The 113,611-nt window shown below is 54.7% G+C and carries 117 protein-coding genes and 3 pseudogenes (2 of these 120 running past the window's edge); 41 read left to right on the plus strand and 79 right to left on the minus strand.

Annotated features, from left to right (window positions below; all coding sequences use genetic code 11):
• Nucleotides 1-485, minus strand: the start of a protein-coding gene (fraE, locus tag GT756_RS02370) for a fructose-asparagine asparaginase (protein ID WP_087832762.1). Its footprint begins 559 nt before the window's first position; only the first 485 of its 1,044 coding nucleotides appear in the window; it begins with the start codon at nt 483-485; its stop codon lies off the left edge, out of view.
• 303 nt (nt 486-788) lie between these two features.
• Between fraE and GT756_RS02375 the strand changes: the two genes are divergently transcribed.
• Both GT756_RS02375 and GT756_RS02380 read left to right on the plus strand, forming a co-directional pair.
• A complete protein-coding gene (locus GT756_RS02375) occupies nt 789-1,997 on the plus strand; it encodes an HD domain-containing phosphohydrolase (protein WP_049092534.1) in 1,209 nt (402 codons plus the stop codon).
• A gap of 73 nt (nt 1,998-2,070) precedes the next feature.
• A complete protein-coding gene (locus GT756_RS02380) occupies nt 2,071-3,855 on the plus strand; it encodes a sensor domain-containing diguanylate cyclase (RefSeq protein WP_135699094.1) in 1,785 nt (594 codons plus the stop codon).
• On the opposite strand, the gene GT756_RS02385 is transcribed toward GT756_RS02380, so the two are convergent.
• Nucleotides 3,852-4,751: a LysR substrate-binding domain-containing protein gene (locus GT756_RS02385; protein WP_135699092.1), complete on the minus strand. Its 900-nt coding sequence runs from the start codon at nt 4,749-4,751 to the stop codon at nt 3,852-3,854. The two genes, GT756_RS02380 and GT756_RS02385, sit on opposite strands and share 4 nt — an antisense overlap.
• Nucleotides 4,752-4,872: 121 nt before the next feature.
• On the opposite strand from GT756_RS02385, the gene GT756_RS02390 reads away from it, so the two are divergent.
• Entirely contained in the window at nt 4,873-6,375 is a 1,503-nt protein-coding gene (locus GT756_RS02390; RefSeq protein ID WP_160124540.1) for a UbiD family decarboxylase, read from the plus strand.
• Nucleotides 6,376-6,460: 85 nt separating this feature from the next.
• Here the strand turns inward: GT756_RS02390 and GT756_RS02395 are convergent, their stop codons facing one another.
• The 4 genes from GT756_RS02395 to GT756_RS02410 form a co-directional block, all read right to left on the minus strand.
• The gene (locus GT756_RS02395; RefSeq protein WP_017898654.1) at nt 6,461-6,871 is read right to left on the minus strand and encodes a Spy/CpxP family protein refolding chaperone; all 411 of its coding nucleotides are present in this window, start codon (nt 6,869-6,871) and stop codon (nt 6,461-6,463) included.
• A gap of 135 nt (nt 6,872-7,006) precedes the next feature.
• Nucleotides 7,007-7,693 (minus strand): EAL domain-containing protein, encoded by a 687-nt coding sequence (locus tag GT756_RS02400; RefSeq protein WP_004203719.1) that lies wholly within the window; start codon nt 7,691-7,693, stop codon nt 7,007-7,009.
• Nucleotides 7,694-8,118: 425 nt separating this feature from the next.
• Entirely contained in the window at nt 8,119-8,274 is a 156-nt protein-coding gene (locus GT756_RS25730; RefSeq protein ID WP_167878475.1) for a hypothetical protein, read from the minus strand.
• Nucleotides 8,275-8,319: 45 nt separating this feature from the next.
• On the minus strand, nt 8,320-8,952 hold the full coding sequence (locus GT756_RS02410; RefSeq protein ID WP_135699086.1) for a helix-turn-helix domain-containing protein: 633 nt from the start codon (nt 8,950-8,952) through the stop codon (nt 8,320-8,322).
• Between the two features lie 567 nt (nt 8,953-9,519).
• Between GT756_RS02410 and GT756_RS02415 the strand changes: the two genes are divergently transcribed.
• Nucleotides 9,520-9,717 (plus strand): hypothetical protein, encoded by a 198-nt coding sequence (locus GT756_RS02415; RefSeq protein WP_004203716.1) that lies wholly within the window; start codon nt 9,520-9,522, stop codon nt 9,715-9,717.
• Nucleotides 9,718-9,757: 40 nt separating this feature from the next.
• Complete coding sequence (locus GT756_RS02420; RefSeq protein WP_227540495.1) at nt 9,758-10,156, plus strand: FUSC family protein; 399 nt, start codon at nt 9,758-9,760, stop codon at nt 10,154-10,156.
• Here the strand turns inward: GT756_RS02420 and cydB are convergent.
• The 6 genes from cydB to GT756_RS02450 all read right to left on the minus strand — a co-directional run bounded on the left by cydB (nt 10,074) and on the right by GT756_RS02450 (nt 14,749).
• Complete coding sequence (gene cydB, locus GT756_RS02425) at nt 10,074-11,084, minus strand: cytochrome d ubiquinol oxidase subunit II (RefSeq protein WP_023317966.1); 1,011 nt, start codon at nt 11,082-11,084, stop codon at nt 10,074-10,076. The two genes, GT756_RS02420 and cydB, sit on opposite strands and share 83 nt — an antisense overlap.
• A complete protein-coding gene (locus GT756_RS02430; RefSeq protein ID WP_004203714.1) occupies nt 11,081-12,487 on the minus strand; it encodes a cytochrome ubiquinol oxidase subunit I in 1,407 nt (468 codons plus the stop codon). Before GT756_RS02430 ends, cydB begins: the two co-directional genes overlap by 4 nt.
• Before the next feature lie 54 nt (nt 12,488-12,541).
• Nucleotides 12,542-13,429, minus strand: coding sequence for a manganese catalase family protein (locus GT756_RS02435; protein WP_004140512.1), 888 nt, complete (start codon nt 13,427-13,429; stop codon nt 12,542-12,544).
• A 16-nt stretch (nt 13,430-13,445) separates the two neighbouring features.
• Nucleotides 13,446-13,952, minus strand: coding sequence for a ferritin-like domain-containing protein (locus GT756_RS02440; protein ID WP_004203713.1), 507 nt, complete (start codon nt 13,950-13,952; stop codon nt 13,446-13,448).
• 26 nt (nt 13,953-13,978) lie between these two features.
• On the minus strand, nt 13,979-14,473 hold the full coding sequence (locus GT756_RS02445; RefSeq protein ID WP_008807707.1) for a ferritin-like domain-containing protein: 495 nt from the start codon (nt 14,471-14,473) through the stop codon (nt 13,979-13,981).
• 90 nt (nt 14,474-14,563) lie between these two features.
• A complete protein-coding gene (locus GT756_RS02450) occupies nt 14,564-14,749 on the minus strand; it encodes a general stress protein (protein ID WP_004150795.1) in 186 nt (61 codons plus the stop codon).
• Between the two features lie 631 nt (nt 14,750-15,380).
• On the opposite strand from GT756_RS02450, the gene GT756_RS02455 reads away from it, so the two are divergent.
• Together GT756_RS02455 and GT756_RS02460 are read left to right on the plus strand one after the other, a co-directional pair.
• Nucleotides 15,381-16,574 (plus strand): zinc-dependent alcohol dehydrogenase, encoded by a 1,194-nt coding sequence (locus GT756_RS02455; protein ID WP_004203711.1) that lies wholly within the window; start codon nt 15,381-15,383, stop codon nt 16,572-16,574.
• 111 nt (nt 16,575-16,685) lie between these two features.
• The gene (locus GT756_RS02460) at nt 16,686-16,913 is read left to right on the plus strand and encodes a DUF1272 domain-containing protein (protein WP_004203710.1); all 228 of its coding nucleotides are present in this window, start codon (nt 16,686-16,688) and stop codon (nt 16,911-16,913) included.
• A gap of 54 nt (nt 16,914-16,967) precedes the next feature.
• On the opposite strand, the gene GT756_RS02465 is transcribed toward GT756_RS02460, so the two are convergent.
• Nucleotides 16,968-17,513, minus strand: coding sequence for a cysteine hydrolase family protein (locus GT756_RS02465; protein WP_048294493.1), 546 nt, complete (start codon nt 17,511-17,513; stop codon nt 16,968-16,970).
• Between the two features lie 290 nt (nt 17,514-17,803).
• Nucleotides 17,804-18,445 carry a GntR family transcriptional regulator gene (locus tag GT756_RS02470; RefSeq protein WP_004203708.1) on the minus strand — a complete coding sequence of 214 codons (642 nt, stop codon included), beginning with the start codon at nt 18,443-18,445 and terminating at the stop codon, nt 17,804-17,806.
• A 157-nt stretch (nt 18,446-18,602) separates the two neighbouring features.
• Here GT756_RS02470 and GT756_RS02475 point away from each other — a divergent pair, with 157 nt between their 5' ends.
• The 4 genes from GT756_RS02475 (at nt 18,603) to GT756_RS02490 (ending at nt 20,631) form a co-directional block, all read left to right on the plus strand.
• Nucleotides 18,603-19,076, plus strand: coding sequence for an OsmC family protein (locus GT756_RS02475; RefSeq protein ID WP_004203707.1), 474 nt, complete (start codon nt 18,603-18,605; stop codon nt 19,074-19,076).
• 136 nt (nt 19,077-19,212) lie between these two features.
• A complete protein-coding gene (locus GT756_RS02480) occupies nt 19,213-19,536 on the plus strand; it encodes an antibiotic biosynthesis monooxygenase (RefSeq protein WP_160124541.1) in 324 nt (107 codons plus the stop codon).
• Entirely contained in the window at nt 19,529-19,921 is a 393-nt protein-coding gene (locus GT756_RS02485; protein ID WP_012542152.1) for an amino acid-binding protein, read from the plus strand. Before GT756_RS02480 ends, GT756_RS02485 begins: the two co-directional genes overlap by 8 nt.
• Nucleotides 19,918-20,631, plus strand: a complete 714-nt coding sequence (locus GT756_RS02490; RefSeq protein ID WP_160124542.1) for a helix-turn-helix transcriptional regulator — start codon at nt 19,918-19,920, stop codon at nt 20,629-20,631. The genes GT756_RS02485 and GT756_RS02490 overlap by 4 nt, the downstream gene beginning before the upstream one ends.
• Before the next feature lie 272 nt (nt 20,632-20,903).
• On the opposite strand, the pseudogene GT756_RS02495 reads toward GT756_RS02490, so the two are convergent.
• From GT756_RS02495 to GT756_RS25735, 29 genes and pseudogenes are all read right to left on the minus strand, one after another.
• Nucleotides 20,904-21,071, minus strand: a pseudogene (locus GT756_RS02495) (isocitrate/isopropylmalate family dehydrogenase); the annotation flags it as partial.
• Between the two features lie 317 nt (nt 21,072-21,388).
• Nucleotides 21,389-21,712 carry a hypothetical protein gene (locus tag GT756_RS02500; protein ID WP_123806412.1) on the minus strand — a complete coding sequence of 108 codons (324 nt, stop codon included), beginning with the start codon at nt 21,710-21,712 and terminating at the stop codon, nt 21,389-21,391.
• A 5-nt stretch (nt 21,713-21,717) separates the two neighbouring features.
• A complete protein-coding gene (locus GT756_RS02505) occupies nt 21,718-22,410 on the minus strand; it encodes an EAL domain-containing protein (protein WP_021462616.1) in 693 nt (230 codons plus the stop codon).
• Nucleotides 22,411-22,765: 355 nt separating this feature from the next.
• On the minus strand, nt 22,766-23,824 hold the full coding sequence (locus GT756_RS02510) for a diguanylate cyclase (protein ID WP_023322373.1): 1,059 nt from the start codon (nt 23,822-23,824) through the stop codon (nt 22,766-22,768).
• Between the two features lie 422 nt (nt 23,825-24,246).
• The gene (locus tag GT756_RS02515) at nt 24,247-25,656 is read right to left on the minus strand and encodes a tail fiber domain-containing protein (protein WP_160124543.1); all 1,410 of its coding nucleotides are present in this window, start codon (nt 25,654-25,656) and stop codon (nt 24,247-24,249) included.
• 61 nt (nt 25,657-25,717) lie between these two features.
• On the minus strand, nt 25,718-38,305 hold the full coding sequence (locus GT756_RS02520) for a DUF1983 domain-containing protein (protein ID WP_160124544.1): 12,588 nt from the start codon (nt 38,303-38,305) through the stop codon (nt 25,718-25,720).
• Between the two features lie 62 nt (nt 38,306-38,367).
• Entirely contained in the window at nt 38,368-38,961 is a 594-nt protein-coding gene (locus GT756_RS02525) for a tail assembly protein (protein ID WP_023159867.1), read from the minus strand.
• Between the two features lie 51 nt (nt 38,962-39,012).
• Nucleotides 39,013-39,360, minus strand: a complete 348-nt coding sequence (locus tag GT756_RS02530; protein WP_032429394.1) for a hypothetical protein — start codon at nt 39,358-39,360, stop codon at nt 39,013-39,015.
• A 32-nt stretch (nt 39,361-39,392) separates the two neighbouring features.
• Nucleotides 39,393-40,103: a C40 family peptidase gene (locus tag GT756_RS02535; RefSeq protein ID WP_117137678.1), complete on the minus strand. Its 711-nt coding sequence runs from the start codon at nt 40,101-40,103 to the stop codon at nt 39,393-39,395.
• Between the two features lies 1 nt (nt 40,104).
• Complete coding sequence (locus tag GT756_RS02540; RefSeq protein ID WP_117137679.1) at nt 40,105-40,860, minus strand: phage minor tail protein L; 756 nt, start codon at nt 40,858-40,860, stop codon at nt 40,105-40,107.
• On the minus strand, nt 40,857-41,195 hold the full coding sequence (locus GT756_RS02545) for a phage tail protein (RefSeq protein ID WP_014228916.1): 339 nt from the start codon (nt 41,193-41,195) through the stop codon (nt 40,857-40,859). Before GT756_RS02545 ends, GT756_RS02540 begins: the two co-directional genes overlap by 4 nt.
• The gene (locus GT756_RS02550; RefSeq protein WP_117137680.1) at nt 41,195-44,530 is read right to left on the minus strand and encodes a phage tail tape measure protein; all 3,336 of its coding nucleotides are present in this window, start codon (nt 44,528-44,530) and stop codon (nt 41,195-41,197) included. The genes GT756_RS02545 and GT756_RS02550 overlap by 1 nt, the downstream gene beginning before the upstream one ends.
• Before the next feature lie 232 nt (nt 44,531-44,762).
• Nucleotides 44,763-45,128 carry a phage tail protein gene (locus tag GT756_RS02555; RefSeq protein WP_014228914.1) on the minus strand — a complete coding sequence of 122 codons (366 nt, stop codon included), beginning with the start codon at nt 45,126-45,128 and terminating at the stop codon, nt 44,763-44,765.
• A 57-nt stretch (nt 45,129-45,185) separates the two neighbouring features.
• A complete protein-coding gene (locus GT756_RS02560) occupies nt 45,186-45,647 on the minus strand; it encodes a hypothetical protein (RefSeq protein WP_023328090.1) in 462 nt (153 codons plus the stop codon).
• Between the two features lie 31 nt (nt 45,648-45,678).
• Nucleotides 45,679-46,080, minus strand: coding sequence for an HK97-gp10 family putative phage morphogenesis protein (locus GT756_RS02565; RefSeq protein WP_049115079.1), 402 nt, complete (start codon nt 46,078-46,080; stop codon nt 45,679-45,681).
• A complete protein-coding gene (locus tag GT756_RS02570; RefSeq protein ID WP_017880258.1) occupies nt 46,077-46,466 on the minus strand; it encodes a hypothetical protein in 390 nt (129 codons plus the stop codon). Before GT756_RS02570 ends, GT756_RS02565 begins: the two co-directional genes overlap by 4 nt.
• Nucleotides 46,447-46,785 carry a head-tail adaptor protein gene (locus GT756_RS02575; RefSeq protein ID WP_117137681.1) on the minus strand — a complete coding sequence of 113 codons (339 nt, stop codon included), beginning with the start codon at nt 46,783-46,785 and terminating at the stop codon, nt 46,447-46,449. The genes GT756_RS02570 and GT756_RS02575 overlap by 20 nt, the downstream gene beginning before the upstream one ends.
• Nucleotides 46,782-47,099, minus strand: coding sequence for a head-tail connector protein (locus GT756_RS02580; RefSeq protein WP_020317538.1), 318 nt, complete (start codon nt 47,097-47,099; stop codon nt 46,782-46,784). The genes GT756_RS02575 and GT756_RS02580 overlap by 4 nt, the downstream gene beginning before the upstream one ends.
• The gene (locus tag GT756_RS02585; RefSeq protein ID WP_049115072.1) at nt 47,080-47,394 is read right to left on the minus strand and encodes a hypothetical protein; all 315 of its coding nucleotides are present in this window, start codon (nt 47,392-47,394) and stop codon (nt 47,080-47,082) included. The genes GT756_RS02580 and GT756_RS02585 overlap by 20 nt, the downstream gene beginning before the upstream one ends.
• A gap of 58 nt (nt 47,395-47,452) precedes the next feature.
• Nucleotides 47,453-48,739 (minus strand): phage major capsid protein, encoded by a 1,287-nt coding sequence (locus GT756_RS02590; RefSeq protein ID WP_049115070.1) that lies wholly within the window; start codon nt 48,737-48,739, stop codon nt 47,453-47,455.
• Between the two features lie 77 nt (nt 48,740-48,816).
• Nucleotides 48,817-49,737: a S49 family peptidase gene (locus GT756_RS02595; RefSeq protein WP_049115067.1), complete on the minus strand. Its 921-nt coding sequence runs from the start codon at nt 49,735-49,737 to the stop codon at nt 48,817-48,819.
• A 36-nt stretch (nt 49,738-49,773) separates the two neighbouring features.
• Nucleotides 49,774-51,033 (minus strand): phage portal protein, encoded by a 1,260-nt coding sequence (locus GT756_RS02600; RefSeq protein ID WP_049115065.1) that lies wholly within the window; start codon nt 51,031-51,033, stop codon nt 49,774-49,776.
• Nucleotides 51,033-51,212 (minus strand): hypothetical protein, encoded by a 180-nt coding sequence (locus GT756_RS02605; RefSeq protein ID WP_020318187.1) that lies wholly within the window; start codon nt 51,210-51,212, stop codon nt 51,033-51,035. Before GT756_RS02605 ends, GT756_RS02600 begins: the two co-directional genes overlap by 1 nt.
• Nucleotides 51,206-52,927: a terminase large subunit gene (locus GT756_RS02610; RefSeq protein WP_160124545.1), complete on the minus strand. Its 1,722-nt coding sequence runs from the start codon at nt 52,925-52,927 to the stop codon at nt 51,206-51,208. The genes GT756_RS02605 and GT756_RS02610 overlap by 7 nt, the downstream gene beginning before the upstream one ends.
• Entirely contained in the window at nt 52,927-53,361 is a 435-nt protein-coding gene (locus tag GT756_RS02615) for a phage terminase small subunit P27 family (RefSeq protein WP_012542168.1), read from the minus strand. Before GT756_RS02615 ends, GT756_RS02610 begins: the two co-directional genes overlap by 1 nt.
• 247 nt (nt 53,362-53,608) lie before the next feature.
• Complete coding sequence (locus GT756_RS02620) at nt 53,609-54,040, minus strand: hypothetical protein (protein WP_023289184.1); 432 nt, start codon at nt 54,038-54,040, stop codon at nt 53,609-53,611.
• The gene (locus tag GT756_RS02625; protein WP_023289183.1) at nt 54,037-54,360 is read right to left on the minus strand and encodes a hypothetical protein; all 324 of its coding nucleotides are present in this window, start codon (nt 54,358-54,360) and stop codon (nt 54,037-54,039) included. Before GT756_RS02625 ends, GT756_RS02620 begins: the two co-directional genes overlap by 4 nt.
• On the minus strand, nt 54,312-54,674 hold the full coding sequence (locus GT756_RS02630) for an HNH endonuclease (protein WP_032428746.1): 363 nt from the start codon (nt 54,672-54,674) through the stop codon (nt 54,312-54,314). The genes GT756_RS02625 and GT756_RS02630 overlap by 49 nt, the downstream gene beginning before the upstream one ends.
• Nucleotides 54,658-54,822: a hypothetical protein gene (locus GT756_RS25735; RefSeq protein WP_162924227.1), complete on the minus strand. Its 165-nt coding sequence runs from the start codon at nt 54,820-54,822 to the stop codon at nt 54,658-54,660. The genes GT756_RS02630 and GT756_RS25735 overlap by 17 nt, the downstream gene beginning before the upstream one ends.
• Before the next feature lie 178 nt (nt 54,823-55,000).
• Here GT756_RS25735 and GT756_RS02635 point away from each other — a divergent pair, with 178 nt between their 5' ends.
• Complete coding sequence (locus tag GT756_RS02635; RefSeq protein ID WP_117137683.1) at nt 55,001-55,225, plus strand: hypothetical protein; 225 nt, start codon at nt 55,001-55,003, stop codon at nt 55,223-55,225.
• Between the two features lie 38 nt (nt 55,226-55,263).
• On the opposite strand, the gene GT756_RS02640 is transcribed toward GT756_RS02635, so the two are convergent.
• The 4 genes from GT756_RS02640 to GT756_RS02655 form a co-directional block, all read right to left on the minus strand.
• Nucleotides 55,264-55,701 (minus strand): hypothetical protein, encoded by a 438-nt coding sequence (locus GT756_RS02640; RefSeq protein WP_049115059.1) that lies wholly within the window; start codon nt 55,699-55,701, stop codon nt 55,264-55,266.
• A 949-nt stretch (nt 55,702-56,650) separates the two neighbouring features.
• A complete protein-coding gene (locus GT756_RS02645) occupies nt 56,651-57,001 on the minus strand; it encodes a hypothetical protein (RefSeq protein WP_016160650.1) in 351 nt (116 codons plus the stop codon).
• Nucleotides 56,998-57,495: a lysozyme gene (locus tag GT756_RS02650; RefSeq protein WP_023317653.1), complete on the minus strand. Its 498-nt coding sequence runs from the start codon at nt 57,493-57,495 to the stop codon at nt 56,998-57,000. The genes GT756_RS02645 and GT756_RS02650 overlap by 4 nt, the downstream gene beginning before the upstream one ends.
• A complete protein-coding gene (locus GT756_RS02655; RefSeq protein WP_016160648.1) occupies nt 57,495-57,710 on the minus strand; it encodes a class II holin family protein in 216 nt (71 codons plus the stop codon). The genes GT756_RS02650 and GT756_RS02655 overlap by 1 nt, the downstream gene beginning before the upstream one ends.
• A 192-nt stretch (nt 57,711-57,902) precedes the next feature.
• Here GT756_RS02655 and GT756_RS26030 point away from each other — a divergent pair, with 192 nt between their 5' ends.
• The 3 genes from GT756_RS26030 to GT756_RS02665 all read left to right on the plus strand — a co-directional run bounded on the left by GT756_RS26030 (nt 57,903) and on the right by GT756_RS02665 (nt 59,719).
• Complete coding sequence (locus GT756_RS26030; protein WP_004148000.1) at nt 57,903-58,073, plus strand: YnfU family zinc-binding protein; 171 nt, start codon at nt 57,903-57,905, stop codon at nt 58,071-58,073.
• A 569-nt stretch (nt 58,074-58,642) separates the two neighbouring features.
• Nucleotides 58,643-58,747, plus strand: a complete 105-nt coding sequence (locus GT756_RS26355; RefSeq protein WP_223172886.1) for a small membrane protein — start codon at nt 58,643-58,645, stop codon at nt 58,745-58,747.
• A 768-nt stretch (nt 58,748-59,515) separates the two neighbouring features.
• On the plus strand, nt 59,516-59,719 hold the full coding sequence (locus tag GT756_RS02665) for a hypothetical protein (protein ID WP_004147997.1): 204 nt from the start codon (nt 59,516-59,518) through the stop codon (nt 59,717-59,719).
• Nucleotides 59,720-59,962: 243 nt separating this feature from the next.
• Here GT756_RS02665 and GT756_RS02670 read toward each other — a convergent pair whose 3' ends face one another.
• The 6 genes from GT756_RS02670 to GT756_RS02690 are packed head-to-tail and all read right to left on the minus strand — an operon-like array spanning nt 59,963 to nt 62,781.
• Nucleotides 59,963-60,565, minus strand: coding sequence for a hypothetical protein (locus GT756_RS02670; protein ID WP_117137684.1), 603 nt, complete (start codon nt 60,563-60,565; stop codon nt 59,963-59,965).
• Nucleotides 60,566-60,581: 16 nt separating this feature from the next.
• Nucleotides 60,582-61,613 (minus strand): DUF968 domain-containing protein, encoded by a 1,032-nt coding sequence (locus tag GT756_RS02675; protein ID WP_117137685.1) that lies wholly within the window; start codon nt 61,611-61,613, stop codon nt 60,582-60,584.
• Entirely contained in the window at nt 61,613-61,816 is a 204-nt protein-coding gene (locus GT756_RS26360; RefSeq protein ID WP_017898980.1) for a hypothetical protein, read from the minus strand. Before GT756_RS26360 ends, GT756_RS02675 begins: the two co-directional genes overlap by 1 nt.
• On the minus strand, nt 61,813-62,205 hold the full coding sequence (locus GT756_RS02680) for a DNA-binding protein (RefSeq protein ID WP_049114843.1): 393 nt from the start codon (nt 62,203-62,205) through the stop codon (nt 61,813-61,815). Before GT756_RS02680 ends, GT756_RS26360 begins: the two co-directional genes overlap by 4 nt.
• Nucleotides 62,206-62,245: 40 nt before the next feature.
• On the minus strand, nt 62,246-62,536 hold the full coding sequence (locus GT756_RS02685; RefSeq protein WP_077253592.1) for a hypothetical protein: 291 nt from the start codon (nt 62,534-62,536) through the stop codon (nt 62,246-62,248).
• Between the two features lie 11 nt (nt 62,537-62,547).
• Nucleotides 62,548-62,781 carry a DinI family protein gene (locus GT756_RS02690; protein ID WP_012542186.1) on the minus strand — a complete coding sequence of 78 codons (234 nt, stop codon included), beginning with the start codon at nt 62,779-62,781 and terminating at the stop codon, nt 62,548-62,550.
• 160 nt (nt 62,782-62,941) lie between these two features.
• Here GT756_RS02690 and GT756_RS02695 point away from each other — a divergent pair, with 160 nt between their 5' ends.
• Together GT756_RS02695 and GT756_RS02700 are read left to right on the plus strand one after the other, a co-directional pair.
• Nucleotides 62,942-63,538 carry a hypothetical protein gene (locus tag GT756_RS02695; RefSeq protein WP_198129499.1) on the plus strand — a complete coding sequence of 199 codons (597 nt, stop codon included), beginning with the start codon at nt 62,942-62,944 and terminating at the stop codon, nt 63,536-63,538.
• Between the two features lie 3 nt (nt 63,539-63,541).
• A pseudogene (locus GT756_RS02700) lies at nt 63,542-64,025 on the plus strand (DDE-type integrase/transposase/recombinase); the annotation flags it as partial.
• A 393-nt stretch (nt 64,026-64,418) separates the two neighbouring features.
• Here the strand turns inward: GT756_RS02700 and GT756_RS02705 are convergent.
• The 6 genes from GT756_RS02705 to GT756_RS02730 all read right to left on the minus strand — a co-directional run bounded on the left by GT756_RS02705 (nt 64,419) and on the right by GT756_RS02730 (nt 69,072).
• Complete coding sequence (locus GT756_RS02705) at nt 64,419-66,056, minus strand: anti-phage dCTP deaminase (RefSeq protein WP_112162509.1); 1,638 nt, start codon at nt 66,054-66,056, stop codon at nt 64,419-64,421.
• Nucleotides 66,057-66,318: 262 nt separating this feature from the next.
• Nucleotides 66,319-66,759 carry a hypothetical protein gene (locus tag GT756_RS02710; RefSeq protein ID WP_065804438.1) on the minus strand — a complete coding sequence of 147 codons (441 nt, stop codon included), beginning with the start codon at nt 66,757-66,759 and terminating at the stop codon, nt 66,319-66,321.
• Between the two features lie 13 nt (nt 66,760-66,772).
• A complete protein-coding gene (locus GT756_RS02715; RefSeq protein WP_227639789.1) occupies nt 66,773-67,318 on the minus strand; it encodes a replication protein P in 546 nt (181 codons plus the stop codon).
• Entirely contained in the window at nt 67,230-68,249 is a 1,020-nt protein-coding gene (locus GT756_RS26095) for a DnaT-like ssDNA-binding domain-containing protein (RefSeq protein ID WP_254067420.1), read from the minus strand. The genes GT756_RS02715 and GT756_RS26095 overlap by 89 nt, the downstream gene beginning before the upstream one ends.
• 44 nt (nt 68,250-68,293) lie before the next feature.
• On the minus strand, nt 68,294-68,848 hold the full coding sequence (locus tag GT756_RS02725) for a toxin YdaT family protein (RefSeq protein WP_017898969.1): 555 nt from the start codon (nt 68,846-68,848) through the stop codon (nt 68,294-68,296).
• 2 nt (nt 68,849-68,850) lie between these two features.
• On the minus strand, nt 68,851-69,072 hold the full coding sequence (locus tag GT756_RS02730; protein WP_004147982.1) for a YdaS family helix-turn-helix protein: 222 nt from the start codon (nt 69,070-69,072) through the stop codon (nt 68,851-68,853).
• A 180-nt stretch (nt 69,073-69,252) separates the two neighbouring features.
• Between GT756_RS02730 and GT756_RS02735 the strand changes: the two genes are divergently transcribed.
• The 7 genes from GT756_RS02735 to GT756_RS02760 all read left to right on the plus strand — a co-directional run bounded on the left by GT756_RS02735 (nt 69,253) and on the right by GT756_RS02760 (nt 74,681).
• The gene (locus GT756_RS02735) at nt 69,253-69,597 is read left to right on the plus strand and encodes a transcriptional regulator (protein WP_223168509.1); all 345 of its coding nucleotides are present in this window, start codon (nt 69,253-69,255) and stop codon (nt 69,595-69,597) included.
• Nucleotides 69,598-69,870: 273 nt separating this feature from the next.
• Nucleotides 69,871-69,993: a hypothetical protein gene (locus tag GT756_RS26305; protein WP_016529975.1), complete on the plus strand. Its 123-nt coding sequence runs from the start codon at nt 69,871-69,873 to the stop codon at nt 69,991-69,993.
• Between the two features lie 420 nt (nt 69,994-70,413).
• Nucleotides 70,414-70,608, plus strand: a complete 195-nt coding sequence (locus GT756_RS02740; protein WP_063002092.1) for a DUF1482 family protein — start codon at nt 70,414-70,416, stop codon at nt 70,606-70,608.
• Between the two features lie 42 nt (nt 70,609-70,650).
• Complete coding sequence (locus GT756_RS02745; RefSeq protein WP_014228879.1) at nt 70,651-70,995, plus strand: Rrf2 family transcriptional regulator; 345 nt, start codon at nt 70,651-70,653, stop codon at nt 70,993-70,995.
• A 141-nt stretch (nt 70,996-71,136) separates the two neighbouring features.
• Nucleotides 71,137-73,275: an exonuclease gene (locus GT756_RS02750; protein ID WP_160124546.1), complete on the plus strand. Its 2,139-nt coding sequence runs from the start codon at nt 71,137-71,139 to the stop codon at nt 73,273-73,275.
• A gap of 52 nt (nt 73,276-73,327) precedes the next feature.
• Nucleotides 73,328-73,573 carry an excisionase gene (locus GT756_RS02755; protein WP_012542206.1) on the plus strand — a complete coding sequence of 82 codons (246 nt, stop codon included), beginning with the start codon at nt 73,328-73,330 and terminating at the stop codon, nt 73,571-73,573.
• A complete protein-coding gene (locus GT756_RS02760; RefSeq protein ID WP_160124547.1) occupies nt 73,554-74,681 on the plus strand; it encodes a phage integrase Arm DNA-binding domain-containing protein in 1,128 nt (375 codons plus the stop codon). Before GT756_RS02755 ends, GT756_RS02760 begins: the two co-directional genes overlap by 20 nt.
• Before the next feature lie 116 nt (nt 74,682-74,797).
• On the opposite strand, the gene icd is transcribed toward GT756_RS02760, so the two are convergent.
• On the minus strand, nt 74,798-76,048 hold the full coding sequence (gene icd, locus GT756_RS02765) for an NADP-dependent isocitrate dehydrogenase (protein WP_004150800.1): 1,251 nt from the start codon (nt 76,046-76,048) through the stop codon (nt 74,798-74,800).
• Nucleotides 76,049-76,288: 240 nt separating this feature from the next.
• Between icd and rluE the strand changes: the two genes are divergently transcribed.
• The 5 genes from rluE to purB are packed head-to-tail and all read left to right on the plus strand — an operon-like array spanning nt 76,289 to nt 80,647.
• Entirely contained in the window at nt 76,289-76,939 is a 651-nt protein-coding gene (rluE, locus tag GT756_RS02770) for a 23S rRNA pseudouridine(2457) synthase RluE (RefSeq protein ID WP_004206640.1), read from the plus strand.
• Nucleotides 76,940-76,955: 16 nt separating this feature from the next.
• A complete protein-coding gene (locus GT756_RS02775; RefSeq protein ID WP_004206639.1) occupies nt 76,956-77,414 on the plus strand; it encodes an NUDIX hydrolase in 459 nt (152 codons plus the stop codon).
• 56 nt (nt 77,415-77,470) lie between these two features.
• The gene (mnmA, locus tag GT756_RS02780; protein ID WP_064177984.1) at nt 77,471-78,577 is read left to right on the plus strand and encodes a tRNA 2-thiouridine(34) synthase MnmA; all 1,107 of its coding nucleotides are present in this window, start codon (nt 77,471-77,473) and stop codon (nt 78,575-78,577) included.
• Nucleotides 78,578-78,631: 54 nt separating this feature from the next.
• Nucleotides 78,632-79,273, plus strand: coding sequence for a high frequency lysogenization protein HflD (hflD, locus tag GT756_RS02785; protein WP_004140557.1), 642 nt, complete (start codon nt 78,632-78,634; stop codon nt 79,271-79,273).
• Nucleotides 79,274-79,276: 3 nt separating this feature from the next.
• Nucleotides 79,277-80,647 (plus strand): adenylosuccinate lyase, encoded by a 1,371-nt coding sequence (gene purB / locus GT756_RS02790; protein WP_004150804.1) that lies wholly within the window; start codon nt 79,277-79,279, stop codon nt 80,645-80,647.
• A 54-nt stretch (nt 80,648-80,701) separates the two neighbouring features.
• On the opposite strand, the gene GT756_RS02795 is transcribed toward purB, so the two are convergent.
• Together GT756_RS02795 and GT756_RS02800 are read right to left on the minus strand one after the other, a co-directional pair.
• Nucleotides 80,702-81,064: a cupin domain-containing protein gene (locus GT756_RS02795; protein WP_004206638.1), complete on the minus strand. Its 363-nt coding sequence runs from the start codon at nt 81,062-81,064 to the stop codon at nt 80,702-80,704.
• An 83-nt stretch (nt 81,065-81,147) separates the two neighbouring features.
• Complete coding sequence (locus GT756_RS02800) at nt 81,148-81,954, minus strand: AraC family transcriptional regulator (protein WP_004206637.1); 807 nt, start codon at nt 81,952-81,954, stop codon at nt 81,148-81,150.
• 282 nt (nt 81,955-82,236) lie between these two features.
• Between GT756_RS02800 and phoP the strand changes: the two genes are divergently transcribed.
• The 3 genes from phoP (at nt 82,237) to GT756_RS02815 (ending at nt 85,581) form a co-directional block, all read left to right on the plus strand.
• Nucleotides 82,237-82,908, plus strand: a complete 672-nt coding sequence (gene phoP, locus GT756_RS02805) for a two-component system response regulator PhoP (RefSeq protein WP_004206636.1) — start codon at nt 82,237-82,239, stop codon at nt 82,906-82,908.
• Nucleotides 82,908-84,374: a two-component system sensor histidine kinase PhoQ gene (gene phoQ, locus GT756_RS02810; protein ID WP_004206635.1), complete on the plus strand. Its 1,467-nt coding sequence runs from the start codon at nt 82,908-82,910 to the stop codon at nt 84,372-84,374. Before phoP ends, phoQ begins: the two co-directional genes overlap by 1 nt.
• Before the next feature lie 85 nt (nt 84,375-84,459).
• Nucleotides 84,460-85,581, plus strand: coding sequence for a cupin domain-containing protein (locus tag GT756_RS02815; protein WP_004206634.1), 1,122 nt, complete (start codon nt 84,460-84,462; stop codon nt 85,579-85,581).
• A 255-nt stretch (nt 85,582-85,836) separates the two neighbouring features.
• On the opposite strand, the gene GT756_RS02820 is transcribed toward GT756_RS02815, so the two are convergent.
• Nucleotides 85,837-86,328: a transposase gene (locus GT756_RS02820; RefSeq protein WP_160124548.1), complete on the minus strand. Its 492-nt coding sequence runs from the start codon at nt 86,326-86,328 to the stop codon at nt 85,837-85,839.
• Between the two features lie 520 nt (nt 86,329-86,848).
• Nucleotides 86,849-88,081, minus strand: a complete 1,233-nt coding sequence (gene pepT, locus GT756_RS02825; protein WP_004206633.1) for a peptidase T — start codon at nt 88,079-88,081, stop codon at nt 86,849-86,851.
• Nucleotides 88,082-88,338: 257 nt separating this feature from the next.
• On the opposite strand from pepT, the gene potA reads away from it, so the two are divergent.
• From potA to potD, 4 genes are read left to right on the plus strand one after another with little or no spacing between them, the layout of a single operon-like run.
• Nucleotides 88,339-89,475: a spermidine/putrescine ABC transporter ATP-binding protein PotA gene (gene potA, locus GT756_RS02830; protein WP_004150811.1), complete on the plus strand. Its 1,137-nt coding sequence runs from the start codon at nt 88,339-88,341 to the stop codon at nt 89,473-89,475.
• Nucleotides 89,459-90,316 (plus strand): spermidine/putrescine ABC transporter permease PotB, encoded by an 858-nt coding sequence (potB, locus tag GT756_RS02835; RefSeq protein WP_048323692.1) that lies wholly within the window; start codon nt 89,459-89,461, stop codon nt 90,314-90,316. The genes potA and potB overlap by 17 nt, the downstream gene beginning before the upstream one ends.
• Nucleotides 90,313-91,092: a spermidine/putrescine ABC transporter permease PotC gene (gene potC, locus GT756_RS02840; protein ID WP_017898963.1), complete on the plus strand. Its 780-nt coding sequence runs from the start codon at nt 90,313-90,315 to the stop codon at nt 91,090-91,092. The genes potB and potC overlap by 4 nt, the downstream gene beginning before the upstream one ends.
• A 2-nt stretch (nt 91,093-91,094) precedes the next feature.
• Nucleotides 91,095-92,141: a spermidine/putrescine ABC transporter substrate-binding protein PotD gene (potD, locus tag GT756_RS02845; RefSeq protein ID WP_017898962.1), complete on the plus strand. Its 1,047-nt coding sequence runs from the start codon at nt 91,095-91,097 to the stop codon at nt 92,139-92,141.
• A gap of 44 nt (nt 92,142-92,185) precedes the next feature.
• Here the strand turns inward: potD and GT756_RS02850 are convergent, their stop codons facing one another.
• From GT756_RS02850 to GT756_RS25740, 9 genes are all read right to left on the minus strand, one after another.
• On the minus strand, nt 92,186-93,910 hold the full coding sequence (locus GT756_RS02850) for an aldehyde dehydrogenase family protein (protein ID WP_160124549.1): 1,725 nt from the start codon (nt 93,908-93,910) through the stop codon (nt 92,186-92,188).
• Nucleotides 93,907-95,535: a long-chain fatty acid--CoA ligase gene (locus GT756_RS02855; RefSeq protein ID WP_064794416.1), complete on the minus strand. Its 1,629-nt coding sequence runs from the start codon at nt 95,533-95,535 to the stop codon at nt 93,907-93,909. The genes GT756_RS02850 and GT756_RS02855 overlap by 4 nt, the downstream gene beginning before the upstream one ends.
• 282 nt (nt 95,536-95,817) lie before the next feature.
• Entirely contained in the window at nt 95,818-96,162 is a 345-nt protein-coding gene (locus tag GT756_RS02860; RefSeq protein ID WP_064150302.1) for a hypothetical protein, read from the minus strand.
• A 90-nt stretch (nt 96,163-96,252) separates the two neighbouring features.
• A complete protein-coding gene (gene cobB, locus GT756_RS02865) occupies nt 96,253-97,083 on the minus strand; it encodes a Sir2 family NAD+-dependent deacetylase (protein WP_017898959.1) in 831 nt (276 codons plus the stop codon).
• A gap of 14 nt (nt 97,084-97,097) precedes the next feature.
• The gene (nagK, locus tag GT756_RS02870) at nt 97,098-98,009 is read right to left on the minus strand and encodes an N-acetylglucosamine kinase (protein ID WP_004204591.1); all 912 of its coding nucleotides are present in this window, start codon (nt 98,007-98,009) and stop codon (nt 97,098-97,100) included.
• A 48-nt stretch (nt 98,010-98,057) separates the two neighbouring features.
• The gene (gene lolE, locus GT756_RS02875) at nt 98,058-99,302 is read right to left on the minus strand and encodes a lipoprotein-releasing ABC transporter permease subunit LolE (RefSeq protein WP_008806005.1); all 1,245 of its coding nucleotides are present in this window, start codon (nt 99,300-99,302) and stop codon (nt 98,058-98,060) included.
• Nucleotides 99,302-100,003, minus strand: coding sequence for a lipoprotein-releasing ABC transporter ATP-binding protein LolD (gene lolD / locus GT756_RS02880; protein ID WP_004204584.1), 702 nt, complete (start codon nt 100,001-100,003; stop codon nt 99,302-99,304). The genes lolE and lolD overlap by 1 nt, the downstream gene beginning before the upstream one ends.
• Nucleotides 99,996-101,195 (minus strand): lipoprotein-releasing ABC transporter permease subunit LolC, encoded by a 1,200-nt coding sequence (lolC, locus tag GT756_RS02885; RefSeq protein ID WP_004204582.1) that lies wholly within the window; start codon nt 101,193-101,195, stop codon nt 99,996-99,998. Before lolC ends, lolD begins: the two co-directional genes overlap by 8 nt.
• A gap of 133 nt (nt 101,196-101,328) precedes the next feature.
• A complete protein-coding gene (locus tag GT756_RS25740) occupies nt 101,329-101,460 on the minus strand; it encodes a hypothetical protein (RefSeq protein ID WP_004140630.1) in 132 nt (43 codons plus the stop codon).
• A 39-nt stretch (nt 101,461-101,499) separates the two neighbouring features.
• On the opposite strand from GT756_RS25740, the gene mfd reads away from it, so the two are divergent.
• Nucleotides 101,500-104,946, plus strand: coding sequence for a transcription-repair coupling factor (gene mfd / locus GT756_RS02890; protein WP_043519500.1), 3,447 nt, complete (start codon nt 101,500-101,502; stop codon nt 104,944-104,946).
• A 164-nt stretch (nt 104,947-105,110) separates the two neighbouring features.
• Complete coding sequence (locus GT756_RS02895; RefSeq protein WP_017898955.1) at nt 105,111-106,064, plus strand: L,D-transpeptidase family protein; 954 nt, start codon at nt 105,111-105,113, stop codon at nt 106,062-106,064.
• Between the two features lie 128 nt (nt 106,065-106,192).
• Here the strand turns inward: GT756_RS02895 and bhsA are convergent, their stop codons facing one another.
• Nucleotides 106,193-106,450 (minus strand): multiple stress resistance protein BhsA, encoded by a 258-nt coding sequence (gene bhsA / locus GT756_RS02900; RefSeq protein WP_002900788.1) that lies wholly within the window; start codon nt 106,448-106,450, stop codon nt 106,193-106,195.
• 124 nt (nt 106,451-106,574) lie between these two features.
• Between bhsA and GT756_RS26100 the strand changes: the two are divergent.
• Together GT756_RS26100 and GT756_RS02905 are read left to right on the plus strand one after the other, a co-directional pair.
• A pseudogene (locus tag GT756_RS26100) lies at nt 106,575-106,643 on the plus strand (hypothetical protein); the annotation flags it as partial.
• 56 nt (nt 106,644-106,699) lie between these two features.
• Nucleotides 106,700-107,335, plus strand: coding sequence for a TetR/AcrR family transcriptional regulator (locus tag GT756_RS02905; protein ID WP_004204579.1), 636 nt, complete (start codon nt 106,700-106,702; stop codon nt 107,333-107,335).
• Nucleotides 107,336-107,387: 52 nt separating this feature from the next.
• Here GT756_RS02905 and GT756_RS25745 read toward each other — a convergent pair whose 3' ends face one another.
• Nucleotides 107,388-107,510 (minus strand): hypothetical protein, encoded by a 123-nt coding sequence (locus GT756_RS25745; RefSeq protein WP_004140642.1) that lies wholly within the window; start codon nt 107,508-107,510, stop codon nt 107,388-107,390.
• A gap of 69 nt (nt 107,511-107,579) precedes the next feature.
• On the opposite strand from GT756_RS25745, the gene GT756_RS02910 reads away from it, so the two are divergent.
• Nucleotides 107,580-109,769: a TonB-dependent siderophore receptor gene (locus GT756_RS02910; protein WP_043519501.1), complete on the plus strand. Its 2,190-nt coding sequence runs from the start codon at nt 107,580-107,582 to the stop codon at nt 109,767-109,769.
• A gap of 57 nt (nt 109,770-109,826) precedes the next feature.
• Here the strand turns inward: GT756_RS02910 and GT756_RS02915 are convergent, their stop codons facing one another.
• The 4 genes from GT756_RS02915 to nagZ form a co-directional block, all read right to left on the minus strand.
• Nucleotides 109,827-110,366 (minus strand): glycine zipper 2TM domain-containing protein, encoded by a 540-nt coding sequence (locus GT756_RS02915; RefSeq protein ID WP_002900781.1) that lies wholly within the window; start codon nt 110,364-110,366, stop codon nt 109,827-109,829.
• A 193-nt stretch (nt 110,367-110,559) separates the two neighbouring features.
• Nucleotides 110,560-111,864, minus strand: coding sequence for an NAD(P)/FAD-dependent oxidoreductase (locus tag GT756_RS02920; protein ID WP_008805997.1), 1,305 nt, complete (start codon nt 111,862-111,864; stop codon nt 110,560-110,562).
• A 244-nt stretch (nt 111,865-112,108) separates the two neighbouring features.
• On the minus strand, nt 112,109-112,651 hold the full coding sequence (gene ycfP, locus GT756_RS02925; RefSeq protein ID WP_002900775.1) for an alpha/beta hydrolase YcfP: 543 nt from the start codon (nt 112,649-112,651) through the stop codon (nt 112,109-112,111).
• A 35-nt stretch (nt 112,652-112,686) separates the two neighbouring features.
• A protein-coding gene (gene nagZ / locus GT756_RS02930) for a beta-N-acetylhexosaminidase (protein WP_072140424.1) crosses the window boundary here: on the minus strand, nt 112,687-113,611 show its 3' portion. It continues 86 nt past the right edge of the window; 925 of the gene's 1,011 nt are visible here — the last part of the coding sequence; the start codon falls outside the window, past its right edge — the gene reads right to left on this strand; it ends in the stop codon at nt 112,687-112,689.

Here is a 113,611-nt window from a genome sequence, read left to right on the forward strand (position 1 = left end):
GCGACGGTGACGGCTTCCAGCAGATTCATCGGCCCGTCGGCGCTGATCGCCGTCGCCGGACGCATCGCGGCGGTAAAGACCACCGGTTTATTGCTTTTCACCGTCAGATTGAGGAAATAAGGGGTTTCATCGAGGGTGTCGGTGCCATGCGTGATCACCACGCCATCGACATCATCCCGGGCTAATAACGCATTCACCCGCTTCGAGAGCTGCAGAATAATATCGCTGGTCATATTCTCACTGCCGATATTCGCCACCTGCTCACCTTCGACGTGGGCAATTTTACTGATTTCCGGCACGGCGTTAATCAGCGTCTGCACGCCAATTGCCCCGGCTTTATAGCCCGTCGTCTGGGTATTGCTGGCCGCCGAGCCGGCAATCGTCCCGCCGGTGGCTAAAATGACAATATGCGGTAAACGCGTCTCGCTAAACGCCAGGCTGCTTATCGCTAGTAACGCAATGGCAAGTAATGCTCTAAAATTCATACAGGTCACTCCCTTCATAGACATTAATCAAACTTACGCTTGCTTAATGCAAAGGGCTTGCCAGAATTGATATCTTTTACGAGGGGTAAATGGTTAACTATCAGACAATAATAAGGTTCTCGCCTCAACATCGCCCAAATCTGGTGCATGACTGGATCTGAACCGGGCAGGCGCCATGACCCCATACATTATGAGATTTTACCCGTTCAGCAACACACAACACGCATTGCGATCAGATTATCGACACTTCCGTCACCCTCGAGGTCATTTATGCCCGCCAGGTGACGCGAACGGAGAACAGAAATGCGCATTGCCCTGAAGTCGGCCCTGATGCTGACCACCAACGTCATTCAGATCATTAACCCTGAACTGCACCGGCATATGCAACGAACGGCCTTAATCGCGCTGACGCTGGCGCAAAGGCTGGGTCTGCCTGCCGAGCGTCAGCAGACCATTTTTTGCGCCGCGCTGCTGCACGATATCGGCGTACTGGGTGATAGACGCACTATCCATTCGCTGGATGCCATCGATAATATCCACGATCCGCATCAGCGCCAGGGGGCGGCGATGCTTGAGGGGTTAGCAACCTTCCAGCCCATCGTCCCCTTTATTCGCGACCACCACTTTAGCCCGGAGCACCGCGGCAGCCGCGAACAGCATATTGTCTATTTCGCCGATGCCTTTGAACGGCTGCTGCCGGCGGATAGCCGCGTGGCCGCGTGGCCCACGCGGGCAGTGGTGGAGCAGTTCGTCACCCTGCACCGGGAAATCGATCCGCTGCTCTGCGATACCCTGTGCGAGGTCGCTGAAAATGCGAGCTTCTGGCAGCACCTGCATCCCGGGCATATTCAACGGCTGCTGGAAATTATAGCCCCCATCAACACGCTATATCTGGATATTGACGGTCTGAAAGATGTCTGCCTGCTGATTGCCAAAATTGTCGACACCTACAGCAGCTTTACCGCCAGCCACAGTATTATGGTGGGGGAAATCGCCCACCAGCTTGCCCATTGGATGCAGCTGCCAGAGCCCACCTGCCAGCAAATACAGGTTGCCGGCTATCTGCATGACATTGGTAAGGTTTATATCCCTCTTTCTATTCTGGAAAAAGAGGGGGAGCTGGATGACGACGAGCTGAGTCAGGTACGCGAGCACAGCTACATGACCGGAGATCTCCTGAGCGACTACAGCGAGCTTGGCGACATTATCAACTGGGCCTCGAATCATCATGAAAAACTGGACGGCAGCGGCTACCCTCTGCATCTCGAAAAGGATCACCTGACCCTCGCCGACCGGATTATCTCCATCGCCGATATTTTCACCGCCCTGACCGAAAATCGCCCTTATCGTAAAGGGATGGCCTGGCAGGAGGCCTTACAGATTATGGAAACGGATGTTATAAATGGCGCTCTGGATCGCGATGTCTTTCTCGTTTTACGCCACCATGCGGAAACGCTACACGCCATCATTCTTCAGACCCTTGAACACCCCCGCAGCGAGCACCGCCCCTGAAGCGGGCCGCCGTCATAACCGGGGGCGGGTTCTATAATTAAAACCGCTTCATCTGCATGCAAGGAAACACAGGGTGAGAATCGCCACCATCACCAACTGGGCCTACGGGATCACCGTCGGCCTGACGCTGGCATCCGGGAGCGCCATGCTCATGGCCTCCAGCGCTGACCGCGTCGAACGCCAGGCGGTACAGCAGCGCCAGGTCTTTGATACCCTCTCCGACGAGGTGGAAAACGACGCCTGGGCGTTGTCTGACCTCGCCCGGCTATACGTGGTTAAGCCCTCGCCGGAGACGCTGGAGCAGTATCAGCAGCTGCAGCGGAGCGACAAAAGCATTGAGCTGCGGCTGGCCAGATTGAAAGATAACGGCGCCAACCGCGAGGAGCTGGCGCTGCTGCACGATGGCCTGCAGATTGCCGCTGAACTTCAGGATGAACAGCAGGCCGCCCTGGCGCATGTCGCCAACGGCGATGCGCCAGCGGCCATCGCGATACTGTATGGCAAAGCGTACGAGACCGAGCTGGAACGTATGCAGACGCAGATCGATCGCTTCCGCCAGATGCTCGAAAATCGCGCCGCCGTTGCCATTGACCAGGCCACCGACCGCTCGCGGATCTGGCGAACCCTGTCGGAAATCATGGTCGGCCTGACCGCCCTGATGTTTTTGTTCGTCCTCGGCTTTATTCTCAAACGCCGGGTGCTCTACCCGGTGGTTCGCCTGAGCGACGTGGTGCAGCGTCTCGCCTCCCAGGACTATGCGGTGGAGACGCCGCAGTTCACTCAGGTGGATGAGATTGGCGATATGGCCCAGGCCATCCGCATTTTTCGCGAGAACGGCCTGGCCCGCCAGCAGCTGGAGCAGCAGCGCGACGCCGACTGGGCGATCCGCGAACTGCTGGCGCGCATGACCCAGCGGCTGCAGGGCTGTGAAACCATTGAGGATGTGATTAAGGTGGCGGAACTGTTTGCGCCGAATATCGCCCCGACGATCCCCGGGAAACTGTATATTCTGGATACCGATCCCTGGCAGATGCGCTGCGTGGCGCAGTGGCTGGCGCCCGCCGGGGAGACGACGCCCTTTTCACCCGACGACTGCTGGGCGATACGTCGGGGACTCAGCCATCCGCCGGTGCAGGGCGAACCCGATATCACCTGCTATCATCTGCCAGAGGCGCACGCCGGCCAGTCGCTCTGCGTACCGCTTATCGCCCAGGGCGAAGCCATTGGCCTGCTGACTTTCCAGAACGTCACCGCCAGTGACGCTCCTTCCCGGGCCTATCTCGAGCTGATGGCGGAAGCGTTGGGCCTGGCGCTGGCCAATCAGCGTTTGCGCAGCGCCCTGCTGGAAAAAGCGCTGTTCGATTCCCTGACCGGCCTGCGTAACCGCCATCATCTTGACGAAGCGCTGCATTCGCAGATGGCGCTGGCGGTCCATACCCATACTCCGCTGAGCTGTCTGATGATCGACATCGATCATTTTAAAACCATCAATGATCGCTATGGCCATGAGGCTGGGGATCTGGTGATTAAGAGCGTTGCGACCATTGTGCAGCGCGCGGTGCGCGATATCGGCATGGCTTTCCGCTACGGCGGCGAGGAGTTTCTGGTGCTGCTCCCCGGCATTGACGAAGCCGAGGCGCACCAGTGCGCCAGCGAGATCTATACCCAGGTGCATAATATGACGCTGCGCGATGGTCTGACCGAAATAGGTCAGGTGGATGTGTCGATTGGTATCGCCAGCTATCCGCAGCATACCCAAAGCGACAGCCTGCTGCGCGCGGCGGACGCCGCGCTGTACCGGGCGAAAGAGCTGGGCCGCTCAAGGATTGTCAGCTTTGGCCGCCTGAAGACCGGTTAACCGGGTGAGTGCTCAGTCGCATTGAGCAGCGAGATGACTTTCCGTACTACCGCCGAACGGATATGGCGGTGGTAAACCATGCTCAGCTCACTCTCCGCCAGCCGGTCCTGAAGATCGATGTACACCACGTTATCGAGGCGTAAGGCCCGCGCCGAGACCGGAACCAGGGCCACCCCGACCCCGGCGGAGACCAGGCTAATCATCGAGGTGACGTCGTTAATCCGCTGCGCCACCTGCGGCGTAAAGCCCGCGACGCGGCAGGCGTCAATAAATACCTGCTCCAGCCCGGTGCCCTGCGGATCGTTAAGAGAGATCCAGTTATCCGCGCGCAATGAGGCCAGATTGAGCGCCCCTACCCCTGCCAGCGGATGCTGCTGATAGAGCGCCAGACAGAGCTTTTCCCGCATAAACGGCCTGACCACCAGCGCGTCCGGCGGCGAGGCCAGCGGCGCGCGGATGATGGCGATATCCAGGCGCAGATCCAGCAGCGCTTCGTAGAGCATTTGCACATCGCCATGCACCAGCGACAGCTCAATCCCCGGCCAGTCGGCGCGCAGCTCGCGCAGGAGCCCCGGCAGTTTGCTGTCGTACATCGCGCTGGAGACATACCCCAGATGCAGTCTTCCCTGCTCGCCCCGCGCGGTGCGCTGGGCGTCCAGTGCCGCCTGGTCAACCATCTCCAGCGCCAGCCGCGTCTTCTGCCAAAAGGCCTCGCCCGCGGCGGTCAGGGTCAGACGGCGGTTAGCGCGGGAGAAGAGCACCACCCCCAGACGCTGCTCGAGCTGTTTGATCTGCTGGCTGAGGGCGGGCTGGGCGATATGCAACCGCTCCGCCGCCCGGTGCATATGTAACTCTTCGGCAACGACCACAAAATGGCGTAACGCTCGCAAGGACATGGCCGGACTCCGGTGGGTTTTATTGATAATAAAAATATTATCAATAAAGCATGAATGATGCAATTGATAACCATTAGCCTGCGAAGCATACTGTGCGCATCGACACGCTAAGGAGAACATCATGACCGCACCGATTCAGGATCTGCGCGACGCCATCGCGCTGCTGCAACAGCATGACAATCAATACTTCGAAACCAATCATCCGGTGGACCCTAACGCCGAGCTGGCCGGCGTCTATCGCCATATCGGCGCCGGCGGCACCGTGAAGCGCCCCACCCGCATTGGCCCGGCGATGATGTTTAACAATATTAAGGGCTATCCGCATTCGCGCATTCTGGTGGGCATGCACGCCAGCCGCCAGCGGGCAGCGCTGCTGCTGGGCTGCGAAGCTTCGCAGCTGGCGCTGGAGGTGGGTAAAGCGGTGAAAACACCGGTCGCGCCGGTAGTGGTCCCGGCCGACAGCGCCCCCTGTCAGGAGCAGATCTTTCTGGCCGACGATCCGGACTTTGATTTGCGCACCCTGCTCCCGGCGCCTACCAACACCCCGATCGACGCCGGCCCCTTCTTCTGCCTGGGCCTGGCGCTGGCCAGCGATCCTGACGACGCCTCGCTCACCGACGTCACCATCCACCGCTTGTGCGTGCAGGGCCGGGATGAGCTGTCGATGTTTCTTGCCGCCGGCCGCCATATCGAAGTGTTTCGCCAGAAAGCCGAGGCAGCCGGAAAACCGCTGCCGATAACCATCAATATGGGTCTCGATCCGGCCATCTATATTGGCGCCTGCTTCGAAGCCCCCACCACGCCGTTTGGCTATAACGAACTGGGCGTGGCCGGCGCGCTGCGTCAGCGCCCGGTGGAGCTGGTGCAGGGCGTCAGCGTCCCGGAGAAAGCCATCGCCCGCGCCGAGATCGTTATTGAAGGCGACCTGCTGCCCGGCGTGCGCGTCAGAGAGGATCAGCACACCAACAGCGGCCACGCGATGCCGGAATTTCCCGGCTACTGCGGCGGCGCCAACCCGTCGCTGCCGGTGATCAAAGTCAAAGCGGTCACCATGCGGCACAATGCGATCCTGCAGACGCTGGTGGGACCGGGGGAAGAGCATACCACCCTCGCTGGGCTGCCGACGGAAGCCAGTATCTGGAATGCCGTCGAGGCCGCCATCCCGGGCTTCTTACAAAATGTCTACGCCCACACCGCGGGCGGCGGTAAATTTCTGGGGATCCTGCAGGTGAAAAAACGTCAGCCCGCCGACGAAGGTCGTCAGGGACAGGCTGCGCTGCTGGCACTGGCGACCTATTCCGAACTGAAAAACATCATTCTGGTTGATGAGGATGTCGATATCTTTGACAGCGACGATATCCTGTGGGCGATGACCACCCGCATGCAGGGGGATGTCAGCATCACCACCCTCCCCGGTATCCGCGGTCACCAGCTCGATCCTTCCCAGACGCCGGAATACAGTCCGTCGATCCGCGGGGAAGGTATCAGCTGCAAGACGATTTTTGACTGCACGGTCCCCTGGGCGCTGAAGCCACACTTTGAGCGTGCGCCGTTTGCCGATGTCGACCCGCGTCCGTTTGCTCCGGAGTATTTCGCCCGTCTGGAAAACGGCCACGGTCAGTAAGTCAGTCAAGCTGGGCGACTGGCGCCGGACACGCGGCGTCTGTCGCCCGATTCAGCGCCATCCGGAGCGGATGGCGAAGGCCGGGTTAATTAATCGCCGCGGCGAGGTCTTTTTTCACCTGCTCACGCTGCTCGGCAGTCAGCACCTGGCTGACGTCAAAGTAGTATTTCACACGATAGTAGCGCACCTGCTGATCCAGCTGGCCAAAAGCAGCCAGCTGCTGTTTGACTTTAGCTTCATCCCATTTCCCGGAGTGAATAACGTCGGCCAGGGCGCCGTCCTGATAGCCGCTGATTTTAATCTGGCTCACATTGTTTTCGAATCCCTGACGCAGCGCCTGGATTTTGGCGACCTGCTCCTCACTCAGCTTCAGATGCTGGACGACCGGGTCCTGCGAGACAGACGGCACGTCAGCCGAGGTCGACGCCTGGCTGGCGGCGGTGAAGCAGGTGGTCAGCGCAATGGCGATCAGGGTGTTACGCAAGCGTGTATTCACAATGAGTTATCCTTCAGGCAAGTAAAAGAGACGGGATTATCATCGCGGGAATAAAGCCTATCTGTAACAAAGCATTCGTTTAAAACTGGATAAGAAAAGAATGGCAGGTCACCGAAACCTCGCCCCGGTGGGGGCTCAGCAGCAGAGAAAGATATATTCATCCTTCCAGTAACGGCCCTGACCAATGATATCCCCGGCCGCAGTGATTAACCGTTTTTGCTTTTCGGTTTCGATCCCCTCCACAATCACATGCCCGGTCAGGGTATGAATAGCCTGTAACAGCCCAGGCAAAGCGGGATCGTTTTCTTTGTCCCAGAAATAATCTTTATCCACTTTGACGCAATCGAAGCGAAATCGCTCCAGCAGCCGGAAAGTCGTTCGTCCGCGTCCAAAGTCATCCAGCCAGACCGGGCAAAGCGCCGCCAGCGTGCTCAGCGCCGTCAGTTCGCGACCGGCGATAAACTCATGAAAATTCTCATTTATTTCCAAGGCGATGTATTTACTGGCGCGCAGAAAATCACACAGATAGCGGTCGGTCAGAATAAAATGGCTTAATAAATCATCAATATTCAGCGAGATCGGCTTATTATCGACCTGGGAAAAATCAAAGACGGAAAGCAATTCGATTTGCCGGGTAAATAGTGCAAGCTTGTCGCGTTCGGTAAGCGTGGAGAAAGAAAACGTGGGCGCGGAGGTGTTATTTTGTGCGGGTGCTATAATGTCTTTAGTGAGCAATTCCCACGAGTGGTAGGCACCATCATCGCTAATAGCGGGCTCCAGAACGAAGCGATAAGAGGTATTTTTCACGTTTTCTTTAACCATTTAAAAAATACCAGAAATAAGAAAGGGTTAAAGCATGTCATATATTTCCCGCCAACAAAAATAGTTTAAAATGATCGATAAGAAACATTCGATAGCTAAAAGCTATCAAGATATAATTTATTGATCGGTAAAGTGAATTAATATAAATTTGCCACCGCTGTCATCCCCACCTAAGTCAAAATTAAAATATCGTTTCAAACCAGCCAGTTACAAAATAATCCATCACCAGGCATTGCGGCTTCATGCTTTTTCCCTACGGGGAAAAAAGCATGGAGTAATAAAACCGAAAAAAACAAGCCGCCAGTTTTTGGCATTTTTATGCCGAAGATCAATAACGCATCACCCGGCACGGCCCGCCTGCCACGCCGTCTGCAGGCGATAAATCAGGCAGACGGGTCAACGAAACGTCATATTTTCCCGCTATCTTACTGGCAAAAGAGGCGAAGTGGGAAAAGGGTAGTGAGAAGAATATACGGGGTTCCGCTGGCGCTGATGCTAGTCATGCTCAGCGCCAGCGCGTGGCTGGAACCGGCTCCGCGGCATGCCGCCAGAGGGCTGTGCGTCTGGTTTGATGGCGCAATGGTCGACTGCCTGCAGAGGCAGCGGCTGGGCGAAGCGAGACCCGCTCACGCGCTGGTCAGACGATAAACCGGTACCCGCCGGGTGGTATTGAACAGAGTGTCGCTGACCTCCACCTCCTCAGTGACAATAGCCATACCGGACCGGCGCAGCTGGGCAATGTCCGCCGCCACCCGCTGACTGCCGAACCAGAACAGGGCATCAAGCGCGGTAACCGGCAGGCCGGCGATTAATGCCTGGCGGAGTCGATCCCGGGCAGGTTTAATCTCCCTGGCGATCTGCTGGTACGGCGCCGCCGTCAGGCCCGTCGCTTCGACGCGACGAATGCGGTTTGTCAGGTGGTAATGGAAGCTCTCCGGTACAGCCTGTAAATCCTGCTTCAAACTGTAGACGCAGCCGTAACGTTTGCCGTTGAAAACGGCGGCTTTACGGCTGAGCTGCAGCGTCTCGCGGACGTCGGCGATCAGCTGCGGCGCGCGCACCAGCAGCAGGCGAAAAGGCAGCTCGAAGCTGGTGACATAGTCGACGTTCAGTAACGCAATGCGCAGGCGCTCCTCTGCCCCGGCCTGCAGCTGACGGCACTCCTGATAGACTTCGCGCCACTGCTCCCGCAGCCGCGACGTTTCACCGGCTTCGGTAAACTGGTATTTTTCAATATCGTAATCAACTCTCCCGGCCACCGCACATTCCTTCCTGAATCAGTCCCGGCGTTATACTATCATCCTCCGGCGCTGTACCCTACGCCGAGCGCCGTCGCCGCTGTCGGTTATTTACGATAAAGATAACGGGTGATGACCACATCAAGAACAAACAGCAGGAAAATAACGCTGCTTAACCACAATAAGCCTGCGAATAAATCAAGTAATTGCATCGTTGTTCCCTCGCCGTTGGCCATAAAATATAAAGCCCCATCACCATAAAGTAGTTAAGAACTACCTTAACAGCCACAGAATAAAAATTATTTAGCGATATGAAATCCCGAGCCCTTGCAGGTTCATTTTACTGACATCAAATTGTCATCAAACAATGTCTATCATCAGCCGACGCCACAGGATTGTTCCTGCCGTCATGGTATCGCCGGCAAACGCGCGACCGCACGGTTTAACAACACGGAATAATATCGCCCTACCCCACTCTTACTGTCATTGCATAATCTTATATCAGGCCCATTGCCATTCTGCTGAATAATCCGGAAAGCGCGATAAGTCATAAACGCCCTGCTGATTGGTTGACCATGGAGAAATACGATGCCCAGCGAAAAAGCCCGCAGCCTTGACCATTTCTATGAATTACTGGCGACAGGACAACATCAGAAAATTGAACTCGATTTCGACGTCGCCGCGGACGATTTTTTTAAAATCGCCACCGAGTTTGGCGACATTGGCGCGAGGATCACCCGGGTGAATGAGCGATTTATTATTAAGATCAAGTCGCCAAAAGCGTAAGCCTCTGCCCGCCTTCCCCGGCGGGCGTCAGGCCAGCATCATGCGGGCTCTGTGGCTCGCAGGGAGTCACAGCCTGCCCCTGATTGAACGCCCATCGCGTGGGTACGCTTTCCTGTTGGCGGGTGACACCTTGCGCCTGTTGGGCTTTGCCGCCGTCTCCAGGCCCGGAACCCTTTTTGACCCTGCGGTGATCCGGGTGGAGAAGATAATGATCGGTATCTTAAGCGCCGACCTGACCGACGGCTTCGGGCTGCCGGTGCGCCCCCATATTGACACCCTGCCCAAGCAAGAAGGGAACGGGGCCGGTCTGCCCGCGACTATCTGGTTCATTCCCGGGCCGCCGGCGCGTATCTCGCTCAGTGATAGCCTTCGCTGCCGGACACTTTGCCGCGAAAGACGTAATAGCTCCAGGCGGTATACATCAGGATCACCGGGATGATCAGCAGCGCCCCCGGCAGCATAAATACCTGGCTGGAGGGCGGCGCGGCGGCATCCCACAGGGAGATGTGCGGCGGAATAATGTTCGGCCAGACGCTGATTCCCAGCCCGCTGAAGCCGAGGAATATCAGGCCCAGCGTCAGGATAAAGGGACGAGCATGGCTTGCGGGGCGCGCACTCAGGCGCCAGATCCACAAGCTCAGGGTCAGCACCAGGATCGGCACCGGCACGAACCAGAAGAAATTGGGCAGCGTAAACCAGCGTTCCGCCACGTAGCGCCAGCCCAACGGCGTCCAGACGCTGACCACCGCGATCACCGCCATCAACGCCAGCAGCGCCTTGCGGGTCAGCTCGCGCATCCGTTGCTGCAACGCGCCTTCGCTTTTCATGATCAGCCACGTGGTGCCCAACAGCAGATAGGCTACTACCAGCCCCAGACCGCAGAACAGATTGAAGGGGGTAAGCCAGTCCAGCGTCGAGCCGGCGAAGCGGCGGTCAGCCACCGCAAAGCCGTTGATAAACGCGCCGACGACAATCCCCTGGCTGAAGGTCGCCAGCAGCGAGCCGCCAGCGAAGGCATAGTCCCAGAAGGTGCGATGCGAGGGAACCGCTTTAAAGCGAAACTCAAACGCCACGCCGCGGAAAATCAGGCCGATGAGCATCGCCGTCAGCGGGATAACCAGCGCATCGGTGATCACCGCGTAAGCCAACGGAAAGGCGCCGAACAGCCCTGCCCCGCCGAGCACCAGCCAGGTTTCGTTACCATCCCAGACGGGCGCCACGCTGTTAACCATCACGTCGCGCTCTTCGGCGTCATGCACCACGCTGAACAGCATTCCGATGCCTAAATCGAAACCATCCATCACGATATACATCAACGTGGCGAAGACAATGATGACAAACCAAATCACCGAGATATCGATGCTCATGATGCGTTCTCCTCATCCCGCACCGGCTCTGCCGCCGAGAGCGGACGCGCCGGGGTACCTGCGGTTTGCGAGGTCAGCTCCGTCACCGGCTGCGGCCCTTTTTTGATAAGCCGGAAGATATAGTAATACCCCACGCCAAACACCGCGCAGTAGACCACGATAAACACCAGCAGGCTAATAGCCATCTGCAGCGTACTGTGCAACGACACCGCGTCCCGGGTGCGCAGCAAACCGTAGATCACCCACGGCTGACGGCCCATCTCGGTGGTCACCCACCCGGCGACCAGCGCAATCAGACCGGCGGGACCCATACAGAGCGCAAACCACTGGAAGGGACGCGAATGGTACAGCCGCCGCCGATAGCGAAGCCAGGCGCTGCAGATCCCTAAGGCGATCATCAACACCCCCATCCCAACCATAATGCGAAACGACCAGAACACGGCGGGCGAATAGGGCCGGTCCTCTTTCGGGAAATCTTTCAGGGCCGGCACCTGCTTATGCAGGCTATGGGTGAGGATCAGGCTGCCGAGCGCCGGGATCTCCAGGCCATAGCGGGTGCGCTCCTGCTCCATATCCGGCAGACCAAACAGCAGCAACGGGGTGGCCTCGCCGGGCCGGTTTTCCCAGTGCCCCTCAATCGCCGCAATCTTCGCCGGCTGATGTTCGAGGGTATTAAGACCGTGCATATCACCCACCACCGCCTGGATCGGCGCCACCAGCAGCGCCATCCACATCGCCATCGACAGCATTTTGCGGATGGCCGGCGAGTCGTTGCCGCGCAGCAGATGCCAGGCGGCGGAGGCCCCGACGAACATGGCGCTACTGAGAAACGCGGCGATCGCCATATGGAATAAGCGATACGGGAACGAGGGATTAAAGATAATCGCCAGCCAGTCCTGCGGGATGAGGTGGCCATTTTCGAGGGTAAAACCCTGCGGCGTCTGCATCCAGCTATTGGAGGCGAGGATCCAGAAGGTGGAGACCAGGGTGCCAAGGGCTACCATGCAGGTGGTAAAAAAATGCAGCGCTGGCGGCACCTTGCTCCAGCCGAACAGCATCACGCCGAGGAATCCCGCTTCGAGGAAGAAGGCTGTCAGCACTTCATACAGCAGCAGCGGGCCGGTAATACTGCCGGCAAATTGAGAGAATCCGCTCCAGTTGGTGCCGAACTGATAGGACATGACTAATCCGGAAACCACGCCCATACCAAAATTGACGGCGAAAATTTTCAGCCAGAAGTTGTAGAGCGAGCGCCAGACGTTATCCCGGGTTCTCAGCCACATCCCCTCCAGCACCACAAGGTAGCTGGCAAGGCCGATGGTGATGGCCGGAAACAGAATATGGAAGGAAACGGTAAAGGCAAATTGCAGTCGGGCCAGATGAAACGCGTCAAATTCAAACATAATCCGCACCATCATTGTGAAACGCCCCGGCCGCAGCCGGGGCTTATGCGAACATCACTTAGCCGATGATGACGTGTTTTGCTTACCGGCGCCGAGTTCGGCGCCGGTCAAAGGATCACCCTGCGGGTCAGACTGTGTTCGCTTCAGCATCGCTTTGCACAGCGCTTCCTGCTCCGGCGTCAGGCCGACAGAGGCGCTGCCATCTCCGCCATCCACGGCCGGCTGCGGATCCTTGACATAATCGAAGTGTTTGTCACTGTTCCAGCTGCCGCGTACTTCTCCACCCTCAGACATATTGTAGTAGGTGTTCGCGTACTCGCTAATGGGCGGCAGTTTGCCCGGTGGATAGTTATTACGAATCGACTGCAGCGCTTTCTCAAAAGAGAGCTGATGCGCCGCTTCGCGAGTCATCAGGAACGCCAGCGCGTCCTTCACGCCGGGATCGTCGGTCACGTTGATCAGCCGTTCATAGACGATCTTCGCCCTCGCCTCCGCCGCGACGTTCGATCGCAGGTCTGCGGTGGGTTCGCCGATAGTATCAATGTAGGCCGCTGTCCACGGCACGCCCGCCGAGTTGGTCAGCGGAGTACCGCCGCCGTAGAGCAGCGACGTAATATGGCTGTCGTTGCCGTTGGCGGTGAGCGAACGATAGAGTTCCGCCTCGCTCTCGGTGCCCTCCGCCAGCGCCCCTTTGGCGCCTTTATTTAGCATGCCGACCAGGGTGCCAATGATCTCCAGATGGCTTAGCTCCTCTGTCGCGATATCCATCAGCATGTCTTTACGGCCGGGATCGTCATCGCTTAATCCCTGAGTGAAATAACGACACGCGGCGGCCAGCTCGCCCTGAGGGCCGCCAAACTGTTCGAGCAGTAAATTCGCGAGCCCCGGGTTGGGTTCAGCAACGCGCACGGTATACTGCAGTTGTTTCACATGACGAAACATAGGCCTGCCTCCTGGGTTATTTTTTCGCTTCTACGCCGTCAGCATCTGAACGCAGGAGAAACTGCTCCGTGGTCTGAGGAATATGTTTGATCAGCCAGTCGGCCATTTCCCGCTCTTCCGCCAGGATGGCCTCAATGGCTGGGATGGAGGCGGTATCGCCCGCTTTTTCAGCGGCCGCCAGCAGAGAGGTATAGCAGGCGATCTCAAACTGCTCGAAAACGTACCCGCTGATCGAGCCTTTGACGATTTCATCGGAAGGAAACATTCCGCCAATGGACTGGCCAAGAGCCGCCATTTTACTCATCGAATCTTTAATCACCGAGCGCGAAATGTCGTTGCGGTCGAGGATCTCTTCCAGCACGGTAATTTGCCGTTTGGTCTCATTAATATGCTGTTCGATTCTGGCACGGAGATCCGGATAATTATCGATACGGCCAGCCATTGATTCCAGCATGGATTCTGCCTGTTTTTCCATGGCATGCGCATCTCGTAGCCAGTCATGATAATGTTCAATGTGATTCATCGTGATTTCCTCGTGTCAGGGAGCGTTTATTTTTCCGCTTTTTTATTAATATTACCTACCGCCAGGTCGGTTAATTTAACATCGGTTTGCTTTTCTTCTTCCAGGGTTTCGGCCAGCAGTTTGACCGCTTTTTTATAACCCAACTGTTCCGCCAGGGTAACCAGGGTACCGTAACTGGCAATTTCGTAATGCTCGACCTTTTGCGCAGCGGCAATTAACGCGGCATCGCGTACCTCATTTTTTTCCGTGCTCTCAACGACTTCATTGGCCTCTTCGATCAATCCTTCCATGGCCACGCATTTCATGCGTTTGATTTTCAGACCAGATTCCTGCTCAATAATCTGGTCGATACGTTCAATCTGGCCCTGGGTTTCTTCAAGATGAGCATTGAACGCCGCGCTGAGTTTTTCACTGGACGCCGCTCTGGCCAGTTTTGCCAGCCCGCGGGTTAATTGTTTCTCTGCGCTGTAGGTATCTGAGAGCAGGTGAATAAATACATCTTCAATGCTTTTCATATTCATAGAAATACCTTCTGGAGTCAGAAAATAACTGCGAGTCTGTGACAGACTCGCAGGAGATACTTTCACTTCAGGGTGCAAGGAAAAGGATAATCAGGAATTATCGGACTTGCGGCCACCGCCGTGGCTGTTTTGTCCGCCTTTTTTACCCGCTTCAGACGCACGCTGCGGATCATTTTTAAAGTTCCCGCCGCTGTGCTGACCACCTTTACGACCTGCTTCAGAAGCTTTTTCACGGTCTTCAGCAAAATTTCCGGAACCACCACGATGCTCTGCCATATTTCACCTCATGTATATCGGTTATGTCAGTACGATACGAAAATATTCCGTATCACTCGTCGTTCGATATTTAAATCTAGCGGGTAATGCTGGTTAGTCAAATTATTATCCCGTGTTTTTGATGCCTTTTAGGAGTAATTCGGAATAATTCTACAAAACACATCAAAAATAACCAGACGGTACATTCCCGCTAACTTACTGTGTTCAGGGAAATAATGCACACAGAGCACCACTGTGGCAAAGAATTATTTATACCGGCGGAGTACTCCTGTTGGGTTATATAACGAAGCGGCAGTAACGCCCTTAGTCTGGTTGAAATTCAGATTTTTTCTTTTTTTAAGGCCAAAAAAAAAGCCGCTGGGGAAGCGGCTGGAAAATAAAACGGAGCGAATATCATGCCCGATTAAGCCTGGCATACATAAGGGGAATAGGCAAATAACCTAAAATAACCTCAACAAACCAGCCGCTAAATAAGCGAAGCGTGGAATACATTCACTGAGTGGAATATCACGCAGTTCCATTATAAGTACTCTACGCTTTATTTTTACTGTGGTTTATCGGCGGCAATAACGTTAGGTCACAATGCCTTTTCGCCTGCTGCTATCAGCCATTCTCTCCAGGAGAAGACTTTATGAAAGCACTCACTTATCATGGCCCCCATCATGTCAGCGTCGACACCATGCCCGACCCGGCCCTTGAGGCGCCGGACGATATTATTCTGCGCGTCACGGCGACGGCGATCTGCGGTTCCGATCTGCACCTTTACCGCGGTAAGATCCCCGGCACGCACCATGGTGATATTTTCGGCCATGAATTTATGGGGGAAGTGGTGGAAGCCGGTTCCGAGGTCACCGCGGTTCGTAAAGGTGATCGGGTGGTTATCCCGTTTGTCATCGCCTGCGGAGACTGCTTCTTTTGTCGCCTGCAGCAATATGCCGCCTGCGAAAGCACCAATAGCGGCCAGGGGGCGACGCTCAACCGAAAAGGCATTTCGCCACCGGCGGCCCTGTTCGGCTACAGCGATTTGTACGGCGGGATCCCAGGCGGCCAGGCGGAATATGTGCGCGTTCCCAAAGCCAATACCGGACCGTTTAAAGTGCCGGACACCTTACCCGATGAAAAGGTGCTGTTTCTGTCAGATATTCTGCCTACCGCCTGGCAGGCGGTAAAAAACGCCGAGGTCAAACCCGGCAGCAGCGTGGCTATTTTTGGCGCCGGCCCGGTTGGCCTGCTGTGTGCCTCCTGCGCCAGGCTCAATGGCGCAGAGCAGATATTTATCATCGATCATAACGATTACCGACTCGACTTCGCGCAGCGGCGCTATGGCGCGATCCCGATAAACTTCGACCACCATGACGATCCGGCGCAGTGGATTATCGACAACACCGCCGGCCATCGCGGCGTCGATGCGGTGATTGACGCCGTCGGCTTCGAGGCGAAAGGCAGCCTTACGGAAACCGTCCTCAGCACCCTGAAAATCGAGGGCAGCAGCGGGAAAGCGCTGCGCCAGTGCATCGCTGCCGTGCGCCGCGGCGGCATCGTCAGCGTGCCCGGGGTTTACGCCGGTTTCATTCACGGATTTATGTTTGGCGATGCCTTTGATAAGGGGCTGACCTTCAGAATGGGGCAAACCCACGTCCATGCCTGGTTGCCGGATCTACTGGCGCTTATTGAGCAAGGGTTGCTCACCCCGGAGGAGATTGTCACTCACCATATGCCTCTGGAGGAGGCCGCGCGCGGCTATCAGATCTTTGAGAAACGTGAAGAGGCATGCCGCAAAGTGATCCTCGTGCCGGGGATGCAGCCCGGAAAGGCAACGCTTTGAGGCGGAGATTAACGCAGCGAAATCCCTCGGAGGCCAGTCTGCGCCGTGCTATAAAAACAGCATGCGCTGGCCGGCCGTCGCTGATACAGCCGTTAACCACAGGGGAAGGAAATGCTCGAGTTACGCCCGAATTGCGAATGCTGTGATAAAGATCTGCCGCCAGACTCACGCGAAGCGTTTATCTGTTCGTTCGAGTGCACCTTTTGCCAGGACTGCATGACGGCGCGGCTTAACGGCCATTGCCCGAACTGCGGCGGCGAACTGGTGCGGCGCCCTGTGCGTCCCGAAGAGGCGCTCCGGCGCCACCCCGCCTCCACCCTGCGCCGCCATGGGCAGTAAAACCGGATGAGCAGGCGTAGCGAAAGGGAGCCCTCGGGCTCCCTTTCTTCATCCTTATTTCGCTGCCGAAAAGCGCCACTCTGCGGCGGTCGACAGCGTCACAAATGGCCCGGCAAGGGTGACATTGTGATGGCCAATGATGTCAGGCGCTGATAAACGTTCGTTATCCATGGTTGAGTGCGCATCTGAGATCAGCACCGTCCGTAATCCCAGCGCCGATGCCGCTCGGCAGGTCGTGTCCACGCAGAATTCGGTTTTCATCCCGGCAATAACCAGCTGTTTTACGCCGGCCTGAGCGAGCTGATGCGCAAGGTCAGTTTGCTGGAAACAGGAAGGGTACTTTTTAATAAAGACGATATCCCGCTCGCCGTTAACACCCATCTCAGGCAGCAGTTGAGTTAATGGACTTTGCGCGGAGAACGGAGAGTCGTCAGCTCCGGTATGGCGGGCAAAGAAGACGGGCACCTCAGCCTGTCTCGCTTTTTCAATCAGCAGGCAAACGTTCGCCAGAAGCGCATCGGCCTGATACGGGGAAACCGGGCCACGGAAAAGCCCCTGCTGCATATCGATAATTAACAGGGCATGCTCAGATGAAATCATGATGGGCCTCCATTCAGTCTGTCACGAACGGAGAGGTCTCTCCCCGTCCACATTGGCGGGGAGTGAGGATCTGTTTGTCAGGAGCCGGTCACAGATACGCCCACACCACCGCAGGTTACGGTCGTGGTGGTGACGGTGGTGGTTGGCTGCACTGACGTAATCATTATCTGACCTTCACTTATTCCTTACAGATAAAACATAAGCGCCATTAAAACGGCTCTTTTCTTATAGCATTGAGCTGAGACGGATGGCAATTTATGCGTGAACAACGCAGCCGCTTTACGCAACCATTAACGGCTTACAATATAGGCGCGAAGGATTTCACCTGCTGAAAGAATATGTTTCACAGTATATGCCCGAGCCTCCTGTGGATTATTTTGCTGGCAGGCCATCAGGATCTGCTGATGCTCATCCTGGAATTTCAGCGTATCCGACAGCAGTCTGTTCTGAAAAAGCTCATATCTTTCAATCTGCTCGCGCAATTCACCGATCATCTTCAACAGGCGCTGATTGTTACACTTCCGATACAGCAGTTCATGAAACTCGCGGTTATACCTCCCCTGCAGCTCGGGTTCAGAAGCGCTACTCAGCAGCTGATGCACCAGCTCTGCCCGGGCAAGCGTTTCCGGGTCCATATTCTCCAGGCTATGAAAAATGGCTTCACCTTCCAAGAGTGCCCGCAGCTGATAAATTTCATCGACATCTGCGGCCGTCAGCGTTTTCACCACCGCGCCACGATTTCTGAAAATCTCAACCAGACCTTCGCGCTCAAGCTGCTGTATCGCTTCTCTCATTGGGATACGGCTGACAGAAAACTGGCAGGCCAGGTCGCGCTCCACAAGCCGGTCGCCATCTCGCAATGCCCCCTTGTTGATTAAGATTTTTAACTCACTGGCAAGGATATCGGCGGTCGAACGGGTAGCAGCGTTCATTTGGCTCTCTTTACATCATTCATAAATGGTATACCATTATACCATTCGAGCCAACGTCATGACAACCTTGCGATTCTACCTGCGGCTTCGTTCAGGCAATGCAACTGGACGATACCGCAGTGAAGAAATTCATCCCTCTATAGAGAAAGGCAAACCAATGGAACATGCTTATACCAGTCATATCACATGGACCGGCAATCAGGGCACGGGTACCTCGGGTTACAAGGCTTATGCCCGGACCTGGGATATCGCGGTAAAGGGAAAAGAACCCATTCATTGTTCAAATGATCCATTACTGGGCGGCGATCCCGGCAAAATGAACCCGGAAGATCTCCTGCTCTCTTCTCTCTCTGCCTGTCACATGCTGTGGTACTTACATCTGGCCTCAGATGCCGGCATTACGGTCATGGAATATCAGGACTCGCCGGTGGCAACGGGTGAAGTATTAAAAGGGGGCGCGGGTCGCTTTATTTCTGCTACCCTCCGGCCTAAAATCACCGTATTACCAGGTACCGATCTCGACGCCGCCGCGGCCCTTCATCAGCAGATCCATCACGTCTGTTTTATCGCCCGATCGGTCAATTTCCCGGTCAGCTACCAGCCTGAATTTATTATCTTTAACGCAGAGTAACTCGTTTCTGGCGCGATCATCCGGTGCGCAGGAAATGTGGCTGGGGTATCCAACCTCAGCCACACTTCGCTGCACGCCGAAGCATCCTGCTCTGGTCGTCATTAGACTGCACGGACATTCACCACGGAGCAGACTTATGATTGCGGTACTTTTTGAGGCCGACGCCTTACCAGAAGCACAGGAAAGATATTTACAGCTTGCGGCCGGGCTGACGCCTTTGCTTTCAGACACGCCGGGGTTTATTGCCATTGAGCGCTTTCAGAGCCTGAATTCGCCCGGCAAAATCCTCTCGCTATCCTGGTGGGAAGATGAAGCATCGGTGGCCAACTGGCAGCAAAATGAGCGGCATCTGGCTGCCCAGCGCGAAGGCAAAGCATCGATTTTTTCATACTACAGAATACGCGTTGCCCGCGTGTTCCGGGATTACGCATCGGATCGGGGAGCACAGCCAGATGTATGACATTCACGTGATTCTCAGCAACACGCCGGGCTCGCTTGGCGCAATGGGTATGGCGCTGGGTAACAACGGCGTGGGGCTCGAAGGCGGTGGCGTATTCACCACGCCTGATGCCGGACATGCGCATTTTCTGGTGGAAGACGGTGAGAAAGCCCGCAGGGTACTGACCGAGGCCGGTTTTGCCGTCAGCAGTGTATGCCGTCCTCTGATCAGAAAGTTACCTCAGGAACGACCAGGGGAACTGGGCGACATCGCAGACACCCTTGCCCGCAATGGCATTAATATTCTGGTACAGTACAGCGACCACCGTAACCGGCTCATTCTCATTACCGATGATGACACCCGGGCAGCGGAAGTGACCAAAAAATGGGCCATACTTTCTGAATGAATCTCCTGAAAACGCAGCAAGACAGTGAGCCAGAGGCGGCACTGGAAACCGCGATGGCGATGGTGGCCTCCGCCCTCTCTGACCCGTCAAGGGTCAGTATTCTCTGCGCGCTGATGGATGGGCGCGCATGGACGGCAACCGAACTCAGTACGGTTGCCGAGGTGTCTGCCTCCACCACCAGCGGGCATCTTGCCCGACTGCTCAGCAACGGGCTGGTGGTGTGTCTCGCGCAGGGGCGTCACCGCTATTACCGCCTGGCGGGCGCGCATATCGCCGCGCTACTGGAAAACCTGATGGGCGTCTCAATGCAGTCGCATAAGGCGCTGGCCACCAGCACGCCGGTGACACTTCGCTACGCTCGCACCTGCTACGACCATCTGGCGGGCGAACTGGCGGTGAAGATTTATGAGTTTATGCTGCGGGAAAAATGGCTGGCGGCCGATGGGCAGTCCCTGACGTCAGCCGGTAAAACCCAGCTTGAAAGCCTGGGCGCGGTACTTAACGCTCGCCCGCGACGTAAGCCTTGTTGCCCCTGTCTTGACTGGAGCGAAAGACGTTTTCATCTGGGAGGCGACGCCGGTTCGGCGGTGATGGCGCTGTTTGAGCAGAAAGGATGGATAACCCGCGCGCCGGCATATCGGGAAGTGCAAGTGACGGATAGCGGCAGAGCGGCGCTGTCCCGGCTGTTTAATCTGAAGGTGGGTGGATAGCCTGAGTTTAGGCTACATCACATTTTCGCCGAACGGCACCGGTTTAAGCCGGTCGGGCCATCAGTAAGACCCCTGGCGTTCAATCCATACCCACTTGCGATCTCGCGGTAAACTGAGCTAGCCCTGTTGTAAGCGCATGGCTTTGATGGACATTGTGTTGCGGGAAATCGACCATGCTACCGCGCAGCGAGTGTCCGGCAAAATAACGGCCTGAATGCGATAAAAAAACGGGAGCCCATCGGCTCCCGCTTTAACTTAATCCACTAACGGGATTACATGTTCGCGATAATCGCGTCACCAAACTCGCTACATTTCAGTAGTTTAGCGCCTTCCATCAGACGTTCGAAGTCATAGGTCACGGTCTTGGCAGCGATAGCGCCTTCCATGCCTTTAACGATCAGGTCTGCGGCTTCGAACCACTGCATGTGGCGCAGCAGTAGTTAACTAACAACATCATTACTTATTGATTTAAAAAGAAAAATAGGTGTTTTTGATATGTGGTTAATGTTTTTAGCCTAAGCCCTAACCTATTGAAATTCATTAGTATATTTTCAGTTTTGATAACTGGCTTTGAGTTTTTCAGCTCATCTGGAGGGTGAATTATTAGCCAATAATACTCACTCCCTGTGAGTCGGGTTAAATATTTCGGATGTTCTAATTCATGCTTTGAAAGCATTATAAAAATACTATAAAAAAGCCTCGAAATTCGAGGCTTTCATTGAAAGCACCATCACTATAATATTATTTTAATAATTATCTACCATGTGATTATTGCTCTTTTCCAAACCATCTTCCCTTTTTTCTCTTCTTTTAAATAAAGAATCTTTTTCATAATAAAATAAAAAACAAGAGAAAACGCAATTATAGCAATATATGCACCGATACCGAAAGATACCAGAAACACAACTAAGATTCCAAAGAGCGCAACCAGTAAAGACGTGCCGATAGATACCAAATTAATTCTTGTGCGAGCGTCTCTTGATACATATCCTTTAATCTGAAATGCATGGCAACTTTGGCAGTGGTCCTCAGCAATTAAATATGCACCACAAAATGGACATTTTTTATCTTTTGTTATCATTTATTTTAAATCTCGACATAATAGTAATCGCTCATCCACAACCTTCCCTGGCAAGCGCAATCAACAACAGAATGTACTTTATTTTTTTGTTCTATTGTCTCAACTCCCTCAACAATTACGAAATTGCAGTATGATTTTACTTCATTTAATATCTTAAATAATTTACTCTCATACTGTATTTCCCAGAAATAATCTTTATCGATTTTTATACATTCAAAATTAAACATCTGAATAATTGTAATACTTGTTAAACCCCTCCCAAAATCATCCAGCCATACTGGACACAATTTCGAAAGACACTTTAAGTCAATCATACAGCATTTAGTATTAAATTCATGAAACTCTTCGTTAATCTCAAAGGCAATGTTTTTTTGTTTTTTTAAGTAATCGCTAATATATTTATCATTCAAGATATAATCGCTAATTAGGCTGTCAACATTCAACGAAACTGGCTTTAACTTCAATTTAGAAGCATCAATTTCTTCAATTGTCAATATCTGTTTATTAAACAAATCGATTTTTTCTTTGTCACTTAGTGTGCTGAAACAAAAAGCACTTTCATTAGCAAGATAACCATTAGCATTCTTTTTTTTAACATTTTTCGTGAGAATTTCCCAAGAATGTACAGAACCATCTTTTTTGTAAGATGGTTCTAAAACAAATCTACAGGATTCTATTTCCACACTGTTCTTTATCATTAAAAAAACACCGGAACTAAGAATAATCCTAATCGTGTCATAATTAAATATGAAAGAGAAATAGTTTAAAATGATCGATAACGATCTAATGATAGGTAAAAACTATCATACTTTGAGTATCGATCGATCATTCAAATCAAATGAAAAGGTAGGTTAAAAAAGAAACATGATTTCAATATTAAAGCTATTTGGATCAGATAGTTGCATTACGCGAATGACTTGGGTGGCAGATGTCCAATGTAAGTTGAAAGGCGCTTATGGTTTCGAAGAGATTTATCCTTGTTACAATTGTGGATAATAAACGTTCTTAAACATATATATGTATAAAATCATGAGAAAAGAAATCATATCTTCTTCAATTATTTGGCATGCAATATCCATTCTTTCCGTTACGTTTAACTTCATATAGCATTTCATCAGCCTCTTTGATCCACTCGATGATTGATTCTTTATTTTCTGCACAAGAAATACCGATACTGACAGTACAGTACATATCTTTGTGGGAAGGCAATGAAAGATCTTTAATATTTTTTTGAATTAAATGAACCATAGCTATAACAAGCTTGTTATTACTGTTGTTAACAATAATAGCCAACTCATCGCCACCAATCCTTGCTGGCACGTCCTTCACACCAGCGCACTCTCGTAATATTGTTGATATACGAGATAACACCGCATCGCCTACTTCATGACCATAGGTATCATTAATTTTTTTAAAATTATCAACATCAATGAGCATAAGATATGAATGAATTCTTTTTTTACGCGTCGCACGAAAAGCACTTTCCATTTTCTGCTCAAAAAAACGGCGATTTGGAAGATCTAGACCAGGATCCATCAGGGCCTGCTTTTCCAGTAACTCCCTTCTTTTCCTCAACTTTATAGATAAATGTCTTGAAACCACACTCAATACAATGGGATAGCAGGTTGCCAAGGGTAAAGAAAGCAATACCGTTCGGGTACTGAATTCAATCGTATATCTGAAATCATTTGCTAACCAAACTGTCAGGAAACTAATCATCATACACGTTAATGCTGGTTTTAAAATTTTCCATCCACCAGCAGCATAGCGATCAGCTATTTGAACTGAAATTATGAATAATGATGGAATTGGACTAACTTGCATTACGGCTATCCAGATACCAGCCCAGAATGAATCAAGTATCATATTCTTTTTTTCAGTACCCAGCATATCCTTCGACATCATGCTTGCCAGATAAGCAACCGATGGCCAGATGAGTGCATTAAGAATTAACAAGGCTATTGTTATTTTTTGATGTGACTGCTCCTGGAGGACAGAGTATATAGGGAGAAAGCAAAGAACGACACCTATCTGACGTAAAAAATATACTCGTTTAATAAACGATGAATTTCTATCAGAAATGTATTTTTCATCCGGGAAATTTGTTAACATAGAAAGCCTATTAAAAATCGCTAAGAACCGATATCACTACAACCCACTAAATAACAAGATAAAACCGCCCTGCATTACAAATTTATAACATGGGTGTAAAAATTACAAGATTGCACCTCAATTAATTATAAACGTGTCAATAATAATATTTAGCATCCATTACCCTGAATCTATCTTTATGATTTCTATCTGATGGAAAGTAATACTTTAGTTTTAAATCCTTAAACATGAAAACCCAACAGGATTTAGCACTATTGCATTATTAATTTTGGTAGGTTATTAAAAAACGACACAACATCTGACCAGTAGAAGTTTACTTGAACTTACTTATCGTTTACTTCAAATTATTCTGTGATGTACACAGCAATTAATGTCGTTTCAGTTGCCCCCGGCAAGTGCCTCCGGGGGATTTTTTATGCTCCTCAACTTTCTAGGGCGTCAACTCGCCTAAGCAAATCCTGTACCACGGTCACAAAATCGGCGATGATTGCCGTGTAATCCACATTCATCACTCTGAATTTTTCGCCATCAATCTCCTGCTCGATGCCGAGGAAAGTATACAGATCGTCAGCTTTTTCAGCCTGCTGGGCGATAAATCCACGCCTCCGGCGCGTTTCACCCTTCATGTTGAACTCGCATACCCCCAGCGCGTTAATGCGCCTGGAGGCACCTTCCCGAGATTCCGTAAAATCCTCTTTAAGCCGCACGTCTGAGCCGGTGGTCAGGACGTCCCCTTTGCCAGTGGAAATGGTGCCGCCAGCACGGAAGATCCATGCATCAGTTCGGCCATAACCATCGAGATAGACAACCGCCCTGTGCTCCGAACCCACAGACTCCTCAACATAATAGTTTGCTACCGCACCACGGGCATCGCCAAAGCCGCCACGCCCTTGAATCATCGACTGGAACGGTGCGCCGGTGATCAGTTGTCCATTCGCTGGATTGCTCGGGGCAACGCTTCTCGCCATGAGTGCTCCCCAGGCGTATAGATGCTTTTTACACATAAAGGCCCCTTCGAGAGTCAGCTCACCTGCTACGTTCTCGATAAGCCGTGTTGTGTAATCGGCGGTACTATCGTTGAAATGAAAGTCGATGTATGGCGTACTCATCGATAGCTCAATGGCCTGCGCAAAATATTTCCCCGCGCTGATGTTGCCCGGAACAGCCAGATTGCCGGCGCTATCGACCCCCATAATCTCCGTCTGGGTATCTTCAGGGCTGATGGTCGCCTTATTTCCTTTCACCACGCTGAAGCGCGTTCCGCTGCCCACCATCAGCTTCCCGTAGGTGCCTGATTTTTTGACCAGTCCAATATCGTTGTTCCTGCCAAGAATAAAACCGGCATTATCGCTGGTTATAACCTGCGAGCCGTCGAGGTCGTTTCCTCCAGTGAGTTTTGCCAGTGCGTTAAGATCCGATGCCTTCGCCATCCCGGCTATCGCCGGTACGGTCACCTGCTTTCCGGTGATCGGGTCAGTCAGGGTGATATTGCCGCTGCCGGTCAGGGCCATCGACCAGCCCTCCACCACACTACGCCAGAATGCAAATGCGCTGGCCAGCTGGTTAGCAAACGACGAGGTGCTGGCGGTTTCAGCGGTAATAATGCCGTAACAGGCACCGGAAAATGCGGTGGTGATATTCCGGGTCAGCGTCAGTTGCGTGTCGCTGTCCACAGATTTGATCGCATACAGGTCAGCACTACCGCTGCGGTAGACCACCAGAATCGACCCGGGCAGTATCCCCAGCGCCTCCTGTGACCATTTTGTTGTCGCACCTGTCACCCGTGCCTGCGACGCTGCACCCGTGACGGTGCCGACTTCATACATCGCCATAATAAAATTCCTCCTGGATGGTTTTCCCTGGAAAAAGAAAAGGCCCCTAGCGGGGCCTTTGTTAGCTAAATGAACTGCTGTCCGTTCGGAAGGCGGTTGCGGTGATGTTCTCGACTGTGCAGGTGTAATCAATCGCGGCATTTCGACCTGTAGCCTTGATAAAGAAGCCGACATTGTTGTAGTCAGCATCCAGGCGCGCGGCAAACCGCAATTCAAAGGCCGTGGTGCCAGCTGTGATATTACCGGCATCGACGAAGATACGGCGGGTTACCTCCTGCCCACCAATGTTGAACGTAATATCAGAGGTATACCCCAGGCCACTGCCCGTCCCATAGGTCTGGCACACCAGGGTGCAGGCCAGAACCACTGTCATGCTATACCCCCTGTTCTGATACGCACCGTTCCGCTGTACCGTCTGGTTGCGGCGGAAGGTCAGGCTGTCGTAACCTTTTGCCACCGCAATGTCACCGATGAACGCATCCGCCTGGACAGTGCCACGGAACACGCCGCTATTCGCTTCGACCCTGCCACGAACGATCACGTTATTGAACTGCGAAGAGCCATCCTTGGCGATACGCCAGCCTTGCGACCCGTCAACAAAGTTATTCGAGCGGATCTCGTTGCCGATCTTCGCGTTCGTGATGGAACCGTCCGCGATTTTAGTTGAGGTCAGGGAACTGTTTTTGATACGTGCCGTATCGATATACAGTTCATTGCCTTCGGCAATCATCACCGGCACTGCCGTCGCATTGTTACGGTTAAACAGCGAGAAGCGGTCGGCATAGAGGATCATGTCGCTTGTTTCACCATTGCTGCCCAGCGTAATCCCCGCGCCAACATTCTTCCCGTTAACCGTCTCAACCTTCATCGACCACAGCGAACTCACCGTACCATTCACATCCGCCACGGTTTTAGCGGTGTTTTGAACGGAGGCGCTGAGATCCCCGACACTGGATGTCAGGGTCGTCTGCTGCGTTGCCAGCGCCTCCAGTGCCGTTGCATGCGTCTGCTGGGTACTGGTGATACTGGCCACCGATTTAATCGTGTTGTCCAGCGTCGTCTGGTTTTTGATGTTGGCGGCCGCCTGCGCGTCAATCTGCGACTGAAGCGAGGTATTCAGGCTGGCCTGTGTGCTCTGGCTGTCGCTCAGCGTCTTCGCCATGTTATCGACGCGGGAGTTGGCGTTATCCACTTTCGTGGCCAGTGCCGTCTGCTGCTGCGCCTGGGCAGTGATTTTCCCTTCGGCATCCGTTACGCGCGCCGTCAGGCCGCTCACGGCACTCGCCGTCGCGTCTGAGGCATCCTGTGCCGCTTTCGCATCGGTAACATCCGTGATGACCAGATCGTCGATATACAGTGAATAGCCAGGGGTACCGTTGCCGGTGGCGCCGCGGGTGGAGATCCAGACCACCGCGCGTGTTCTGCCTGCCCCGTTGTTACTGGCGATCCCCGTGAATTTCACCCACTTATCGCGCGCGCCCAGAGAGGCTTCGCTGACAGTGACCGCCGCCTGCCAGGCATTTTGCCCGGCAGCATTCTGTGACTGGATACCGACCAGCGTTTTCCACCCGGAGGATGGCGCCTGATCCGCCGGCATCATAGCCCAGAACTCAAACCGGAACTTCGCATCCTCACGGACTGACTGCCAGCTCCCAAGCTGTTTATCGCTGTTGCCGTTATTGTTCGCTCCTCGACTCACCTGCAGGCTCTTATTGCCGGTGAATTTCTGAGACGCCACCACAACGGCTGTGCCGTTCCCGCCCAGCACCTGGCCATCGCTGTAGCTTTCAAACGTACCGTCAACCCACGGATTAGCTCCCTGAGTGCGGATGGTATTGATGGTGCTGGTCAGCGACGTGATGCTCTGCGACTGGCTGGTGATGGTGTTTTCCACCTGGCTTACGCGACCGGTCAGTGAACTCACCGCGGACGTGTCAGCCTTTTTACCCAGCTCAGTATTCATCGTGGTCAGGCTGTTCTGCAGACTGGTGAGCTGCTGCGACTGCGAATCCAGTTTACCCTCGGCAGACGTCATCCGGGTGGTCAACCCGGTGACAGCGCTTTGCTCGGCCTTCTTACTGACCGCCGCATTCGTGACGGCCAGATCGCCGCTGAGTTTCGTCAGCTGCTGCGCCTGGGTGGTGATAGCCCCTTCAGCAGCGGTGACGCGGGTATTCATCTGAGAAATGGCCCCGGCATTAGCTGCGATATCCTTTTCATCCGTAACATCGAGGACATGGAAATCATCGAAATACATTGCCCCCGCGCTGAGGAAGGTCGTCAGCTGGAAACTGGCCGTCGTGGTCTTCGTGGCTTTCCAGTCAAACGTTACCAGTTGCCAGCCAGAACTAAACGGTCCGTAGTTTGAGCCGACCAGCAGGCCAGTGCTGTCGGCCACACGAAACTTCGTGTTACCCGCATCTTTAATCGTGGTTCCCGGGTCCTGCTTCGCCCATACCCCCATGCGGTAGGTACGACCCTGCGTGATACTGATTTCCTGCCCGACCAGGTTCGACTGGCCGGCGGACATTTTCAGCGCCTTGTTACCCGAATGCGGAACCTGTAAATCGGCCACCGTCGCGGTACTGCTCCAGCCGGTAAAGCCCGCCGCGCCGCGCTCAAAACTGCCGTTGACAATGAGGTTGCCCGGCATTTTCCCGCTGGCGTCAATATCCGCTGCCGTCTGGCTCAGGCTGTTACTCAGTTGCGTTAGAGAATCCCCTTGTGCACTGAGTGTTTTGCCCTGCTCAGTGACCTGGTTCTGCAGGGTGTTCATCGCGCTTGCGTCCGCTTTTTTGTTCACATTCGCATTCGTCGTGGCCAGATCGCTGCTGAGTTTTGTCAGCGCGCTGTTGGCTGCCGCGATGTCATTCCCCTGCTGCGTCACCGTGCCTTGCAGCTGCGTCACCGCTGTCGTGTCAGCCTTTTTACTCACCGTATCGTTTGTCGACCGGAGGCTGTTCTCCAGCGAGGTGGTCCGCGTGCCGATGCTGCTGAGCGTAGCGCCCTGCTGGCTAACCGTGGTGGTCAGTGAATCCACCGCTTTTGCGGTCGCATCTGCGGTTTTCTGCGCACTGTTCGCTGCCGTCACGTTACGCATATGCCAGTCGGCAGCGTACCAGACGGTGCCGAACGGGCTGCTCTGATTAACCTGCAGGAACGGCCGCAGCAAGCTGGTATCGGATGGCACCGTAAAGCGCCAGGTGGCTCGTTTCCACGCGGTGGTGGTCCTGGTGTTGCCCCCGGACGCTTTCGCTCCGATACCACCGGTGGCGGTGGTGGCCCGACCGATATAGAAGTTAAAGTCAGCGCTGCCGGTACCACACGCTACCAGAGCAGACATTTCGAAAACGTCGCCCGGCGTCACGGCGATATTGTTGATTTTTGGCACATGGTCTCGCCCGGCCAGCCGGACGGCATACCTGAACGGGCAGTCAGCCGGCACACCATCGGCGGTGGTCTCCACCACGTCATAACCCATGCGGTCATACGCCGGATCAAATGACGGGTTTGGAATGTAATCATCCCCGGCAGCATTCCCGGCGTTCACCGCTGCCGTCAGGCTGACAATGTTGCTGTTGGCTGCCGTGAGGCCTGCCTCGGTTTTCTCCACCCGGCCAGTCAGCGCGTTAAGCGCCGTCTGATCCGCTTTGGTGTTGACCTTATCGGTGGTGCTGCTCAAATCGCCCTGCAGCTTCGTGATAGCCTGCCCCTGGGAGGTGATTTTGCCTTCCGCACTGGTGACCCGGCTGGTGAGATCACTCACCGACTGCGCGCTGGCCTTTTGTGCCACGTTGTTGTTGGTGGTGTTCAGGCTGTTCTGCAGATTCGTGATGCTCTGAGACTGCGCGGTCAGTTGCCCCTCGGCGTTCGTCACCCGACTGGTGAGGCTATTAATGGCCGATGTGTTCGCGGTAATACCGCTGGCCGCATCATCCGGACTCGGTGACCAGTCGGTCATCACGGTCCCGGTTTCCAGCTGAGGGCGGCAGAGCCAGACTTCTTTGTCGGCAGACGTCGCGCTTTCCAGACGCGCGGCAATCAGCCGTTTGGTGCCACTGGTGGCAGGAATAACCCATTTCACCCAGTAACGCGCCCATGCGGTGGTCAGTTTCGTGACCGCCTTGCCGTCACCGGCCCCACCTTTAACGCCCTGGCTGGTTTCCGTGGTGGTGGTGTTCGATGGGTTATAGAAATAACTCGCCATCTCCTGCCCGTCATAAGCCCCTTTCGCATAGAAGCTGAATACAAATTCCGTACGCCCGGTAACGTCCAGCGTCTGTTCATCCAGCTGGGTATAACCGGATGCACCTTTCGCCAGCCGGGTGTAGGCCACGCGGTCGCCCAGATAGGTTTCTGTGGCGAGGCGGCTGCTCCATCCCTCCAGTGTGTCCGCATTGCGGATAAGGTTGGTCCCGCCCACGGCCAGGGAGGAAAAGTTGTTTTCCAGGTTCGTCAGCGCGCTGCTTTGCGTGGTCAGATCCCTGCCATGCTGTTCAACGGTATTCTGCAGGCTCTGCAGCGCCCTTGCATCAGCCTTCTTCGCCACATTGCTGTTGGTCGTGTTCAGGCTGTTCTGCAGGCTGGTCAGGCTGTCTCCCTGCGATTTCAGGCTGCCTTCGGTAGCCGTCACGCGGGTCGTCAGATTCGTCAGCGCGCTGGCATCGGCCTTGCCGCTGATATCCTTTCCTAGTTGCGTCACATCTGACTGCAGTTTCGTGATCGCGCTGCCCTGAGACGTAATATTCCTCCCGTTCTGCGTGACTGACGCGGATAGACTGGAAAGCGCCTGCGCATTCGCATCGGCGGCATCGAGCGCCGCTTTCGCATCGGTCACGTCAGTGATGATCAGATCATCAATCAGGAAGGCGTCACCCAGGCGAACTTTTGGTGTGTTCGGGATGGAGATCCTCACCATTGCCTGTTTCAGCGCGGTTCGGTTGTTGGTCAGATAGCCACTGACTTTTGTCCAGTTGTCCACCGACAACTCGGAGACTTTTACGTTCAGGCCAGGCCACGACCAGCCATTGGCAGAATCCTGGAAGGAAAATCCGAGCACCATATAAACGGTCGGATCGGCGGTCGAGCCAGCCGGCAACTTAACCCACGCCTCCACGTAATAGACCGCGTTATCGCGAACCTGCATGCCTGAAAAGATATGGGTATCGTTATTATCCGTCGCGTTCGGGTTGTACTCCGTACTGCGCGTCACACGCAGGCTTTTGGTCCCGCTGTGCGCAGCTTCACTGGTGATAACGGCGCGGGCATTACTGAGAACATCGCCGACGGCATAGGATTCAAAACTGCCGTCCGGCAGTACGTTGGCTCCCCGTGTCGCCTGCTGCTTCAGCGATGTATTCAGGCTGGTCAGGCTGTCAGCCTGGCTACGGATATCCTTTTCAGTCTGGGTAACCCGGTTGGTCAGTGAACTGACCGCCGACGCATCAGCCTTCTTCGCCACATCGCCTTTGACCCCTTCCAGCGCGTTATTCAGCGCCGTGATGGATTGCCCCTGTGATGTCAGGGTGTTCCCCTGGTTCGTCACCGTCCCGGTCAGAGACGAAACAGCATCGCTGGTCGCCTTGATGTTGGTTTCATCGGTGATATCAAACACGCGGACGGAATCGAGCCAGATTTCACCGTTTGTCGGATGAGAATAAAGTTTGAAGTTCTGCCCGTCCGCGCCGGCAGCCGTCAATCCGGTTTCCCAGGTGATGGTTTGCCAGTCAGTGGTCAGCGTGACCGTTTTATCCTCATACGTACTGTCCGTCTGGCCGATTTTGTTCTGGCGACGGATCAGCAGACTCATCGCGCCGGAAACACCTTTGGCCTTCACCACCACCCGGTACTTGCGCTGGCCATTCAGCGGCACCGGCTTGTTGTTGTTGGAGAAGATCCCCGGACTGGTGTTAGTCGTCCGGTTCAGCCGGACCCCCGCTTTCCCGTCCCCGAAATCGCCAAAGGTCACACCGGCTGGATACTGAATATCCCAGGCAGTGCTGCCCTGCAGAAAATCAAAGTTCGGGATCAGGTTGTCGCCGGCGTTGCGGGTGGCCGTCAGCACATTCGCCAGATTTGTCAGTTGCTGGCTCTGTGTGGTCAGTTTCCCTTCCGCCTCTGTCACCCGGTTATCGACCGAAGTCAGTGCCGTTGCATCGGCCTTCTTCGACACATTGCTGTTGGTCGTGTTCAGGCTGTTCTGCAGGTTCGTCAGCTGCTGGCTTTGTGAGGTGATGGCCCCTTCCGCTGTGCTGACCCGGCTCGTCAGTCCGGTAACGGCGCCGGCGGTGGCATCGATGTCCACCCGGTCGGTAACGTCAGTGACGTAAAAATCATCGAAGTAGCGGCTGCCGCTAATCAGATAGTTACTCAGCGTCACCGGCAGGCTGGCTGTCTCCGTCGCTTTCCAGCGACCGGAAATCAGGGTCCAGTTAGTCCCCACCGTGCCGCTGTTGTACGGACGCTCAAAAACCGGCTGGCCGGCAGAGTTACCGATCCGCAGCTTGTTGTTCCCCGCGCCATTATCCGTCGTCGCTCCCGGTTCCTTGACCCACACCCCGATTTCATAGGTTCGCCCCTGAACAAACGGGATGTATTGCCCCGGAGACACGCTCCCCGGATCAACCTTCAGCGCCCGCGTCCCGCTGTGAGGAGCGGAAACCTCCACCACACTGGTCGCGGTTGACCGCCCGGTATAACCATCCAGCCCGCGTTCAAATGAGGGATTCACGACCAGGTTACCCGGTATCTGACCGCTGGCATCGATATCTGCCGCAACCTGCGAGAGACTGTTCGACAGATTCGTCAGCGAATTGCTCTGGCTCTCCAGCGTTTTACCCTGCTGCGTCACTTTCGTGTCGAGCGTGGCCAGCGCAGTCGCATCGGCTTTCTGCGCCAGCGCTTTATCGGTATTCGCCAGATTTCCGGTCAGTTTCGTGATGGCGCTGTTCGCAGCCGTCAGGTCGTTGCCCAGCTGTGTGACGGTATTGGTCAAATCCTGCACCGCTGTCGCATCAGCCTTTTTGGCCACGGCGGCATTGGTGGTTGCCAGCCCGTTTTCCAGCTGGGTTGTCCGGTTGCCGGTCGAGGTCAGCAGATTACCCTGTTGCGTCACGGTGGTGGTCAGGGAGTCAACCGCCGCCGCCGTGGCATCCGCAGTATCCTGAACCTTTTGCGCCGCTGTCACATTTCGCATATGCCAGTCCGTAACGAACCATACGGTGCCATACGGGCTGTTCTGCGAGATCTGCAGGAACGGGCGGATATAACCCCTGTCTACCATCGCCTGCGTGACCTTGAAGCGCCAGGTGGTTCTCTGCCAGGTCGCGGAGGGGGATTTTCCGCCCCCCGCCATGAGTGGCGCACCGGTACTCGTATCTGGCCGAACGGCGGTGCCAACATACAGATTAAAATTCGCCGTGCCGGCGCCGCAGGCAACCAGTGCGCTGATCTCAATCACATCGTTAAGCGTGGCCGGGAACGCGGCAAAGTTAGGATGGTGATCCCGGCTGGCAATTCGGGCCGCATAACCATACGGGCAGCCCGGCGGGACCTCCTCAGCCGTCGTGGCTACCACGCTGAACCCCATCTGGTCATACGCCGGGTCAAACGTCGGGTTGGGAATTAAATCCCCGCCTGATGCGTTTCCGGCCCGTACAGCGGATTTCAGCGAGGTAATGTTGGCGTTAGCAGCCGTCAGCCCGGATTCCGTCTTCTCCACTCGTCCGGTTAGCGAGTTCATCGCCGTCTGATCCGCTTTGCTGGCTACGTTCGCGTCTGTCTGCGTCAGCGCATTCCGGAGCTGGGTGATACTCTGCGAATTGCTGACCACATCGTTGCCAATCTGGCTGACATTCGAGCTGAGCACGCCGGCTGCGTTTGCCAGCGCGGAAACCCCGAGACCGGAGTACATCTCAGCAACCTTGTCTGACACCTTCAGGCCCAGGTTGATATACGCCTGACCGGTCCACTGATTCACCAGAAAATCAACGGTGTTCCAGCCGGTTTTCAGTTCAAAACTGACGGTATTCCAGCTGGCGTTTCCCCAGGCGACCTGAACCCCATTCACAAATATGGCGCCGGTATCATCAAAAACCCTGGCGCCGGGCGCCAGTGTGATGGTGGTATCTGCGGCCACTTTCACCTGGCAGGAATACTGCGCGATCAGATAGCTGCCGGCGGACGTAAAGTCCAGTTTGGCCGCGTCGGCCACCTCATCCACGACCGTTGGCGCCACGGCGCGAATATCGCTGAATGACGGGACTGTCCCGGCGTTATCCAGCTGCACAGGATAGAGTCGACGGGACCAGCGATTCGGCTGGCCATTAACCAGTTGATTTGACAGGCTGGTGATGCTGTCAGTATTGCTGCGAATATCCTGCCCGTTTTGCTCTACCTGCTGCGTTAAGGCAGTGACCGCAGCCGCTTCGGCTTTCTTCGCCAGCGCGGCATTTGTCGTGCCCAAATCGCTCGTCAGTTTCGTGATGGACTGACCCTGGCTGGTTATCCTGTCACCCTGCTGGGTAACAACAGACTGCAGCCCGCTCAGCGCCTCATTCGTACCAGCCAGGCCCGTTTCCGTCTGGCCAACCCGGTTAGTGAGCGATGTTAACGCGGCGCCCTGCGATGTCAGCGTGGCGCCCTGTTGCTCCACTTTCTGCGTCAGGGACGTCAGCGCGGCCGCATCGGCTTTTTTCCCGAGGCTGGTTTCCAGGCCACCGATACGGCTCGCCTGCGCGCTCTGCTCTGTCGTCAGAGAACTCAGTTCACCAGAAACAGCAGCTTTGTTGTCGTTAAACTGCGTCTGCAGGGACTCTCTGGCCTTAACTTCCGCCGAGATTGCGGTAACGCGCGCGGTTTTTTCCTGGTACAGCAGCCCGGAAGTGACTTTCTCCAGATCGCTCCCATCATAGGAGCCACGCATCTGCGCCGCCAGCGTGCTGCGTGCCTGCGCTTCGGCGGTCAGCGCGTTACTCAGCGTACTGCGCACATCCTGCAAAGCCGCCGTACTGGCGCCGGGTGCTGGCCGGCCAACGGCGATCCAGTCGAATTCGATAAAGTTGCTGGCATCCTGCTGGTTCGTCAGGTCCAGGCGAATACGATCAATGTTCCCTGTCCACGGAATATCACGCACCGTCAGGGTTGCCACCCCATCGGCATACTCCGGCTCAGCAACAATGTATCGCTTCGTGTTATTGAAGTTTTCGCCGGCAGACACCCAGCGGATCTCACCCGCCCAAACTGGTTTGCCGGTTTTACGAAAGCGCAGCATGATGAAACGGTACGCCGCACCATCGACAGCCAGCCCGCCAGGAGAGGTAATGTACGGATCGGTGGCGCTGTCCGCCGGGCGTAACCAGCCATCCTGTGACACACCCGGTACGCCGGCGCTGCCGGTCCAGCCCTCGGTCGTCTGATTGTTGAAATGCCAGATAACCTGCGAATCGAACTGGATATTAGCGCCGGCTGCGAGGCTGGACATTTCCCGCGCCAGATTTTCATCGGCGGTCTTCATCACCTGAGTCAGGCTCTCGATACTCGCCTCAATCCCCTGCGTTGCCGCCAGCAGTTCATCAGCGGCCTGTGACGCCTTCGCGTTAACATCGGCGATACGATCCGCGGTCTCCTGCTTCACCGCATTGGTCAGCGTGGTGTTGACCTGAGACAGCGATTGCTTCAGGCCATTTTCGGCAGTCTTTATCTGCGCATTCAATGCGGCATCGCCGTCGGCCAGCGTTTTGCTGACCCTGGCAATCTCCAGGTCGATGGTGACGTTGATTTCCGCAGCCGTATCGGTGACTGACTGTCTTACCTGGGTGATGCTGTCGGTCAGCGACTTGTTCACAGTTGCGATCTGCTTGTTCGCATCTGCGACGGCGGATTTTGCCTCCTGAACGCCTTTGTTTGCCTGAGCCAGACCAGAATCGAGAGCCTCATTGACCGAGGTTATCTCATCCGTGATGGTTTTATTCACGGCGGAGATCTTCCCGTCAACATCAGCAGTGATGCTTTTCGCCGATGCTTCAATATCCTGGCTGACCTGCTTCGCCTGGTCTTCGGCTTCCTTACGCAAAGCTTCAGCGGTCTGCTCCAGTTCCTGCTGCGTATTGCGGATACCTTCCTGCGTTTCGCTAATGGTGCGCTGCGTTTCCTCCCAGGCAGCCGTATCCTTGATCGCGTCGGTCAGGTTTTCGTAGTAGTCATCAAAGTTATCGCTGGCCATCCCCTGGACCCAGCCGGTCCACGGGCTTTCATTGCCAAGACGATCCACAAGGCGCGCCCGGTACCAGAATTCGGCGCCCATACTGAGGCCCATCTGCTGATAGCTTTTCCCCGGATAGGCCACGTCTGATAACGGCATTGGCGCACTGCCGTCCTGGTTTTTGCTGTACTGCAGTTCCGTGCGCAGCGTATCCCCGGAGCCGGTCGGGAACTCCCAGCTAACCTGGACCCCATGAACCAGCGAACGGGTTGCCAGCGCCAGCGGTGCCAGCGGCTCGCCGACCTTGCCGGTCAGGGTTTTCTCTTCGGAATACGCCCAGCCGCTCGAGATCTCCGCCGCATTGATCGCACGGACGCGAACCAGGTAACGACCGGCATAAATGCCGCTGACCTCAAACGAGGTGGTCGAGCTGCGCGGCACATTAATCCAGTTCCCGTCGTTACGGCGCCACTGCGCCTCGTAGGCAATAGCGCCGCTGACCGCTGACCAGTTAACCTGCATCGTTTCGACGCTGATCCCCTGATTCACGACCGAGCGGGATGTGATGACAATATCGTCAGGAGGTGACTGGTTGCCCGCCGGCAATACGCTAACCGGGCGCTGATCGATAATCGCGCCGGTATCGATGCGGGCGAATTTATCCGGGTCATGTGACACGCCGGTGATCGTGAGGGTGGCATCGCCGTTCTCTTTTACCCCTGTGACCCGGTACTGCTGCAGAAAGAGGTCATTAGATTCTACGGCCCAGACGCATTCCCGTTCTGGCGTCTCACTGTACGCCGTTGTGACCGTAATCTGCCGGCGTCCGTTAACGGCCTGGATGGTCCGGCTCTGTGAGATCCCGGATGGCAGGTTTAGCTGGAGGCGGTCGCCAGGTTTGGCATCCACATCACGATCCAGCGTAATCACCCGGCCATTCACCGCGCTGATCCGCCCGCCGTTGACCCGTCCGGCCAGCAACTCATCCGCCAGGGCAATGATATAACCGGGTTGAGGAATGCGACCGTCCAGCCCCACATCAAACTCAACGACCCGGTCTTTGTTGTTGGTCAGTATGCCCCACAGCCCCTTACGGTGGGCTTCGCTCTGGCGCGTACAGCCAATCGCGGTCATTTCGAGCTGGTTAAAACTGTAGCGGGAAACCAGTTCCGGGATAAACGCCGGTTCCATTGCATCAGCATAAGCATTATCCGGATCAGACCAGGAAACCAGGGCGTTGGTGTACCGAACCTGGCTGCTGCTGCTCGAATAACGGGGTTTGCCGACAATATTGGCGCGCGTATAGGTAAAATCGACATCACGCGGCATATCAGCCTGCACAACAATCTGCTCACCGTTCCAGCAAGTCATGCCCCGGAAAATGGCGGCAAAGTCTCGCAGCACGGTGTAAGCATCGTTGCGTTCCTGGACGTAGACGTTACAGGTATAGCGCGGCTCCATGCCGTCACCACCGTGCCCGTCAGGAACCAGCTGATCGCAGTACTGTGCAATCTGGTACAGCGTCCATTTCGAAATATTGGCGCTGCTCAGACGATTACCGAGACCAAAACGGTCAGCTGTAACAATGTCGTAATAGATCCAGGCCGGGTTATCCGTCCAGGCCCATTTAAACCCGCCGGTCCAGACGCCGGTATATTCGCGGGTTTCCGGATTGTAGTTATCCGGCACACGAATCACGCGCCCACGCGGCTCACAGGAAATTTGCGGAATGGAGCCATTAAACTGGCTGGAGTCGAACTCGATATAAAGCAGCGCGGTGTTGGGATAACGCAGCTTCGCGTCAATCACTTCGGTATAGCTCTGCAGCGTCATCACGTCGCCAACTTTGACACTGTTTGCATCCGGAGAAATTTTACGCAGGCGTAGCGTCCAGGTACTGCCGGCATGGGGCAGATCAATACGATGGCTCCGCTCATAACCGGAGGTGGTTTTACCCGTGACAGCGGTTTCCAGCACCGTCTGCCAGGCGCCACCGTCGGTCTGCAGGTCAATCGCATACTTGACGGTATTGCCCACCACGTCGCCGTCATCTTCCTGTTTCATCAGGGACGGCCATTTCAGGCGGACACGAACGGCAGAAAGCTGGGTATTAGTAAAGGTATGGGTCCAGGCTGTCTTGCTGGAAACTTCCGTTCCCACACTGATTTCATTTTCAGTGCCGGGAATACCCTGAATATAAGTCTGAGCCTGCGTGCCGGGTCGAAATTCCCAGGACACGCCACTGAAGTTTTGCGAACCATCAGCATTTTCAAGCGGGGTGCCATCAAGATAAATATCTTTCCCGGTTAAACCACCTGCAAATTCACCCTCACCTAATGCGAGCAGAATTTTGGCTTTCGCAACAGACTGTAAATCATCCGGCTGTTCCGTCGGTGTACGCTGCTTTGAGCCGCCACCCTTGCGCCCTTTAATTATGTTATTTGCCATATTACGCCCATAAAAAAAGCCACCGCAAGGTGGCCTGAATTGGATGGTTTACTGAATAAAAATTATTGCTGGTCTTCTACGTAAATACCGGCAGATATAATGGCGCCGCCAATTCGGCGTTTGCCATAAAGCAAAGGGACCGGGTATCCCTGAGAGGCAGTGTTCGTCACGCCCCCAAAGGCGTAGGACGCTTTATTGTCAGCGGATTCTTTTCGTGCCAGGCCAGCTGGCTGTGGAGAAAGCATTTGAACGACGCCGCCGAGCATCATCGCAGCCCCCATTTTATAACCAAATGCTGACACTGGGTTGCCAGGAACAAAGTAAGAGCCGACAGCAGAGGCAACAATAATAACTGCTCCAAGAATTGTTTGAAGCAGTCCCGCCTTTTTACTACCAATTAAAACAGGAACAATTCGGATGACTTCACCACCAACAGGAAATCCTAAATCATCCTTCCCAATATTTTTTTCACCCTTAAATACCGCATAGGTTAGTCCACGCTCTTTGCTGGTAATCATGAATTTTTCGAAGCCTGGTATCGTTGCCGATAATGCCTGCCCTGCTTCATGAACAGTGCTAATTAAACGATAGTGAATTTTCCCAAAAGTTTTACCTAATACTCCAGAAAGTATTATTTTGGTCATTGTTTCTTTCATTTGGCACCTAACAGAAAAAAGCAGCATTTCAAATGCTGCTTTTTATTTAACCTATTTTTGTTTGTCTGCCTTGATTATTAAATCACACTCTTCTTTATTAAGATCGCCACTTTGACCTATACTCCTCTCTATCCTGCAATCACGGGCAAATTTCCTTACGCCCATCCTTGCATATTTATCACCATTGCTTGAAAGGAGTTGATATATAAAGTCATCGTCTGACCTATTATATCGTTGTTGTGCATCCATTAATGCCATCATGAATGCCATGCGTTTTACATAAATATCGACAGTGGCGCTTTCTTTTAATTGCGGATGGCGTGATAAATAATCATCAACTGTTCCCGCAAAAGTTGATGATGCCAGAAGTAATGTGGCTCCGAAGATAGCTTTTTTCATTCCCTATATCCTTTTGCTGTTTCAACAAAAGGTTAACATAGAGAATGATATCGAACGATTTTCATTGTCCTTTCCATCCAGTACCCACCATACGGCACGCGCTTGCTGAGATGGCCATACAGGTGATGCAGCAGCAGGTTCCCTTCCAGCAGAATCCCGGCGTGGTTCCACTTATCCGCCTGCACCTGCATGATTACCATGTCACCCGGTTGCGGTGGACCATCAAACTCACGGAACCCGCATTCATACCAGCAGTCCTGATAAAAATTGTCCGGATACTCCTTTTCCCACCACGGATAATCGACGCGGTAATCGTGCAGCTCGATGCCGTGGGTTTGCCGAAAATAGCTCATCACCAGGCCCCAGCAATCGTAGTGGCCCAGCACGAATGGTCGCTCGAGGAGCGGCAACTCACCACGCGGGTGGATGGTACGGAGATCGCCTTCTGGCCAGCTGATAATATGCCAGGGGAGAAGGGTCGCGTCGCATTGCGCTTTATCCAGTTCGCTCGGCTGGGTGGTGGCATCAGGATGACTGTGAACAATACCGGTGATCGTTCCCCATTCTTCAACCTCCGCATAATCCTCCGGCGCCAGCACAAAATTATCTTTCGACTCTGTGGCCAGGTTCCGGCAGGGGAAATAACGCTCCGCTCGGCCCCTCCGGGCGACGAGGCCGCAGGCCTCGCGCGGATATTCTGCGGCCGCATGTTCCTGGATGGCCTTAATCGTTTTCTGACGCATATCAGCTCCTGATTAATGAAGTGCCGGGGAACCCGCCAAACGGCAGTTCGCTATTCTCACCATGACGTAATTTGCAGGCCGTTAGCGTTCCGTTGCAGACATCCTGCGACGGGTCATCAACTGGCTGATTGTTCCTGTCAAAATACCGGGTGCCGGCATAGTCGCACCCATTACCGCTGCGGTATTGATTGCGGATACACCAGGTGCAAATCGCATGCAGCTGGCGAGTGGGGATCATCATCCCCTGCAGGGCAAACGGGCTGGAGAGAGTAAATTCCACCTCCTCATCGTCTTCATAATGCTTTACGTCGATGAAGAAAAGGCGCCGTTTCTCCTGCGTCGGATCAGCTGAGGCATTCCCTTCCGGAAAGTTCTTCGCATCGAGATACTGTTTTTGCGTGTCGTGGATGACAACCCGCGCCAGAGCCAGATCGTCGTAATGAAGACAGAGCGCGGATATCTTTCCGTCGATATTCCCTACCCGCAGCGTTGGCTGCGCGTCGCTGCCAGTGGTGGATGACTCGATCCCTTCGATTTCACATGGCCAGGCTTTATACTCCCGCCCCTGCCACCAGATGCTTTTCGCCGGCAGCTTATCCAGGTCGCCGCCAGCGGCGAGGATTTCGGCTGCAGTATGGGGAACGTTATAGCCGTGGAAATACAAAACCTCATCCAGGCCAAACGCCTGGCCATCGATCTCCAGGAGACGAACCTCATCGCCTGGCTCTAACTTCTGATAATTCGCGTTAAGGCTCATGGTTTAAATGCCTGAATAAAAGTGGCTGAAAGTGAGTAATTTCCGCCGCCCAGCGGCACCGGTTTATATTGTTCGCAGCGGAAAAGCCCCACCTCTTCCAGAGGCGGGGTCCACTGAAACGCGCGGGTGCCGGCATGACGGTCGAAGAACTGCTTAATCGGACGGATATAGTCCTCCGTACCGACAAAACTCAGCTCCCAATCCTGTGATCGGGTGTTAATACCATCGCCGGATACCTGCGTATACCCGTCACCGAACTGCGCCTTCCGGACACGAAAGTTAACGGTCTGCTGGGGATTAACCCGCGGACTCCAGGTGAATATCTCAATAGCCATTAGCGTTGCCCTTTAACTGCATTCCAGACCATCCCGCCAGGGCGCATATCCTGCGCCATCAGCTCCCTGTATTTTTTCTCCACAAACGAGCCGATCTGCTGGCCAAACTGCTCAAAACCAGATGGCGCCTGCGTTGAGGTGTTTCCGCCTTCAATCGTGATATAGACTTTTGGCCCTTCCGACGCGCCGGCGTTCTGACCACCACCGACAGCGCGTACACCCAGCGAACCATCGCCGGCACGCGTCAGTGGCATGATGGCCTCCGGCCCGGCCTCGCTAAATACGCCGGCTCCTTTTGCGAAAGCGAAGAACTGCGGAGAGTCGTAGACCTGGTTGCTGTATGCGCTCAGCGACGGCGAGTCGTAAACGCCGCCTTTGGCGTTGAACTGGAAGTTACTGGCGGCATTCTGGATCGCCGTCCCCGAGCCTGCGCCCGCAGCGCCCGTGACAACGCTGGTCCCGACGCCCACCACGCCCATAATGGTTTGCATGACGGAACTGGTGACCAGCGCCTGAGCGGCCATATCAACGAGGTTTTTTATGATCGACTGCGTGAGCGAGGAAAACAGGTCAGCCATGTTCTCCTTAAAGCTTCTCGTCCGCGTCAGCATGCTCGTCAGGAAGTTGCTTGAGCGCTCATGGGCCGTTTCAAATAACCCGACGGCCAGGCTCTGGAATTCTCCCTGTGATCGGTATAACTCCAGTGACGTCTGATACTGCGCATCGGCGGATTCTTTCGTCGCCTTCTGCATCAGCATTTCGTACTGTTCTTTGCTGATCGCGCTGCCCTGGTAGTACGCCTGCAGCAATGCCTGCCGCTGCGCAAGCTGATTGCGCAGCGAGACCAGTGGATCAACTTCGCCGGCGATATCCAGTGCCGGCGCAGCGATTTTATCGGCATGCGCCTGCAGCAGCTCTTTCGCAGTATCTCTGGCCAGCGTTATTCGTGCGGCCTGGTACTCTTTTTCATCAAGAAGGCGGGCTTTGAAAAGCTCAGCCAGGTCCCGGCTGGCTTCCTGCTCTTTTCGCAGAGTTTCCTGGGCGGGGGAATACTGCGCGGTCAGATCCAGTCGCTGTTTCTGGTAATTCTCTGCGTTCATTAACAGCGCGCGCTGCAGGTCAGCATCACTGGCGCCATTTTTCTTCGCCGCTTCCTGCAGCTCCCTGTTACTGTCCTTTTCCTGCAGGTTAATTCTGGCCAGGCTGGACGCATGGGCTTCTTCAATTTGCTGCCGCAGCGTTTTGAACTGGTCGACCTTGGACTTACTGCCTTTCCCCGTGCCGGTACCGCCATCGCCGCCCCAGGGATTTCCATCTCCGGTCTCTTTGGGGGGCGTGCTTAACGCCCCTTTCAGATCGTCCGTGAGGGAGGTTATTTTTCCCGATAAACCCAGCTGAGCCAGTGTTTTTGCATCACTGACACGCTTAATGTTTTCCTCGGTTTTGCGGAGTCCCTCGTTAACGCTATCGAGATCCGCCCGTGCACGCGCCTGGCCTTTTGTTACCCCTTCCAGCTGGCCGAAGGGGTCAAACCCTTTCAGGCTGTCGATACGACTGTCGGCATCCTGAATCTCTTTCATCAGCTGGTTACGCTGCACGACCTGGTTTTCGTACTGATCCTCTAGGTCGAACTGCCTCACATTTAGCTGGTTAAGCGAGAGGCGCATCAGCGCTTCACTGGTTTCGACTACGGCATCTTTTAAATCAATGGCTGACTGCCTGGCCTCCTTTGCTTTCTCATGAAAGTAAAGGAGGCCCGAACCGGCCAGCATCGCGGCGCCGAACGGACCACCGATTAAATTTAATGCACCTCTTGCCAGCCCCACCGCAGCGGAGGCCGCGCGGGCTGATATCGACAATTGCCGGTTTGCCGCCGCCAGTTTCAGTTTCGCCTGGCTGGCCAGATTGGTTTGTTCAGTTTCCTGTCGGATGAGTCGGGTAAACTCATCCTGGTAACTGATATTCATCCCGTACTGTTTAGCCGTCCGCTCCATCTGCCGGTAGTGGCCAAACTCGGCGTCGTTCTGTTTCAGGATGGCAGCTGTCGAATCCAGCGTTTTGCGGGCAATATCCGCATCAGCCTGCGCCCGCGCTTTTACCGCCGCCTGGCTTTCCCGCCAGGCCGCGATATTCTCCCGCAGCCCTGCAGTCAGTTTCGTGGATAACACGGGGATCAGGCTGTAAAGCGCCACGCTGGAGACGGTGTTGAAATTGTCTGCCAGGCTGTTCAGTGCCTCCGTGGCAACCTGAATCCCGCTGCGGAGTGGCCCGTTACTGCTCTGGCCGATCTTAATGACCATCCCTTCAAACGCACTGCTCAGCCCCAGCAAATCGCCGTTCAGGTTGTTAACCCTGATGGATGCCTGCTCATGCGCCGTTTTGGTACCGGTCAGGGAAGCGGTCAGCTCATCAAGCTTTGAACGGTTCTGGACCAGGATAGACGCCGCATTCAGGTTCTCCACGCCAAACAGTTTTACGGCCTGGGCCGTGGATAGATTTTTCCCGGAAAGAGTGGTCAGCGCCTGGCTGAGACCAACCACGGATGGCTTGAGGCTCTTGTCTGTGCCCTTTTCCAGGTTCAGGATGACGTTACGCAGCGCCGTGCCGGCTTCACCGCCTTTAATTTCACGCTCTGCCAGCACCTGAATCGCGGCATTCAGCTGCTCAAAACCAACGCCGGCCTGTGCGGCTGCAACGCCACCATTTTTAATGGCGGCCGCTGTATCCACAATCTCCGACGACCCGTACTTCGCGCCGGCGGCCAGCACGTTGATATAACGATCCGCTTCCTGCGCGCTCGCCCCGTACTGGTTTAAGGAGAGCGCCAGCGTTCTGGTCGCATCGGGCAGCGTTGTGCCGGCGGCCTGCGCCAGGATAAGCGCGCTGTTCGTAGCCTTCTGCAGTCCATCGGACGTTTTTAAAAGCTCCGGTTTAGCCGACGCCATCAGCTTTAACGCTTCGGCGGCCTGGCTGGCGCTGTACTCTGTCGTGCGCCCCATTTCCTGCGCAGCCAGATCCAGCGCTTTCATTTCAGCTGCAGTCGCACCGGTGATGGCCTGCAGATCTGATAACGCCTGTCCATATTGTCTGGACGTGGTAACGATCGTACCGATGGAAAGGCCGGCTCCTGCCAGCCCCGCCAGCCGGCTGGCCATCCCGGATATCGACAGACCGACCTTCTTATAGGCGTCCTCCGTCTTTTTCGCGTCCGCCTGGGCATTACGGTTAAACCGTCGTGACTGGTTCTCCGCATCGCCATACGCTCCCAGCAGCTGGGATTTAAAACTGGCTGCGTTCAGGTGCAGCCCGACCGCTAAAGATGCGACGTCTGCCATTACATTAATGCCCTCATGACTGCCGCGCATTCATCATCGACCCGGGATGGCGCAGGTGTGGTTTCGGTAGGTGGCGCGTTTTCATCGCCAGGACGGCGGAAAGTGCCCTGTTTCAGGAAGTAGGCTCGCCAGTGGTACAGAGTGTTTGCCGGCAATGCGGCAATTTTGGATGGGTCAGGCTCGCCCCAGCGGTCGGCCAGCCAGAAGATCAGCTCCAGCCAGGGCGAGTCACTCAGTTTTTTTCCGCTTCCTCCAGCTTGCCGATTGCGTGTTGCTTCACTTTTTCCACTGCGGCCAGCAGTTCGGGGTTTTCATGGGCCTTCAGCAGCTCGGCTGCCGTGGGTTTAAACTCATCCGGAATGGCCGTTCCATCCGGCTGAACCAGTGCATCGATGACGATCTGGATGACTTGCTCCGATGCCTCGCGCGCTGCGCCAGCTTTTGCGGTTTCAGCCATTTTCTCTTCGTAGCTGATGAGGTAATCCCCGGTCAGGCGGCGGATGAATACGGTGGCGCCAAACAACTCGGTTTTAATGACGGTTGGCTCCGATTTAAGCAACGCGGATTTCAGCGTGGACAGGTAATCTTTATCTTTCACAGATAGTCCTTAAAAATAAAAAGCCACCCGAAGGTGGCTGTTTACAGGTTAAGTTAATCAGGCGCCGCCGGAGACAGCGACGGTTCCCCAGGCGATCTTGTTCTGCTTACCCTGAACAGTGATCTGGATGACCTCATTCGCCGGAGCGGCGATTTCATTCATCTGCCAGCCGGACAGCGCCAGTAGCATCGTCGCTGTTCTCTTGTTGGGTAATTCGACGTATAACTGGATGGTCTTGCGGGCCTCTGCTGCGTTCAGCAGCGCGGCAAAATCGGTATTGCCCGGATCATCAATGAAGCCCAGCGACTTTTCAGGACCGTCAGGCAGATCGCTGATGGACTGTTTCTGCTTATCCAGTAACGTGGTGCAGTCGACAAAGCCCCCCGTCTGCCCCATTGCACCCAACGCTTTACAGTTAATCAGCGGTTTCAGCGCTGACGTGGCAGCGCCAGGCTCCCCGTATTTCACAATGGTGCCCGCCGGCAACATCGCATATTCAGGCGAAGTTTTATCAGCCATGTTTCTCTCTCTTTTTATACGGCAGCGGATGCTACCTGTTTTCAATGCCGTTTCGGATTTCCACGGTTAACACGCGCAAAACGGTCTGGAGGTTGTAATCCAAGGCGGGTCGGATAAAGGGGTCTGCAACCTGTTTAACCGTGCCAAACTCCTGCGCCAGCGCCTTCATATGGTGCTGCTTGCTGGGGCCGACACGGAGCGTTACAACCGCGTTCCCTTTACCCTTGCGGGTGGAAGAGCGGATTTTGATTGAGTCCCGCATGTGCGGCCCGGCAGACGTTTCGTCAAAGCCGGCATGCTGCTTCATATCTTCCTCGACGACCTTTAGCGCTTCGCGCCCGGCATTCCGCAATACCTTCGTCGCCACTTTTTCGCCCAGGGCCATTAACTGCCGCTCCAGCTCATCCAGCCCTTTAACTTCCATTCGGATCACGAGGAGTCCTCCACGTAGTGAATGATGAAATCGCGGGTCAGGCGATACTGAATGCGACGATTCGTCAGCTGGTTTTTATCCTGATGGATACCGCCTCGCTCCACATACTGAACCGGGATACCCTCCAGCTGGCCATGAACGACGGATTTCAGTTCCGTCCAGATTTTTTTATCCAGCTGCAGCAGTGAGGTGTAATCATCAAGACGGTACAGATTCACCTGGATACGGGCTGAGACGATCCCCGTTCGCAACATTCCCGAGACCATTTCCGGGTCAGAGATACGCTGAAAGGTCGCACCTTCCTGGACCGTGTCCGGCAGTAAAAGCGGATACGCATTCATGCCGGTGATGCGCTCCAGCGCACCCTTAATCGCCAGCTCTATCATGCCGCCCGTCGGCCTCCCCCGTGATAATGATCCGGTCCGTTTTGCGGTCGATATTCCGGACGGTATAAACCAAATTTTTCGTCGTGATTTTCCAGTCTAGGTCGACCAGAACCCCTGGATGGACGGTAAAATGGCGGGTTTCCACTACCTGCTGCTGATCCAGCGTTCGGACTTTCCTGTCGGATACCAGCTCGTCCTTCGCCCAAGCTTTCCCCGTCTCAACCAGCTTTTCTGGCAGAGGTTCGCCCAGCGGCCCCCGCCCGGATTGCATATAGCCAATCACAATGCGGCAGGTCATTTCTCCCGGTTTCAGGTTCATAGCGTATGCTCCTGCAGAGGAAAAAGAAGATGCCTCACCGCAGCGGTTTCCAGCCACTGTCCGGTATGGCCATTCAGATACGCATCGCTGACCAGAAACTGAATGGCCAGCCGGATATCTTCATCCGCGATAAATCCGCGGACGGTCTCCGGGAGCGCCTGCAGCTCTTCATCACTGGTGACCAGCTTGCAGTAATAATCACGCTCGATGCTCCGCTGCGCGGCGTTCACCATTTGCGTGAGCATGGCGTCATGCTCCGTGAAATCCAGTTCCAGGCGTAACTGGGTTTTCACATCATCCAATGTCAGTATCAAAATCGCTGTCTCCCGGCTTCGGTTTCAGCGCGCGTTCGGCATCCTTCGGCCATACCGCGATACGGCGCTTAACCAGCTCTTCGGCGTGCGATCCTTCAAACCACGCGATATCACCACGGGAATAACGGCTATGCGGACCGAGGAACACAACGGATTTACGTTCTGCCTGTGCGACCACGGTCGCACGGTTATCCTGTGCGGTCTCAGTCGCATGGTTGTCCTGTGCGGTCTCGGTCGCATGGTTGTCCTGTGTGCCTGTTTCTTCCGGCTCCACTGCTTTATTTTTCGCAGCCATAACATTCTCCTGAAAGGGAAAAGCCCGCATATGCGGGCCGTATTTACTGAGGGATGGGTTAGAACAGGACGCCGGTACCCAGCACCAGGCCTTCCGGATGACGGAAGCCGATATCGTGTTCGAGGACGACGCGGATCAGCGACTGGTTTCGCGCAAACGCGGAAACCGTGTTGCCTTCGGCATCCAAATAGGTGGCCTCTTTGGAGAAATCGACCTTCATGGCGCCATCTTCACCGATAACAACATCATTGAAGTCAGCGAAATAAATTTCCGATTCCTTGCCACTTTCGCCCAGGTTAACCGGAATAGCGCTGGTATGCTGAATCGGATAGCCCTTGAGCATCCCCTGAGCCATTTCCGGGTAGACTTTGTTGCCGTTGCCGTCACGCAGGCCAAACAACTTCATATAGGTACGGTTCGACATACCCCAGCCGCAACGGATCATCAGGCTGTTGCCATCCATCGCCATCAAAATAATCTTGTCCAGGTACTCATCAACCGTGTTCAGGTTGATCGTGGAACCAGCTTCCCACGGCAGCAGGCGGTTCCACTGCGTCGCACGCGCCTTCATACCAATTGGTGTATCGCCGGTACCGTCATCGCGCATAAACGCTTTATCCTCACGAACAGAGATGGCGGTCAGAATATCCTGCAGGACCAGCTGCTCAACGTTAAAACCGGCGCGGCCAATCAGCTGGTTCGACATCGGGACCAGTGCGATCATGGTTTTGGCATTCAGTTTTACATCGTCGAATTTTGATTCAGACGATTTGGCATCCTTTCCTTCGCCGGTGTAGCTGGCCGTTGCACCGCCAGCCGAGCGCGGTAACGACAGATTACCGTTAGGCAGCGGAATGGAGCGGGCGCCCAGCTTACGGACGATGGTACGGTCGCTCAGCAGCTCGATGACTTCGTTTTGCATGTTCTCCGGGATGAGCGCCCCACCGGAACCCGCAGCGGTGGAAATGGCCATCGATACAGACTGATCGTTCAATTCTTCAGCGGCAAAGACCGCTGCATCACGCAGATCCCCCTTCGCTGCGGCAATCGACATCACCATGCGCGTCATGCCTGCGCCTGTGTATTGCTTCGGCTCAGCTTTGACGATGACTGCTGGTCCCTGCTGGGTAGCCTTGACTGGCTTTGCGACCAGCGCCGCAGCACGTTCGGCGGCTTCCAGGCGTTCAATTTTGGCGCTGATATCAGTGAACTGCTGCTGCAGGTTCGCAAACTCCGTCAGCTGCTCAGCTGTCAGCGTGCCGCCGCTGGCGTCAATGGTTGCCAGGGCCTGAACCTGTTCGTTGATACCCGCACGCTGACGACGCAATTCTTCAATATGTGGCATTTTATTTCTCTCTTTTTAGACATAAAAAAAGCAGCCTGCTGGCTGCTTAAGGTGACGCGGTTTGTGTTTGCGCCGGGTTACATTTTGGTTTGCAGGTCCATCGCGGCTGCCTGCATCTGAATGGAGGTTTTTTGACGGGGTTGCTTATACTTTGCCGCGATAGCATTGATCGCCGCCTGGGGGTCAGAGACTTCATCCGCCAGGCCGGCTGACACAGCGCCAGGGCCAAAATACAGCCCCGCCTGCGTATCAATGATGGCCTGCTGCTTCAGGCCGCGATATTCGGCCACCGACCCCGTAAACGTCTCGTACATTTCGTCGATCATGCCCTGGAACATACCCAGCGACTCTTCACTCAGTGGTTCATGTTGGGTGCCATTATTTTTGTTATCTCCCCGGTAAATGGTGGTGAACGTCAGCCCCATTTTTTCTTCCATCTTCGACGTATCGAGGTGCTCCATGATCACACCAATCGACCCCACGCCACTGGTCTGGCTGACGATGATTTTGCTGCAGGCCGATGCGATGAAATACGCGGCGGAATACGCGCTGTAGTTCACAATCGCCGTGATGGGTTTCGTGTCGCGAGACTGATAAATGTAATCGGCCAACTCCTTGCACCCCACCGCTGCGCCGCCGCCGGAGTTAATATCCAGAACGATTTCGCTGATTGATGGGTCGTTTAACGCCGCCTGCAACTGCCCGCGGATCCGCTCGTAGCTGGTCAGCTCGGAGCACATCGCCGTAATCTGCCCCCGGCGTGGAACAAGAATGCCGTGAACGGGGATCACCGCCACCCCGCCTGCGGGCTGGACCTGCTCAGCGGCAGGCGATTTACCCGGATTCAGCGCCATCTGAATGACGGCATCTTCGGTGATCCCCTGAATACGGGGGATGAGCACCGCTTTCACGGAGTCCATTGTTTGCCGCGTCACGTAATGCGGCACGCCAAAGACCATATCTGCCAGGTGCGGCAGGTTAATTAATTTCGTTGTCATGTTGTCTTCCAGGTCATCCCGCGCAGCGGGAAATAATCAGGCTCTGGCCAGAAGGGTTTCAATTTCGGCCAGCTGTTTCGCTGTCGGCGATTTATCGCCAGGAAGGATCGTCGCGCTGTCGACCATATTGAGCGGCGTCAGGTATTTGTCCCCGCCGGCAATTGGCGGCAGATTCTCCATACGCCGGATATCGTTAGTGGATAGCCATCCCCACTGGCGGCCCAGCGCATACGATTCATAGCGTGACTTCTGGTCTCCTCGCAGCAGCCCGGAAACGTTGAACTCGATGTACAAATCGCGGCGTTCGCTGGGCAGAAGCAGATCGCGCTGCAGCGCACCCTCATGGCGTTTCAGCCAGGCCAGCAGCGTATACATCACGAACTGCAGGCCCTGGTGCTCGATGTTGTTGTTGGTCGCTTTCGCCAGCATCTGCACCATATGTGGCGGGATTTTATAGAGCCGGCAGACCTCTTCCACGCCCCACTGCCGCGACTGTAGCAGCTGCGCCTTTTCGTTATCCTGCGACAGTTGTTTGTAGCTCATGCCCTCCTGCAGCAATGCCACAGAGAACATATTGTGAATACCGGAATGGCGCTCGGTCCATTTCGCCAGCAGGCGATCAATAGCATCCTGGCTTTTAATGGTCGCGGCCTCTTTCGGACGCTCTATCACCCCACTCATCGTTGTCCCGCGCCGGAATGTCGCGGCCGCATGCTCCTCAACCGCCAGGTTCAGCCCCAGAACATCGGCGTTCGTCTGAATGGGGGAACTGCCGATATAGCCATCCAGAGAAAAGACCTTCACATGGTGCATCATGCGCATCGGCAGAATTTCGCCGACTTCCGGGAGTTGGTAATACGGCATACCGTCCAGCCCTTTCAGCACAATCACCTTTTTCGGGTTAATGGGGATCAGTTCTTTCGGGTAGCCTTTTCCGTCCCGTTCTATGATCGAGTAGCAATTTCCCTCCAGCCCCAGCAACCCCTGCTGCTGCTCGAAATACTCGAATGAGGTGTCTTTCCTGTTGGGCTGGGAGTGAATCAGGTCATAAACCGGGTGGTCCGTCGCACGCTGGCGCCCGCCATTTTTATCCCGCCGGTAAAGTTCGCACGGCAGCTGCGCGACGGACTCCGCCAGGAGGGTGACACAGGCCCGGACCGCTGAAAGTCCAAGAGCGGTTTCCGGCGTGATTATGATGCCAGTTTTGCTCTGGCTTGAACGAACCCCGCCCAGCATGGCTTCCCAGAAGCTATTACCCGAATATTGTCGGCCCCTGAACATCTGGGGAAGGAACATTATTCACCTCCGCCATTGCTGACGCCGGAGGAAAAGGCCCGGGTTGTCATATATGACCAGCCCAGACAAATAATCCCTCCTGTTATCAATCCCACTGATGGAGAAATAAGCCAGGCACCTGCAGATAACAATCCAGCACCAGTGAGGCCGACAATAAAACTCAGAACTGAAATTAGCATGCTATATCTTCCTCATCGTATACGGATGTCATCACTGAACTGTTAAGCATGGCGCGCCCCAGCCCCATCATTAAACCAACCGCACCATCTATCTTGTTCTGCCGCCCTTCTTTCCCGGGACGCACAATATCGTCACTTCCGGGAAGGTACTGGCCGACGATGTTGGAAATACACCAGTTCATGACGGGGTGTCCGTCATGATGGAATCTCCCCGAGATGAGCGCAGCCTCAATCTCTCTCATAGGATCACTCATATGGGTAAAATTTTGTCTTATCTCGACAGGCTCAAGCCCCTCTTCCTCAAGCATGTGACGTAATGAAGTCGCGCCATAAGGATCAATGGGGCATTGGGCAATTTTTACGGTATTCCGCAGCTTCAGGATCGTTTCAAATATCAGCCTGTAATCAACTTCGCCACCATCGGTCGGGATCAACTTACCCTGCCGGACAAAGGACTGATAACGTTCTGCGGTACTTTTCAGCGCGGTCTCCTGCAAGTAAATGGTTTCTTCGGGTGCCCAGAACAGAGGAGAAACACAGTAAAAATGTGTTATTCCGTCTATTTCACGACGAAAAACTGGAACCACGGCATTGAGGTCAACTTTCGAGGCCAGATCGATACCCAGCCAGCATTCTTCCCCTTCAAAATCTGACAACTTAAGGTTTTTATCGGCTGCATCCATCCATTTTCTCAGGTCGTAATAAGCTGATTTTGCGCTTACCCAGCGATTGAAATGCTTGGTCAGAATCTTGTTTGTCTGCCCGGGCGTCGACATACCCAATAATTGTTTAGCCCGGAGAAAATCTGCTTTTACCGAAATGCCATAGTTGGGGTTTGCCTTGATTAATGCCTCAGGAGTCGTCCAGTCATCATCGTCATCAAGGCCATAAATCAGCCCAAATATGGTTTCATTTTCCTCGCCATTACGGGTTCTCCGCAGGATCTCGACAACCTGAGTACGCTTTTCATAGCAAGGGGATGTAATGTCATAGCCGGCAGTGGTGATGATCAGTGTCATCGGTTGTTCACGAGCCCCCATGCCGGTGGTCATGGTGGTGTAAAGCGCATCAGTAGTATGTTCATGATACTCATCAATGATGGCGCATGATGGCGAATCACCATCCCCCGGGTCACCGATCACAGGCGCAAAAACCGAACCGTCAGGGCGCGTCATTTTTTTTGCCCAGGGTTTTATCGAGAATTTTTGCCGCAATGCCGGCAGCTTTTTCACCATTTGCAGCGCCGGAGAAAATACCTTCCATGCCTGTTTTTCAGTCGTGGCGCCGCAATAGACTTCTGCACCATGCTCGCCATCTGCACAAAACATATAATTTCCTACAGCAGCGGCAATAGCGGATTTCCCGTTCTTCCTGGGCACCTCGATATAGATTTCAGAGAAACGACGCAGGCCTGTCTTCTTGTGTACCCATCCAAACGGTACGCCAAGAGCGAACTTCTGCCAGGCTTCAAATTCAATCCGGAGTTTACGCCGGGCCCATTCCCCTGAGGTATGAGGCATTTTCTGGGCAAAACGAAGAAATCGTTCTGCTTTGTTTTTATCGAAGCGGTAGGGCCAGTGGGGATCCTTTGCTCGTTCGAGGTCGTCCAGATGTCGCTGACAGGCAAGTATCGTTAACTGACACGCCAGAATCTTCCCGCCAACGATATCCCGCGCATACTGGTTCGCTGCATTGACGTTCGGATAGGTTGCCATCAGTCAAACTCATCGAATTCATTCCCGTCATCGTCCGGATCCTTTTGTCCGCTGGTCATGCGAAGACGACTGAGCGGATCTAACCCCAACAGAGAGCCCAGGCGGGCAAGCTGGGAAACCGAGTCATTCCGGACATTAACTGCAGGGTGTTTTTTCAGGCCCCCCATTTCACTTTCTGAGGTCAGTCCGCTGGCCAGCATTTTTTCGGCTTCGAGCATCAGATGAAAAGCATTGCAGTAAGCCAGCAACAAAGGTGCGTCCTCCAGCTCAAACACTCCTCGGTCGATGAGTATTTTGCTTTGCGTCTTCCACATTCTTATTGCCGCCTCCCCCATTAACTCAGCGGGGGGCGCAATACGTGTTAATTTGCTTTTTTGCCCGGTGGGTAAAGTGGGTTTTCGGCCACCACCGGACGATCGAATTCCTCCGGCCATAAACGTTCCTTTGATAGATGAAACCTTCCGGAAAAAAGTTTCTTATTTCTGGCGTGTAAAAATAGACTTCAACGGGCAGTCCCGAAGCGCGAAAGGGGTCAGGGATTTGCTCCCCCCTACCCCTGGCTGCAGCTGCCTCTGTCGAGGTGGAGGTCGTCATTCCGGCTGCGCCGGCGGCGAATACGGTTCGCATTGGTGGGCCGGCGTATCTCAGACGTTCAAAGAACACCAGTTGTTATACCGGCGATCAGGATCCTGTCGCTGTAGCAGATCCTCCATCGGCCTGCAGTACGCTTTCTGGTAGCCGTTCATCTAATGGCTGGTTCTCGAACACCTTCATGCCAAACTGACCGATCCAGGTGCTGACTGAGTTGATGTTCCCTGCGATGAAGTCGGTCACCTCGGCGATCAATCCTTTAACGACGACATCCGTACTCTGACGCCAGTAATTCTCAATCGCGACCAGCAACGGATCGGAACCATTACTGACAGATTGTTCACCTACGCTATACGTTTTTTTCTTCGCGCTATCGGTGATACATCGCAGCTGGCTGGTCTGGACGGCCCCAGCCTCTGCAGCGATGACCTGCATCGTCAACGTAGCCACTTTGTTCCCGTCTGCATCAGCGCTGGATGCATAGAACATGGAAAGCGTCAGATCCGTGCGTTGATACATCATTGCTTACCTCCACGACGATGACGTGAACGGCGACCACCGGGAACCATTGTCTGTTGTTCCTGCACCAACTCCCCCTCTAAAGGCTCCTGATCCAGTACAGGTGATGAAACAGGGGCCGGAGCAATATCATGTGCAATCGTCAGTTTCAGCAGTGGGCGGCCGCCCTGGACATGCTCAAAATGGATGCCATGTACGGCTTCATTCATTCGTGACTGACCATCCGTCTCCAGAACGGTCAAAACACCATCAACGTATTCAATTTTGAAACTCTTCATCGGGTTCTCTCTGTTGCTGTTTTCTTGCTGTGGCAGGTCCAGCACAATGACTCCAGATTAAAGTCATCATCGGTACCGCCATGAGCTTTAGGAATGATGTGGTCGACACTTGAGGCTTTCGTGGCAATACCGTCTCGCCTGCAGTTCTGACAAAGGTATTTATCCCTCTTCATGATACGGGCCCGTTTAATTTCCCACGGTCGACCATAACCACGTTCCTGCCGAGTTTTTCCGGGCTGATAGTTACGCCAGCCATCACCAGCGTGTTGCTGCCTATGCATCTCACAGTATCCTCCGACATCATTGGTCACAGCCGTGCATCCTCTGTGCCGGCAAGGTCGTTTAGCTCGTGGCGGCATAAACATCCTCGAGCATGAGTTGAGGGAGAAGAGTTAAAGCGGCACTGTCGATGAGAAACTCTGAAACGGGCAGCGATGAGCATGACAATCCGTCACACTCAATCGCCACCAGCTTCTCGTCTACGTATGCAATTTTTAAGTTCTTCATCGCGTTACCTTTTGCGAATAAAAAAGCCCCGCAGATGCGAGGCTACTGGTTAAATATCAGGGTGTTACTGTGAAAGCTCAGAGTGTAAGGTTGCGGCTCAGCCTATCTGTGGTGGGACACAGTTAAATATTGTACTTGCAGAGGAATGGCTGATTAGCTCTGCTTAAGGAACTTTAAAATGGAAGAAGAAATTAAATATAACATCGAGGTGGATTGCTCAACTCTGGAGTCTGCAGCAAAAGAAATAAGAGCTCTCAAAGGTCTTCTGGCAACTATGTTTGTTTGCCTTGAACAGGATATGAAGAGTGTCGTAATACATCAACTTTCGCAGATTGATGATGAATACAACCAGAAAAACTTGGAGATGCTAAAGCAAATCCAACATATCCATAACCGACCTTAATAGCTATGGCAGACGGTTACAGGCTGTCTGCCGATCTATTATTTATTTCGATATCTTAATTGTAGTTCCGCAATCTTACAGCCCATAAAGTGTAGTAGTGCCTCAGCAGCATCTAACCGTTTGAATACCTCATCAATGTTTGGCTGCATACCTGAAGCGTATATCTTACCCTGCGTTTGAATGCTCCAAGCACTGACAGAGGTCAGGGTATTATCCGGTTTATAACACTCTGCAGAGGAAATTGCCGCTGAGACTACAAGCTCCTGCAGGTCTGGGCGATCATGTTCCACCACCAGAGATTCATCATTCGCATTGACATCATAAGATAAGGTAAACGGAGCGGTAGCCTTGCCTGATATAACCTTCTCGACCAGCACGCAACCAGACTGAATGACTTTAAATCTGACTTTGACCCCACAGACAATGCCATCATTAATCTGTTGAAGGTTTGTAATAGTGACTTTCAACGTTTTCAAGTTGCTTCTCCTCATTATCTCTTAAAAGGGATATCGTTTTTTTATCCCTTAGAGGGGATAGACGTTCGCACCGATTCGTAAATCCGCTCACAGGGCATTCCTGTTTCCCCTGATTGGTTTTGTCACATATTCTCGTCCAGGATGTCCTCAAGCCATGAAACCGGCTAAAAAAAAGGCCGCATAGATATGCGACCTTTGGTTAGTACCAGTTAGAAAACTAAAATCTCTCAGGAGCCACCCAAGAGAGGCTTTTCTGCTTTTTAACTGACCACTGCCGTTTCGGTGTTGGCTGGCAGTGATAACGTGATGATAGCTTCATTTAAGTTATCGATAGCATTTAAATATCGAAAGAGCTCATTGAACCAATCATTTTCAACTTGCCGGAACATTCAACCAGAGCAACAGGCTTCTATGCTGGTCTTTTGAGAGCAATTATCAGTTCGCCCTAACGAGGCTGGTAACTAACATATTATTCGATGGTTCCTTAGACAGTGACCCATAAATCTAATTGTTTAATGTACCATTGGATGGGCACACAAATAACCACACCATCCCCAAAGTTAACAGATTTGATAACACACCCTTGTGGCGGAAAAAATTCCGCACCAGTCTGGGGCCGGATCGAGCGCTCAATGCCGTAACGATAACCGCATGGTAGTTGTGGTAGTAAGTTTACTGTCATGAGTGGCTACTTAGTTTAGAGTGGTTTGAGATCCTATAGTGCATGACATCCCCTGAATTAGATACAAACATTTCGATGCTGAAAGCTTGAATGTCTTGTTTTCAGATTTTTTGTTCACTTAAGGCCACTTATTTCATGTGCTATGCCTGTTACTTACTCATCGCCCGATAGTACGCCTGCCAGCGATACTTATCCAAACGGAGCTGGCGCAGGCATTGAGCGGTTTCTACATCAGACTGTAAATCTTCATCGCTGTCATTCCCTGCGTCACTTGCTTTGCACGGCGGACTCATCAAATCCGGGGATGGAGTTGGCAGCATCGATGGCGCGCTGACGCAACTGCACAGCAGCATCATCAAACCTACACACAGTACGATTCGGAGACTGAACATATTTCACCACGTCGCGGGTTATTGTTTTGTAGATGACCTTACCCGCTTCGTTAGCAGTCGCGGCCTTTTCCTCTACAGGCTTAATGGCATTCTCGGCCTTCTCTCTCTTCTTCGCAGCCTGAGCATTGATGTGATCAGCGTGGGAACTCCATCCCATACGCCATGAAATGGCACAGGACATTAGCAGGATTGCTATTGCGATGATAACGGCGGTTAAGCGACTCATCTTTGCTCCCATAAACACACTTCACGCTCAATTTCCCTCCGGGTAATAAGTCCTTTCCACTGCTTACCTTTGGCATAGGTCCAGCGGCGCAGCTGATCACACGCACCTTTCTGGTCACCCTGGTTGATTTTGCGAAGCAGAGTAGAGGTCTGGAAGTTCCCGGCTCCGACGTTATAGGCGAATGAGTACAGAGCCCCACGCATTGTTTCTGGGATCGGTTTTTTGATGTAAGGGTTGATCTGCCAGGCGACGGTATTCAGGTCTTTATTTAGTAGCGCCCGACACTCTGCCTCGGTATAGGTTTTGCCGAGCATGATGTCTTTACCTGCGTGGCCGTAGCAAACCGTCCAGACACCTACCACATCCTGATAAGGGGAGTATCGCACTCCCTCAAGCCCATCATTACCCATCGGGCCAGTGATGAGTGCAGAGGCAATCGCCAGGGCCCCGCCGCCCACCGCCGCAAGAACAGTTTTACGTAGTGTCGGAGACATTATTCACCTCGAGCAGCTTTTCGCCGGTCTTCTTTAATTTTGAAGTACAGATTCGTCAGGTATGTCAGCAAGCCAAATACCAGACTTCCCAGAACACCAATAGCGGCCCACTGGGATGGGGATACTTTGTCGAGCAATTGCAACATCCAGAACCCCGCGTTACCTGCGGACGTTCCGTAGGCAATACCTGTTGTTAGCTTGTCCATTCGATACATACTCCACCTCCGGGTTAACGGGGTGCTTTGTGTTTGATAAGGTTCAGGACCGGCAGGAGGAAATCTTATCAATGATGATTCCAGGTACCTGAAAATGAAAAAACCACCCTGAATAGGTGGCTAGATAATTCAACGCGAGCTATGTGCCCGGGGATAGTGTATTGTTGCGGACCATTCATTAGGAAATATCATATGCAACAACGCAAAAACTCAAAAAACAATCGCAACTACCTCATCAAATGTACCTGCCCTAGCTGCACCAACCAATCAGAACATAGTTACACCCGAGTCCAGAAAGGCTCTGCGCTGATGTGCCCTCACTGTAGTAAGATTTTCACTCAAGACAAACTTCCCACCGCTTAGGCTTTACATCATCATAATCTCTGGTAATGCATCCACTGCTGCGCTCGTATAGATTAGAGAAGTAAGCCCATTAGGCAATGCGGCCGATGAATACCTGTTAGACGGGTCTCGGCTTACTGGCAGAAAATTAACGTTCTGGCATCGGCAAGATAAAAGGCCTGCCGCAATGGAAGGCCTTTAGGGGGTTATGCAGTATGTGTGGTGCCGGGTGCCTCCCGGTAAGTCTGCCCCAGTCAACAGACCCGCGTGTGTGCTCAAAGAAAAAATTGACTGGTCGCCCCACCGCACAGGGGGATTCACCACACACCCACATTAGCTACACGATATGCGCCTGGTCAATTCAATGTAACCAGTAAAATACATCTTTCGGAAACTGTATAACCTAGCGGGCAATAATTAATCACTGCATATTTAATCATTACAAAAACAACAATAAATTTTCATATCTGTTATCAAATTAAGAAAAAAATACTGTTAGGAATTTTCTCACTTAACTCGCACACTACGCCTCACGCGAACCACAATATCCATAGTCTTTCAGAGGATAAGCTCACATGACAACCATAATGATGCTAGCGTTAGCTGTTGTTCTTCTTTTAGTTGCAGTGGGTTCACTGATGTCTTACATCAAAGAAAGACGCGGATATAAAAAAACTTTCAAAAAAAGATATTAACGGTTATCCACTTTTCAAGAAGCAGGGGTAGTGATACGTAAACATTCCCCCTGTTTTTTTGCTACCACCTTTGGGAACAAAGAACTGCCTTAATCTATAAGTGCTCTCGCTTGTGATGTTCAATTTACCGTTAAAGCGCTCAAGCTGTTGAGCTAAAACCGCAGTCTGGTGCGAATCTTGCGCGTATGAGATTAAACGTGAAGTACAGCACGCTGTAATCCAATTACCATGACCTGATTACTGATGTGAAAAGCCCAAGTAGTGCTTAGGCTAGATTATGAACAAAAAAAACCCGCTTAGAGAAGCGGGAAGAAAGTTGGCAACCAAGGCTGTAACGAAAGGAAGGTGCACCTAATAGTCCGAGCTACCGATTTACCAGGAAAGCCTTCTTTTTTTACCGTTACGTTCGTTAACCATAGCCTGACAGACAAAAAGAGCAAGGCTTTTGTCATTACAGTCACTATGTTAAGGCATTAGTGTGGTGCCGGGTGCCTCCCGGTGAGCATGCCCCAGTCGGCATGGCCCGCGCTGCATTTACAGGTTTCTGTAACTGACTGGTCGCCCCTCCGCATAGGGGGATTCACCACCTCGATAATTTATGATGCAAACATTCAAAGTGTCAATATCTGACCATACCGCCAGCGCCTCTGCCATAATATAAGCCAACAACGCCCACTTAAATTGTATGCATTCTAATACTTAAAGCTATTGCGAAGCCCTGACTCAATGTAGCACTCACTGATATCAGGTAAATACGAGGTAAGTAAAATGCTATCTACTGATAACCAAAGAATTTCAGAGATTTTTGAACGTTTGGCAGAAATAGCAGCTAAAACTGCTGAATTAACAAGCAACCCTAATCTATCCCCTGCTCAAAAGCAGGCAGCATGTGACAGTTACTTTAGCGAACATGATCAGTTAACAACCGAAGCCCTAGAGATCTTCAAAAAAATCACTAAAAATCCTCAGTGAATGCTGAAGCATGTGAGATTGCGTATGCAATACGACGATATGACAGGGGTATTGATGCAGCGCATCTCGCGAATACCCCTGTCGTATCGCCGGAAAGCAAAAACCCCGCACGGGCGGGGTTTTCGTTATATTCAGATTGTCGCTTTTTGTCGCTGCCGAGTGGCGCAGCTCTGCCAAGCATGAGGGAATTATCTAACTTTCTGGCCCATTTTCAATACCAAAAAGGCAACATAGCACTTTTTGCTAATCCGCATGAATCGCCTTATGAACAGAAAGGAAAGCTTTTGCTCTGAATATTTCAAGACACCAGCGCACTCTTTTCCGGGCCTCACTGTCTGTTAACCATGGCGCCACCAGCTGTATTTCCCGTGTTATGTCTGAGATTTTTTTGCGGGTGGTGTAATAGTTAACGCCAACGAGATAAACAGGATCACCCGTTTCAAATATCGCCAGTACACATCGTTCAACAAATTCAACATCATCCTCAGTGATCGCAGCGTCAATGGCGACAGTTGCAGGTTTTGGCCACAAAATGGCATGCGCCCTGCTTAGTGCCTGCCGCCCGCGATAGCCTTCACTCCTTGCCTGCTCGATTGCTGCCGTAAAGCGCTCTAGTGCTCTATCTGACCAGTGATCACCCTTCATACCTCGCCAGCATGAATGTCCTGATGGTTTGCGCGGGGCCGCACCTCCTCTCATACCTTCTCCCCATACAGTAAGCAGAGATTTTATCCAGGCGGACTGAATGCCATTAAGGGGAGTGAATCGGCCCAGCCAGCTTTTGCGCGGGGCGGCGGCCACTGTTTCTAATCCTGCACAGTGTAGACGGCGTTGACGTGGTGTCATTCTGTTCTTCTCCTTACTACGCCAGAACGCCGAGCGCGTATGCCCGGTCCAGCAATTTAATAATTAATACCGGCTGGGTGCCGTATTCACGCTCAAAAGCGGCAGGGTCATGGTGCAAAGTGCGGTGGTGCTTGCGGCATAATGGGATCGTAAAAATATCGTGGGCCTTGGTGCCTACGCCGCCCTGCCCCCAGCCAATAAGATGATGTGCATCATCTGCAGGCTGCCCACAGCACATACACGGCTGTTTTTTAACCCATGAGATAAAGTCAGCTGATAACCATCGGCTCCGCTTAGGTCTCGCGAATAGTGTCGCCGGTGCAACAGGATCGACGTTCACAGGAACCAGAGGTTTGTCCGGCGTTGTTTTTGCCGTTGGCCTGATTGCTTTTTCGAAACGGGGAGAAAGAATGCTGGTGGCCGGTACCGACGGAACAATCTCACTCTCCCTGTAAACCGATTTAATCCCATCGTCTTTAATACGCAGGGATCGGCGCGCCATTTCTTCTGTAATTTCATCGCCAATCCCGGCGCCTACCGCCCACCAGCATAGCTCCGCCAGTGACAATGAGCGCTGAGCATCCAGACCAAGCGCGATGCGGGCAGTGTCGATTACCCAGTCAGCGTTGTTAACACCTACCAGTTGATCGAGGGTTTGTTCCGTTTGGTTTTTCAGCTCATTATCACAGTGCCAGCATGCGATTATTACACCCGTCGAATGGCGAAACGGGACGAGCTCATGGTGATGGTAATCGGAATGTGTCCACTGACAGTTTTTAACCTGCCTACGCAACCATGACTCGAGGGCACTAACCCCACCAGCTGCAGTGATAACTGCCTTCTTCATGAAAAAAGGTCTGATCCCCACATCATCCCGCAACGGCTGCCGGGCATCAGGAAGACGTCCACTGGGTATCTTTTTCATGCTTGCCGGCGGCATTTCAACAAGAACTCGGCCGGCACCGAATAACGGCATTAATTCACTACCCGGCTTAAGCAGCACAATTCCAAGATGGCGTGCAATATCCACGTTAAGCAAAGCTCGCATCAGTCCCTCCACATCTTCTGTATGTAGGTCCTGTCAATCCGTGGCGGCTTCTTCGATTCCGGCAACAACACGCGGATCTCCCACGATGCAAAGTCTCTGGACAAGCTTTTCTCAACCACACAGTTATTTTTACGGTATCGCTCCACCAGCTCTGTAGCTTCAGCCTCTGAAAGTTGCTCGTGTAAAAACCAACTTTTCTTCATGGCTGATCACCGAACAGTCGTAAAAACTCAATCGCTCTTTCACGCGCGCCGGGTTCTTCAGCGATCATTTCCTGCAGCAGCTGCACGGCGAGCACAGGCTCCTTTCGCCCGACGATGGAAATTCCTCTGGAGACACGGCGAGAGAGTTTTATAAAATTTTTTCTCTCTAACGCACGCAGATGCAACAGGACAGCATTAGACGAGCTAACGCCGAGCATATCGGCCAGCTCAGATAGCGTAGGTGGGTAGCCATGCTGATTGATGTAGGCCACCAGCAGATCGAAAACTTCCTGCTGGCGAAAAGTTAGTTTTGAAGACGAAAGCAAACCGGCGCTCGATGAAGGAGCACCAGTCTGATGGGATTTTGATACTTCGGGGGTTTGCGTCATGGTTTCTCTCCGCGACGCAGCAGGTATAGGTTGTTCAGGCCTATGACGGGATTGTAACAGAACCAGGGGGAACCTGGTAACCAACTCCAGACTTAGCCTTTTCAATCATCTGTGAAAAAAGAGAGAGAGTCCCCACTATCTCATCCGGCTGCAAAGGCATAAACGAAACAGTGTCGCCGCGCCGGTACATCAGAGCGCGCTCACACACAGGAAAGGATGTCAGACGGGCAACGATCACCCCATCGTCGCATCTGATAATTGCATAGCCGGTGTTTGGCGTTTCTTGTTTTTTACCCACAGCAAAATCCTCAAAATAAACCAGGTAAGCCACTGGACCTCAACTTAACAGAACCAGTCATCAGCGCTTTCCCAGGTGTCCTGCAGGATTTCCTCTACACGTTTTTTATCTCCGTCCATTCCACCAAGCACGGTCAACCCATCAGAGCTGGCCCGACGAATCACAAGACTGCAGTTATTAAAGTTTTGATCCAATCGCCGCAGTAGCTCCTTCTCCAGAGCAGGCACAGCACCATCCGGCAATTTTTTTTGGCGATCAATTGTGATTTCTACTTTCATAACTAGCTCCTCACGCAAATACTGTATAAATAAACAGTATACTTGTTAGGTGAAATGTTCAAGCGTTTAATGCCACTTTTGGCTAACCCATGCTCATGTTTAGATTGATCTTTTCTCCACAAAGGACGACATCCGCTATCACAGGGATACAGGGCAGAGGTTGGTATCAGGTCTTAGTATCGGCATTGAGGACAGTAATCCAAGTCACCTGAAGATCATTGATCCAGAACCTGAAGATCCTGTAATTATTACCGAAAGTGAAATGGAGTTTGTAAAGGACGCCGCAACCCGTGGCGTAATGGCCAAACTGCTTCGGTCAACAGGCTTTGAAACAGCGGCAGAGGCGGTAGCCGCGCCTTGCGGGAAACCGCAAGCCATACCTCCATCGACAAAAAAAACAGATAAAAAGCGTATAGAGTTTCTTTCAGATCGCGACCGACGCGCACGCGAAGAGTTGCTGGAAAGCACCTCAAGAGCTCATCTTTTCGGTGGTCGCTATCGAGGTCGAGAGGTTACTTTCCAGTTGCCGAGACCGATCTATATTTATGACGATATGATTTCAAAAGTTACCGTAAGGCAAGGAATGAATGTGGATGCCATCTATTTGCTCAGAGAGCAGCCAACCATTGAGACGCTAATCGCCCCATCTCGTAACCATTGGATCGATATGATGGGGGCTAACAATATTCAGGATGACGAGCAAACCGCGACGTTGCAATTCGGAAGTATTTTCAGGTCAGAGTTGATTCTTAATTAATGTTCTCGGGCCGGGTTTTATGCGTGGGTTCATAATCCGGTCTCTGGCGGGATAAAGATAACCAGCGTCTGCTGACGCTCATCCGCGATACCTTTTCACTGAGCGGTGGCGTATATGGCTATCGTGCGGTTCATGGCGATCTGAATGAAATCGGTGAATCATGCGGCAAAAACCGGATGGGTCTTATTATGCAACTGAACCGGATTAAAGCCTTACGTGGCTATAAAGTTCCGCGTCGTATCGCTGGCCGCCCCTCAGTGGTTGCCACTAATCGCGTGCAGCGCCAGTTTACTGTCGTTGGGGCCAATCAGGTCTGGGTTACCGATATTACTTATGTCCGCACCTGGCAGGGCTTGCTGTATCTGGCGGCGGTTATCGATCTCTTCGCCCGTAACATGGTCGGCTGGTCGATGAAACCTACGTTGTTGCGGAAGCGGGCGCTCGCAAACCTGAAGGCGATGTCATCGCACACTCAGACCAGGGCAGCCATCCCGGCGGCATCAGTCCGGAAGCCTTTGAACAGGCATCGTAGTGAGGACAGAATTTGTCTACGGGTATGGGGGCAGTCCAGATTTCTGCTTATAGATACGCATGTAGCAAAAAGGACATGCGTATCCAAAACCAATCCTTATCCAAAACGAAGCCTAAATCATGGCAATTGACTAACGTTTCTGAGTAGATAAGGCCCTGAAGTAAGCATTGCTAATCGATTGATAAATCTCAATATCTTCAGAACCTGCAAGTTCGACATACTCACTCTCACATTTAGACGGTTGAGCAGTGTGTTGGACACTTCTCGTGTTCGAGCGGATTGTTCCTATAATAACTTCTGTTAATATAGGTAGTTCCAACTGGTTTATGTCGTTTTTTTTCATATAAATCACTCAAGCCTCAACAAGTTAAGTTTATTACTATCAACTTCCGCAATAACTACCTGTTCTAATTTAGGAATCGCTTTGAGACTAACGCTATCCACTGGCATAGCCGCCCCCTCTGTCGCTAACTCTAGCACCCCAGCTTTAGATTTTCGAGATCCAGATTCAAAAAGCTCAAGAAACCTGGTTGGAGCTACTCCATCAAATTGTATCAACTTCACTTTTTCATCCGTCTCGATTACTGATTCGGTCATCGCATCCGAATGAAGCTTAAGAGCTAAGCTTTTTCTATACGGTTCAATAAAATATACTTCAGAGATACCAGAAGCGATAATATGCCTTGCGCAGGAGTGGCATGGATAGGTTGTTACAAATATTTTCCCGCCTAAAATTCTTTCTCCTGCCACACGAGATGCGCCAAGAATCGCGTGCATTTCTGCATGAACCGCTCTTGAAAACTCTATTAAATCTTTTAATCGTGAGTTTTTTAAAATGGTTTGAATCGCATCTTCTCTTTTTTTTACAGAGATTATTTTTTCCTGTACAAGGCTATCAATGACAACTTCAGCCAATATTCTCTTTTCTGCATCATTCGAGCAACTTCTACTTTTTAAAGCATAACAACGATGATCAGGATCAATAACTTTTAAGCGGATAGATTGTTTACCATAGAGGCCACCACCATTACGAGGCACATCATTCCAACCGGTAGAAAGAAGTTCTCCAGATGAAGATGTTACTGCAGCACCAACTTGTCTTGATAGACATGCAGAATTACGAGCCGCTGAGGTGGCTGCATACATTGCATTTTCCTCTTCAGTCGGTGATATAACTGAACTCCTAAAAATTAGCTTAAAGAAACGTTCCAGTTTAGATAGAATTTGGCCTTTAGCCTCGGCATTTCCTGGCTCTGCCAACCCACTATCAACCCGCAAAAAATAATCACATTTCGGGAAAGTGTCTCTAACTGATTGCCCATGGTCGAACTCTTCCCCAGAATCGGTATTGATTAGTTCAGCAATATCTTCAACGCTTAGACTATTAATTTTTGAAAGGTTTTCACGCCTTGCCTCTAAAGGGGAGAACACACCTATAGAGAAAATCATTTTTCCATAGATTGATTTCAACAACTCAAGCTCAGAGGAGTTTTTAACTGAGTCAATAATATGGCAAATTTTTTGATTTTTAATCTTACTCGCTTCCCCTTTGCTGGATTCATTGACAATATCATCAAACTCACCAAAGTTTTTTTTACGCTCGGCGCTAATTTTAGCAATAGCTAATTTTGCAAGAATATCACTACCGTAAATTTCACGAAGTTTATCACCCACAGTTATCAGCGACTTGAATTTCTTTAGCTTAGTGCTTTCATCAAGATTAATTTTTGTATATTTTGAATTAATCCGGATTAGATCACTCAAACGTATATCATATGTTTTATAGCCATATTTTTTTAGCGAGAATGATATCTGCTCAGCAGTCTCATGTAGCGGTGAACCAATTGGCCCACAAAGTGCGATTATAATCTCTGGAGTCACACTGTCTTTTATTTCTTGAGTTGCATTAATTGTTGGCTGCTCGGCAACATCATCATTCCCAACAAGTTGAAACTCTTGACTTTTGTCTAAGGCTGTGCTTTGCATACCCTTATCCTAATTAATAGTATTTTTCTATCTTTATAGCTAATTAAGATAAATGTTGCAAAGTAATATTGCTCATGAAACTTGAGTTAGTAATCCTATTGACGAGATGGTTTGACCTGCGCCCTATAGATTAACACACTACGCTGTTAGCAACGTCCGCTTCTGGCACTCAGCGGACATCTCAGCTTTGCCTCACCCCGGAATAATTAAACTTAGCTTTGACATCCCGTACCAGCTGCTGTTGATTCTATTTAAGGCATAATCAGCATCTCGCCGCATTGCGCAAGCAGCGGTTACGCATTTTGGCAAGCAACCAGAGTTCGTTCGCTGTTGTAGCCATCCCAAGCGTCGATGTGTAAACAGTCGCAGCCCGGCGCCACAGCTTTTTGTCTTCCAGCATCTTCGCCAGGGACAGTGCGTCCTGGACTTTTTTCACATCTTCTTCAGATAATTGTGTTGCAGCCTGCGGCAGGGCAACATCGGGAACCTCAACGCCTGCAACCACTCGATAGACATACTGGCAGCCGTTATGGGTACGATGGAGTTTTCCCGCGGCATGGAGCTGCCGCAGCAAGTTACCTGCTGTACTGGCTTGCAAGTCGAGCGCATCGCAGACATCCTGCAGGACGCATTCTGGCGTCCGGCTAACGATGGCAAGCACCATCTGTGCTTTGGTTACTTTGGTTTTTGATTGTTTGGTCATGGTCAAAACTCGTTTACTTGGTTAAACCTGCCGCCTTGCGGCGTTTGTACTCTTCCATCAGAATCTGTGCTGGCGTCGGTCCTGCTGGATGTATCGGTGCAGCCAACTGCTGACGAATTGGCGGAATCGAAAACCCGTTAGCCAGGTGTTTGGTCCATTTCGTGAGTAAGTTTTCTGCCAGTTTTTTCAGCTCTCCCTCCGTCAGGTTCCTCTCAACTCCGGTTCTCCGCATCTCAATGCAAATGTGATACAGAACATCCTGTTTCCATGGGTATTTGTCGCTTCCCGAATATCGGTAAGACTCGTTTCTCCAGCGTTTGTACTCCGCCATCACTGCATCGGATGTCAGATTGAACGGGTTAGCACCGCTAGCAGATACCAGCGCGACGAACTCAGCGAGATCCGGCGGCCATGTGCTGCCCGCGGCGCAACGCTCCATGCACTGCCGGCAAACCAGCGTAATCTGGGCTTCACTCATCGACCCAATCTGAGCGATCCAGAGTTCTGATGGTTCCTCTCCGTTCTTCAGGATCCATCGGTTCGAAAAGATTTCGCCCATCACTTCCCATAGGCGCCACGACGTTTCTACGGCCGTCTGTTCCCGCAGCTCGCAACCGTTGCTCACGGGCGGCTCGAATCTGTTGAACAGCTCTGGATGCTGCTGGCTCTGCTCGTACTCCCACATGATCGTTACCCCCATTCACTGGTTTTTTATGGCGGACTTCCGCACGGTTAAGATGTCTTGCTAGTTTTTGCTCCCACTGGACCTGGTGAAACGCCCTGCCTTCAGCCTGCCAGTACGCGATGAAACTGCTCAACTCGGCCGCAAGATTTATCCCCGGTCTTAATGGCATTCCCCAAATCGTTGCCAGTCGGGGAAAATCCTCGGAAGGTTTCCATCCGAAATACATCGCAAATTTTCCGAATGCTTGTGTTTCACCAGGAACTATTCCCGGTTGATTCGGATAGTCAGGCACAACTGGTCCGACCAAAACCCTATGTGTGGGGGTTATATCTTTTGGTTCCTCTGGTAGATTCCGGATCCCGTTTTTGGGATCGTTTGACGGAAAAAACGGGATCGTTTGTTTTTTTTGTGTACAGGAAACAGTCCCTTTTTCGGGTGCCTTTTCTGCTGTAACAACCCCGTTTTCGGGTGTGTTTAAACGATCCCGTTTTTGGTAATGTTCCCGTTTTTGGGTGTGTTCAATTTCGGCAACGCTTTCTTCCACACCAAGAAGCCTGTAAACCGGGATTTGTTTAGTCTTTCCACGCCGTTCACCTGTATCTTCAATAAGCCCGATCGAAACCAGATACTGCAGGCTCGACTGGACCGTTTTCTTATCCAGCTCAGTTGCTTCAGCCAGCGCAGGAATGGATGGAAAAGCACAGAGATCAGCTCCGCACATGTCGGCCATCCAGGTCAGAACAGCTTTTGCAGAGGACTTCCCTGTCTTGACTTTTTTGGCCCATCGCATTGCATCAATGCTCATGAAGCCCCCCTATTTTCTGTACGGTACTCATTGTCAAAACTCAATTAAAAAAACTGTGGCGCTACGGCGCTTATGCTCGCCAGTAGTGGTCCCGCCGCATCTGCAGGAAGCATGTTAAAAAGTGCAATTGCTGCCTCCCGAATTTCACGCTCTAACTTTTGCAACGGAGCGCCAAGCAATTTTGCCTGGTGCGCTTCGCTACACTCTTTGATTGCTTGAGCCACCAGCTCGCTTTCAGTCAATCCACGTTTCAATCCGTGTTTGCGCGCAATCTCAATAGGCATTGCATCAGCGATCGCTCCTGAAAGCTGCATGACGTAACTGGTGTACTTCTCTGATCCAGATTCGTTTTTCAGGTAGCGGTACAGATTCTGTTTATTGACGTTTATTCCGCGACCGTTTTGTTTTCTCCATTGCTCATCCACCAGCTGCGCGATGTGGTCCTGTGCTCGTCCAGGTAAAGTCGACTCCCATTCCTGAACGGCAGCAAAAATTGCTCTACTCTTCATCCGAGCCCGGCGTAGACCGGAAAACTGATTTTCTGAGTTCAGTTGCAGGCCCATTACCGGGTTATGATTTTTAAAAGAGATGGTTTGCATACTTACTCCTTCGGTAATCCATCCGTTGGGTTTGGGTAGAGGTCTGGTCTGAGTTCATGCGGAGTAACTTTCCACTCCAATGCCTTACTGACTTTCAGAACCAACTCGCCGGGAACTTTATGTTTGAACCAACCATTTACTGTTTGTGCTCGCCGATTAAGCCGCCGTCCGATTTCCGATTGGCTACACACGGCAAGTAATTTTTTTTGAAGTGATGGCTTCATACGCTGCTCCACTAAAAACTGTAAATTTGAATTACAGTTTAATCAGTTTATTTCGATAGTGTCAAATCATTCGATATGAGGCCTGAAGAAAAAATCTGTATAATCTTTCTCATGTGTTTGTTTGGGTGGATGAAGATGAACTTTGGTGTTCGACTGCAACGAGTCTTAGATGAGATAGGAATGTCTCAATCAGAACTGGGGCGGAGGATCGGTGCGACATCCCAATCAGTGAATGGCTGGTGTCAGGCTGGAATCCTTCCCAGAAAAGAAATGCTTGAGCAACTTCCTGATATAACAGGAAAACCTTTGTATTGGTTTTTCATGACAGATGAAGACGAAGAGACGCTGCAGCCGCCAAGATCGGAAGATATCTATGTCCTTACCCCGGAGACCAAAAAGCTCATAGAAATTTACGATCAGCTTCCTCAAGTGGAGCAAGAACGATTCGTCGGGTTAATGCAGTTAAGGCTGGAAGAACTCGATGCTTTCATGAACGAATATTTAATGAAACGAAAGAAAGACTAGAACAGCCTTCCCCCCCCTTCATAAGCGCCGCCTTCGGGCGGTTTTTTTGTGCCTGCTCCCCACCTCACATCCAATTCTGAAATTTAAATCATCAGTTTTAATTGACAGCTGTAGTTTATATCGATAATACTATCTCCGTCCTATGACGTCATCGAGGCAGGAAGCCCACGAAGTAGCTGCCGGCGGCATACGAAACACCGGATGAGATGACAGCAATATCAATCGCAGCAGGTTCAATGTTCGGCTGCCCGGCCTTAAGGGAAGGAAATAAGTATGGATAAAGCATACGAAGACTATTTTGAAAACCTCTCTGAAGGTGAAGAGGCACTGAGTTTCAGCGAGTTTACCGCGGCACTTTCAGGTAAGCCGGCAGACTGCGCCTCTTCTGAAATGTAATGGAAATCCTGCGCGCTTCGTGGTGGTGAATTGCAGGGTGAAAAAGCTCAATCGTGAAGATCAGCGTCACGACACCACCGACGAAGCGCGTCGAAGTAGTGAAAATAAAAAATCAGGGTTTGCAATGCGGTGAATGCGGCTATGCGCACGCGACACAGTTAAAAAAGTAAACATGGCGGTTATTCACACGTTGTGGGGAAAAAGTTGTCGGCGGTAGTTGTTAACTGGCTGCCGTCACCGGGAGGCACCCGGCGCCGCATTGCAAAACCACATCCTAATACTGAGTTAACTGGAGATAACTATGAAGGATTTTGCCCGAGTACCTACCGGGAACCAGGCGACCCGCCTGAACTGGTTCGAGGTGAGACTACGCCAGCTGTGTTACTTACTGGCGCAGAAAGGAAACCCTGAGGCTGAGGCATGAATACTCTGTTTGCCCTTGTCATCAGCGTATGTGCTCTCACTGGTGAATGCTCTGATGTTCTGATCGGTGTTTATCCATCAGAGGCCAGTTGCAACAGCAACGCCGATGAACAAAAAGTACAGGGCCAGTGCCTCCCCTACAGAAATGCACAAAAAATGGCTGTCGACCAACAGCCTGCAGTGAGTTTTTGAATCGAGTTTTGACCAATGGCCGTTACGGCCGGAGAAGTGATTATGGAATTTGGAATGAAACGCGTTCTGGCATCTGTCCAGGCCGCCGCCACTTTGAATAAGCTCTATGACGGCTCGCCCGTTTCACTGACGGCCATCAGTAAAGAGTCAAAGCTGTCTACTTCATACCTTGAGCAGATCTTCAAAAAGCTGCGGGCGGGTAACCTGGTAATTTCACAGCGTGGCCCAGGTGGTGGTTATAGCCCCCGCGGCGATGACATCACCGTTACAGAAGTGATCACTGCGGTATCTAAACTGCCAGCCCATAAAACTTTTGAGCCTATCCTGCGAGCGCTTGACGACGTTCGCGTATCACAGCTGCTGCGGGGCGATTCGCCAGCCCCATAAAGCACAAAACCCGCGCAAGGCGGGTTAAGTACCCGGTCAGCCGACCAAAGCTTTCCGGAATCGAGTTTTGACCAATGACCACCACCAGGGCGGCTGCCATCAGCTGCCGGGTATCTTACAATCCAAAGGAGCCCAAACGCAATGAACAACTACCCGTATCTCATTAAAGCGAAGGCAAAAGCAAACGAAGCGAAAAGTCTCTTCTGCTGGTTCACTGCTAAATCCGATTCTCGCGCCGAGCGCAAAATCCTGGACATCCTGGAAGACGCTGAAATTAACGTTGGCCGCGGCGCCAGCCATCAGCTGCCGATCCGCACCAACTGGCTCATCGTTGATGACTTACCGGAAGAAGGTGTACTGGATGACACCTGGTGCGATCGCTACGAGCTTGGTGGTGAAGACGGGCTGACATGGCAAAAAATCGTTGCGCCGTCGGCTGCTGAACCACAGCCCTCCAGTAAACCAGAAAACGATATCTCTCCTGCAAATAGCAATGAAGAGGACTATTCGAACAATGAAGAAGCACTCTTCAACCTGGCGGAAATGTCATTCCGCACGCAGCTGCTTGCCCAGTATATGGCCGACGAACGTCACGTGTATCACATTAGCATTCCTCATCGTAACCGCCTTTCAGCGATGGAAATGGATACGGATAATCACGGTGTGCAGAATCTGCTGCTGACGGCAGAAAATATTCCGGAGCTTAAAAAATATGATATGCCTGGCCTGTGGAAATTTACCAGTGCATTTAAGAGCGTATTTCCTGCGGGGAAACGCCATGAGCTCGGCAAGCAAATTCAGTTCGCCAAATTGTGGCTTGAAACGTCTCACATTGACCGCGGGATCCTTACAAAGGAATGGGCTGCTGGAAACTATATCACCTCAATAAACAAAACCGATACTGGCGCCAATGCTGGTGGCGGTAACAAAACTGACCGCAATCCGGATTATCAGCATTCGCTGGATACTCTGGATATAGAGATCGCCCTTGCGACGATGCCTATGGATTTTGATATCTATAATTTTCCGGCATCAGTCCACCGCCGCGCGAAGGAAATAGTACAGAAGAAAGAAAGTCCATTTAAAGAATGGTCTGCAGCATTACGGAGCACACCAGGCATCCTTGATTATTCCCGTGCAGCGATTTTTGCACTGATCAGGGAAGCATCCAGTGGAATAACTCCTTTTCCAGATCGGTTGCGTGGCTACATCAACGCGAATCTGACTGAACATAAGCATGATACCCCAAGCGCTGAAATGCTTGCCAAGGCGGGACATATTCCATCTGCTGCAGTCACTCTGGATGCAATAAACCAAGCAATCGCCGGAGAGGATAGCAGCGCAAAACTGGAAACACTCTCCTCTGACTTTAAAGCAGTTGGCACCGAACTCGTAAAAGAAGCTCAAAAGCAGCGTCCGAACGCTAATCAGGTTCTGGCCGCCGAGCGCGGCGAATATGTCGAAGGGATTAGCGACCCTACTGATCCGAAGTGGGTAACCGAAGACCTTCCCAAATCAAGGCAACCTGAGGTTTCAAAAATTGGGGACGGAGTATTTTCCATTGACGGTCTTGTTGACGTTACGGGCAAGGTTAACCAAAAAGAAAAAACAGATGAAGTTGTTCATCAAACGGATGCTATAGATATTGAATCCAGTCCTCATAATAAGGTGGAAGATCAGCCTATTGATTATGTTCACGTTATGGTTGATCTGGAAACCATGGGTAAAAAACATAACGCCCCTATCGTCGCTATTGGTGCGGTTGTTTTTGACCCGGCAACCGGCTCTATTGGAGAAAGTTTCTATAAAGTCGTATGCCTTGAATCCTCTGTGAACTGGGGCGCCGTAATCGATCCATCAACTGTTATCTGGTGGCTTAAGCAGTCCTCCGAAGCACGCTCTGAGATCGTAAATGATGATGCTATCCCGTTGCTGGATGCATTACTCCAGTTCAGAGAATTTGTTTCTGATAATGTCGCTGGTGGGAGCAAAAAGGCGCAGGTATGGGGTAACGGTGCGTCATTCGACAACTCTATTCTGCGTTCTTCTTACGATTGCATTGCTGAAGATTATCCGTGGGAATACTGGAACGATCGGGACGTACGAACAATGGTAGAACTCGGCCAGGCCATTAGCTTCGACCCCAAAACAACGATCCCGTTTGAAGGGTCTCGTCACAATGCCCTCGCTGATGCTATTCATCAGGCCCGCTATGTATCAGCGATCTGGCAGCGAATAATTGCCGGCAATCATGTGCTGCAAAAATTGATGCAAAACTGATTTTTTATTTTCAGGTACAGGCCCAGCAATGGGCCATAATGAGGTAAAACATATGCTCCAGATGTTAACCCTTGAAGAGTGGGCAAACGAGAAATACAGAAGCAATCCCCCAAGTGTTTCCACTCTCAGGAATTATGCTAAACAGAATATGTTTTCTCCCCCAGCCAAAAAAGAAGGTCGATTCTGGCGCGTCAGGGAGGATGCTGAGTTGGTTGGTACATTGACCACTCCTGTAGTAAAGAAAAGCGACCCTGTTCTTTTGCAGAGGATTTTGAACGATGGCTGCCAGACCACGTAAAAATAATATATCAATTCCAAATTTATACCCGCTCTTCAGTAGAAAGGTTAATAAAGTATACTGGCGTTATAAGCACCCGATAACTGGTAAGTTTCATAGTCTAGGAACAGACGAAGCAGAGGCCTCGGCAATAGCTATTGAAGCAAATAAAAGACTGGCGGAACAACAAACCCGCCAGATAATGGCAATCACTGACAGAATTTCCACCAGCACAGGAAAAGCAATATCAACTAACACCTGGCTTGAGCGCTACTGGAAGATTCAGCAGGAAAGATTAAAGTCCGGAGATATTAAAGAAAACACTATCAAACAAAAAGCAAAACCAGTATCTCTGCTTAAGGAACGGGTAGGAATGAAATTAATATCCGCTGTCAATGTTCGAGATGTTGCGCAAATTCTTGATGAATATTTAGCGGAGGGACAACCCAGAATGGCTCAGGTCATTCGCTCTGTCCTAATAGATGTTTTTAAAGAAGCTCAGCATGCGGGAGAAGTACCTCCTGGTTATAACCCTGCACTAGCAACTAAACAACCTCGTAGAAAGATCACTCGCCAGCGCCTCACTCTGGAGGAATGGCAAAAGATTTTTGATATAGCCGATGAAAATCACAAATACATGGGGAACGCCATGCTTTTAGCCATAGTAACAGGACAGCGACTAGGTGATATATCCCGTATGAAATTCTCGGACATCTGGGACGATCATCTACACGTTGAGCAAGAGAAAACCGGAAGCAAAATCGCTATACCATTAGCTCTGCGTTGCAACGCAATCAACTGGAGCCTCCGAGATGTAATCAGTCGTTGCTGGGATTATGCAGTAAGCCCTTATTTGGTTCATTTCTTTAGAACCACCTCACAGGCTGAGCGAGGAGCACAGGTGAAACCCAGAACACTGACCATGAATTTCAGCAAGGCAAGAGACAGTGCAGATATTGACTGGGGACAAGGTACACCGGCAACTTTCCATGAACAAAGATCGCTTTCCGAGCGGTTATATAAAGCCCAAGGTATAAACACGAAAGATTTACTTGGACATAAAACTCAACAACAAACGGATAGGTACCATGATGATCGTGGGAAGGGGTGGACAACGGTGGCCTTATGAGGTTTTTCGGGAGGGGTTTTGATAACTTGTTTTGATAAAATTTTGATAACCGTTCGAAAACTAATAATAAAAACGGGAACCACCAGGTTCCCGTTCTGACATAATCTGGGGCCAGATTACATGTTCGCGATAATCGCGTCGCCAAACTCTGAACATTTCAGCAGTTTAGCGCCTTCCATCAGACGTTCAAAGTCATAGGTCACGGTCTTGGCGGCGATAGCACCTTCCATGCCTTTGACGATCAGGTCTGCGGCTTCGAACCACTGCATGTGGCGCAGCATCATCTCTGCGGACAGGATGATGGAGCCCGGGTTCACTTTGTCCTGGCCAGCATACTTCGGCGCAGTACCGTGAGTCGCTTCGAACAGCGCGCACTCGTCGCCGATATTGGCGCCCGGGGCGATACCGATACCGCCAACCTGTGCCGCCAGCGCGTCAGAGATGTAGTCGCCGTTGAGGTTCATACAGGCGATAACGTCGTATTCCGCCGGACGCAGCAGGATCTGCTGCAGGAAGGCGTCGGCGATCACGTCTTTTACCACGATCTCTTTACCGGTGTTCGGGTTCTTGATTTTCACCCACGGGCCGCCGTCGATCAGCTCGCCGCCGAACTCTTCGCGAGCCAGCTGGTAGCCCCAGTCTTTGAACGCGCCTTCGGTGAACTTCATAATGTTGCCTTTGTGCACCAGAGTGACGGAATCACGATCGTTGGTGATCGCATACTCAATGGCTGCACGAACCAGACGTTTGGTGCCTTCTTCAGAGCACGGCTTGATGCCGATGCCGCAATGTTCCGGGAAGCGAATTTTCTTCACGCCCATCTCATCGCGCAGGAATTTGATCACTTTGTCTGCTTCAGCAGAGTCGGCTTTCCACTCGATGCCTGCATAGATATCTTCGGAGTTTTCACGGAAGATAACCATGTCGGTCAGTTCCGGGTGCTTAACCGGGCTCGGGGTGCCCTGGTAGTAACGTACCGGACGCAGGCAGACGTAGAGATCCAGCTCCTGGCGCAGCGCCACGTTCAGGGAACGAATGCCGCCGCCGACTGGGGTAGTCAGAGGACCTTTGATAGCAACGCGGTAGTCACGAATCAGATCGAGGGTTTCAGCTGGCAGCCAGACATCCTGGCCATAGACGTGTGTCGATTTCTCACCGGTGTAAACTTCCATCCAGGAAATTTTACGCTCGCCCTTATAGGCTTTCTCAACGGCGGCATCAACCACTTTCAGCATCGCTGGGGTAACGTCAACGCCGATACCGTCACCTTCAATGAACGGGATAATCGGATTGTGAGGGACGTTCAGTTTGCCGTTTTGCAGGGTGATTTTTTGACCTTCCGCCGGAACTACTACTTTGCTTTCCATTAACCTCTCCTTCGAGCGCTTCTGGTTCTGCTCTTCCCTCTTCACGCGAGCCTGGTGTTGGCTGAGTCGGCCAGCTTCGGAGTACCGGGTCTTCCCGCTAACCGGAGCTATCGCGTCCGTGTCGCCTTCCTGCCTATAGTGCGAATCGGTTTGAGCAATTTTTTGTTAATAATTTGTAATGAGCATGTCAATACTACCTGAATGTTTGCGTCCATGAAAGGCATTCGTAATTAGGCTATAATGCGGCAATTGATAGAGCCTGAAAATACCATGCAGAAAACTTCATTTAGAAAACATCGCGTTGAGCGATTCAGCACACAACAAGTCACCAGACAACGTAAAGAACGCCAGCCAAAAACTGTGATCTTGTTCAATAAACCCTATGATGTGTTGCCGCAATTTACCGACGAGGCCGGGCGCAGCACGCTGAAAGATTTTATTCCGGTGGCGGGCGTCTATGCTGCCGGTCGGCTCGATCGCGACAGCGAAGGCCTGCTGGTGCTGACCAACGACGGCGCGCTGCAGGCGAAGCTGACCCAGCCGGGTAAGCGCACCGGCAAGATCTACTATGTTCAGGTGGAAGGCGAACCCACGCCCGAGGCGCTGACCGCCTTGCGCGACGGCGTCACCCTCAACGACGGCCCCACCCTGCCTGCCGACGTAGAACTTGTGGAGGAACCCGTCTGGCTGTGGCCGCGCAACCCGCCGATTCGTGAGCGCAAATCGATTCCCACCCGCTGGCTGAAAATTACGCTCTACGAGGGACGCAACCGCCAGGTGCGCCGGATGACCGCCCACGTCGGCTTCCCCACCCTGCGTCTGATCCGCTACGCCATGGGCGGCTATACACTCGACGGACTGGCCAACGGCGACTGGCGCAAAGCCGAATAACTGAAAAGGAAAAGCGATGTTTAAACCTCATGTCACCGTTGCCTGCGTGGTTCACGCCCAGGATAAATTTCTCATCGTCGAAGAAACCATTAACGGCAAAGCACTGTGGAACCAGCCGGCGGGCCATCTCGAGGCCAATGAAACGCTGCTGCAGGCCGCCGAACGTGAACTGTGGGAGGAGACCGGCATTCGCGCCACGCCGCAGCACTTCATCCGCATGCATCAGTGGCTGGCTCCCGATAACACCCCGTTTCTGCGCTTCCTGTTCGCTATCGAACTTAGCGATCCGTGCGCCACTGAACCGCACGACAGCGATATCGATCGCTGCCTGTGGCTCAGTGCTGAGGAAATTCTTAACGCGCCAAACCTGCGCTCGCCGCTGGTTGCCGAAAGCATTCGCTGCTACCTGCAGGACCCGCGGCAGCCGCTGTCGCTGATTGGCGCATTTAACTGGCCGTTCACAGGGGGTGAATGAACGGTGAGCGCGTGCTAGAATACGCCGCCTCGAAGTTCAATGTAGCGAGTATTTCCATGTCAGAAAGCCAGAAAAAAGTGATCGTCGGCATGTCCGGCGGCGTCGACTCCTCGGTCTCCGCGTACCTGTTGCTGCAGCAAGGGTATAAGGTGGAAGGCCTGTTCATGAAGAACTGGGAGGAAGACGACGGCGAGGAATACTGCACCGCCGCCGCCGACCTTGCCGATGCGCAAGCGGTCTGCGATAAGCTGGGCATTGAACTGCACACCGTTAACTTTGCCGCCGAATATTGGGATAACGTCTTTGAGCTCTTCCTGGAAGAGTACAAAGCCGGCCGCACGCCGAACCCGGATATTCTGTGCAATAAAGAGATCAAATTTAAAGCCTTCCTCGAGTTTGCTGCCGAAGACCTCGGCGCCGACTACATCGCCACCGGGCACTATGTGCGCCGCGCCGATGTCGACGGTAAAAGCCAGCTGCTGCGCGGCCTCGACGGCAATAAAGATCAGAGCTACTTCCTTTATACCCTCAGCCACGAGCAGATTGCCCAGAGCCTGTTCCCGGTGGGTGAACTGGAAAAACCGCAGGTGCGTAAGATCGCCGAAGAGCTGGATCTGGTCACCGCGAAGAAAAAAGATTCCACCGGCATCTGCTTTATCGGCGAGCGTAAATTCCGCGATTTCCTTGGCCGTTACCTGCCGGCGCAGCCGGGCAAAATCCTCACCGTCGACGGCGAGGAGATCGGTACCCATCAGGGGCTGATGTACCACACCCTGGGCCAGCGTAAAGGGCTAGGTATCGGCGGCACCAAAGAGGGTAGCGAAGATCCATGGTACGTGGTCGATAAAGACGTTGAGAATAATATTCTTATCGTCGCCCAGGGCCATGACCACCCGCGCCTGATGTCCGTCGGTCTGATTGCCCAACAGCTGCACTGGGTAAACCGTGAACCGCTGCAGGGCACCCTGCGCTGCACGGTGAAAACCCGCTATCGCCAGACCGATATCCCCTGCACCGTTACCGCGCTGGATGAAGACCGTATCGAAGTCCGCTTCGATGAGCCGGTCGCGGCGGTGACACCGGGCCAGTCCGCGGTATTCTATTTGGGTGAAGTGTGTCTCGGCGGCGGAATTATTGAACAACGACTGCCTCTGCAGTCCTGAACGCGCGTTATTTCCGCCGGGACGAACCGCCCCGGCGGCTGACAAGGAGTATGTGTGGCGAAGAATTACTATGACATCACCCTGGCGCTGGCTGGCGTTTGCCAGGCGGCGCGACTGGTTCAGCAACTGGCGCATCAGGGACATTGCGACAGCGATGCCCTGCATGTGTCGCTGAACAGCATCATCGACCTCGATCCCGAGTCGACGCTGGCGGTGTTCGGTGGCAGTGAAGCCAATCTTCGCCTCGGCCTTGAAACGCTGCTCGGGGTGCTCAATACCAGCAGTCGCCAGGGCCTCAATGCGGAACTCACCCGCTATACCCTGAGCCTGATGGTGCTGGAGCGCAAGCTCGCCGCCAGTAAAGGGGCGATGGACACGCTCGGCAACCGCATCGCCGGCCTGCATCGTCAGCTGGAGCACTTTGACCTGCAGTCCGAAACGCTGCTCAGCGCCATGGCGGGCATCTATGTCGACGTGATAAGCCCGCTGGGCCCGCGTATTCAGGTGACCGGCTCCCCTGCCGTGCTGCAAAGCCCGCAGGTGCAGGCGAAAGTTCGCTCAGCGCTGCTGGCGGGTATTCGCGCCGCGGTGCTCTGGCATCAGGTGGGCGGCGGACGTCTCCAGCTTATGTTTTCCCGTAATCGTCTGGTTAACCAGGCAAAGCAAATTCTTGCTCATTTAACCCCGGAGTTGTGATCTATGGAATTATCCTCACTGACCGCCGTTTCCCCTGTAGACGGCCGCTACGGCGATAAAGTCAGCGCGCTGCGCGGTATCTTCAGCGAATTCGGTTTGCTGAAATTCCGCGTTCAGGTGGAAGTACGTTGGCTGCAAAAACTGGCCGCCCACGCAGCGATCAAGGAAGTTCCTGCTTTTGCTGCCGACGCAAACGGTTTCCTTGACAAAATCGTTGCCGATTTCAGCGTCGAAGACGCCGAGCGCATCAAAACCATCGAGCGCACCACTAATCACGATGTGAAAGCGGTAGAGTACTTTCTGAAAGAGAAAGTCGCTGACATCGCCGAACTGCACGCCGTGTCGGAGTTTATTCACTTCGCCTGTACGTCCGAAGACATCAATAACCTCTCCCACGCGCTGATGCTGAAAACCGCCCGCGACGAAGTGGTTCTGCCTTACTGGCGCAAACTGATTGACGCGGTAAAAGATCTGGCGACCCAGTACCGCGATGTGCCGCTGCTCTCCCGTACCCACGGCCAGCCAGCGACGCCGTCCACCATGGGTAAAGAGATGGCCAACGTCGCCTACCGTATGGAGCGCCAGTACCGTCAGCTGAACCAGGTGGAAATCCTTGGTAAAATCAACGGCGCGGTGGGTAACTACAACGCCCACATCGCCGCTTACCCGGAAGTCGACTGGCATCAGTTCAGCGAAGAGTTTGTTACTTCGCTGGGCATTCAGTGGAACCCGTACACCACGCAGATCGAGCCGCATGACTATATCGCTGAGCTGTTTGACTGCATCGCGCGCTTTAACACCATTCTGATCGACTTCGATCGCGACGTGTGGGGCTACATCGCGCTCAACCACTTCAAACAGAAGACCATCGCCGGGGAAATCGGCTCCTCCACCATGCCGCACAAGGTGAACCCGATTGACTTCGAAAACTCCGAAGGCAACCTCGGCCTGGCCAATGCGGTCATGCAGCACCTGGCCAGCAAACTGCCGGTTTCCCGCTGGCAGCGCGACCTGACCGACTCCACCGTTCTGCGTAACCTCGGCGTGGGCATCGGCTATGCGCTGATCGCCTATCAGTCCACCCTCAAAGGGATCAGCAAGCTGGAGCTGAACCAGGATCGCCTGCTGGACGAACTGGATCACAACTGGGAAGTACTGGCTGAGCCGATCCAGACCGTGATGCGTCGTTACGGTATCGAAAAACCGTACGAGAAGCTGAAAGAGCTGACCCGCGGCAAACGCGTGGACGCGGAAGGGATGAAGCAGTTTATTGACAGCCTCGCCCTGCCGGAAGAGGAAAAAGTGCGTCTCAAAGCGATGACCCCGGCCAACTATATCGGTCGGGCAACCACCATGGTTGACGAGCTGAAGTAATCGCCCTGCCCCTCTTTCCGCCGGAAAGAGGGGCGTTTTATCGCCGGAAAGCGATCAGATCCAAACGTCGTTCACCGCCGTCCGCTCGCCGCCCTCGTGGCCGGTATTTAACACCCCGCGCGGTTCAATCAGCATCAGCTTCGCTTCCGTCTCCGTCGAGGTCTTATGTTCCACCCCGCGCGGCACGACGATCATCTCCCCGGCCTTCACCAGCACATGTCCGTCGCGAAAGTCCACGCGCAATACCCCCTCCACCACCATCAGCGTCTCATCGGTTTCCGGGTGGCTGTGCCAGATAAAGTCGCCGGCGATGCGCACGATCTTGAACTGATAGTCATTCATTTCGGCCACCACTTTGGGCTGCCATTGTTCGCTGAACAGGGAAAATTTCTGAGCAAGATTAACGAGTTGATACATAGGCTGTCTCCTTGTGATAAAGGCAGTCAGCATAGTTCGCCTCACCGCGTTGACGCTTGAACGATTGTGCAACCTGCGCCGCCTTAGCCGCGGATCGCCCGCAGCCAGCGCCCCGGAGAGAGGCCAAAGCGGCTGATAAACTGGCGCGTCATGTGGCTCTGGTCGGCAAACCCCGCGTCAGCGGCAATATCCACCAGACGCTCCCCGGCGCGCATCCGCTGGCGACAAAAATCGAGCCGGCGCATCATGACGTAGCGCCACGGGCTGGTGCCGTACAGCGTTCTGAAATCACGGCTCAGGCTCCAGCGGTCCCGGCCGCTGACCTGCGACAAGGTGTCGAGGGTCATATCCTGCATAAAACAGGCATGGATATACTCCCGAGCCCTCTCCGCCGCCTGATAATCAAACGCCTGGCGACGGGAACGCTGCCCGCCGACCACGGCCAGGGTCTGCGCCAGGTCGTACAGGGCGTCTTCTTCCTCCAGCGGCTCGAAGGTATCCGTGACCGCTTTCAACAGCGGCTGCACGGCGCGACCTAGCCGTGGATCCGCCGACAGGCCGCCGGGGATAAACGGCAATGGCCTGCCGCCGAGTATCTTCTGGATCAGCGCTGGCTCAATGTAGACCATGCGGTAGTGAAACCCCGCCTCGGTGCCCGCCTCGCCATCGTGTATTTCGTCCGGGTGAAGGACCATCGTCCCGCCGGGCAGACTGTGCTGTAGCCCGCCGCGATAGTGAAAGCTCTGCACGCCGGCGATCGTCTGGCCGATGGCGTAGGTATCATGCCGGTGCGGCTCGTAGCCGTGGCCGCCGAAGAAGGCTTCGATGCGCTCCGTGCGGCTGGGCGATTGCGCCAGCCTGACCCAATCCGCGCTCTGCTGCTGAGACATAATGAATAACCTGCGGCGTTCTTGAGGGAGGATTCGAGCACTATTACACAAAAAATTAACATCACCAACCCGCTCACTGCCGCGCCCAGCCGCTGGGCGTTTGCTGAAATTACGCATAGAATGAAGGAGTTCCATACCCGCTGCGCAAAAGGCGCCGCTCAACGCCGGCCTGCCCGGCGATGCTCCACGCCGTTTGTATAAAAATCTTTATTTAACAGCTGTTTATATTTTGCGTATATAATAAGCGTCAGACTACTTTCGAAATTGCAAGGGAGAACAGCCATGCGCGTACTCGTGGTTGAGGATAATGCCCTGCTGCGTCACCACCTCAAAGTTCAGCTCCAGGAGCTGGGCCATCAGGTCGATGCCGCAGAGGATGCCAAGGAAGCGGATTACTATCTGGGCGAACATCTCCCGGATATCGCCATCGTCGATCTCGGCCTGCCGGACGAAGATGGATTATCGTTGATCCGCCGCTGGCGCAGCCACGACGTGTCGCTGCCGGTGCTGGTGCTGACCGCCCGCGAAGGATGGCAGGATAAAGTCGAAGTGCTGAGCGCCGGGGCGGATGATTACGTCACTAAGCCTTTCCATATTGAAGAGGTTGCCGCCCGCATGCAGGCGCTGCTGCGCCGCAACAGCGGCCTGGCCTCGCAGGTGATCTCTCTGCCGCCGTTTCAGGTCGACCTCTCCCGCCGCGAGCTGTCGGTGAACGATCAGCCGATCAAGCTGACGGCCTTTGAGTACACGATTATGGAAACCCTGATCCGCAACCGCGGCAAAGTGGTCAGTAAAGATTCCCTGATGCTCCAGCTTTACCCGGATGCCGAACTGCGTGAAAGCCATACCATCGACGTGCTGATGGGCCGGCTGCGTAAGAAAATTCAGGCTGAATACCCGCAGGACGTCATCACCACGGTGCGCGGCCAGGGCTATCTGTTCGAACTGCGCTGATGAAGGGACTGTTGCGGCATATTTTCCCGCTGTCATTACGGGTTCGCTTCCTGCTGGCGACCGCCGGGGTGGTGCTGGTGCTCTCCCTGGCCTATGGCATGGTGGCGCTGGTGGGCTACAGCGTCAGTTTCGATAAAACCACCTTCCGTCTGCTACGCGGCGAGAGCAATCTCTTTTATATGCTGGCCAAATGGGAGAACGGCGCCATTGATGTCGATATCCCGGAAAATCTGAATATGGAAAGCCCGACGGTGACCCTTATTTACGATGAGAAGGGCAAACTACTGTGGGCGCAGCGCGATGTCCCCTGGCTGACGAAGCGCATTCAACCGGATTGGTTGAAACGCAATGGCTTCCATGAAATTGAAGCCGATGTCGACAGCAGCAGTATGCTGTTGCGCAATAACCATGAGGTTCAGGAACAGCTGGACGCCATCCGCGAACAGGGCGACGATTCGGAGATGACCCACTCGGTGGCGATCAACTTCTACCCAGCCACCAGCAAAATGCCCCAGCTCAGTATCGTGGTGGTCGACACCATCCCGGTGGAGCTCAAGCGCAGCTATATGGTGTGGAGCTGGTTTATCTACGTGCTGGCCGCCAACCTGTTGCTGGTGATCCCCCTGCTGTGGGTCGCCGCCTGGTGGAGCCTGCGCCCCATCGAGTCGCTGGCCAAAGAGGTGCGCGAGCTGGAGGAACATCACCGCGAGAAGCTCAATCCCAACACCACCCGCGAGCTGACCCGACTGGTGAGCAACCTTAACCGGCTGGTTCGCAGCGAGCGTGAACGCTATGACAAATACCGCACCACCCTCACCGATCTCACCCACAGCCTGAAAACGCCGCTGGCGGTGATGCAGAGCACGTTGCGCTCTCTGCGCGGCGAGAAGATCAGCGTCGACGAGGCGGAGCCGGTGATGCTGGAGCAGATCAGCCGTATCTCGCAACAAATTGGCTACTATCTGCATCGCGCCAGCATGCGCAGCGGCGGCACCCTGCTGAGCCGGGAGCTGCATCCGATCGCCCCTCTGCTCGACAGCCTGACCTCCGCCCTCAATAAGGTCTATCAGCGCAAGGGGGTCAATATCTCGCTCGACATCTCGCCGGAGATCAGTTTTGTCGGCGAGCAGAACGATTTTATGGAAGTGATGGGCAACGTTCTCGATAACGCCTGTAAGTACTGCCTGGAGTTCGTGGAGGTTTCCGTGCGCCAGACCACCGACAGCCATCTGCACATCCTGGTGGAAGACGATGGGCCGGGGATCCCACCGAGCCAGCGCCGCGCCGTCTTCGACCGCGGCCAGCGGGCGGATACTCTGCGTCCCGGCCAGGGGGTGGGGCTCTCCGTCGCCCGGGAAATCGTCGAACAATATGACGGGGAGATCATCGCCGGCGAGAGCCTGCTCGGCGGCGCCTGCATGGAGGTGGTGTTTGGCCGCCAGCTGATGGAAGATAAAGAGAGTTAATCGTTGAGTTTTTTCACGGCGCCTGCATCGCCGGGGCGCCGCATCCGTTATAATCCCTGTCAGACACCTGCAGTGGAATATCAATATGGATTATCAATTAACGCTTAACTGGCCCGACTTTATCGAACGCTACTGGCAAAAACGGCCGGTGGTATTGAAGCGCGGCTTCGCCAATTTTATCGACCCGCTGAGCCCGGACGAACTGGCTGGACTGGCCATGGAGAGCGAGGTCGATAGCCGCCTTGTCAGCCATCAGGATGGAAAATGGCAGGTCAGTCACGGTCCCTTCGAAAGCTACGATCACCTGAGCGAAAACAACTGGTCCCTGCTGGTGCAGGCGGTTAACCACTGGCATGAGCCGTCTGCGGCGCTGATGCATCCGTTCCGCGCCCTGCCGGACTGGCGTATCGACGACCTGATGATCTCCTTCTCAGTACCGGGCGGCGGCGTCGGCCCGCATCTGGATCAGTATGATGTGTTTATCATTCAGGGCACCGGCCGTCGACGCTGGCGCGTCGGGGAAAAAGTGCCGATGAAACAGCACTGCCCGCATCCGGACCTGCTGCAGGTTGACCCCTTCGAGGCGATCATCGATGAAGAGATGGAGCCGGGGGATATTCTCTATATTCCGCCAGGATTCCCGCATGAGGGGTATTCGCTGGAAAACTCGCTCAACTATTCGGTCGGCTATCGCGCGCCGAATGCCCGCGAGTTGTTCAGCGGATTTGCCGACTACGTTCTCCAGCGCGAACTGGGCAGCCAGCGCTACGCCGATCCGGACGTGCCGTCGCGCGACCATCCGGCGGATATTTTACCGGCCGAACTCGACCGCCTGCGCGAGATGATGCTGGGGCTGATTAACCAACCGGAGCACTTTAAGCAGTGGTTCGGCGAGTTTATCACCCAGTCGCGTCATGAACTTGACGTCGCGCCGCCGGAGCCGCCTTATCAGCCTGACGAGATTTATGATGCCCTGCAGCAGGGCGATACCCTGGAACGCCTGGGCGGCCTGCGGGTGCTGCGCATTGACGGCGAGGTGTTCGTCAATGGCGAGAAGATCAACTCCCCGCACCGTCCGGCGCTGGACGCCTTAGCTACCCACCTGACGCTGCGCGCCGACCATTTTGGCGATGCGCTGGAAGATCCTTCCTTCCTCGCCATGCTGGCGGCGCTGGTCAACAGCGGCTACTGGTTCTTTGGCGACTGAGTCTCCATCCTGCCCGGCGGCGCTGCGCTTGCCGGGCCTACGGGTTCTGCGGTCATCGGCTGGACCGTAGGCCGGATAAGGCAAAGCCGCCATCCGGCATGAAGACAGGTGCCCGCTCTGCTGTTCACCGCCCGGCGGCGCTGCCCTTGCTGGGCCTACGGATTCTGTAGTCACCGGCTGGACCGTAGGCCGGATAAGGCGAAGCCGCCATCCGGCACTTTGTGGTTTCGATGGCGACAATGTCTTACCCGAGCATTATCGCCTCTCGCCTGCATCAAATTCGCTTACCTCACCCGCCCAATCCGGCGGATACCCTCCCTGACGCACATCGCGATGAAAGGTCGAATACGGCCAATCCTGCACCCTACGGACATGACCGTGCTTAACAGGATAGATATAAACGTAATCCATATGCCGCCGGTAATCTTCTTCATTACGGATGGTATGTTCCCAGAATCGCGGCTGCCAGATATGGTGCTGCGCCAGCGCTCGGGTAAACATTTTTTTAATGTCCCGCCAGCGACCGGAATAATCGGTATCCCCCTCAGGCAGGGTCCATATGCAGTGCATATGCTCTGGTAAAACGACCCAGGCGTTAATCAGAAACGGTTTTTTGCTTTTAACAAACGCTGTAGCGGCACGCAGATGAGCAATATGCCGCGTCAGGAGATCGCTGCGCCGATTTTGCAGGTTAACGGTGAAGAACCAGCAGCCGCCGGGGATATAACTGCGACGATAATCAGACATGTGAGGTTCCCTCCTCAGTATTAGCCTTATTGCTTTTGCCCGGCGGCGCTGCGCTTGCCGGGCCTACGGGTTCTGCGGTCATCGGCTGGACCGTAGGCCGGATAAGGCGTTAGCCGCCATCCGGCATGAAGACAGGTGCCCGCTCTGCTGTTCACCGCCCGGCGGCGCTGCGCTTGCCGGGCCTACGGGTTCTGCGGTCACCGGCTGGACCGTAGGCCGGATAAGGCGAAGCCGCCATCCGGCATGTAGACAGGTGCCCGCTCTGCTGTTCACCGCCCGGCGGCGCTGCCCTTGTCGGGCCTACGGGTTCCGCGCTCACCGGCTGGACCGTAGGCCGGATAAGGCGAAGCCGCCATCCGGCATAAAGACTGGCACCTGCTCTGCTGTTCACCACCCGGCGGCACTGCCCTTGCCGGGCCTATGGGTTCTGTTGTCACCGGCTGGACCGTAGGCCGGATAAGGCGAAGCCGCCATCCGGCATCTTGTGCGACAAGCAGAATGACCGGTCTGGTTGCGAAGATTATTTCCCTGTTCGTGCCGCCGTCAGCTCGGCGATACGCACGATCACCTGCACCGCTTTCTCCATCCCTTCCAGGGTGACAAACTCATGTTTGCCGTGATAGTTGTAGCCGCCGGTAAACAGGTTCGGGCATGGCAGTCCCATAAACGAGAGCTGCGCGCCGTCGGTACCGCCGCGGATCGGTTTCATCTGCGGTTCGATATCGCAGTCCACCATCGCCTGGCGGGCAATATCGACCACGTGCGGGTGGGCGATCACCTGCTCATGCATGTTGTAATAACTGTCCTCGATCACCAGCTCGATATAGCAGTCCGGGTGCAGCCCCTTGCCCACCTTTTTGGCGATCTCCATCATCTTGCGCTTGCGCGCCTCAAAGTGCTTGCGGTCAAAATCGCGGATGATGTAGTGCATCTCGGCCCGATCGACGCTGCCTTTGATGCTGGTGAGGTGATAAAAGCCTTCATAGCCTTCGGTGGTCTCCGGCGCCTCGTCGGCCGGCACTTCGGCATGAATGCGCGCGGCCAACGACAGCGCGTTGACCATCACCCCTTTCGCGGTGCCGGGGTGCACGTTGTTGCCAACGATCTTAATGGTCACCGAGGCGGCATTGAAATTTTCAAACTCCAGTTCGCCGACCCCGCCGCCGTCTACGGTGTAGGCCCAGCGGGCGTCAAAGGCCTCGACGTCGAAATGCTTCGCCCCTTTTCCCACCTCTTCATCGGGGGTGAAGGCCACGCGGATATCGCCGTGGGGGATGTTTTTCGCCTGCAGGGTCGCCAGCGCGGTCATGATTTCGGCGATGCCGGCCTTGTCGTCCGCCCCCAGCAGCGTCTTCCCGTCGGTGGTGATCAGCGTCTGCCCCAAAAGCTGATGCAAAACCGGGAACATCACCGGAGAGAGCACCTCATCGCCAATGCCGAGCGCGATATCGCCGCCGCGATAGTTTTCGACAATCTGCGGGTTAACGTTTTTGCCGCTGAAATCCGGGGAGGTGTCGACGTGAGAGATAAAGCCGATGGCCGGGATATCGCCCTCAACGTTGGCGGGCAGGGTTCCCATTACCGTCCCTTTTTCACTCAGCGTTACCTTGACCAGTCCCATTTCTTCCAGCTGCGCCTGCAACAGGCGTAACAGCTTCCACTGCCCTTCCGTGCTGGGGACCTGACGAACGCCAGGCTTCGACTGCGTGTCCAAAGAAACGTACTGCAAAAAACGCTCAAGCAATTTATCCATGTAGCCACCCTCTTCTTTTGTGACAACATTATTGATAAGCCAGAAAAGACAAATATTGCGTCAGGTCATTTTTAGCCCGTAAAGCGAAATTTAATAACGGAACCGACGTTATGGTGTAAAGGTAGACTATGCGGGCGTATCAAGGATTGGCGATTACCCTCGTTTGCCGTAGAATGCTGGCCCTTATTAAAAACGTGCAACCCCAAAGGTGGTTAATCACAAACCCCGCAGCGGCCGGAAATTTCCGTTGCGTCTACATGGGACAGAGTCAAAAATTGAATATACAACCGCGTTCGCGTTCGCCGCTGGTGCATCTGGCGGGAATTCGCAAGAGCTTTGATGGTAAAACGGTCATCGATAACCTTAACCTGACCATCAACAATGGTGAGTTTCTCACCCTGCTTGGCCCCTCTGGCTGCGGTAAAACCACCGTTCTGCGCCTTATTGCCGGCCTGGAAAACGTCGACAGCGGACGGATCCATCTCGAAGATCACGATATCACTCATGTTCCGGCGGAAAACCGCCACGTTAATACCGTATTCCAAAGCTACGCCCTGTTTCCGCATATGACGGTGTTCGAGAACGTCGCCTTTGGCCTGCGGATGCAGAAAACCCCGGCGGCGGAAATCACACCGCGGGTGATGGATGCCTTAAAGATGGTGCAGCTGGAGGCCTTTGCCCAGCGCAAACCGCACCAGCTCTCCGGCGGCCAGCAGCAGCGCGTGGCCATCGCCCGCGCGGTGGTCAACAAACCGCGCCTGCTGCTGCTCGATGAGTCCCTTTCGGCGCTGGATTACAAGCTGCGCAAGCAGATGCAGAACGAACTGAAAGCGCTGCAGCGTAAGCTCGGCATCACCTTCGTCTTCGTCACTCACGACCAGGAAGAGGCCCTGACCATGTCCGATCGCATCGTGGTGATGCGTGATGGCAAAATTGAGCAGGACGGCACCCCGCGCGAGATCTACGAAGAGCCAAAAAACCTGTTCGTCGCCAGCTTTATCGGCGAGATCAATATCTTCGACGCCACGGTCATTGAACGCCTCGACGAACAGCGCGTGCGGGCCAGCGTGGAAGGGCGTGAATGCAACATCACCGTCAATTTTGCGGTGGAGGCCGGCCAGCGCCTGCATGTCCTGCTGCGCCCGGAAGATCTGCGCGTCGATGAGATCCACCACAACAGCGACGCCGACGGCCTGATCGGCTATGTCCGCGAGCGCAACTATAAGGGCATGACCCTCGAGTCGGTGGTGGAGCTGGAAAACGGCAAAATGGTGATGGTCAGCGAATTCTTTAACGAAGACGACCCGGATTTCGACCACTCTCTTGATCAGAAAATGTCTATCAATTGGGTAGAGAGCTGGGAGGTGGTGCTGGCCGATGAAGAACACCAGTAAATTCCAGAGTGTGGTGATCGCCACCATCGTCGGTTGGCTGGTGCTGTTTGTCTTTCTGCCCAACCTGATGATCATCGCCACCAGCTTCCTGACCCGCGACGACGCTAACTTCGTCAAGCTGGTCTTCACGCTGGACAACTACTCGCGGCTGCTGGATCCGCTCTATTACGACGTGCTGCTGCATTCGCTGAACATGGCGCTGCTGGCGACCCTCGCCTGCCTGGCGCTGGGCTACCCGTTTGCGTGGTTCCTTGCCCGGCTGCCGCAGAAGGTGCGGCCTCTGCTGCTGTTCCTGCTGATCGTTCCCTTCTGGACCAACTCGTTGATCCGCATCTACGGGCTGAAGATTTTCCTCAGCACCAAAGGCTACCTGAACGAGTTTCTCCTGTGGCTGGGAGTGATCGACACGCCGATACGCATTATGTTCACCCCGTCGGCGGTGATTATCGGCCTGGTGTACATCCTGCTGCCGTTTATGGTGATGCCGCTCTACTCCAGCATTGAGAAACTGGACCGTCCGCTGCTGGAAGCGGCGAAAGATCTCGGCGCCAGCAAGCTGCAGACGTTTATCCGCATCATCATTCCGCTAACCATGCCGGGGATCATCGCCGGCTGCCTGCTGGTGATGTTGCCGGCGATGGGGCTATTCTACGTTTCCGACCTGATGGGCGGCGCCAAGAACCTGCTTATCGGCAACGTGATCAAGAGCCAGTTCCTCAATATTCGCGACTGGCCGTTCGGCGCGGCAACCAGCATTACCTTAACCCTGGTGATGGGCCTGATGCTGTTGATTTACTGGCGCGCGGCGCGCCTGCTGAATAAAAAGGTGGAGCTGGAATGATCGGTCGACTGCTGCGCGGCGGCTTTATGACCGCCATCTACGCGTATCTCTACATCCCTATTATTATCCTGATCGTTAACTCATTTAACCGGTCGCGCTTCGGCATCAACTGGCAGGGGTTCACCACCGACTGGTATAGCCTGCTGATGAACAACGATAGCCTGCTGCAGGCCGCCCAGCACTCGCTGACCATGGCGGTGCTGTCGGCGACCTTCGCCACCCTTATCGGCTCGCTGACCGCCGTGGCGCTGTATCGCTATCGCTTTCGCGGCAAACCGTTCGTTAGCGGTATGCTGTTTGTAGTGATGATGTCGCCAGATATTGTCATGGCTATCTCCCTGCTGGTGCTGTTTATGCTGATTGGCGTCCAGCTTGGCTTCTGGTCGCTGCTGTTTTCGCATATCACCTTTTGCCTGCCGTTTGTGGTGGTCACCGTATACTCCCGGCTGAAAGGCTTTGACGTGCGGATGCTGGAGGCGGCGAAAGATCTGGGCGCCAGCGAGATGACCATCCTGCGTAAAATCATCCTACCGCTGGCCCTGCCGGCGGTGGCCGCCGGGTGGCTGCTGAGCTTCACGCTGTCGATGGATGACGTGGTGGTCTCCTCGTTCGTCACCGGTCCGGGGTATGAAATCCTGCCGCTGAAGATCTATTCGATGGTGAAGGTCGGCGTTTCGCCAGAGGTGAACGCCCTGGCAACGATACTGTTGGTTCTGTCGCTGGTGATGGTCATCGCCAGTCAGTTAATTGCACGTGATAAAACTCAGGGGACGTAAAAATGAAAAAATGGTCACGCCACCTGCTCGCGGCGGGCGCTCTGGCAATCGGCATGAGCGCTGCCCACGCGGACGACAGCAAAACGCTCTACTTCTACAACTGGACCGAATATGTGCCGCCGGGCCTGCTGGAGCAGTTCACCAAAGAGACTGGCATCAAGGTTATCTATTCGACCTACGAGTCGAACGAAACCATGTACGCCAAACTCAAGACCTATAAAGACGGTGCGTACGACCTGGTCGTCCCGTCGACCTACTTCGTCGACAAGATGCGCAAAGAAGGTATGCTGCAGAAGATCGATAAGAGCAAGCTGACTAACTTCAGCAACCTCGATCCGCAGATGCTGAACAAACCGTTCGACCCGAATAACGACTACTCCATCCCCTACATCTGGGGGGCGACGGCCATCGGCGTTAACAGCGACGCTATCGATCCGAAAACCGTCACCAGCTGGGCCGACCTGTGGAAACCGGAATACAAAAGCAGCCTGCTGCTGACCGACGACGCACGCGAAGTGTTCCAGATGGCGCTGCGTAAGCTGGGTTATTCCGGCAACACGACCGACCCGAAAGAGATTGAAGCCGCCTATAACGAGCTGAAAAAACTGATGCCCAACGTCGCGGCGTTTAATTCCGATAACCCGGCGAACCCGTATATGGAAGGCGAAGTGAACCTCGGGATGGTATGGAACGGCTCGGCTTACGTCGCACGCCAGGCCGGTACCCCGCTGGAAGTGATCTGGCCGAAAGAAGGCGGCATCTTCTGGATGGACAGCCTGTCGATTCCGGCAAATGCTAAGAACGTCGACGGCGCGCTGAAGCTGATTAACTTCCTGCTGCGCCCGGATGTCGCCAAACAGGTCGCGGAAACCATCGGCTATCCCACGCCAAACCTGGCGGCGCGCAAAATGCTCAGCCCGGCAGTGGCCAACGATAAATCGCTCTATCCGGACGCCGCCACCATCGAAAAAGGCGAATGGCAGAATGACGTCGGCAGCGCCAGCGCCCTTTATGAAGAGTATTACCAGAAGCTGAAAGCGGGCCGCTAATCCCGCAGGGCGGAACCGCGGTTCCGCCCTTTTTTCCCCTCAGTTTAGCCTCTCAGCGCGCGCCAGAGGATCGCCGGCAGCTTGCGCCAGCGCGGCCGATGGTAAAAATCCACCAGCCGCTGCGCCACCGCTTCCTGCCCCCGGTGGGTAATAAACCAGGGCGGCAAAGGCATCAGCGTCAGTTCGCCATGCCACAGACTGCGCGGAAACGGCCGAAACGGCGCCTCAATCACCGTGCGCTCGGTTTTCTCCAGCATAAAGCTGTTATGCACCTTGCCCCGCCCGCTCTGAATATCGTCGAGCGTATGGCCAGGGAACGCCCCCCACGGGCAAGGGGCTAACAGGAAGGCTACCCCGCTCCAGCAGTTGATCGCCACCGTGCCGTAGCGCAGCTCGGCGATCAGCGCGTTAAAACGCTTACGCCCTATCGCTTTACGGGTGCGCGGGTGGATCACAATATTGGCCCCCAGCGTGCCCTGCAGCCGCTGATTGGCATAGCCGATCGCCTGACGCAGAAAGCTTTCCGCGCTGTCGGCCTCAAGGCGGGTGATCGACAGCCCCGGACCAAAGACCTCCTGCTGGCAGAAGTCGGGGTCATCCTCGGTGTTCGCCACAATCAACGGCAGCGCATCGCCGCGCGCTATCTCCAGCGGCTGGCGGGCGCGCAGGCGAAAGTTAGTCAACCGGTTTTCCGCACCGGGGTAATAGTCCTGGCGGGTATTAGCGGCGATCAGCCGGTACAGCTGGTTAAGCAGGGCCGACGCCGGCTCCCAGCCCTGCTGCAGGATCAGCACCTGGCTGGCCACGCAGTTAAACCCGCCGTTGTTCATTTTCTGCGTCGCCAGCTGCTGCGCCTGAAAAGCGATATCCGCCTCGCTCCATGGCCCGGGGACGATAATGGTGGGGCTGACCCCGCCCAGCTCTGAGGTCACCCGGCGCGGGTTCAGCGGCATCCCGGCGGCCCGACGCTGGCGAGCGGCCTCACCGTCGCCCCAGACGATGGCGTCATGGCTCTCCCGCGATCCGGTGATATGGATCTCATCGACAGCGGGATGGGTGGTCAGCCACGCCCCCGCCCGGGCGTCGCCGGTGACGATGCGGAGCGCATCCATGGCGATCAGCGGCGCCAGAGCCTGAGCCAGCAGATCGTGCAGATAATCATTCACCGGATTGAGCTTCAGCAGGCAGACCTGATTTTCAATAAACAGCTTGTGTAACACGTCCAGCGGCGCGATAGAGGCCACATTTCCGGCGCCGAGCACCAGCGCCAGCTTGCCCTGCCGCGCGGCCGGCGGGATGTCGTATGCGGCTGCCGCGCAGCGATCGAGATTGGCCCGGGTGACTCCCGGCTGCATCCAAATTTCAGCGCGAATACCGGAGAGCAGCAACCGATCCCAGAGCGTGCCGGGCACCACCCGCAGCGCCAGCCGGCCGTCCGCCAGCGTCCTCAGCGGGATCCGCCGCAGAAAGGTTTTCTCCTCCAGTTGCTCCAGGGTGGTGATAAGCCCGTTGCAGCCGACCATTAGCGCGCAGGGGCCCGCCAGCCATTCTTCGCCCGTCAGCGGATCCCCCGGCGGCAGCCCTTTAGCCCTCGCCGCCGCCTCCACCCACACCGGCGCTATGCTGGCCAGGGCATCCTTGATCTGGCGCAGGAGCGCCAGACGACGGTTCACTGAGGTTTCCGCCCAGCGCTGGCGCGCCGCCGACAAGGCGTGCAGCGCTGCGTCATACTGAGAGCAGGTCGTCAGACCGGGTCGCGCGTGGCTCATTGTCCCTCACTCATTAAAATTTCCCCGTAGGCCTGGCGCAGCTGGTTTTTAAGCACCTTACCCGTGGCGCTGACCGGCAGCGCATCGACAAATATCACCCGGTCCGGGATCTGCCATTTAGGCACCCGTTTCTCAAACCAGGCCAGCAGATCGCTCTCCTCCACTTCCCCCCCTTCCGCGCGGACGCACAGCAGCACCGGCCGTTCGTCCCAGCGCGGGTGGCGGGCGGCGATGGCCGCCGCGCTGCGTACCGCCGGATGCGCGATGGCAATATTCTCCAGCTCAACGGTGGAGATCCACTCGCCACCGGACTTGATAATATCCTTTGCCCGATCGCTGATCACCAGATAACCATTGGCGTCGAGCGTACCGATATCGCCGGTATCAAACCAGCCTGCCGCGGTCAGGGCGCTGTCGTCCTGACCATAGTATTGCTCTACCACCCAGTGCCCCCTCACCTGCAGATACCCCTGACTTTGACCATCCCGGGGCAACGGTTCGCCATCCACGTCGACCACCTGCAGCTCGATGCCAAAAATCGGCCGCCCCTGACCGGTACGCTGCTTTTGCTGCTCCTGTGCCGGGAGGGCGTCATGTTTGCTCAACAGCGTGTTGATGGTGCCGATAGGCGATGTTTCGGTCATTCCCCAGGCGTGGGTCAGCGCAATGCCGTAATCGCGCTGAAAGGCCTCGGCCATCGACGGCGGCAGCGCGGAGCCACCAACCAGCGCACGTTTGAATTCAGGCATTCTCACGTCTGTCCGACGCATCGCCGCCAGCAAGCCGGCCCAGATCACCGGCACGCCAAACCCCACGGTTACTTTCTCGGCAGCCAGCAGCTGCAGCAGGCTGTCGCCATCGAGGTGCGGCCCCGGCAGCACCAGCCGCGCCCCGACCATGGCGGCGATAAAGGGCGTCCCCCACGCGTTGACATGGAACATCGGCACCACCGGCAACAGGCTGTCCCTGGCCGATATCCCGGCGGCGTCCGGCTGATTGCCGCTCAAAGCGTGCAGGACCAGCGAACGATGGGTATTCAACACCCCTTTCGGCCGGCCAGTGGTTCCCGAGGTATAGCAGAGCGAGGCCGGCGTCAGTTCATTCAACTGCGGCCAGCGGTAGTCTACTGTCCCCTGCTGCAACAGATCGTCATAAAACAGCAATGAGGGCAGCTGGCTGAGCGCCGCTTCGCTGCGGGGCTCCATCAGCACGACGTGTTTCACCGTCGGCAGCTGCGCCAGCAGCTGCGCTACCAGCGGCAAAAAGGTCTGATCAAAGAACAGCACTTCGTCGGCAGCGTCGTTGAGGATATACAGTAGATGGTCAACCGACAGCCGCGGATTGACGGTATGCGTTACCCAGCCACCGGAGGCGACGGCAAAATAGATCTCCAGGTGGCGACGGTTGTTCCATGCGAGGGTGGCGCAGCGGGCGCCCGGTGGCAGCCCCAATGATGCCAGCGCCGAGGCCAGCCGCTGAGCGCGGCTGGCCACCTCCCCCCAGCTGCTGCGCTCCTTCTCACCGCCAGCGCTCACCGAGACGATCTCGGTCTCGCTGTGGTATTGCGCCGCATGGCTGAGCAGCGCGGTGGTGGTGAGATCCTGATAAATCATCGGTGACGGCATGGCGGGGTCTCCTTTGCAGACTTCCGGGCGGGGGAACAGGGTCGCGGCGCGAACGTGCGGACGCCTATTGAATCTGGTCTACATTTGCCGGTATGCACAAAAAAACGTACAGAAATCAGCGGTCACGCACAAAATAGAGTAGGAAATCGCTCAGAAAGGAGAAGCCGAGAATGGCAGGATGGAGGTCATTGCCCGGCGCCGGTCCGGGCCATATCGTCAGAGCGACCGCCGGGGGCTGAAGGTAGCCAGGAGAAAGTTATGCGCGTCTCAGGGGGAAGCGGATCAGCATCGTCCGCCGTCGCGCTGGTCTTTGCCCTTCCCTTTTGCGGCTCGCCGCTGCAAAACACCCTCCATGATGCCGACAACCCCGTTGAGGGGTTTCCACAGCGCCACCAGCAGCAGCAACGGGCCGTATATTCGCACACCACCCTTCGCGGCCTGACCGGTGAACAGCAGGGCTAAACCATCCAGCAGCAGGCACAATGCGCTGCCGGTGCCGACGAACAGACACAGCAGGAAGAGGATCGGTCGGCTGTCGGCGTGTAGCGGTAAAGCACGCTGGCTCCAGACGCCAACGAGAATGGCCGCGAACAACATGATCGCTTCGATAACCAGCGGATTATGCATGGTCTGACTCCTGTCATGACGTGACATCCTTGTCAGCAGCGCTGCCGGAGGCGGCGGTCGTCGCCCTCGTCCCCGGCAGGCTGCTTCAGTTTACAGCGCGTTTTCCTGTAGCAGCTTATCGATAAAGGCGGGCACCACTTCGCTCGCCAGTCCGTAGTGCTTTTCGGCAAACTCGCTGCCCACCTGGCTGGGCTCCAGGTTCAGTTCAACGGTGTGGGCGCCGTGCAGCCGCGCCTCGTGCACAAAGCCGGCCGCCGGATAAACGTGGCCGGAGGTGCCGATGGCGATAAAGATATCCGCTTCGGCCAGCGCGCTGTAGATCTCGTCCATCCCCAGCGGCATTTCGCCAAACCAGACCACGTGGGGACGCAGCGCCGCCGGGAACTGGCAGCAGTGGCACTTGTCCTCTGCGGTGACGTCGCCGGTCCACTCCAGTACCTGGCCACTCCACGAACAGCGCACCTTCAGCAGCTCGCCGTGCATATGGATCACCCGGCGGTTGCCGGCGCGTTCGTGCAGATTATCGATATTCTGGGTGACCAGCAGAAAATGGTCGCCCAGCAGATCCTCCAGACGCGCCAGCGCCAGATGCGCCGCGTTCGGCGCGATCTCCGGACTCTGCAGCTGACGACGGCGGGCGTTGTAGAACGCCTGCACCAGCGCCGGGTCGCGGGCAAAACCTTCCGGCGTCGCCACATCTTCCACCCGATGCTCTTCCCACAGGCCATCGGCCGCGCGGAAAGTTTTGATCCCCGACTCCGCCGATATCCCCGCGCCGGTTAACACCACCACTCTCGGTTTGGCCATCGCTTCAGGCTTCATCCTGTCCTCCCTAAAGAAAATCCGCTGACGCAGACGGTCACGCAACTGACGTTTATTGCGACGAAAACGGCTCAATCGATGTAAACGGCGCGACTGCATAGCTACCTCTGTGATTAATGGGTCAGATGAAGGAAGGCCGCACCGCGCATTCCCCCGGCATCGCCATGGCGCGCGCGCTCAATGCGCGGTACTCTGGCGACCGGCAGAAGATGGCGCGGCAATCGCTGCGCCAGCCCTTCGCTAATGGCCGTAAAGTTAGATAATCCACCGCCGAGCACCAGCAAATCCGGGTCGACAATGGTCAGTATATTCCCCAGACACACCGCCAGCAGATCGAGATAGCGCTCTACGTGCGCCAGGGCGCGCGGATCGTGCTGCTGCCACTGCGCCACAATCTCCGGCGAGGTGAGCGGTTGCTGATAAAAATGTTCATACAGCCAGGCAAAACCGCGGCCGGAGAGATAATTTTCAATGCAGCCCAGCTGGCCGCAGCCGCAGCGAAGCAGCGGAAAATCACGCCCGACCACCTCCAGGGCATCCACCGGCAGACGAATATGACCAAACTCGCCGGTGATATAGCTATGTCCGGTAATCGATTTACCGTTCAACACCAGGCCGCCGCCCACGCCGGTGCCGAGGATCAGCCCCATCACCAGCGGGTATTGCGTAAACTCATCGTCCCACGCTTCCGACAGCGCGAAGCAGTTGGCGTCATTATCGAGGCGCACATCGCGCCCCAGCCGCGCGCTGAGGTCGGCGCGCAGCGGCCGGCCGCTGGCGGCAGGCACGTTAGCGGCATACAGCGTGCCGTCCGCCGTTTCCGGCATCCCCGGGATACCGATCCCAACCGACCCCTGCTGGTCGAAGCGCTCATCGGCCTCGCGGACCAGCGCCTCTACCGCCTGAAGAAAATCCTCATAACTGCTTTTCGGCGTGGCGACGCGTTTTTCCCACTGCAGTCGCCGCTCCTGATTAAATACGCCCAGCGCTATCTTGCTGCCGCCAATGTCAAATCCATAGTACATTTCAGCAATTCCTCTTGTGTCGTCAGCCAGGCCGACGATGACGATAAATTACTGGCCACTCAGCACCCTCGCCGGGTCGATACGGCTGGCGCGGCGGGCGGGATACCAGCTGGCCAGCAAACTCAGCAACAGTGCTGTCACCAGCACATAAAAGACGTCCAGCCAGTGCAGTTCTGACGGCAGGAAGTCAATAAAATAGATGTCGCCGGAGAGGAATTTATGCCCAATCAGGTATTCGATGCCGTTGATGATTGACGTCAGGTTCAACGCGCAGATCACGCCGATCACCACCCCAAACAGGCTGCCTACCGATCCGGCTAATAAACCATACCACACGAAAATCGCGCGAATTAAGCCGTCTTTTGCGCCAAGCGTGCGCAGCACCGCAATATCGCCGCTTTTGTCTTTGACCGCCATCACCAGCGTCGAGACGATATTGAAGCAGGCCACGCCGATCACCAGCACCATCGCCAGGTACATAATGGCGCGGATCATCTGGATATCGCGATACATATAGCCGTAGGTGCCGATCCAGCTCTTGATATAGACGTAGCTGTTGGTCACCTCGCCGGCGTCGCGCACCAGCTTGTTAGCATGGAAAACGTCGGTGACCTTGATGGCGATGCCGGTCACGCTGCCGCCCATCTCCAGGTACTGCTGCGCATCCTGCATCGGGATCATGGCAAAACTATGATCGAGCTGGCCGCTCAGCTGCAAAATACCTGTCACATGCAGCCTGACGCGTTTCGGCTGCAGCAGCTGATGGTCGGCGTCGGCGTTAGGGATCATGATCGACACCCAGTCTCCCTGCTTCACGTGCAGCGCATCAGCGACGCCTTTACCCAGAATCACCTGCTGTTCACCGGCCTTGAAGCCGGCCCACGCGTTATTCTGCACAAAGGTGGGCAGCGCGCTGAGCCGGGTTTCCTGCTGCGGGTCGACCCCTTTCACCTGGATGGCGCGCATATTGCTGCCGCTCTCCACCAGGCCGGTGAAGTTAATATAGGGCGCCGCGGCGACTATCCCCTTCACTTTCTGCACCTTAGCCAGCGCCTCCTGCCAGTTATTCCACGGCTGGTTCACGGGTTCGATTTCACCGTGCGGCACCACCGCCAGCACGCGGTTATTCAGCTCGCGCTCAAAGCCGTTCATCGCGCTGAGGCCGACGATCAGCACTGCCACCCCCAGCGCAATACCGATGGTGGAGATCACCGAGATCAGCGACACCATGCCGCCGCGCCGCCGGCCGCGGCTGAAACGCAATGCAATCAGTAACGATAACGGAGAGGCCATTACTCGGCCCCCATCAGGGTCAGGTCGGCGGTCAGGCGGCCATCGCGCATCTCCAGCTGGCGGCTCATCCGCTTCGCCAGCTGCAGGTCGTGGGTCACCACCAGAAACGCGGTGCGCTGCGCGAGGTTCAGTTCGCCCAGCAGCTGGAAGATGCTGTCGGCGTTGCGAGCGTCGAGGTTACCGGTCGGCTCATCCGCCAATACCAGTCGCGGTTTGTTCACCAGCGCGCGGGCAATCGCCACCCGCTGGCGTTCGCCACCGGAGAGTTCCGACGGACGGTGATGGCTGCGGTGTTCAAGCCCGACCGCCTGCAGCATCGCTTTCGCCTGGCGTTCAATGTCCGCCGGCTTCTTTTTGCCAATCAGCAGCGGCATCGCCACGTTTTCCAGTGCGCTAAAGTCCGGCAGCAGATGGTGGAACTGATAGATAAAGCCCAGCTCGCGGTTACGCAGGTCGGCGCGCGCGGCGGTGGAGAGCTTGCTCATCGGCTGGCCGGAGAAAATCACGTCGCCAGAGGTGGGGGTATCGAGGCCGCCCAGCAGATGCAGCAGGGTACTTTTGCCGGAGCCGGAGGTACCGACGATGGCCATCATCTCGCCTTCATCAATGCTGAAGCTGACATTGTGCAGGACATCGGTTTGCACATTGCCTTCCTGATAGCGTTTGCACAGGTTGTCGCATTGCAGCAGGATCTTATTCATAACGTAAAGCCTCAGCGGGTTGAGTGGCGGCAGCGCGCCAGGAAGGGTACAACGTAGACAACAATGCCAGCGCCATCGCCACCAGGGCGATAACGACGACCTGCAGCGGCTCAATCGCCACCGGCAGCGCCGCGCCGTCAAGGAAGGCGCCGATGATCGGCATTAAATTATTCAACTGGCTGGCCAGCAGCGCACCAAGCACCGCTCCCAGCAGCGCGCCGACGATCCCTGCGCTGGCGCCCTGCACCATGAAGACGGCCATAATCTGCCGCGGCGTCAGCCCCTGGGTCTGTAGGATCGCCACTTCGCCCTGCTTCTCCATCACCATCATCCCCAGCGAGGTAATAATGTTGAAGGCCGCGACGGCGACGATCAGGCTGAGCAGCAGGCCCATCATATTTTTCTCCATGCGCACCGCCTGGAACAGTTCACCCTTGCGCTCGCGCCAGTCCTGCCACTGGGTGCCCGGCGGCAGCGTCTGCTGGCTGAGGGTATCCACTTGCAGCGGTTTATCCAGCCACAGGCGCCAGCCGGTGATATTCCCCAGCGGATAGCGCATCAAACGGGAAGCGTCGTCGATGTTGGTCAGCATCTGATAACCATCGACTTCGCTGTTGGCAGCGAAGGTGCCGATGACCGTAAACAGGCGCTGGCTCGGCACGCGGCCCATCGGCGTAAACTGGCTGGCGGAAGGAACCATCAGACGAATTTTATCGCCGCGATTAACCCCCAGCTGACCCGCCAGCTGCTCGCCGAGAATAACGTTATATTTACCCGCCTGCAGATCGCTCTGTTTGACGTTCACCAGATACGGGGTCAGGGGATCGTTCTGCGCCGGGTCGATGCCCAGCATGACCCCGACCGCCACGCTGCGCGCGCTCTGCAGCACCACGTCGCCGGTGGTGATCGGCGCCACCCGGGTTACGCCCTGGAGTTTCGCCTCGCGCTCCGGCAGCTGTTGGGGATTCACCGAACCCTGTTTGGCGCTAAGTATGGCCTGGGGCATCAGCCCCAGGATGTTGTTTTGCAGCTCGCGTTCAAATCCGTTCATCACCGACAGGACCGTCACCAGCGCCATGACGCCGAGGGTAATACCGATGGTGGAAAGCCAGGAGACGAAGCGACCGAAGCGGTCGGCTGCTCGCCCACGCATATAGCGCAGGCCGATAAAGAGTGCGGCAGGTTGATACATGTCATCCATCTGGTTGCTGATAGCCGATTCCCGAGTATATAAGCGATTAGGGGCAGCGTAAATGACTGATACCTGACGACTTTATTAGCAAAAATCCTAAAACCCAAGCAAATACAAACGGATAGATAAGTACTTACTTATTTATCTTTACGCTTATCGACAGCGCTGACCTTTCTTCACCCAACACGCGATGGCAATTCGGGTTGGCGAATCCAGACCAATCGCGGATAATCTCACTATTGAATATCAGCGAGTTGCCCTCCATATCGGCAGAGCGAATCCCTAAGAGACCATGAAACCGTCTATGCCTGAACAATATCGATACTCATTGCCGGTGAAAGCCGGTGACCAGCGCCAGCTTGGCGAGTTGACCGGCGCAGCCTGCGCCACCCTGGTGGCGGAGATGGCCGAACGCCACAAGGGCCCGGTGGTGCTGGTGGCGCCTGACATGCAAAACGCGCTGCGTCTGAACGACGAGATCAGGCAGTTCACCGACAGCATGGTGATGGGGCTGGCGGACTGGGAGACGCTCCCTTATGACAGCTTCTCACCGCATCAGGACATCATCTCCTCCCGTCTTGCCACCCTTTACCAGTTACCCACCATGCAGCGCGGGGTGCTGATCGTCCCGGTCAGCACGCTGATGCAGCGCGTCTGTCCGCACAGCTTCCTTCACGGCCACGCGCTGGTGATGAAAAAGGGTCAGCGCCTGTCGCGCGATGCGCTGCGCGATCAGCTCGAGGGGGCCGGCTACCGCCATGTCGATCAGGTGATGGAGCATGGCGAATATGCTACCCGCGGCGCGCTGCTCGATCTGTTCCCGATGGGCAGCGACCAGCCCTACCGCCTCGATTTCTTTGACGATGAAATCGACAGCCTGCGCCTGTTCGACGTCGACAGCCAGCGCACGCTGGAGGAAGTGGCGGCCATTAACCTGCTCCCGGCGCACGAATTCCCCACCGACCAGACCGCCATCGAGCTGTTCCGCAGCCAGTGGCGCGACCGCTTTGAAGTGAAACGCGATGCCGAGCATATCTATCAGCAGGTCAGTAAAGGGACGCTGCCTGCCGGTATCGAATACTGGCAGCCGCTGTTCTTCAGCGAGCCGCTGCCGCCGTTATTCAGCTATTTCCCGTCCAGCACGCTGATCGTCAACACCGGCGATCTCGAGACCAGCGCGGAGCGTTTCCAGAATGAAGCCCGCGCCCGTTTTGAAAACCGCGGCGTCGATCCGATGCGCCCGCTCCTGCCGCCGGAACTGCTGTGGCTGCGCAGCGATGAGCTGTTTAGCGAACTGAAAAAGTGGCCGCGCGTACAGCTGAAAACCGAGCGCCTGGCGGACAAAGCGGCAAATACCAATCTGGGCTACCAGACGCTGCCGGACATCGCCGTCCAGGCGCAAAACAAAGCGCCGCTGGATAATCTGCGCCGCTTCCTCGAAGCGTTTACCGGCCCGGTGATCTTCTCGGTGGAAAGCGAGGGTCGCCGTGAAGCGCTGAGCGAAATGCTGGCGCGGATTAAAGTTGCGCCAAAACACGTGCTGCGTCTGGAGGAAGCCACCGGCAACGGCCGCTATCTGATGATTGGCGCCGCCGAGCACGGGTTTATCGACAGCCAGCGCGGCCTGGCGCTGATTTGCGAGAGCGACCTGCTCGGCGAGCGCGTCGCGCGCCGTCGTCAGGATTCCCGTCGCACCATTAACCCTGACACACTCATTCGCAACCTTGCCGAACTGCATATCGGCCAGCCGGTCGTTCACCTGGAACACGGCGTGGGCCGCTACGCAGGCATGACTACCCTGGAGGCGGGCGGCATCACCGGCGAATACCTGATGCTGACCTACGCTAACGATGCCAAATTATACGTTCCGGTCTCCTCCCTGCATCTTATTAGCCGCTACGCCGGCGGAGCGGAAGAGAACGCGCCCCTGCACAAGCTGGGCGGCGATGCCTGGACCCGGGCGCGGCAAAAAGCGGCCGAGAAGGTACGCGACGTCGCGGCCGAATTGCTGGATATCTACGCCCAGCGCGCAGCGAAAGCCGGGTTTGCCTTTAAACACGACCGCGAACAGTATCAGCTGTTCTGCGACGGTTTCCCATTTGAAACCACGCCGGATCAGGCGCAGGCGATCAACGCCGTCCTCAGCGATATGTGCCAGCCGCTGGCCATGGACCGCCTGGTGTGTGGCGATGTGGGCTTCGGCAAAACTGAAGTGGCCATGCGCGCCGCCTTCCTCGCCGTGGAGAACCACAAACAGGTGGCGGTACTGGTGCCGACCACCCTGCTGGCTCAGCAGCACTATGACAACTTCCGCGATCGTTTCGCCAACTGGCCGGTACGCATCGAAATGCTCTCCCGTTTCCGCAGCGCTAAGGAGCAGGCGCAGATCCTCGAGCAGGCCGCGGAAGGCAAAATCGACATCTTGATCGGCACCCACAAGCTGCTGCAAAGCGAGGTGAAGCTGCGCGATCTGGGGCTGCTGATCGTCGACGAAGAGCACCGGTTTGGCGTGCGGCATAAAGAGCGCATCAAAGCGATGCGCGCCGATGTCGATATCCTGACCCTCACCGCCACGCCGATCCCGCGAACGCTGAACATGGCGATGAGCGGGATGCGGGATCTGTCGATCATCGCCACGCCGCCGGCGCGCCGCCTGGCGGTAAAGACCTTCGTTCGCGAATACGATGCGCTGGTGGTGCGCGAGGCGATCCTGCGTGAAACGCTGCGCGGCGGCCAGGTTTACTACCTGTTTAATGACGTCGAGAACATCCAGAAAGCCGCCGACAAACTGGCGGAGCTGGTGCCTGAGGCGCGGATCGCCATCGGCCACGGTCAGATGCGGGAGCGTGAGCTGGAGCGGGTGATGAATGACTTCCATCACCAGCGCTTCAATGTGCTGGTGTGCACCACCATCATCGAAACCGGGATCGACATTCCCACCGCCAACACCATCATCATCGAACGCGCCGACCATTTTGGCCTCGCCCAGCTGCACCAGCTGCGCGGCCGCGTTGGCCGCTCCCATCACCAGGCCTATGCCTGGCTGCTGACGCCGCATCCAAAGGCGATGACCACCGATGCGCAAAAGCGCCTCGAAGCCATTGCCTCGCTGGAAGATCTCGGCGCCGGCTTTGCGCTAGCCACCCACGATCTGGAGATCCGCGGTGCCGGGGAACTGCTGGGCGAAGATCAGAGCGGTCAGATGGAGACCATCGGCTTCTCCCTGTATATGGAGTTGCTGGAGAATGCGGTGGATGCGCTGAAAGCCGGGCGCGAGCCGTCGCTGGAGGATCTCACCAGCCAGCAGACCGAAGTCGAACTGCGCATGCCTTCCCTGCTGCCTGACGATTTCATCCCCGACGTCAATACCCGCCTGTCGTTCTATAAGCGCATTGCCAGCGCCAAAAACGAACAGGATCTGGAGGAGATCAAAGTCGAGCTGATCGATCGTTTTGGTCGCCTGCCCGACGCCGCCCGCAACCTGCTGGATATCGCCCGTCTACGTCAGCAGGCGCAGAAGCTGGGGATCCGTAAACTGGAAAGTAACGAAAAAGGCGGCGTGATCGAATTTAACGAGAAAAACAACGTCAATCCGGTGTGGTTAATTGGCCTGCTGCAGAAGCAGCCGCAGCACTTCCGCCTGGACGGGCCGACGCGCCTGAAGTTCATGCAGGATCTCGAGGAGCGTAAGACGCGGATGGACTGGGTTCGCCAGTTCATGCGCCAGCTGGAAGAGAACGCCGTCGCCTGATCGCGGGGGGATACGGCCGTTACGCCGTATCCCCCTTTCCACATATCTGGCAATCTTTACAAACATTTTGCAATCCGCCTGGATTTCCCCACACAGACTCACGCCATAATCTCATCTCCTTTTTCATATAAAAATAACCACTTATATATTTTGGAGTTATGGTAATGAGAATCCGTTTCCCCTTGATGCTGGCGCTGGTCGCGCTGGTTGCTGCGCTGGCGCTGCCCGCGCGCGCTAACACCTGGCCCCTTCCCCCGCCGGGCAGCCGACTGGTGGGGCAGAATCAGTTCCATGTGGTGCAGGATAACGGCGGTTCGCTGGAGGCGATTGCCAAAAAGTACAATGTCGGCTTCCTGGCCCTGCTGCAGGCCAATCCCGGGGTGGACCCCTACGTTCCGCGCGCCGGCAGCGTGCTGACCATCCCCCTGCAGACGCTGCTGCCCGATGCGCCGCGCGAAGGGCTGGTGATTAACCTTGCCGAACTGCGCCTCTACTATTACCCGCCGGGCAAGAATGAAGTGACCGTCTACCCGATAGGCATCGGCCAGCTGGGCGGAACCACCATCACACCGACAATGGTTACCACCGTGTCCGACAAGCGGGCCAATCCGACCTGGACGCCAACCGCCAACATTCGCGCGCGCTACAAAGCGATGGGGATTGAGCTGCCGGCGGTGGTGCCTGCCGGTCCTGACAACCCGATGGGACATCACGCCATCCGCCTCGCCGCCTATGGCGGAGTCTATCTCCTGCACGGCACCAATGCCGATTTCGGCATCGGTATGCGCGTCAGCTCCGGCTGTATTCGTCTGCGCGACAACGATATCAAGGCGCTGTACAACGCCATCTCGCCGGGCACGAAGGTGAATATTATCAACACGCCGATCAAGGCGTCGGTAGAGCCGGACGGTCGCCGTCTGGTTGAGGTCCATCAGCCGCTGTCTGAGCATATCGATGACGACCCGCAGACCCTGCCTATTACGCTTAACGCGGCCATGAAGGCGTTCAAACAGGCGCCGCAGACCGACGGAACAGTGATGGAGCGCGCGATGAATTACCGCTCGGGCATGCCCATTGACGTCACCCGTCATGCGGACCCCGGCCCGCAGTCGCTGTAACCTCACACCGCAGAAAACAAAAAACCCGCCTGAAGGCGGGTTTTTTGTTGGCAAGGGTCAAACAGGGGTACAACAGGGTTTTACTCATCGCTGACCGGTGAAGGGGGCCGGGCAGCGACGCATCGGGTTTACTTGTAGATAACCGCGGTACCGTGAAGGGTATTCGGACCGGTTACCGAAGTAATACGGTATGAGGTGGCGCCCATCTCATCCGCTTTCTGCGCCAGCTGGTCTTCCAGCGAACCCAGGTTAGTCCCTGCGGAAGCTGAGATAGTACCCACTTTATGCTGGCCGGCTGGGGTGGACTGCACCTCAACAGCGGCAAAGCTGGCGAAAGAGAGGGAGCTAAGAACGGCGGCAATAGCCAGAGTATTAACGGTTTTCATGATTATTATACCTATGCAGATGAATTTTATAGTAGGGTCGTAAGCATTAACTTAACGATCGATAGGTAAATATTAATGTGATCTAAGTCACACGTCAACGCATTTTTATAACGATCGTTTAACTATTTATAAAATGCTTAATTTTCATACGCATATGAATTATTTATTTTTGAACCAACAGCGCTGGCCCCGGTGATCGTTTATTTTTATAATGACGATTCACCAAACCAACATAGGTACAACGGCATCATGACAACTGACGTTCAAAGTTGCGCCAAAAAAAGCCGTGGCCGACCGAAGGTGTTCGACAGGGATGCGGCGCTGGACAAAGCCATGACACTCTTCTGGCAGCACGGCTATGAGGCGACCTCGCTCGCCGATCTGGTCGAGGCGACAGGAGCAAAAGCCCCCACCCTGTATGCGGAATTTGTGAATAAAGAAGGACTGTTCCGCGCAGTATTGGACCGTTACATTTCGCGCTTTGCCGCGAAGCACGAAGCCGTGCTGTTTGCTGAGGGAAAATCCGTCGATCGGGCGTTGCGCGACTACTTCACCGCGGTCGCCACCTGTTTTACCAGCAAAGAGACACCGGCCGGCTGCTTTATCATCAATACCTCCGCCGCGCTGGCCGCCTCCTCGACGGATATCGCCAATACCATCAAATCCCGCCATGCGATGCAGGAGCAGGCGCTAACCCAGTTTCTGCAGCAGCGGCAAGCACAGGGCGAACTGCCCGCGGGCCGCGACGTGGGGCAGCTGGCGCAGTTTCTCAACTGTGTCCTGCAGGGGATGTCCATCAGCGCACGGGAAGGCGCCGATTTTGACAAACTGATGCAAATCACTGACACCACCCTCCGTCTCTGGCCGCTGGTCCTCGAGTCCTGATGCGCCCCGCTTCCGGCGGTGTTCAACCGCCGGAACCGCCAGCCGTTTCGCTTTATCCCCACAAAATAGATTGATTTTTATTACCTTTTCTCGCGCAAGATAAACGCAAATGATATTGATTGCGATATTCATTATGTGCAAAATCCTTTTTTGAGTTTTTCCAGATGTTTCGCATTGTAACGAATACCGGCCCGACGCCGGCCCATAACAACGACAAAACAACTTGCTCATAAAAGGAATGGATATGAAAAAGCGCCTCTGGGTGCTCCACCCTCTGCTGCTGGCCAGCGCTCTGCCTGCGCTGGCGGCTCAGTCTGAAGAAGACAGCATCATCGTTAGCGCGAACCGCACCCATCGCACCGTAGCCGAAATGGCCCAAACCACCTGGGTCATTGAGGGCCAGGAAATTGAGCAGCAGGTCCAGGGCGGAAAAGAGTTCAAAGACGTGCTGGCGCAGCTGATCCCGGGCATCGACGTCAGCAGCCAGGGGCGCACCAACTATGGGATGAACATGCGCGGGCGCGCCATCGTCGTGCTGATTGACGGCGTCCGGCTCAACTCTTCACGCACCGACAGCCGCCAGCTCGACGCCATCGACCCGTTCAACATCGAGCATGTCGAAGTGATCTCCGGGGCAACCTCGCTGTACGGCGGCGGCAGTACCGGCGGACTTATCAACATCGTCACCAAAAAAGGGCAGCAGGATCGCCAGGTCGATCTTGAGGTGGGCAGCAAGAGCGGGTTTGCAAACAGCAACGATCATGATGAGCGTGTCGCGGCGGCGGTCAGCGGCGGGACAGACCACGCGTCCGGGCGTTTATCGGTAGCCTATCAGCGTTTCGGCGGTTGGTACGACGGCAATAACGATGCGCTGATCCTCGATAACACCCAAACGGGGCTCCAGCACTCTGATCGTCTGGACGTCATGGGGACGGGAACGATCGAGATCGACGATAACCGCCAGCTGCAGCTGGTCACCCAGTACTATAAAAGCCAGGGCGATGATGACTATGGCCTGTGGCTCGGGAAAAATATGTCCGCGGTCACCAGCGGCGGCAAAGCGTACACCACCGATGGGCTCAATTCCGATCGTATCCCCGGCACCGAGCGCCATCTGATCAGCCTCCAGTACTCCGATGCCGATTTCTTCGGCCAGAATCTGGTGAGCCAGGTGTACTATCGCGATGAGTCCCTCACCTTCTATCCATTCCCGACGCTCAGCAAAGGTCAGGTCAGCAGCTTCTCCTCGTCGCAGCAGGATACCGATCAGTACGGGGCAAAGCTGACCCTCAACAGCCAGCCGCTGGCGGGATGGGATCTCACCTGGGGTCTCGACGCCGATCATGAGACCTTCAATGCCAACCAGATGTTCTTCGATCTGCAACAATCGCTGGCGTCCGGCGGGCTGCACAACGAATCGATCTACACCACCGGCCGCTATCCGGGATACAGTATCTCCAACGTCGCGCCGTTCCTGCAGTCGAGCTATGATCTGAACGATATCTTTACCCTCAGCGGCGGAGTACGCTACCAGTGGACCGAAAACCGGGTTGACGACTTTGTCGGCTACGCCCAGCAACAGGATATCGCCAACGGCAAAGCGCGCTCCGCCGACGCCATCAAAGGCGGCAAAACCGATTATGACAACTTCCTGTTTAACGCCGGGATCGTGGCCCATCTGACCGAGCGTCAGCAGACCTGGTTTAACTTCTCGCAGGGCGTTGAGCTGCCGGATCCGGGTAAATACTATGGCATCGGGAAATACGGCGCGGCGGTCAATGGTCATCTGCCGCTGCTCTCCAGCGTCAACGTCGATGACTCGCCGCTGCAGGGGATCAAAGTTAACTCGTATGAGCTGGGATGGCGCTATACCGGCGATAACCTGCGCACCCAGCTGGCGGCGTATTACTCGACTTCGGATAAGACCATCGTCGTCAACCGTACCGATATGACCATCGATGTTCAGTCCGACAAACGGCGTATTTACGGCGTTGAGGGTGCGGTCGATTACTTTATTCCGGACAGCGACTGGAGCGTCGGCGGCAACTTCAACGTGCTGAAATCACAGGTACAGACCGATGGCCGCTGGCAGAAGTGGGACGTCACCCTCGCCTCGCCGTCCAAAGCCACCGCCTGGGTGGGCTGGGCGCCGGATCCGTGGAGCCTGCGCGTGCAGAGCCAGCAGGTGTTTGACCTCAGCGACGCCGCCGGCAACAAGCTGGAAGGCTATAACACCGTCGATTTTATCGGCAGTTACGCGCTGCCGGTGGGAAAACTGACCTTCAGTATCGAAAACCTGCTTAACGAAGACTATATCACCATCTGGGGCCAGCGCGCGCCGCTGCTCTACAGCCCAACCTACGGCAGCTCGTCGCTGTATGAATACAAGGGCCGCGGCCGCACCTTCGGTCTGAATTACGCGTTAACCTTCTGATAAAAAAAGCCCCTCAGCCTGAGCGATTGAGGGGCTAATCAATACACAAATCTGTTTTTAGATTTTGTTGTTCAGGACCAGCTGGCCGTTGTTGTCCAGCGGGATCTGGCTGCCAGGATCGTGATCCATCCGGATTTTCCCCTGCTGATCGCCTATCTTATAGGTCACATCGTAACCCAGCATTTTGTCGGATTTGTCATACACCGTTTTGCAGCGCTGCTGCGTGGTGGTGTAGGTGTCGTTGTCCTGCATCGCGCCCTGGATCTGGTTACCGGCATAGCCGCCGCCCAGCGCGCCCACCACCGTCGCCACGCTGCGTCCGTGACCGCCGCCGAACTGGTGGCCAATCACCCCGCCCGCCACCGCGCCCAGCACGGAACCGGCGATGCGGTTTTCATCCTGTACCGGACGACGATGGGTCACGGTGACATTGCGGCATTCCTGGCGCGGGGTTTTCACGGTTTCTTTAATCGGTGTACTGGAGACCACTTGCGCATACTGCGGGCCGCGATCTAACACGTTGAGACCAGCGACAGCTGCAACGCCCAGCGCGGCAGCCACGCCTATCCCTATACCCGCCAACATAGATTTATTCACGGGAGATCCTCCTTTGTTGCTGTTGATACAATTTTGCAACCGGACCCGGGAAGGCGCAAATCAGATAGCGGATGAAAAGTGCGAGAATTCGCTGCAAATCAAAGGGATTCAGAGGATTCCGAGCGGGATTGCCGCCGGTTCAGCAGAAGAGCCCGGAGGCGCCGCCAGGGCGCGCTCCGGGTCGCAACAGCGATTAATGCAGCTTGAGGCGCGGGCGAATGATGCGGTTGATGCGCCCAACCAGCATCATCAGGCCGGTTTTGAAATAGCCGTGCAGGGCGATCTGGTGCATACGGTACAGGGAGATGTACACAAAGCGCGCAATGCGCCCTTCCACCATCATCGAGCCGCGCATCAGGTTGCCCATCAGGCTGCCGACGGTGGAGTAGTTGGATAGCGACACCAGTGAGCCATGGTCTTTATAGGTATACGCCTTCAGCGGTTTACCTTTCATCTGCGCGAGGATGTTATTCAGCGCGCAGGTAGCCATCTGGTGCGCCGCCTGGGCACGCGGTGGCACAAAGCCGCCCTCCGGACGGGCGCAGGAGGCGCAGTCGCCAATGGCGAAAATATCCGCGTCGCGGGTGGTCTGCAACGTCGGCTCAACCACCAGCTGATTGATACGGTTGGTTTCCAGGCCGCCGATCTCTTTCATGAAATCTGGCGCTTTGATCCCGGCCGCCCAGACCATCAGATCCGCTTCAATATATTCGCCATCTTTGGTGTGCAGGCCGCCCGCATCGGCGCTGGTGACCATGGTCTGCGTCAGCACCCGTACACCCAGCTTGGTCAGCTCATTATGCGCCGCCCCGGAAATGCGCGGCGGCAGCGCCGGCAGAATACGTTCGCCCGCTTCGACCAGCGTGACGTTCAGCGCTTCGTTGGTCAGCCCTTTGTAGCCGTAGCTGTGCAGCTGTTTCACGGCATTATGCAACTCAGCGGAGAGTTCCACGCCGGTGGCGCCGCCGCCGACGATGGCAATGTTTACTTTACCGTTAGCGCCGAGGTTCGCGGAGTATTTAAGGAACAGGTTGAGCATTTCCTGATGGAAACGACGCGCCTGGTGCGGGTTGTCGAGGAAAATGCAATTCTCTTTAACGCCAGGGGTGTTGAAGTCATTCGAGGTACTGCCCAGCGCCATCACCAGCGTGTCGTACGGCAGTTTACGCTCAGCCACCAGCAGCTCGCCTTTTTCATTGCGCAGCTCGCCGAGGGTGATGGTCTTCCCTTCACGATTGATATCGACCACCGACCCCAGCTGGAACTGGAAGCCGTGGTTGCGGGCATGGGCCAGATAGCTCAGCGCATCGACACCTTCATCCAGAGAACCGGTGGCCACTTCGTGCAGCAGCGGCTTCCACAGATGGCTGTGGTTACGGTCCACCAGGGTGATTTTCGCTTTCTTATGGCGCCCTAACTTTTTCCCCAGCTGAGTTGCCAGTTCCAGTCCGCCTGCGCCGCCACCCACAATTACGATTTTTTTCAATGGCGTAGTCATGTGTACCCCTAAAATTATTAACCAATTGTTAAATAAAAGTTATTAAAATAGCCTTTATTTAACAACAAGTTACGTCAATGAAACCATTCTGCACTGTCGAGAATACCATGAACGGTGCATTGGTCATACCAAAATTGATGTGCATCAAGTTTTGTCGCGTATTTTTTCAGCGAAACCAATAAGTGTAGACATGAAAAAACCCGCGCGGTGAACCCGGCGCGGGTTTGGAGACAGGGGAAAAGGCTTAACCGAGGGTTTTAAACGCTTTCAGCCGCTGCAGGTGCGGCGAAATGTTTTTAAACTTATGGGTCTGCTCTTCATCCCAGATAATTTCATAATAGTGGTGCAGAAGGTCGGCGGAACGCTGGCTGTCCAACGCTTCGTCCTGTCGGGAAAGCACCACCAGGCAGCGATCGCGGTTCTTTTCGCGGAAGTTGGTCACGCATTTGGTGGCGATGTCAGCATACTCTTCCGGTCGGTCGATTTTGCCTTCCATATTCTCATGCGGAAACAGGTTCGGATTGAACACCGCCTGACGGATATCGCACAGGAAACCAATCCGCTCCGCCCAGTAACCGCCGAGTCCAACGCCGCAGATCAGCGGCCGGTCATCGGCGGTAAGCTGCAGCATTTTATCAACCTCTTTCAGCAGATGCTGCATGTCGTGCTTGGGATGGCGCGTGCTGTAGCTTATCAACCGCACGTCAGGGTCAATAAACTGCAACTGCATCACCTTCTCGTGGTTACCGGGGCTGTTCGAGTCAAAACCGTGTAAATAGATAATCATCGCATCCTCACCAGACAACAACGCCCCGCAGAGCGTTACGCGGACTTCGCCTCTTGCCAGCGCGCATGAAGCTGCTCCAGCTGGGCACTCACCGTTTTCCAACGGGCTGAATCCCTTAACTCCTGACGGGAAAAGGAACCTTTATGATACAATTTCGTAACACGCTCTGCTTTGATCGGCGACAGGTTATCCAGCACACTGACCGCGCCCTTACGATTATTGCAGACGAGTATCATATCGCAACCGGCGTCGAGCGATGCCTGGCCGCGTTCGGCATAGCTGCCCATGATCGCCGCCCCTTCCATCGACAGATCGTCGGAGAAAATCACCCCATCGAAGCCCAGCTCGCCGCGCAGCACCGTTTTCAGCCAATAGGCCGAACCGCTCGCCGGACGCGGGTCGAGCTCCGGGTAAATCACATGCGCCGGCATAATGGCATCCAGACGCTGCTCGGCGATAAGGCTTTTGAATACCGCCATATCGTGGTCGCGGATAACCGATGCCGGACGCGGATCGAACGGGGTTTCTTTGTGCGAATCGGCAGTCACCGCCCCGTGTCCCGGGAAGTGTTTGCCGGTGGTTTTCATGCCCGCGGCGTGCATGCCGTCAATGACGTGACGCGCCATCGTCAGCGCTTTCTGCGGATCTTCATGATAAGAACGTTCGCCGATTGCGGCGCTGATATGGCCGACGTCCAGCACCGGCGCAAAGCTGATATCGATGTCCATGGCGATCATTTCGCTGGCCATCAGCCAGCCGGCCTCGGCGGCCAGTTTGCCCCCCTCTTCCATCCCCAGCAGCGCAGCGAAAGACTGGGCCGCCGGTAAACGGGTAAAGCCTTCGCGGAAACGCTGAACGCGTCCCCCTTCCTGATCGACCGCCACCACCAGATGGTTACGGGAGGCTTCGCGGATCTGGCGCACCAGCTCCCGCAGCTGCGCCGGATCGTGATAATTTCGG

It is taken from the genome of Klebsiella sp. Q2 (genome assembly GCF_009900705.1).
Lineage (GTDB): Bacteria > Pseudomonadota > Gammaproteobacteria > Enterobacterales > Enterobacteriaceae > Klebsiella > Klebsiella quasipneumoniae.

Excerpts from the sequence above, each read along its gene's own strand:
- GT756_RS02375 (WP_049092534.1), top strand. The coding sequence starts at position 789 with ATGCGCATTGCCCTGAAGTCGGCCCTGATGCTGACCACCAACGTCATT.
- GT756_RS02385 (WP_135699092.1), bottom strand. The coding sequence starts at position 4,751 with ATGTCCTTGCGAGCGTTACGCCATTTTGTGGTCGTTGCCGAAGAGTTA.
- GT756_RS02390 (WP_160124540.1), top strand. The coding sequence starts at position 4,873 with ATGACCGCACCGATTCAGGATCTGCGCGACGCCATCGCGCTGCTGCAA.
- GT756_RS02400 (WP_004203719.1), bottom strand. The coding sequence starts at position 7,693 with ATGGTTAAAGAAAACGTGAAAAATACCTCTTATCGCTTCGTTCTGGAG.
- GT756_RS02415 (WP_004203716.1), top strand. The coding sequence starts at position 9,520 with ATGCCCAGCGAAAAAGCCCGCAGCCTTGACCATTTCTATGAATTACTG.
- GT756_RS02420 (WP_227540495.1), top strand. The coding sequence starts at position 9,758 with ATGCGGGCTCTGTGGCTCGCAGGGAGTCACAGCCTGCCCCTGATTGAA.
- cydB (WP_023317966.1), bottom strand. The coding sequence starts at position 11,084 with ATGAGCATCGATATCTCGGTGATTTGGTTTGTCATCATTGTCTTCGCC.
- GT756_RS02430 (WP_004203714.1), bottom strand. The coding sequence starts at position 12,487 with ATGTTTGAATTTGACGCGTTTCATCTGGCCCGACTGCAATTTGCCTTT.
- GT756_RS02435 (WP_004140512.1), bottom strand. The coding sequence starts at position 13,429 with ATGTTTCGTCATGTGAAACAACTGCAGTATACCGTGCGCGTTGCTGAA.
- GT756_RS02440 (WP_004203713.1), bottom strand. The coding sequence starts at position 13,952 with ATGAATCACATTGAACATTATCATGACTGGCTACGAGATGCGCATGCC.
- GT756_RS02445 (WP_008807707.1), bottom strand. The coding sequence starts at position 14,473 with ATGAATATGAAAAGCATTGAAGATGTATTTATTCACCTGCTCTCAGAT.
- GT756_RS02450 (WP_004150795.1), bottom strand. The coding sequence starts at position 14,749 with ATGGCAGAGCATCGTGGTGGTTCCGGAAATTTTGCTGAAGACCGTGAA.
- GT756_RS02455 (WP_004203711.1), top strand. The coding sequence starts at position 15,381 with ATGAAAGCACTCACTTATCATGGCCCCCATCATGTCAGCGTCGACACC.
- GT756_RS02460 (WP_004203710.1), top strand. The coding sequence starts at position 16,686 with ATGCTCGAGTTACGCCCGAATTGCGAATGCTGTGATAAAGATCTGCCG.
- GT756_RS02465 (WP_048294493.1), bottom strand. The coding sequence starts at position 17,513 with ATGATTTCATCTGAGCATGCCCTGTTAATTATCGATATGCAGCAGGGG.
- GT756_RS02470 (WP_004203708.1), bottom strand. The coding sequence starts at position 18,445 with ATGAACGCTGCTACCCGTTCGACCGCCGATATCCTTGCCAGTGAGTTA.
- GT756_RS02475 (WP_004203707.1), top strand. The coding sequence starts at position 18,603 with ATGGAACATGCTTATACCAGTCATATCACATGGACCGGCAATCAGGGC.
- GT756_RS02480 (WP_160124541.1), top strand. The coding sequence starts at position 19,213 with ATGATTGCGGTACTTTTTGAGGCCGACGCCTTACCAGAAGCACAGGAA.
- GT756_RS02485 (WP_012542152.1), top strand. The coding sequence starts at position 19,529 with ATGTATGACATTCACGTGATTCTCAGCAACACGCCGGGCTCGCTTGGC.
- GT756_RS02490 (WP_160124542.1), top strand. The coding sequence starts at position 19,918 with ATGAATCTCCTGAAAACGCAGCAAGACAGTGAGCCAGAGGCGGCACTG.
- GT756_RS02500 (WP_123806412.1), bottom strand. The coding sequence starts at position 21,712 with ATGATAACAAAAGATAAAAAATGTCCATTTTGTGGTGCATATTTAATT.
- GT756_RS02505 (WP_021462616.1), bottom strand. The coding sequence starts at position 22,410 with ATGATAAAGAACAGTGTGGAAATAGAATCCTGTAGATTTGTTTTAGAA.
- GT756_RS02510 (WP_023322373.1), bottom strand. The coding sequence starts at position 23,824 with ATGTTAACAAATTTCCCGGATGAAAAATACATTTCTGATAGAAATTCA.
- GT756_RS02515 (WP_160124543.1), bottom strand. The coding sequence starts at position 25,656 with ATGGCGATGTATGAAGTCGGCACCGTCACGGGTGCAGCGTCGCAGGCA.
- GT756_RS02520 (WP_160124544.1), bottom strand. The coding sequence starts at position 38,305 with ATGGCAAATAACATAATTAAAGGGCGCAAGGGTGGCGGCTCAAAGCAG.
- GT756_RS02525 (WP_023159867.1), bottom strand. The coding sequence starts at position 38,961 with ATGAAAGAAACAATGACCAAAATAATACTTTCTGGAGTATTAGGTAAA.
- GT756_RS02530 (WP_032429394.1), bottom strand. The coding sequence starts at position 39,360 with ATGAAAAAAGCTATCTTCGGAGCCACATTACTTCTGGCATCATCAACT.
- GT756_RS02535 (WP_117137678.1), bottom strand. The coding sequence starts at position 40,103 with ATGCGTCAGAAAACGATTAAGGCCATCCAGGAACATGCGGCCGCAGAA.
- GT756_RS02540 (WP_117137679.1), bottom strand. The coding sequence starts at position 40,860 with ATGAGCCTTAACGCGAATTATCAGAAGTTAGAGCCAGGCGATGAGGTT.
- GT756_RS02545 (WP_014228916.1), bottom strand. The coding sequence starts at position 41,195 with ATGGCTATTGAGATATTCACCTGGAGTCCGCGGGTTAATCCCCAGCAG.
- GT756_RS02550 (WP_117137680.1), bottom strand. The coding sequence starts at position 44,530 with ATGGCAGACGTCGCATCTTTAGCGGTCGGGCTGCACCTGAACGCAGCC.
- GT756_RS02560 (WP_023328090.1), bottom strand. The coding sequence starts at position 45,647 with ATGGCTGATAAAACTTCGCCTGAATATGCGATGTTGCCGGCGGGCACC.
- GT756_RS02570 (WP_017880258.1), bottom strand. The coding sequence starts at position 46,466 with ATGATAGAGCTGGCGATTAAGGGTGCGCTGGAGCGCATCACCGGCATG.
- GT756_RS02575 (WP_117137681.1), bottom strand. The coding sequence starts at position 46,785 with ATGAACCTGAAACCGGGAGAAATGACCTGCCGCATTGTGATTGGCTAT.
- GT756_RS02585 (WP_049115072.1), bottom strand. The coding sequence starts at position 47,394 with ATGGCTGCGAAAAATAAAGCAGTGGAGCCGGAAGAAACAGGCACACAG.
- GT756_RS02590 (WP_049115070.1), bottom strand. The coding sequence starts at position 48,739 with ATGCCACATATTGAAGAATTGCGTCGTCAGCGTGCGGGTATCAACGAA.
- GT756_RS02595 (WP_049115067.1), bottom strand. The coding sequence starts at position 49,737 with ATGACAACGAAATTAATTAACCTGCCGCACCTGGCAGATATGGTCTTT.
- GT756_RS02600 (WP_049115065.1), bottom strand. The coding sequence starts at position 51,033 with ATGTTCCTTCCCCAGATGTTCAGGGGCCGACAATATTCGGGTAATAGC.
- GT756_RS02605 (WP_020318187.1), bottom strand. The coding sequence starts at position 51,212 with ATGCTAATTTCAGTTCTGAGTTTTATTGTCGGCCTCACTGGTGCTGGA.
- GT756_RS02610 (WP_160124545.1), bottom strand. The coding sequence starts at position 52,927 with ATGGCAACCTATCCGAACGTCAATGCAGCGAACCAGTATGCGCGGGAT.
- GT756_RS02615 (WP_012542168.1), bottom strand. The coding sequence starts at position 53,361 with ATGGCCGGAGGAATTCGATCGTCCGGTGGTGGCCGAAAACCCACTTTA.
- GT756_RS02620 (WP_023289184.1), bottom strand. The coding sequence starts at position 54,040 with ATGATGTATCAACGCACGGATCTGACGCTTTCCATGTTCTATGCATCC.
- GT756_RS02630 (WP_032428746.1), bottom strand. The coding sequence starts at position 54,674 with ATGCCGCCACGAGCTAAACGACCTTGCCGGCACAGAGGATGCACGGCT.
- GT756_RS25735 (WP_162924227.1), bottom strand. The coding sequence starts at position 54,822 with ATGAAGAACTTAAAAATTGCATACGTAGACGAGAAGCTGGTGGCGATT.
- GT756_RS02635 (WP_117137683.1), top strand. The coding sequence starts at position 55,001 with ATGGAAGAAGAAATTAAATATAACATCGAGGTGGATTGCTCAACTCTG.
- GT756_RS02645 (WP_016160650.1), bottom strand. The coding sequence starts at position 57,001 with ATGAGTCGCTTAACCGCCGTTATCATCGCAATAGCAATCCTGCTAATG.
- GT756_RS02650 (WP_023317653.1), bottom strand. The coding sequence starts at position 57,495 with ATGTCTCCGACACTACGTAAAACTGTTCTTGCGGCGGTGGGCGGCGGG.
- GT756_RS02655 (WP_016160648.1), bottom strand. The coding sequence starts at position 57,710 with ATGTATCGAATGGACAAGCTAACAACAGGTATTGCCTACGGAACGTCC.
- GT756_RS26030 (WP_004148000.1), top strand. The coding sequence starts at position 57,903 with ATGCAACAACGCAAAAACTCAAAAAACAATCGCAACTACCTCATCAAA.
- GT756_RS26355 (WP_223172886.1), top strand. The coding sequence starts at position 58,643 with ATGCTAGCGTTAGCTGTTGTTCTTCTTTTAGTTGCAGTGGGTTCACTG.
- GT756_RS02665 (WP_004147997.1), top strand. The coding sequence starts at position 59,516 with ATGCTATCTACTGATAACCAAAGAATTTCAGAGATTTTTGAACGTTTG.
- GT756_RS02670 (WP_117137684.1), bottom strand. The coding sequence starts at position 60,565 with ATGACACCACGTCAACGCCGTCTACACTGTGCAGGATTAGAAACAGTG.
- GT756_RS02675 (WP_117137685.1), bottom strand. The coding sequence starts at position 61,613 with ATGCGAGCTTTGCTTAACGTGGATATTGCACGCCATCTTGGAATTGTG.
- GT756_RS26360 (WP_017898980.1), bottom strand. The coding sequence starts at position 61,816 with ATGAAGAAAAGTTGGTTTTTACACGAGCAACTTTCAGAGGCTGAAGCT.
- GT756_RS02680 (WP_049114843.1), bottom strand. The coding sequence starts at position 62,205 with ATGACGCAAACCCCCGAAGTATCAAAATCCCATCAGACTGGTGCTCCT.
- GT756_RS02690 (WP_012542186.1), bottom strand. The coding sequence starts at position 62,781 with ATGAAAGTAGAAATCACAATTGATCGCCAAAAAAAATTGCCGGATGGT.
- GT756_RS02705 (WP_112162509.1), bottom strand. The coding sequence starts at position 66,056 with ATGCAAAGCACAGCCTTAGACAAAAGTCAAGAGTTTCAACTTGTTGGG.
- GT756_RS02710 (WP_065804438.1), bottom strand. The coding sequence starts at position 66,759 with ATGACCAAACAATCAAAAACCAAAGTAACCAAAGCACAGATGGTGCTT.
- GT756_RS02715 (WP_227639789.1), bottom strand. The coding sequence starts at position 67,318 with ATGGGCGAAATCTTTTCGAACCGATGGATCCTGAAGAACGGAGAGGAA.
- GT756_RS26095 (WP_254067420.1), bottom strand. The coding sequence starts at position 68,249 with ATGAGCATTGATGCAATGCGATGGGCCAAAAAAGTCAAGACAGGGAAG.
- GT756_RS02725 (WP_017898969.1), bottom strand. The coding sequence starts at position 68,848 with ATGCAAACCATCTCTTTTAAAAATCATAACCCGGTAATGGGCCTGCAA.
- GT756_RS02730 (WP_004147982.1), bottom strand. The coding sequence starts at position 69,072 with ATGAAGCCATCACTTCAAAAAAAATTACTTGCCGTGTGTAGCCAATCG.
- GT756_RS02735 (WP_223168509.1), top strand. The coding sequence starts at position 69,253 with ATGTCTCAATCAGAACTGGGGCGGAGGATCGGTGCGACATCCCAATCA.
- GT756_RS26305 (WP_016529975.1), top strand. The coding sequence starts at position 69,871 with ATGGATAAAGCATACGAAGACTATTTTGAAAACCTCTCTGAAGGTGAA.
- GT756_RS02740 (WP_063002092.1), top strand. The coding sequence starts at position 70,414 with ATGAATACTCTGTTTGCCCTTGTCATCAGCGTATGTGCTCTCACTGGT.
- GT756_RS02745 (WP_014228879.1), top strand. The coding sequence starts at position 70,651 with ATGGAATTTGGAATGAAACGCGTTCTGGCATCTGTCCAGGCCGCCGCC.
- GT756_RS02750 (WP_160124546.1), top strand. The coding sequence starts at position 71,137 with ATGAACAACTACCCGTATCTCATTAAAGCGAAGGCAAAAGCAAACGAA.
- GT756_RS02755 (WP_012542206.1), top strand. The coding sequence starts at position 73,328 with ATGCTCCAGATGTTAACCCTTGAAGAGTGGGCAAACGAGAAATACAGA.
- GT756_RS02760 (WP_160124547.1), top strand. The coding sequence starts at position 73,554 with ATGGCTGCCAGACCACGTAAAAATAATATATCAATTCCAAATTTATAC.
- icd (WP_004150800.1), bottom strand. The coding sequence starts at position 76,048 with ATGGAAAGCAAAGTAGTAGTTCCGGCGGAAGGTCAAAAAATCACCCTG.
- rluE (WP_004206640.1), top strand. The coding sequence starts at position 76,289 with ATGCGGCAATTGATAGAGCCTGAAAATACCATGCAGAAAACTTCATTT.
- GT756_RS02775 (WP_004206639.1), top strand. The coding sequence starts at position 76,956 with ATGTTTAAACCTCATGTCACCGTTGCCTGCGTGGTTCACGCCCAGGAT.
- mnmA (WP_064177984.1), top strand. The coding sequence starts at position 77,471 with ATGTCAGAAAGCCAGAAAAAAGTGATCGTCGGCATGTCCGGCGGCGTC.
- purB (WP_004150804.1), top strand. The coding sequence starts at position 79,277 with ATGGAATTATCCTCACTGACCGCCGTTTCCCCTGTAGACGGCCGCTAC.
- GT756_RS02795 (WP_004206638.1), bottom strand. The coding sequence starts at position 81,064 with ATGTATCAACTCGTTAATCTTGCTCAGAAATTTTCCCTGTTCAGCGAA.
- GT756_RS02800 (WP_004206637.1), bottom strand. The coding sequence starts at position 81,954 with ATGTCTCAGCAGCAGAGCGCGGATTGGGTCAGGCTGGCGCAATCGCCC.
- phoP (WP_004206636.1), top strand. The coding sequence starts at position 82,237 with ATGCGCGTACTCGTGGTTGAGGATAATGCCCTGCTGCGTCACCACCTC.
- phoQ (WP_004206635.1), top strand. The coding sequence starts at position 82,908 with ATGAAGGGACTGTTGCGGCATATTTTCCCGCTGTCATTACGGGTTCGC.
- GT756_RS02815 (WP_004206634.1), top strand. The coding sequence starts at position 84,460 with ATGGATTATCAATTAACGCTTAACTGGCCCGACTTTATCGAACGCTAC.
- GT756_RS02820 (WP_160124548.1), bottom strand. The coding sequence starts at position 86,328 with ATGTCTGATTATCGTCGCAGTTATATCCCCGGCGGCTGCTGGTTCTTC.
- pepT (WP_004206633.1), bottom strand. The coding sequence starts at position 88,081 with ATGGATAAATTGCTTGAGCGTTTTTTGCAGTACGTTTCTTTGGACACG.
- potA (WP_004150811.1), top strand. The coding sequence starts at position 88,339 with ATGGGACAGAGTCAAAAATTGAATATACAACCGCGTTCGCGTTCGCCG.
- potB (WP_048323692.1), top strand. The coding sequence starts at position 89,459 with ATGAAGAACACCAGTAAATTCCAGAGTGTGGTGATCGCCACCATCGTC.
- potC (WP_017898963.1), top strand. The coding sequence starts at position 90,313 with ATGATCGGTCGACTGCTGCGCGGCGGCTTTATGACCGCCATCTACGCG.
- potD (WP_017898962.1), top strand. The coding sequence starts at position 91,095 with ATGAAAAAATGGTCACGCCACCTGCTCGCGGCGGGCGCTCTGGCAATC.
- GT756_RS02850 (WP_160124549.1), bottom strand. The coding sequence starts at position 93,910 with ATGAGCCACGCGCGACCCGGTCTGACGACCTGCTCTCAGTATGACGCA.
- GT756_RS02855 (WP_064794416.1), bottom strand. The coding sequence starts at position 95,535 with ATGCCGTCACCGATGATTTATCAGGATCTCACCACCACCGCGCTGCTC.
- GT756_RS02860 (WP_064150302.1), bottom strand. The coding sequence starts at position 96,162 with ATGCATAATCCGCTGGTTATCGAAGCGATCATGTTGTTCGCGGCCATT.
- cobB (WP_017898959.1), bottom strand. The coding sequence starts at position 97,083 with ATGCAGTCGCGCCGTTTACATCGATTGAGCCGTTTTCGTCGCAATAAA.
- nagK (WP_004204591.1), bottom strand. The coding sequence starts at position 98,009 with ATGTACTATGGATTTGACATTGGCGGCAGCAAGATAGCGCTGGGCGTA.
- lolE (WP_008806005.1), bottom strand. The coding sequence starts at position 99,302 with ATGGCCTCTCCGTTATCGTTACTGATTGCATTGCGTTTCAGCCGCGGC.
- lolD (WP_004204584.1), bottom strand. The coding sequence starts at position 100,003 with ATGAATAAGATCCTGCTGCAATGCGACAACCTGTGCAAACGCTATCAG.
- lolC (WP_004204582.1), bottom strand. The coding sequence starts at position 101,195 with ATGTATCAACCTGCCGCACTCTTTATCGGCCTGCGCTATATGCGTGGG.
- GT756_RS25740 (WP_004140630.1), bottom strand. The coding sequence starts at position 101,460 with ATGGAGGGCAACTCGCTGATATTCAATAGTGAGATTATCCGCGATTGG.
- mfd (WP_043519500.1), top strand. The coding sequence starts at position 101,500 with ATGCCTGAACAATATCGATACTCATTGCCGGTGAAAGCCGGTGACCAG.
- GT756_RS02895 (WP_017898955.1), top strand. The coding sequence starts at position 105,111 with ATGAGAATCCGTTTCCCCTTGATGCTGGCGCTGGTCGCGCTGGTTGCT.
- bhsA (WP_002900788.1), bottom strand. The coding sequence starts at position 106,450 with ATGAAAACCGTTAATACTCTGGCTATTGCCGCCGTTCTTAGCTCCCTC.
- GT756_RS02905 (WP_004204579.1), top strand. The coding sequence starts at position 106,700 with ATGACAACTGACGTTCAAAGTTGCGCCAAAAAAAGCCGTGGCCGACCG.
- GT756_RS25745 (WP_004140642.1), bottom strand. The coding sequence starts at position 107,510 with ATGCGAAACATCTGGAAAAACTCAAAAAAGGATTTTGCACATAATGAA.
- GT756_RS02910 (WP_043519501.1), top strand. The coding sequence starts at position 107,580 with ATGAAAAAGCGCCTCTGGGTGCTCCACCCTCTGCTGCTGGCCAGCGCT.
- GT756_RS02920 (WP_008805997.1), bottom strand. The coding sequence starts at position 111,864 with ATGACTACGCCATTGAAAAAAATCGTAATTGTGGGTGGCGGCGCAGGC.
- ycfP (WP_002900775.1), bottom strand. The coding sequence starts at position 112,651 with ATGATTATCTATTTACACGGTTTTGACTCGAACAGCCCCGGTAACCAC.